The organism is Rhizobium sp. USDA 4016 (genome assembly GCF_056279705.1).
On the sequence record NZ_JBWCCY010000003.1, the window covers coordinates 228624 to 343966 of the forward strand.

At 58.6% G+C, this 115343-nt stretch carries 100 protein-coding genes, 19 pseudogenes and 1 riboswitch (1 of these 120 only partly in view); of the genes and pseudogenes, 81 read left to right on the forward strand and 38 right to left on the reverse strand.

The features are described from left to right. A protein-coding gene (locus ACZ9DP_RS14165) for a two-component system VirA-like sensor kinase (RefSeq protein WP_476202534.1) crosses the window boundary here: on the reverse strand, positions 1-2285 show its 5' portion. The gene continues 205 nt to the left of window position 1, outside the view; 2285 of the gene's 2490 nt are visible here — the first part of the coding sequence; the start codon lies at positions 2283-2285; its stop codon lies beyond the left edge, outside the window. A gap of 346 nt (positions 2286-2631) precedes the next feature. Between ACZ9DP_RS14165 and ACZ9DP_RS14170 the strand changes: the two are divergent. After that, positions 2632-2787: pseudogene (locus tag ACZ9DP_RS14170) on the forward strand (IS110 family transposase); the annotation flags it as partial. Positions 2788-3090: 303 nt separating this feature from the next. On the opposite strand, the pseudogene ACZ9DP_RS14175 reads toward ACZ9DP_RS14170, so the two are convergent. After that, positions 3091-4253, reverse strand: a pseudogene (locus tag ACZ9DP_RS14175) (IS110 family RNA-guided transposase). A gap of 63 nt (positions 4254-4316) precedes the next feature. Here ACZ9DP_RS14175 and ACZ9DP_RS14180 point away from each other — a divergent pair. After that, a pseudogene (locus ACZ9DP_RS14180) lies at positions 4317-4500 on the forward strand (IS110 family transposase); the annotation flags it as partial. A 396-nt stretch (positions 4501-4896) separates the two neighbouring features. Here ACZ9DP_RS14180 and nodD2 read toward each other — a convergent pair. Next, positions 4897-5820 carry a transcriptional regulator NodD2 gene (gene nodD2, locus ACZ9DP_RS14185; protein WP_476202535.1) on the reverse strand — a complete coding sequence of 308 codons (924 nt, stop codon included), beginning with the start codon at positions 5818-5820 and terminating at the stop codon, positions 4897-4899. A gap of 214 nt (positions 5821-6034) precedes the next feature. On the opposite strand from nodD2, the gene ACZ9DP_RS14190 reads away from it, so the two are divergent. The 15 genes and pseudogenes from ACZ9DP_RS14190 to ACZ9DP_RS14260 all read left to right on the forward strand — a co-directional run bounded on the left by ACZ9DP_RS14190 (position 6035) and on the right by ACZ9DP_RS14260 (position 22036). After that, on the forward strand, positions 6035-7042 hold the full coding sequence (locus ACZ9DP_RS14190) for a nodulation protein NodZ (protein ID WP_476202537.1): 1008 nt from the start codon (positions 6035-6037) through the stop codon (positions 7040-7042). 173 nt (positions 7043-7215) lie between these two features. Continuing rightward, positions 7216-8259: a transposase gene (locus ACZ9DP_RS14195; RefSeq protein WP_476202538.1), complete on the forward strand. Its 1044-nt coding sequence runs from the start codon at positions 7216-7218 to the stop codon at positions 8257-8259. Between the two features lie 88 nt (positions 8260-8347). Continuing rightward, complete coding sequence (gmd, locus tag ACZ9DP_RS14200) at positions 8348-9418, forward strand: GDP-mannose 4,6-dehydratase (protein ID WP_476202540.1); 1071 nt, start codon at positions 8348-8350, stop codon at positions 9416-9418. Beyond that, positions 9418-10362 (forward strand): GDP-L-fucose synthase, encoded by a 945-nt coding sequence (fcl, locus tag ACZ9DP_RS14205; protein WP_476202542.1) that lies wholly within the window; start codon positions 9418-9420, stop codon positions 10360-10362. Before gmd ends, fcl begins: the two co-directional genes overlap by 1 nt. Before the next feature lie 308 nt (positions 10363-10670). Then, positions 10671-10980: pseudogene (locus tag ACZ9DP_RS14210) on the forward strand (coproporphyrinogen III oxidase); the annotation flags it as partial. A 214-nt stretch (positions 10981-11194) separates the two neighbouring features. After that, positions 11195-11782, forward strand: coding sequence for a NodA family N-acyltransferase (locus tag ACZ9DP_RS14215; RefSeq protein WP_476202772.1), 588 nt, complete (start codon positions 11195-11197; stop codon positions 11780-11782). Continuing rightward, positions 11779-12366: a polysaccharide deacetylase family protein gene (locus tag ACZ9DP_RS14220; RefSeq protein WP_476202543.1), complete on the forward strand. Its 588-nt coding sequence runs from the start codon at positions 11779-11781 to the stop codon at positions 12364-12366. The genes ACZ9DP_RS14215 and ACZ9DP_RS14220 overlap by 4 nt, the downstream gene beginning before the upstream one ends. Before the next feature lie 128 nt (positions 12367-12494). Continuing rightward, positions 12495-12800 (forward strand): annotated as a pseudogene (locus tag ACZ9DP_RS14225) (glycosyltransferase family 2 protein); the annotation flags it as partial. Positions 12801-12940: 140 nt separating this feature from the next. Continuing rightward, a complete protein-coding gene (gene nodI / locus ACZ9DP_RS14230; RefSeq protein ID WP_476202773.1) occupies positions 12941-13879 on the forward strand; it encodes a nodulation factor ABC transporter ATP-binding protein NodI in 939 nt (312 codons plus the stop codon). Positions 13880-13882: 3 nt separating this feature from the next. Then, positions 13883-14671, forward strand: coding sequence for an ABC transporter permease (locus ACZ9DP_RS14235; protein WP_476202545.1), 789 nt, complete (start codon positions 13883-13885; stop codon positions 14669-14671). 81 nt (positions 14672-14752) lie between these two features. Next, a complete protein-coding gene (locus ACZ9DP_RS14240) occupies positions 14753-16759 on the forward strand; it encodes a carbamoyltransferase family protein (protein WP_476202547.1) in 2007 nt (668 codons plus the stop codon). A gap of 252 nt (positions 16760-17011) precedes the next feature. Further along, positions 17012-17680 carry a 2-O-methyltransferase NoeI gene (noeI, locus tag ACZ9DP_RS14245; protein ID WP_476202549.1) on the forward strand — a complete coding sequence of 223 codons (669 nt, stop codon included), beginning with the start codon at positions 17012-17014 and terminating at the stop codon, positions 17678-17680. A gap of 234 nt (positions 17681-17914) precedes the next feature. Further along, complete coding sequence (gene noeE / locus ACZ9DP_RS14250) at positions 17915-19117, forward strand: nodulation protein NoeE (RefSeq protein ID WP_476202551.1); 1203 nt, start codon at positions 17915-17917, stop codon at positions 19115-19117. A 1487-nt stretch (positions 19118-20604) separates the two neighbouring features. Continuing rightward, a pseudogene (locus ACZ9DP_RS14255) lies at positions 20605-21695 on the forward strand (IS5 family transposase). Further along, complete coding sequence (locus ACZ9DP_RS14260) at positions 21692-22036, forward strand: hypothetical protein (protein WP_476202553.1); 345 nt, start codon at positions 21692-21694, stop codon at positions 22034-22036. Before ACZ9DP_RS14255 ends, ACZ9DP_RS14260 begins: the two are co-directional and overlap by 4 nt. On the opposite strand, the gene ACZ9DP_RS14265 is transcribed toward ACZ9DP_RS14260, so the two are convergent. The 12 genes and pseudogenes from ACZ9DP_RS14265 to ACZ9DP_RS14320 form a co-directional block, all read right to left on the reverse strand. Further along, the gene (locus ACZ9DP_RS14265) at positions 22033-22212 is read right to left on the reverse strand and encodes a hypothetical protein (protein WP_476202555.1); all 180 of its coding nucleotides are present in this window, start codon (positions 22210-22212) and stop codon (positions 22033-22035) included. The two genes, ACZ9DP_RS14260 and ACZ9DP_RS14265, sit on opposite strands and share 4 nt — an antisense overlap. Before the next feature lie 344 nt (positions 22213-22556). Continuing rightward, positions 22557-22817: an IclR family transcriptional regulator domain-containing protein gene (locus ACZ9DP_RS14270; protein ID WP_476202556.1), complete on the reverse strand. Its 261-nt coding sequence runs from the start codon at positions 22815-22817 to the stop codon at positions 22557-22559. Positions 22818-22849: 32 nt separating this feature from the next. Further along, positions 22850-23101, reverse strand: a complete 252-nt coding sequence (locus ACZ9DP_RS14275; RefSeq protein ID WP_476202557.1) for a hypothetical protein — start codon at positions 23099-23101, stop codon at positions 22850-22852. After that, positions 23098-23256: a helix-turn-helix domain-containing protein gene (locus ACZ9DP_RS14280; RefSeq protein WP_476202558.1), complete on the reverse strand. Its 159-nt coding sequence runs from the start codon at positions 23254-23256 to the stop codon at positions 23098-23100. Before ACZ9DP_RS14280 ends, ACZ9DP_RS14275 begins: the two co-directional genes overlap by 4 nt. A gap of 178 nt (positions 23257-23434) precedes the next feature. Then, complete coding sequence (locus tag ACZ9DP_RS14285) at positions 23435-23818, reverse strand: hypothetical protein (RefSeq protein ID WP_476202559.1); 384 nt, start codon at positions 23816-23818, stop codon at positions 23435-23437. 198 nt (positions 23819-24016) lie between these two features. Beyond that, on the reverse strand, positions 24017-24730 hold the full coding sequence (locus ACZ9DP_RS14290; protein ID WP_476202560.1) for an SLC13 family permease: 714 nt from the start codon (positions 24728-24730) through the stop codon (positions 24017-24019). 184 nt (positions 24731-24914) lie between these two features. Then, a complete protein-coding gene (locus tag ACZ9DP_RS14295; RefSeq protein WP_476202561.1) occupies positions 24915-25748 on the reverse strand; it encodes a hydroxymethylglutaryl-CoA lyase in 834 nt (277 codons plus the stop codon). Positions 25749-25993: 245 nt separating this feature from the next. Beyond that, positions 25994-26968 carry a class 1b ribonucleoside-diphosphate reductase subunit beta gene (gene nrdF / locus ACZ9DP_RS14300; protein WP_476202562.1) on the reverse strand — a complete coding sequence of 325 codons (975 nt, stop codon included), beginning with the start codon at positions 26966-26968 and terminating at the stop codon, positions 25994-25996. Positions 26969-26988: 20 nt separating this feature from the next. Next, positions 26989-29157: a class 1b ribonucleoside-diphosphate reductase subunit alpha gene (gene nrdE / locus ACZ9DP_RS14305; RefSeq protein ID WP_476202563.1), complete on the reverse strand. Its 2169-nt coding sequence runs from the start codon at positions 29155-29157 to the stop codon at positions 26989-26991. After that, positions 29127-29540 (reverse strand): class Ib ribonucleoside-diphosphate reductase assembly flavoprotein NrdI, encoded by a 414-nt coding sequence (gene nrdI, locus ACZ9DP_RS14310; protein ID WP_476202774.1) that lies wholly within the window; start codon positions 29538-29540, stop codon positions 29127-29129. Before nrdI ends, nrdE begins: the two co-directional genes overlap by 31 nt. A gap of 11 nt (positions 29541-29551) precedes the next feature. Beyond that, positions 29552-29773 (reverse strand): glutaredoxin-like protein NrdH, encoded by a 222-nt coding sequence (gene nrdH / locus ACZ9DP_RS14315; RefSeq protein ID WP_092844521.1) that lies wholly within the window; start codon positions 29771-29773, stop codon positions 29552-29554. Positions 29774-30036: 263 nt separating this feature from the next. Further along, positions 30037-30261, reverse strand: a riboswitch (cobalamin riboswitch). A 201-nt stretch (positions 30262-30462) separates the two neighbouring features. After that, positions 30463-30678 (reverse strand): annotated as a pseudogene (locus ACZ9DP_RS14320) (hotdog domain-containing protein); the annotation flags it as partial. Here ACZ9DP_RS14320 and ACZ9DP_RS14325 point away from each other — a divergent pair. After that, on the forward strand, positions 30634-30783 hold the full coding sequence (locus ACZ9DP_RS14325) for a hypothetical protein (protein WP_476202565.1): 150 nt from the start codon (positions 30634-30636) through the stop codon (positions 30781-30783). The pseudogene ACZ9DP_RS14320 and the gene ACZ9DP_RS14325 sit on opposite strands and share 45 nt — an antisense overlap. A gap of 17 nt (positions 30784-30800) precedes the next feature. Here the strand turns inward: ACZ9DP_RS14325 and ACZ9DP_RS14330 are convergent. Beyond that, a pseudogene (locus tag ACZ9DP_RS14330) lies at positions 30801-31445 on the reverse strand (5-methyltetrahydropteroyltriglutamate--homocysteine S-methyltransferase); the annotation flags it as partial. Between ACZ9DP_RS14330 and ACZ9DP_RS14335 the strand changes: the two are divergent. The 31 genes and pseudogenes from ACZ9DP_RS14335 to ACZ9DP_RS14485 all read left to right on the forward strand — a co-directional run. Beyond that, positions 31444-31830, forward strand: a complete 387-nt coding sequence (locus ACZ9DP_RS14335; RefSeq protein ID WP_476202789.1) for a hypothetical protein — start codon at positions 31444-31446, stop codon at positions 31828-31830. The pseudogene ACZ9DP_RS14330 and the gene ACZ9DP_RS14335 sit on opposite strands and share 2 nt — an antisense overlap. A gap of 799 nt (positions 31831-32629) precedes the next feature. Next, a complete protein-coding gene (locus ACZ9DP_RS14340) occupies positions 32630-32923 on the forward strand; it encodes a hypothetical protein (protein ID WP_476202566.1) in 294 nt (97 codons plus the stop codon). Then, a complete protein-coding gene (locus ACZ9DP_RS14345; RefSeq protein ID WP_476202568.1) occupies positions 32910-34178 on the forward strand; it encodes a pyridoxal phosphate-dependent decarboxylase family protein in 1269 nt (422 codons plus the stop codon). The genes ACZ9DP_RS14340 and ACZ9DP_RS14345 overlap by 14 nt, the downstream gene beginning before the upstream one ends. A 235-nt stretch (positions 34179-34413) precedes the next feature. Continuing rightward, a pseudogene (locus ACZ9DP_RS14350) lies at positions 34414-34910 on the forward strand (amidohydrolase family protein); the annotation flags it as partial. Positions 34911-35370: 460 nt separating this feature from the next. After that, on the forward strand, positions 35371-35937 hold the full coding sequence (locus ACZ9DP_RS14355; RefSeq protein ID WP_476202569.1) for a helix-turn-helix transcriptional regulator: 567 nt from the start codon (positions 35371-35373) through the stop codon (positions 35935-35937). Positions 35938-35940: 3 nt separating this feature from the next. Beyond that, complete coding sequence (locus ACZ9DP_RS14360; protein WP_476202570.1) at positions 35941-37296, forward strand: HipA domain-containing protein; 1356 nt, start codon at positions 35941-35943, stop codon at positions 37294-37296. A 49-nt stretch (positions 37297-37345) separates the two neighbouring features. Further along, the gene (locus tag ACZ9DP_RS14365) at positions 37346-37675 is read left to right on the forward strand and encodes a hypothetical protein (RefSeq protein WP_476202571.1); all 330 of its coding nucleotides are present in this window, start codon (positions 37346-37348) and stop codon (positions 37673-37675) included. Between the two features lie 159 nt (positions 37676-37834). After that, the gene (locus tag ACZ9DP_RS14370; RefSeq protein ID WP_476202573.1) at positions 37835-38212 is read left to right on the forward strand and encodes a hypothetical protein; all 378 of its coding nucleotides are present in this window, start codon (positions 37835-37837) and stop codon (positions 38210-38212) included. 100 nt (positions 38213-38312) lie between these two features. Next, positions 38313-39248: a methyl-accepting chemotaxis protein gene (locus ACZ9DP_RS14375; RefSeq protein WP_476202575.1), complete on the forward strand. Its 936-nt coding sequence runs from the start codon at positions 38313-38315 to the stop codon at positions 39246-39248. Positions 39249-39265: 17 nt separating this feature from the next. Further along, positions 39266-39391 carry a hypothetical protein gene (locus ACZ9DP_RS14380; RefSeq protein ID WP_476202576.1) on the forward strand — a complete coding sequence of 42 codons (126 nt, stop codon included), beginning with the start codon at positions 39266-39268 and terminating at the stop codon, positions 39389-39391. 138 nt (positions 39392-39529) lie between these two features. Beyond that, the gene (locus ACZ9DP_RS14385) at positions 39530-39790 is read left to right on the forward strand and encodes a DUF982 domain-containing protein (protein WP_476202577.1); all 261 of its coding nucleotides are present in this window, start codon (positions 39530-39532) and stop codon (positions 39788-39790) included. 531 nt (positions 39791-40321) lie between these two features. Then, the gene (locus ACZ9DP_RS14390) at positions 40322-41404 is read left to right on the forward strand and encodes a hydrogenase small subunit (protein WP_476202579.1); all 1083 of its coding nucleotides are present in this window, start codon (positions 40322-40324) and stop codon (positions 41402-41404) included. A gap of 24 nt (positions 41405-41428) precedes the next feature. Next, entirely contained in the window at positions 41429-43219 is a 1791-nt protein-coding gene (locus ACZ9DP_RS14395; protein WP_476202580.1) for a nickel-dependent hydrogenase large subunit, read from the forward strand. A 13-nt stretch (positions 43220-43232) separates the two neighbouring features. After that, positions 43233-43955, forward strand: coding sequence for a Ni/Fe-hydrogenase, b-type cytochrome subunit (gene cybH, locus ACZ9DP_RS14400; RefSeq protein WP_476202581.1), 723 nt, complete (start codon positions 43233-43235; stop codon positions 43953-43955). Continuing rightward, entirely contained in the window at positions 43956-44552 is a 597-nt protein-coding gene (locus tag ACZ9DP_RS14405; RefSeq protein WP_476202582.1) for a HyaD/HybD family hydrogenase maturation endopeptidase, read from the forward strand. Between the two features lie 9 nt (positions 44553-44561). Then, positions 44562-45089, forward strand: coding sequence for a HupE/UreJ family protein (locus ACZ9DP_RS14410; protein ID WP_476202583.1), 528 nt, complete (start codon positions 44562-44564; stop codon positions 45087-45089). Positions 45090-45200: 111 nt separating this feature from the next. Beyond that, positions 45201-45563 carry a HypC/HybG/HupF family hydrogenase formation chaperone gene (locus ACZ9DP_RS14415; RefSeq protein WP_476202584.1) on the forward strand — a complete coding sequence of 121 codons (363 nt, stop codon included), beginning with the start codon at positions 45201-45203 and terminating at the stop codon, positions 45561-45563. A 101-nt stretch (positions 45564-45664) separates the two neighbouring features. Beyond that, a complete protein-coding gene (locus ACZ9DP_RS14420) occupies positions 45665-46114 on the forward strand; it encodes a hydrogenase accessory protein (protein WP_476202586.1) in 450 nt (149 codons plus the stop codon). Continuing rightward, positions 46111-46959 carry a hydrogenase expression/formation protein gene (locus ACZ9DP_RS14425; protein WP_476202587.1) on the forward strand — a complete coding sequence of 283 codons (849 nt, stop codon included), beginning with the start codon at positions 46111-46113 and terminating at the stop codon, positions 46957-46959. The genes ACZ9DP_RS14420 and ACZ9DP_RS14425 overlap by 4 nt, the downstream gene beginning before the upstream one ends. Further along, positions 46956-47171: a rubredoxin gene (locus tag ACZ9DP_RS14430; protein WP_476202589.1), complete on the forward strand. Its 216-nt coding sequence runs from the start codon at positions 46956-46958 to the stop codon at positions 47169-47171. Before ACZ9DP_RS14425 ends, ACZ9DP_RS14430 begins: the two co-directional genes overlap by 4 nt. After that, the gene (hybE, locus tag ACZ9DP_RS14435) at positions 47161-47667 is read left to right on the forward strand and encodes a [NiFe]-hydrogenase assembly chaperone HybE (protein ID WP_476202590.1); all 507 of its coding nucleotides are present in this window, start codon (positions 47161-47163) and stop codon (positions 47665-47667) included. The genes ACZ9DP_RS14430 and hybE overlap by 11 nt, the downstream gene beginning before the upstream one ends. After that, positions 47664-48776, forward strand: coding sequence for a nickel-dependent hydrogenase large subunit (locus ACZ9DP_RS14440; protein WP_476202591.1), 1113 nt, complete (start codon positions 47664-47666; stop codon positions 48774-48776). The genes hybE and ACZ9DP_RS14440 overlap by 4 nt, the downstream gene beginning before the upstream one ends. Further along, positions 48769-49110, forward strand: a complete 342-nt coding sequence (hypA, locus tag ACZ9DP_RS14445) for a hydrogenase maturation nickel metallochaperone HypA (RefSeq protein ID WP_476202593.1) — start codon at positions 48769-48771, stop codon at positions 49108-49110. Before ACZ9DP_RS14440 ends, hypA begins: the two co-directional genes overlap by 8 nt. Beyond that, the gene (gene hypB / locus ACZ9DP_RS14450; protein ID WP_476202594.1) at positions 49110-50000 is read left to right on the forward strand and encodes a hydrogenase nickel incorporation protein HypB; all 891 of its coding nucleotides are present in this window, start codon (positions 49110-49112) and stop codon (positions 49998-50000) included. Before hypA ends, hypB begins: the two co-directional genes overlap by 1 nt. A 3-nt stretch (positions 50001-50003) precedes the next feature. Then, on the forward strand, positions 50004-52277 hold the full coding sequence (hypF, locus tag ACZ9DP_RS14455; protein ID WP_476202595.1) for a carbamoyltransferase HypF: 2274 nt from the start codon (positions 50004-50006) through the stop codon (positions 52275-52277). After that, positions 52268-52495, forward strand: a complete 228-nt coding sequence (locus ACZ9DP_RS14460; protein ID WP_476202597.1) for a HypC/HybG/HupF family hydrogenase formation chaperone — start codon at positions 52268-52270, stop codon at positions 52493-52495. The genes hypF and ACZ9DP_RS14460 overlap by 10 nt, the downstream gene beginning before the upstream one ends. Next, positions 52492-53649: a hydrogenase formation protein HypD gene (gene hypD, locus ACZ9DP_RS14465; RefSeq protein WP_476202598.1), complete on the forward strand. Its 1158-nt coding sequence runs from the start codon at positions 52492-52494 to the stop codon at positions 53647-53649. Before ACZ9DP_RS14460 ends, hypD begins: the two co-directional genes overlap by 4 nt. Beyond that, positions 53646-54698: a hydrogenase expression/formation protein HypE gene (hypE, locus tag ACZ9DP_RS14470; RefSeq protein ID WP_476202600.1), complete on the forward strand. Its 1053-nt coding sequence runs from the start codon at positions 53646-53648 to the stop codon at positions 54696-54698. The genes hypD and hypE overlap by 4 nt, the downstream gene beginning before the upstream one ends. A gap of 437 nt (positions 54699-55135) precedes the next feature. Further along, positions 55136-55602: pseudogene (locus ACZ9DP_RS14475) on the forward strand (transposase); the annotation flags it as partial. 531 nt (positions 55603-56133) lie between these two features. Beyond that, positions 56134-57393, forward strand: coding sequence for a group II intron reverse transcriptase/maturase (ltrA, locus tag ACZ9DP_RS14480; RefSeq protein ID WP_476202601.1), 1260 nt, complete (start codon positions 56134-56136; stop codon positions 57391-57393). Between the two features lie 86 nt (positions 57394-57479). Continuing rightward, a pseudogene (locus tag ACZ9DP_RS14485) lies at positions 57480-57962 on the forward strand (IS630 family transposase); the annotation flags it as partial. Between the two features lie 83 nt (positions 57963-58045). Here ACZ9DP_RS14485 and ACZ9DP_RS14490 read toward each other — a convergent pair. Both ACZ9DP_RS14490 and ACZ9DP_RS14495 read right to left on the reverse strand, forming a co-directional pair. After that, on the reverse strand, positions 58046-58351 hold the full coding sequence (locus ACZ9DP_RS14490; protein ID WP_476202603.1) for a HigA family addiction module antitoxin: 306 nt from the start codon (positions 58349-58351) through the stop codon (positions 58046-58048). Positions 58352-58442: 91 nt separating this feature from the next. Next, positions 58443-58724, reverse strand: coding sequence for a type II toxin-antitoxin system RelE/ParE family toxin (locus ACZ9DP_RS14495; RefSeq protein WP_476202604.1), 282 nt, complete (start codon positions 58722-58724; stop codon positions 58443-58445). A gap of 299 nt (positions 58725-59023) precedes the next feature. Here ACZ9DP_RS14495 and ACZ9DP_RS14500 point away from each other — a divergent pair. Both ACZ9DP_RS14500 and ACZ9DP_RS14505 read left to right on the forward strand, forming a co-directional pair. Continuing rightward, positions 59024-59734 (forward strand): annotated as a pseudogene (locus ACZ9DP_RS14500) (tyrosine-type recombinase/integrase); the annotation flags it as partial. A 3-nt stretch (positions 59735-59737) separates the two neighbouring features. After that, positions 59738-59932 (forward strand): annotated as a pseudogene (locus ACZ9DP_RS14505) (transposase zinc-binding domain-containing protein); the annotation flags it as partial. Between the two features lie 80 nt (positions 59933-60012). Here the strand turns inward: ACZ9DP_RS14505 and ACZ9DP_RS14510 are convergent. From ACZ9DP_RS14510 to ACZ9DP_RS14525, 4 genes are read right to left on the reverse strand one after another with little or no spacing between them, the layout of a single operon-like run. Beyond that, the gene (locus ACZ9DP_RS14510; RefSeq protein ID WP_476202606.1) at positions 60013-61002 is read right to left on the reverse strand and encodes a tyrosine-type recombinase/integrase; all 990 of its coding nucleotides are present in this window, start codon (positions 61000-61002) and stop codon (positions 60013-60015) included. Next, complete coding sequence (locus tag ACZ9DP_RS14515) at positions 60999-61904, reverse strand: tyrosine-type recombinase/integrase (RefSeq protein WP_476202607.1); 906 nt, start codon at positions 61902-61904, stop codon at positions 60999-61001. Before ACZ9DP_RS14515 ends, ACZ9DP_RS14510 begins: the two co-directional genes overlap by 4 nt. Further along, entirely contained in the window at positions 61904-62953 is a 1050-nt protein-coding gene (locus ACZ9DP_RS14520) for a tyrosine-type recombinase/integrase (RefSeq protein ID WP_476202608.1), read from the reverse strand. The genes ACZ9DP_RS14515 and ACZ9DP_RS14520 overlap by 1 nt, the downstream gene beginning before the upstream one ends. Then, positions 62950-63108 carry a hypothetical protein gene (locus tag ACZ9DP_RS14525; protein ID WP_476202609.1) on the reverse strand — a complete coding sequence of 53 codons (159 nt, stop codon included), beginning with the start codon at positions 63106-63108 and terminating at the stop codon, positions 62950-62952. The genes ACZ9DP_RS14520 and ACZ9DP_RS14525 overlap by 4 nt, the downstream gene beginning before the upstream one ends. Before the next feature lie 166 nt (positions 63109-63274). On the opposite strand from ACZ9DP_RS14525, the gene ACZ9DP_RS14530 reads away from it, so the two are divergent. The 4 genes and pseudogenes from ACZ9DP_RS14530 (at position 63275) to ACZ9DP_RS14545 (ending at position 67868) form a co-directional block, all read left to right on the forward strand. Next, entirely contained in the window at positions 63275-63439 is a 165-nt protein-coding gene (locus ACZ9DP_RS14530) for a transposase zinc-binding domain-containing protein (RefSeq protein WP_476202775.1), read from the forward strand. 133 nt (positions 63440-63572) lie between these two features. After that, a pseudogene (locus ACZ9DP_RS14535) lies at positions 63573-64279 on the forward strand (IS91 family transposase). 660 nt (positions 64280-64939) lie between these two features. Further along, positions 64940-66841 carry an ATP-binding protein gene (locus tag ACZ9DP_RS14540; protein WP_476202610.1) on the forward strand — a complete coding sequence of 634 codons (1902 nt, stop codon included), beginning with the start codon at positions 64940-64942 and terminating at the stop codon, positions 66839-66841. Beyond that, positions 66828-67868 (forward strand): hypothetical protein, encoded by a 1041-nt coding sequence (locus ACZ9DP_RS14545; RefSeq protein WP_476202611.1) that lies wholly within the window; start codon positions 66828-66830, stop codon positions 67866-67868. The genes ACZ9DP_RS14540 and ACZ9DP_RS14545 overlap by 14 nt, the downstream gene beginning before the upstream one ends. Here ACZ9DP_RS14545 and ACZ9DP_RS14550 read toward each other — a convergent pair. The 5 genes and pseudogenes from ACZ9DP_RS14550 to ACZ9DP_RS14570 form a co-directional block, all read right to left on the reverse strand. Further along, complete coding sequence (locus tag ACZ9DP_RS14550; protein WP_476202612.1) at positions 67865-68152, reverse strand: hypothetical protein; 288 nt, start codon at positions 68150-68152, stop codon at positions 67865-67867. The genes ACZ9DP_RS14545 and ACZ9DP_RS14550 overlap by 4 nt on opposite strands. A gap of 34 nt (positions 68153-68186) precedes the next feature. Next, the gene (locus tag ACZ9DP_RS14555) at positions 68187-68795 is read right to left on the reverse strand and encodes a restriction endonuclease (protein WP_476202614.1); all 609 of its coding nucleotides are present in this window, start codon (positions 68793-68795) and stop codon (positions 68187-68189) included. Between the two features lie 624 nt (positions 68796-69419). Continuing rightward, a pseudogene (locus ACZ9DP_RS14560) lies at positions 69420-69548 on the reverse strand (metallophosphoesterase family protein); the annotation flags it as partial. 2 nt (positions 69549-69550) lie between these two features. After that, positions 69551-75544, reverse strand: coding sequence for a DUF3320 domain-containing protein (locus ACZ9DP_RS14565; RefSeq protein ID WP_476202615.1), 5994 nt, complete (start codon positions 75542-75544; stop codon positions 69551-69553). A gap of 343 nt (positions 75545-75887) precedes the next feature. Beyond that, the gene (locus tag ACZ9DP_RS14570; protein WP_476202617.1) at positions 75888-77858 is read right to left on the reverse strand and encodes a DNA/RNA non-specific endonuclease; all 1971 of its coding nucleotides are present in this window, start codon (positions 77856-77858) and stop codon (positions 75888-75890) included. A 571-nt stretch (positions 77859-78429) separates the two neighbouring features. Here ACZ9DP_RS14570 and ACZ9DP_RS14575 point away from each other — a divergent pair. The 12 genes from ACZ9DP_RS14575 (at position 78430) to ACZ9DP_RS14630 (ending at position 90242) form a co-directional block, all read left to right on the forward strand. Beyond that, on the forward strand, positions 78430-78960 hold the full coding sequence (locus ACZ9DP_RS14575; protein ID WP_476202618.1) for a hypothetical protein: 531 nt from the start codon (positions 78430-78432) through the stop codon (positions 78958-78960). After that, the gene (locus tag ACZ9DP_RS14580) at positions 78891-81224 is read left to right on the forward strand and encodes a Dyp-type peroxidase (protein WP_476202620.1); all 2334 of its coding nucleotides are present in this window, start codon (positions 78891-78893) and stop codon (positions 81222-81224) included. The genes ACZ9DP_RS14575 and ACZ9DP_RS14580 overlap by 70 nt, the downstream gene beginning before the upstream one ends. Positions 81225-81346: 122 nt before the next feature. Then, positions 81347-82402, forward strand: a complete 1056-nt coding sequence (locus ACZ9DP_RS14585; protein ID WP_476202621.1) for an endonuclease/exonuclease/phosphatase family protein — start codon at positions 81347-81349, stop codon at positions 82400-82402. Positions 82403-82447: 45 nt separating this feature from the next. Further along, on the forward strand, positions 82448-83452 hold the full coding sequence (locus tag ACZ9DP_RS14590) for a heparin lyase I family protein (protein ID WP_476202623.1): 1005 nt from the start codon (positions 82448-82450) through the stop codon (positions 83450-83452). A 79-nt stretch (positions 83453-83531) separates the two neighbouring features. Beyond that, positions 83532-84044 carry a hypothetical protein gene (locus ACZ9DP_RS14595; RefSeq protein WP_476202624.1) on the forward strand — a complete coding sequence of 171 codons (513 nt, stop codon included), beginning with the start codon at positions 83532-83534 and terminating at the stop codon, positions 84042-84044. Between the two features lie 26 nt (positions 84045-84070). Then, the gene (locus ACZ9DP_RS14600) at positions 84071-84676 is read left to right on the forward strand and encodes a hypothetical protein (RefSeq protein ID WP_476202626.1); all 606 of its coding nucleotides are present in this window, start codon (positions 84071-84073) and stop codon (positions 84674-84676) included. A gap of 661 nt (positions 84677-85337) precedes the next feature. After that, complete coding sequence (locus tag ACZ9DP_RS14605; protein WP_476202627.1) at positions 85338-85634, forward strand: DUF2604 domain-containing protein; 297 nt, start codon at positions 85338-85340, stop codon at positions 85632-85634. Then, the gene (locus ACZ9DP_RS14610) at positions 85627-86244 is read left to right on the forward strand and encodes a putative metal-binding protein (protein ID WP_476202628.1); all 618 of its coding nucleotides are present in this window, start codon (positions 85627-85629) and stop codon (positions 86242-86244) included. Before ACZ9DP_RS14605 ends, ACZ9DP_RS14610 begins: the two co-directional genes overlap by 8 nt. Before the next feature lie 44 nt (positions 86245-86288). Beyond that, complete coding sequence (locus ACZ9DP_RS14615; RefSeq protein WP_476202629.1) at positions 86289-86729, forward strand: Mov34/MPN/PAD-1 family protein; 441 nt, start codon at positions 86289-86291, stop codon at positions 86727-86729. A gap of 2 nt (positions 86730-86731) precedes the next feature. After that, complete coding sequence (locus tag ACZ9DP_RS14620; protein WP_476202630.1) at positions 86732-88291, forward strand: E2 ligase fold family C protein; 1560 nt, start codon at positions 86732-86734, stop codon at positions 88289-88291. Between the two features lie 375 nt (positions 88292-88666). Continuing rightward, positions 88667-89002, forward strand: a complete 336-nt coding sequence (locus ACZ9DP_RS14625; RefSeq protein WP_476202632.1) for a helix-turn-helix domain-containing protein — start codon at positions 88667-88669, stop codon at positions 89000-89002. Continuing rightward, positions 88995-90242, forward strand: coding sequence for a type II toxin-antitoxin system HipA family toxin (locus ACZ9DP_RS14630; protein ID WP_476202633.1), 1248 nt, complete (start codon positions 88995-88997; stop codon positions 90240-90242). Before ACZ9DP_RS14625 ends, ACZ9DP_RS14630 begins: the two co-directional genes overlap by 8 nt. 103 nt (positions 90243-90345) lie before the next feature. Here ACZ9DP_RS14630 and ACZ9DP_RS14635 read toward each other — a convergent pair whose 3' ends face one another. The 6 genes from ACZ9DP_RS14635 to ACZ9DP_RS14660 all read right to left on the reverse strand — a co-directional run bounded on the left by ACZ9DP_RS14635 (position 90346) and on the right by ACZ9DP_RS14660 (position 95494). Beyond that, complete coding sequence (locus tag ACZ9DP_RS14635) at positions 90346-91257, reverse strand: TIR domain-containing protein (protein ID WP_476202634.1); 912 nt, start codon at positions 91255-91257, stop codon at positions 90346-90348. Continuing rightward, positions 91254-91538: a hypothetical protein gene (locus ACZ9DP_RS14640; protein ID WP_476202636.1), complete on the reverse strand. Its 285-nt coding sequence runs from the start codon at positions 91536-91538 to the stop codon at positions 91254-91256. The genes ACZ9DP_RS14635 and ACZ9DP_RS14640 overlap by 4 nt, the downstream gene beginning before the upstream one ends. A gap of 256 nt (positions 91539-91794) precedes the next feature. Beyond that, positions 91795-92184, reverse strand: coding sequence for a TIR domain-containing protein (locus ACZ9DP_RS14645; protein ID WP_476202637.1), 390 nt, complete (start codon positions 92182-92184; stop codon positions 91795-91797). Between the two features lie 6 nt (positions 92185-92190). Continuing rightward, positions 92191-93522, reverse strand: a complete 1332-nt coding sequence (locus tag ACZ9DP_RS14650) for a TRAFs-binding domain-containing protein (protein ID WP_476202639.1) — start codon at positions 93520-93522, stop codon at positions 92191-92193. Positions 93523-93549: 27 nt separating this feature from the next. Then, positions 93550-94497 carry a TIR domain-containing protein gene (locus ACZ9DP_RS14655; protein ID WP_476202641.1) on the reverse strand — a complete coding sequence of 316 codons (948 nt, stop codon included), beginning with the start codon at positions 94495-94497 and terminating at the stop codon, positions 93550-93552. A 115-nt stretch (positions 94498-94612) separates the two neighbouring features. Next, complete coding sequence (locus ACZ9DP_RS14660; protein WP_476202643.1) at positions 94613-95494, reverse strand: DUF4231 domain-containing protein; 882 nt, start codon at positions 95492-95494, stop codon at positions 94613-94615. A gap of 224 nt (positions 95495-95718) precedes the next feature. Here ACZ9DP_RS14660 and ACZ9DP_RS14665 point away from each other — a divergent pair, with 224 nt between their 5' ends. The 5 genes from ACZ9DP_RS14665 (at position 95719) to ACZ9DP_RS14685 (ending at position 100059) form a co-directional block, all read left to right on the forward strand. Further along, on the forward strand, positions 95719-96849 hold the full coding sequence (locus ACZ9DP_RS14665) for a carbohydrate kinase family protein (protein ID WP_476202645.1): 1131 nt from the start codon (positions 95719-95721) through the stop codon (positions 96847-96849). A 68-nt stretch (positions 96850-96917) separates the two neighbouring features. After that, on the forward strand, positions 96918-98321 hold the full coding sequence (locus ACZ9DP_RS14670; protein ID WP_476202646.1) for a toll/interleukin-1 receptor domain-containing protein: 1404 nt from the start codon (positions 96918-96920) through the stop codon (positions 98319-98321). Further along, on the forward strand, positions 98318-99004 hold the full coding sequence (locus ACZ9DP_RS14675) for an 8-oxoguanine DNA glycosylase (RefSeq protein ID WP_476202647.1): 687 nt from the start codon (positions 98318-98320) through the stop codon (positions 99002-99004). The genes ACZ9DP_RS14670 and ACZ9DP_RS14675 overlap by 4 nt, the downstream gene beginning before the upstream one ends. Further along, positions 99001-99591 carry a 7-cyano-7-deazaguanine synthase gene (locus ACZ9DP_RS14680; protein ID WP_476202649.1) on the forward strand — a complete coding sequence of 197 codons (591 nt, stop codon included), beginning with the start codon at positions 99001-99003 and terminating at the stop codon, positions 99589-99591. The genes ACZ9DP_RS14675 and ACZ9DP_RS14680 overlap by 4 nt, the downstream gene beginning before the upstream one ends. Continuing rightward, positions 99592-100059: a TIR domain-containing protein gene (locus ACZ9DP_RS14685; RefSeq protein ID WP_476202651.1), complete on the forward strand. Its 468-nt coding sequence runs from the start codon at positions 99592-99594 to the stop codon at positions 100057-100059. 275 nt (positions 100060-100334) lie between these two features. Here ACZ9DP_RS14685 and scpB read toward each other — a convergent pair whose 3' ends face one another. Next, positions 100335-101021: an SMC-Scp complex subunit ScpB gene (gene scpB / locus ACZ9DP_RS14690; RefSeq protein ID WP_476202652.1), complete on the reverse strand. Its 687-nt coding sequence runs from the start codon at positions 101019-101021 to the stop codon at positions 100335-100337. Positions 101022-101023: 2 nt separating this feature from the next. Continuing rightward, positions 101024-101983 (reverse strand): DUF1403 family protein, encoded by a 960-nt coding sequence (locus tag ACZ9DP_RS14695; RefSeq protein ID WP_476202654.1) that lies wholly within the window; start codon positions 101981-101983, stop codon positions 101024-101026. 124 nt (positions 101984-102107) lie between these two features. Between ACZ9DP_RS14695 and ACZ9DP_RS14700 the strand changes: the two genes are divergently transcribed. Both ACZ9DP_RS14700 and ACZ9DP_RS14705 read left to right on the forward strand, forming a co-directional pair. Beyond that, entirely contained in the window at positions 102108-103262 is a 1155-nt protein-coding gene (locus ACZ9DP_RS14700) for a site-specific integrase (protein WP_476202655.1), read from the forward strand. Between the two features lie 507 nt (positions 103263-103769). Beyond that, positions 103770-104688: pseudogene (locus ACZ9DP_RS14705) on the forward strand (recombinase family protein). A 12-nt stretch (positions 104689-104700) separates the two neighbouring features. On the opposite strand, the pseudogene ACZ9DP_RS14710 reads toward ACZ9DP_RS14705, so the two are convergent. Then, positions 104701-104832, reverse strand: a pseudogene (locus ACZ9DP_RS14710) (plasmid maintenance toxin (PemK-like)); the annotation flags it as partial. A 251-nt stretch (positions 104833-105083) separates the two neighbouring features. Between ACZ9DP_RS14710 and ACZ9DP_RS14715 the strand changes: the two are divergent. The 5 genes and pseudogenes from ACZ9DP_RS14715 (at position 105084) to ACZ9DP_RS14735 (ending at position 110202) form a co-directional block, all read left to right on the forward strand. After that, complete coding sequence (locus tag ACZ9DP_RS14715; RefSeq protein ID WP_476202657.1) at positions 105084-105554, forward strand: ProQ/FINO family protein; 471 nt, start codon at positions 105084-105086, stop codon at positions 105552-105554. 43 nt (positions 105555-105597) lie between these two features. Beyond that, a pseudogene (locus ACZ9DP_RS14720) lies at positions 105598-106027 on the forward strand (site-specific integrase); the annotation flags it as partial. Positions 106028-107342: 1315 nt separating this feature from the next. Further along, positions 107343-108521: a plasmid partitioning protein RepA gene (gene repA, locus ACZ9DP_RS14725; protein WP_476202659.1), complete on the forward strand. Its 1179-nt coding sequence runs from the start codon at positions 107343-107345 to the stop codon at positions 108519-108521. Then, entirely contained in the window at positions 108518-109504 is a 987-nt protein-coding gene (gene repB, locus ACZ9DP_RS14730; RefSeq protein WP_476202660.1) for a plasmid partitioning protein RepB, read from the forward strand. The genes repA and repB overlap by 4 nt, the downstream gene beginning before the upstream one ends. Positions 109505-109887: 383 nt before the next feature. Further along, positions 109888-110202, forward strand: coding sequence for a hypothetical protein (locus ACZ9DP_RS14735; protein WP_476202661.1), 315 nt, complete (start codon positions 109888-109890; stop codon positions 110200-110202). Positions 110203-110208: 6 nt separating this feature from the next. Here the strand turns inward: ACZ9DP_RS14735 and ACZ9DP_RS14740 are convergent, their stop codons facing one another. Continuing rightward, complete coding sequence (locus ACZ9DP_RS14740) at positions 110209-111861, reverse strand: IS66 family transposase (protein WP_476202662.1); 1653 nt, start codon at positions 111859-111861, stop codon at positions 110209-110211. A gap of 191 nt (positions 111862-112052) precedes the next feature. Here ACZ9DP_RS14740 and ACZ9DP_RS14745 point away from each other — a divergent pair, with 191 nt between their 5' ends. Further along, a complete protein-coding gene (locus ACZ9DP_RS14745; RefSeq protein WP_476202661.1) occupies positions 112053-112367 on the forward strand; it encodes a hypothetical protein in 315 nt (104 codons plus the stop codon). Positions 112368-112373: 6 nt separating this feature from the next. Here ACZ9DP_RS14745 and ACZ9DP_RS14750 read toward each other — a convergent pair whose 3' ends face one another. After that, on the reverse strand, positions 112374-114026 hold the full coding sequence (locus tag ACZ9DP_RS14750; RefSeq protein ID WP_476202662.1) for an IS66 family transposase: 1653 nt from the start codon (positions 114024-114026) through the stop codon (positions 112374-112376). Between the two features lie 358 nt (positions 114027-114384). On the opposite strand from ACZ9DP_RS14750, the pseudogene ACZ9DP_RS14755 reads away from it, so the two are divergent. Further along, positions 114385-114926, forward strand: a pseudogene (locus ACZ9DP_RS14755) (alpha-hydroxy-acid oxidizing protein); the annotation flags it as partial. Positions 114927-115343: the final 417 nt, after the last annotated feature.

Consider the following 115343-nt stretch of genomic DNA (forward strand, 5'->3'; position numbering starts at 1 on the left):
ATTAGATCGGCTCCCTTGGCTGACGAAACCCAGTCACTCAGGCTTTTGAATGTCTTGAACCCGACGGGCTCATATCCCAGCGCCGCGATCTTGTCCTCATACATCTCCAGCGTCACTGCATCGGGCTCAACTACGGCGACAATTTGCCCGCTGCCAAGCGGCAGTTTCACAGGTCCCCAAAAGCTTTCCAGCGTCGCTGGGTGCTTTGGCGAGCGTGGCAGGTAAATTTCGAAGCGCGTACCTCTCCCCACGGTCGAGATAATATTGACATAGCCCGCCAGGGCGCTGACGTGGCCGTGCACTGTGGAAAGACCGAGCCCCGTGCCGCCGCTGCGGGCGCGCGTGGTAAAAAAAGCCTCAAAAACATGAGGCAACACGGCTTCGGCTATGCCTACTCCGTTATCCTCGACGGAAAGGAGAACGTAGTCGCCCGCCGGAATTGAGCCGTTCGCGAGTATCTTGTGTGTATTTACAACAGATCGGCACACGCTGACCTCAACACGTCCGGAACCTAAGCAGGCTTCGGCGGCGTTCTTGCACAGGTTCATCAGTATCTGCTCAATCTCAAGCGGATTCCCTTCGATGACCGTCTGTCCGCTCTGAGTGTTGAAATTGAGCTCTACGCCTGAAGGCAGCGCAACACGTAACGACGGTGCTATCTCCAACACCAACTCGGATAGACTGAACGGCTTCGCTATTCGTTCCCTTTTTCGACTAAGCGCAAGGATCTGATCGGTCATAAGCCTCGCTCGATTTCCTTGCGATATGATATGATCGATGTACTGTCGACCGTGAGTGCGACGACGCAGAATATTGTGCGCCATTTCAGCGTAGCCGAGAATCGCCCCTAGAATGTTGTTGAATTCATGCGCTATGCCTCCTACCAGCGTTCCGACAGCGTTAAGGCGTTCCGCGTGTTTCAAACGCCGCTCCAGAATGTCTCGCTGCGTTTGTTTGCGCCGAATGGCCGCGTAATGGCTAACACATGCAGCCGCCAGCTCCATAAGTTGAACTTCACTCGAAGAGGGCTCCATGTGGTCTCGATCGAACCCCACGCCGAAAACAGCAACTACCCGATCGGATACCTTGAACCCAAGCAACATCCAACGGCAGCTTGTGTCGTCAACGAAGCAGCTTGCCGTTCGGACGCGGTAGCCTCGAAAGACCGGCCCGCACTCCTCAGCCTGGACCAGAGAAACAATTTCACTTCCCCTTATCTCGTTCCAAACAGGTGGAGGAGCGCTGGCAGCAAAGGTCTCGACAATTTCATTCTCAGTAACGTCCACTAATGCCAGCCCGCACTGATCAGCTTCAAAAAAATGCTCAATAACTCCCAGCGCCGCTTCCGTGGAGGATTTCAGCGACGGCTTTGTTTCTGTAGCTTCTTCGAAGCAAACCCCAATCTTCTTGATTACTTCTTCAAAATTCAAACGTCTCGTCAACCTTTCGGTTTGCCGACGCAACCTGTGAACCAAAATGATTGTAAAAAAGCAGAAGCAAATTGAAACAACACCGAGAAAAATCAGTACCCGCTGCTCGCTCGCGTTGACCAGGCTGTAAGCTGCTAAGTAAGCGTCTTGCAACTTCTTAGCGTTGTCGACCATGTCAGATGCCTGGATCATCTTTACCGTGTCATTTATCCGCGGCACTAGAGCCAGGACAGCCCTTCCGTTGCGAACAATCTGCTGAATAGCGACCTGATCCCCGTCCGTCGTTGTCTGAAGTCGGTCGAGGCCTTGAGCAACCTGTAGTGCAAGCGCTGTGTCTGGTCGAAACGAAAACTGTAGCATTAGATCGCCCAGCTCTGGCGCTTTTGCGAATTTCGAATCTCGAATACTCGCGGACCTCGGAAGCGAACCTAGCGAGTGATAAAAACTCTCCAGTGAATCTTCCAAGAACACATTTTGCGCCCCGAAGGCGGCGATCGCCGCGTTAGTCGTATTTACCGACGAATTCACCCGTACCAGCAGTTCGGAGAGTTCACCGGCATCCTCAAGACCTGCCTTTTTAAAGAGCTGATGTAAATCTACGAGGCTCTTTCGTACCCGCCCTAGAGCTACAGTAAGAGGGCGGTAATTCCGCAACATGCCGGCGCGAGCACGCAACACGTCCCGCTGCAGCGATGCACAGTCGACGTCTATAGATTGCAACTCAGTCAAAATCGCCTGGTTGCTCTCGTTGTCTTGCCACCATCCAGCGTCCAAATCCACTAAAATTATAATGCAAATTACTAATATAAGAACATCCCAGGACTTGATATCGAGCAGAAGCTCGCGGGTAGACAACAAACGATTCCCAATCATCCACTTACCTGTCCATCCATAACATTGCGTGTCGAATGTAACATCTCCTGAACCAATCTATGCCTCAACGGACTTTCCAAGGAGCCGACCATACAAGTGAACGTATGCACAAACAAAGATAGGCGACAACGCAATATATCCTGCCAATACCAACATCAGCCAATACCCTTGACCTGCCATGAGAATTTCCTCCAGAATGGATTAGACCGTATGTTCGCGGGGTGAGCGTGGCCCGCCCCCGCGGTAAGCTGAATTCGGGGGTTGCTCTGGATAGGCCGGAGCCTTGCCCCATGCTTAGCGAGGGCGAACCAAGAAAGACGATAGCGTAATTTTCATCGGCTTGGATACGTCGAAATTGAAGATTTCGGTGGCGATTGCCGACGGATCCCGCACTGGCGAGGTGCGGCTTTTCGGCGACATCTCTTCCGAGCCGGCGTCGGTGGCATCGATGATCAACAAGCTTTCCAAGCGCGGAGCCAAGCTTCTGGGGGTCAATACGGAACTGTCGTCAGGGTGACATTTTTTGCTCTCCGTCAGTTATTGCGGCATCCACTGTCTGAGCCCCGATTGCGCGACGCGGCTCGTTGCCAAGCCAAATCCAACTTATATACGGTCGCTGTTCGAAACAGCGGCACCAACACCCGCTTGCGGGCGGACAAGGCTCAGGAGAACGAGACCATTCTACGAGACAGGCATTTCAAGCCAAACAAAAGTTCGGTTCGTCCACCATGATCCGCCAGGACTGATCGGGTCCTGGAAGATTGCAGAATTCAGTTCGGGTAACCGATCAGACGGTCTTTATGAGTGCCCCCTCGATAACGACGCCGGCATTGACGTATTTCCACAGCGCGACGAGCAGCTTGCGGGCGAGCGCGACGATGGTCGTCTTCTTGAGACGGCCGCCGTTCTGCTTGACCCGGTCTCTAAACCACAAGGTGAGCACCGCGTGCGGTTGATGACGCACCCACAGCCAGGCCATCTGGATCAGTGTCGTTCGTAGCCTCGGATTGCCGGATTTCGAGACGCCCTGGTCGTGATCGACCGAGCCACTCTGCCAGGGTGTCGGCGCGAGGCCGGCATAGGCGGCAACCTGTCGTCGATTGTCGAAGTGACGCGACAGCCCCTCCGACCAGAGCACGGCGGCAAACTCCGGCCCGATGCCTTTTAGGGTGAGCAGCATCGCCGGTGCTGGCGAGACGGCGTGTGTGGCAGCGAGCATGGCGTCGCGGGTGGCTTCGACAGCCTTGATCTGCTCGAGCAGCAGTTCCAGCCGATCGAGTTCGCGGCCGATCTGCGCCTTCAAATGTGCCGGCAGCGGACGGCCGTCGCCGGTCTTACGTTCCTCCAGTCGCGTGCGTCGATCGCGGCGCAGCGGCTCGTAGTCGGAGATACCCTGGCTGAACAGCAGGCCCTTGATACGGTTGACGTGTCGCACGCGTTCGTTCGTCAAGGCGTGGCCTCACGCGAGAGGCGGCGGCGGTCCTCTTCCTCGGGCGTCGGCACCCGGACCATCGCACATACCCGCGGCTCGCCTCGCTGATAGGCGAGCAACGCCCGGACCAGCGCTTCGCCGTCGATCCTGTCGGTCTTGGCCCGGCGTCGCCGACGTGAGGTTGCAATCGAGGCCGGATCAACGACGTAACTTTCGATCGCCTCGGCCTCCAACACCCGATGGATCCAGAGGCCGTCGAGCCCAGCCTCCTGGACGACAATGAACGGAAAGCACCGCCCGGTTCGCGCCCGCGCCTTCCTCTTGAGTTCGGCAAAAGGTGCCAGCATGCCGGCGACGTCGCCGGCCGCCACCGCATGCTTAGACATCTTCTCGCCACCACCCGGCGACAGCGAGGTGATTAGCCATTTCGATTGGCTGAGTTCCAACGAGACGAAGATTGCGCCAAGATCAGTCCGGATAGTGGTCGGCGCTTCGGATCGGTGAGCTGCAACGGGCATGCTTGCCTCCAAGGTAGGGTGTTTGTGTTTAGCGACCTCACTTTGCCATAGCGCTGATCGCTTCCCACGGGCTACGGCCTTTACCGTCAGATTGTCGAACTGGGGCATGATTGCGTGGTAGTGGCGCCATCGCTTGTTCCCAGGGGTGCGGGCGACCGGGTGAAGACAAACCGGCCGGGATGTCGTAAGCTTGGCGCGGCTGCACCGTGCGGGCAAACTGACCGCGGTCTGGGTTCCGTCACTTGGCTCACCTCGCCATGCTCATCCAGCCACGGAGACATGCCTTTCAATTCACGGCCGATCTCGTGCCCGGCAAAACGATCGAATATACGGGATTGGACGGTGCGTTCTTGGCGCATTGTCGGCACCGGCGGTTACGGGTTTGTCTTTAGAATCAGAAGCTTGATCTAAAGTATACCTGAAACCGCCGGACTTTGCCCGTGGCAATATCGCGATTCCTCCAATAATTTCAGCGGTTTACCGTTTGTGGACGGGCACTAGCTAGCCGTTCGAACGATGGCGCCGTTCTTCTGCTGTACCCTGGTCATTCTCCCGATAGGCGCGGGAACGGGTTGCTTCCAACCCCTGATTCGGCACCAAGAGAGTGCGCAACGGGTTCCCCTTCAGGGTCGGCCAGCATATCCTAGCTGCCGTCGGCGGAAATTATGCGCGAAGCTTCCTGAACCAATATATCGCGAAACCAGATGCTTCCAGGGTCGCCGTTATGAAGTGCGGGCCATTGAACAACTTCGGTGAACACAGGAAACGGTAAAGGGAGCTTGATGATGCGCAGAGGGAACGTATTTTTGTAATAGTCGACTAATCGCGATGGCATGTTTGCTATGCGGTTCGTGCCACATAGGACCGGTGGTATTAAGCTAAAGCCTTGGACCACGACCTCCACGCGCCTCTGGATCCCATTCTCGAGCAAGAACCACCCGTCGATTGAAGGCTTCAAAAGGCGCCCGAACACAGTCGCGACATGCCCCATGCTAACGTATTGCTCGAGTGTGAGTGCCGGAGGCACGTCCTCATTTGTCGGACAGCCGACACATACTAATTTGTCAGTAAACAGCTTCGTGCTAGGGTGCACACCCGATAGAAAGAAATCGGGTAGGAGGAGGAAATCGATGTCGCCGCGGCGGAGCAACTCATAGGGATCATCGTCGAGAGGCAGCAACTCGAAGCTAACGCCGGGTGCTTCCCGTGCAACTCGTTCAATGACCTTAGTGAAATATACGAGCATCATAAAATCGGAAAGAACAATTCTAAAGCGTCGGTCGGACTTGGAGGGGTTAAAAGGCTCCCAAGAGATGATTGAGCACTGGATCTGCAAGAGGGTTTCCCGCACTGCCGAGGCCAGTCCTTCGGCACGCGGTGTGAGGCAAAGCTCGCGGCCATTCATTGTGAACAGGTTATCGCGAAAATAATCACGCAGCCGCCCAATGGCAGCACTCATGGCGGGCTGACTTAGATTGATACTACGTGCCGCCGCAGTGAGATTTCGCTCGGTCGTCAGCGCGTCTAGCGCAACGAGAAGGTTTAAATCAAGGCCCTTGAAACGCATCTTTCTTCACATCCAAACAATCGATCTTTTCCATCCAAACAATCAATTTTACCAGTACAAAACCTTCCTGCATAGATCCGCTTGCACGCCTCGCCGAGGTCCAGGTGTAGCGGCGTGCAAGAAGACGTGCTGGTTGTAGATGGATGCTTTGCAGTGACGCCGGCGTTTGCCAAGCGCAGCTAGGAACAGCGTCGCCGGCAGAATGTTAATTGGGATGCTTGTGAACGTTTCCGACAGAAATAGGTTCGTCATATCACGACGCCGCACCGGCTTTGGCGATTGTCTTTGGTCATTAGCGGCGGCTTGGCGCTATGCACAGCGGACCGGCCGCACGCTGGCAATCGACTGGCGCGGGTCCTGTTATCTAGACCAGCCTTTCAACAACGCCTTTCCTGTTTTTTTTGAGCCGGTTCAGGAGATTGGTGGGGTGCCAGTAATTTGCGATGAGCAGATTAATGAAATAGCATTCCCAGGCCCTTTCTTCCCGTCATGGTGGAACAGCGCGGGATTCAACTGCGTCTACCGGCCGGATGAGCAAGTGTTCAAAGAGCGCGACGAGCTAGTTCAGCTGTTTGAAGCTAAAGACGATACCAACGCTAATACAGTTGTCTGTGACGCTTGTTTGATGTGGCGCTGCGACCAGGAGGCAGAGCGACAAATTTTTCAAAGTATTCGGCCGCAGCCTGCGATTCAGGCTCGCGTTGAGGCTTTCCGAGCGGAACATTTCAAAGGGCACAGCATAATTGGCGTTCATGTTCGGCATGGCAATGGCGAGGATATCATGGACCACACGCCTTATTGGGTCGATCGGGAGCATGCCATACGTCAGATATGCGCCGCCGTTCGTAAGGCTGAAGCGTTGCCACATCCAAGACCGGCTAAGATATTCTTGTGTACTGACAGCGAGCAGATATCGGATCAGTTAGCTGTTGTTTTCCCCGGCCTGTTGGCGCTCCCAAAGCGTTTCAAAGCTGCCGAAGCCGGACCATTGCACTGCTCTGAGCTTGGAGCCGAAGGGGGATACTCCGCACTCGCCGAGATGTACCTTCTCGCGTCGTGCGATGCCGTTATTCGCTTCCCCCCCACCAGCGCCTTCTCGCGCTATGCTCGTCTCTTTGCGCCGAACGTGATCGAATTCGACCTGCGAAATCCTGGGCAATTGGTCTTAATCAAACAACCGGATTTTCGGCTTCGGATGAAAGCTAGCCAATGCGAGATCTAGGCAGACAACGCCTAGCCTCCGGAACGGGTAACAGGCAAGTTATATCCACTGGCGCAGCTCAAGATCTGTTTGATTACCCGGCTAGTTGGGAGAACGTGACAGATGCCCGGTCGTGAACCAGGCTGTGTGAAAACGCCGAACATGATATCCTTTGACATGAGTCGAGAGGCTTCATGAAGCGGTATACCGAGGGTGTCGAGAGGAGCCAGGGTACACTGCTTCCCGAGCAGTTGGATGACCGGGTGCATGAGGATAGCCCAGTTCGGGTGGTCGAGGTCTTCGTTGATGAGCTAAATCTCGCCGATCTCGGATTCTTGCGCTGTGAGCCAAGCAATACCGGGCGCCTAGGTTATCATCCGTCGATCCTGCTCAAGCTCTATATCTGCGGCTATCTGAACCGAATCCAGTCGAGCCGGCGCCTCGAACGCGAAGCTGGACGCAATATTGAGGTGATGTGGCTGGTTGGGCGTCCTGTGCCTGACCATAAGACCATAGCCGATTTTCGCCGCGATAACGGTAGTGCCATCAAGAGGGTCTGTAGCGGCTTTGTGCGGCTGTGCCGCGAGATAGGGCTTCTAGCCAAGCCGAGTGTTGCGATCGACGGCAGCAAGTTCAAGGCGGCCAACAACCGGCACCGGAACTTCATCAGGGGCAAGCTGGCGCGGCGCGTGGCGAAGATCGAAGAGAGCGTTCACCGATATCTCCACCAGATGGACAGCGCCGACAGGCAGGAGCCCGACGACATTCATGCCGCCAAGATCGAGCGCCTGCAGGAGAAGCTTGAACGGCTTCGACAGGAGATGGTTCGGCTGACGGAGATCGAAAAGGAGATGCTGGAAACATCCGACCAGCAGGTATCGCTCACCGATCCCGATAGCTGGTCAATGACGACCAGCGGCCGAGGCTCAGGCTTGGTCGGTTACAACACTCTGACCGCAGTCGACACCGAACATCCCCTCATCGTCGCCCGTGAGGTGACCAATGTCGGCAGCGACCGGGCGCACCTTGCAAACATGGCCAAGGCCAGCAAGCAAGCCTTTGAGGCAGACCATCTCGAGTTTGTGGCTGATCGCGGTTACTTCAACAGCAAAGAGGTGCTCACCTGCGTCGAGCAGAAGGTCACCGTGACCATGCCCATGCCCATGCCCATGCCCATGCCGTCGGGCAATCAGATTAAGGGCTCTTCGTCAAGCAGGACTGTCGAAAACCTACCATAGGGCTGCTAAATGGGGGCGGGCTACAATTTGATGCCTGCTGTGTGGCGAGTCAGAGTCGAAACTTCAACGTTAATAGAGCAGGAAGAAAATGGTTGAGAACAGGAAAGTTGCTCTGGTTACGGGCATAACGGGACAGGATGGTGCCTATCTTGCCCGTCTTCTTTTGGAAAAAGGCTACATCGTTCATGGGATAAAGCGACGTTCGTCTTCTTTCAATACGGGTCGCATCGAAGACATCTACCAAGACCCGCACGATCCCGATCCGCGCCTAATTTTGCATTACGGTGACCTCACTGATTCGACTAACCTGATCCGCGTAGTTCAGGAATCCCAGCCAGACGAGATTTACAACTTGGCCGCTCAGAGCCATGTCCAGGTGTCGTTCGAAACGCCGGAATACACAGCGAATGCCGACGGTATCGGAACATTGCGACTTCTTGAAGCGATCCGCCTCCTCGGTCTGAAGGACAAGAGCCGCTTCTATCAGGCTTCGACTTCAGAACTCTACGGCCTCGTGCAATCCGTACCGCAGAACGAAACGACGCCCTTTTATCCGCGCAGCCCATACGCCGCCGCCAAACTCTACGCCTACTGGATCGTGGTCAACTATCGCGAGGGCTATGGGATGCACGCTTCCAACGGCATTCTCTTCAATCATGAAAGCCCACTGCGCGGGGAAACTTTTGTAACGCGCAAGATCACCCGCGCCGCCGCTGCTATCTATCTCGGCAAGCAGGACAAGCTTTATCTCGGCAATCTCGATGCTCAACGCGATTGGGGCCATGCGCGTGAATACGTGCGTGGAATGTGGATGATGATGCAGCAGGATCAACCGGATGATTACGTACTAGCGACGGGCAAGACGAACCCTGTCCGCCAATTCGTTGAATGGGCTTTCGAAGACGTCGGCGTCAAGCTCGAATGGCGTGGCGAGGGAGTTGACGAAAAGGGCTACGATGTCGAAACCGGCAGATGCTTAGTACAGGTAGACCCACGCTACTTCCGCCCTACGGAGGTCGATCTTCTCTTGGGCGACGCCACCAAGGCGAAGGAAAAGCTCGGCTGGGTGCATGAGACATCCGTGCGCGAGCTTGCCGCGGAAATGGTGCGGGAAGACCTCAAGATCATGCAGACATCGGTATTAATGAAGGAAGCATAATGTACGATCTGAAGGGAAAAATCGTGTGGGTCGCGGGCCACAACGGTATGGTGGGCAGTGCGGTTGTACGCCGACTCGCGTCTGAAGACTGCGAAGTTGTGGCCGCCTCCCGGGGAGAGTTAGATCTCAAGCGGCAGACCGACGTTGAGAACTTCGTGGCAATGATGAACCCGGACGCTATTATAATGGCGGCGGCCAAGGTTGGCGGTATTCTCGCGAACGACACCTCTCCGGTCGACTTTCTTTACGACAATTTGATGATCGAGGCTAATGTCTTCGCGGCAGCCCACGATAACAACGTCGACCGCGTTGTCTTCCTCGGCTCGTCTTGCATCTATCCGAAGATGGCACCGCAGCCCATTCCTGAGAACGCGCTCTTGACCGGGCCATTGGAGCGAACCAATGAATGGTACGCGGTCGCCAAGATCGCCGGCATCAAACTGGCCCAAGCCTACCGTCAGCAATATGGCCGCGACTACATCTCGGCTATGCCGACCAATCTTTACGGGCCAGGCGATAATTATGACTTGCAGTCAAGCCACGTCATGCCAGCGCTGATCCGGAAAGCACACGAAGCTAAGCTCAAGGGTGGTAAGCAAATCACCATCTGGGGCACGGGCACGCCACGGCGCGAATTCCTGCACGTCGACGACTGCGCCGATGCGCTAATCTTCCTCTTGAAGAACTATTCTGGTCATGAGCATGTCAATCTAGGCTGCGGACAAGACATCACGATCCTAGAGCTGACTAGGCTGATCTGCCGTGTAGTCGGCTTTACTGGGGAGATCGTGCACGATCACTCCAAGCCTGATGGCACACCGCGGAAGCTGATGAGCGTTAACAAGCTGCGCGCTTTGGGATGGGCTCCAAAGATTAGTCTCATGGAAGGAATCGAGAACGCCTATCATGCATTTCTCAACGGTGACTACGCCGAGCGGGGGTAGACAAAAGGGATTGCCGCGTCTCGGGCCTGAGCGCTTTCGGGATGCGGTGCAGATATTGGCCGGAGATGATCACGCGATCGGCGATGTGAGCCAGCTAGAGCGAGGAGTCCTGTCGGACCTCCGCGCCGTCCGTCCCAATACTCGCTGCCGTGAACGTCGTCGATGCGCTGCCCGCGTCAACCCTCACCAAAGCGGCTAATCGCCGAAATCCAACTCGCCGATGGTCGGAAATGTACATTTTGTCCTTGTCCGAAGGATTTACGGCTTGGTATTCGGAACGAGTCAAGGTTTGAGTATGTGCTTGTCGCGCTTACGTTCCATCTTATAGAAGGAATCAGCGCCTGATCGAGGAGGCAGCACTCCCGGACATAACTGCCCGCTCTGAACAAGCCGTGGCCGTGGCCGGTACGTTGGTTGCCGCTGGCTACCGCCAGATCGGATTCGACCATCGCGCCTTGCCGAACGACGATCTCGCGCTGGCTCAAATGCAGGGTCGTCTGCGGCGTAATTCCTTGGCCTACTTCGGCAGATACCTGTCAAAACCTAATTGGACTTGGCGGACCGGCTATAGCCCGTCACGGCGAAGGTTACGTCCATCCGTTGACACGAACTTCGTCCTCGTGCGGAACGATACCTCCCGCCCACGACTTTGTGCCGGCGATGGTTCAGCTCGCTGCCCTGTTGGATCAAACTATCCATTTTACGGATGAATTCCATCCAAACAATCGATTTCACTGATCCACACTATTGCCAGTAGAAGACGCTGAAGAAGACAATGATCAAGTATTACTTGGTTAGCGCTATATATAGAGCGGTAATGTGGAGTTCTAAAATGGGTCCTCAAGTGCGGTGGAAACTGTGCTGGGAAAACGAGCTGGAGCTCTCCGACCACACAGAGCTCGCAAAGTTCTTTCGGATGACCTATGGGCCAACCGGAGCTTACAATGCGAAACCTTTTGAAGGTGCTCGCAGTTGGGCAGGAGCTAGACCTGAGCTGCGGATGATAGGCTACGATGCGCGCGGTGTGGCAGCTCACATGGGGCTGTTGCGTCGTTTCATTAGGGTGGGCGAGGTCGATCTACTCGTAGCGGAGCTGGGATTGTGGGGCGTGCGCCCAGATCTTGAGGGGCTCGGAATTAATTCTTTGCGCGTCATCTACCCAGTGCTTCAACAACTTGGTGTTCCGTTCGCGTTTGGCGGCGTTCGGCAGGCGTTGCATAAGCTCGTTGTCAGGCTCTGCCGAAATGGCCTTGTGACTGTTATGGAAGGGGTTCGCGTGCGGTCCACCCTTCCAGATGTCTATCTCAACCTACCCCCCACGCGCTCTGAAGACGTACTTCTTGTAGTTTTTCCGATAGGACGCTCCATGAGCGAATGGCCATCCGGGACATTAATCGAGCGGAATGGTCCTGAGCTATGAAAGAGCTTAACTACATAACTGAAGTGCGCAGAAGCGACGCCGGCAGCACCGATGATCGGAGCGTCTATCTTACCTTCGACGACGGTCCCGATCGCGCTTTCACCCCCGAGATCCTCGAGGTGCGGGCCAAACACCGGGTTCCGGCAACTTTCTTCGTGATCGCTGCCTACGCGCAGGACCATCCGGAGCTCATCCGGCGAATTGTTGCGAAAGGGCACCTCGTGGCCAACCACACGATGACCCACCCGGACCTATCAACCTGCGGTCGCCTGGACGTTGAACATCAGATACTCCAGACAAGCAGGACCATTGCGCAGGCCTGCCCTGAAGCCTCGGTACGGCATATACGCGCGCCTTACGGGATCTGGAGCGAGGACGTGTTACAGATATCGGCGAGCGCCGGGTTGGCGCCGGTCCACTGGACTGGTGCGACTATTTTACTGCATGATTGGTCCCCTCCTAATGAGTCGGAGCCCACTACCAGCATCACTCTGCGTGAGCAGGCGGCAGCGGCGTTGACCCACATGATCCCGACTTTGCATGATCGCGGGTTTACAATCCGCTCCCTTCCTTCGGATCATTAACGGACGGTTTTCTCATGGATCTGCTTGGCAGGACCGGCGCCGTGGCTATCTCTTTGTACGCAGCATTGTTGGCTGCCTGCAAAAGTATGCAAGCCATTTATGCTCTACCAACAAACGTCACCTCGGGTGCAGGCATTAGGATCGAGTACGTCCCGTCGGCCATCGCGGCAACGGTCGTTCCGGAGACGATGAGGGCGTATTTGCGCCAACGACTACGCTGGGCACGGAGCACGTTCCGCGACACATTGCTTGCACTCCGTCTGTTGCCTGGCCTCGATCGTTGTCTTACGCTGGACGTGATCGGGCAGAATCTTGGCCCGTTGCTCCTCGCCTTTTCAGTGCTGACGGGGCTATCACAGATCGTGATGACAGGCACTATGCCCTGGTCGACGATCCTGATGATTGCATCTCTGACCATGGTTCGATGCTGGGTGCCGGGAAGCTTTAACGGCTACGCACAAAGGTCATGAACTTAAGGCAGGACGAGAAATTGCAACTATTCAATCGATTCCGCCCCGAAGGCCATCTGTCTCACCTTGAGAGCAACCCCATCAGGCCGGAACAAAACCGACGTATCAATGGGAACGATTTGCTCCGCTATACAGATGTTGCAATCGAGATGACCGACGTAAAGAAGTCCTACGACGACAAAACTGTTATCAACCAGCTGTCATTCACCGTTACGACAGGAGAGTGCTACGGCCTGCTCGGTCCGAATGGTGCGGGCAAAAGCACAATTTCGCGTCTGATTCTCGGCATTGCACCGTTTGATGAGGGCACGATCAGGGTGCTTGGGGAGCCTGTGCCTTCTCGCGCCCGCCTTGCGCGTAGCCGCATCGGCGTGGTCCCGCAATTCGATGCGCTGGACAGTGAGTTTACGGCACGCGAGAACCTACTGGTGTTCGGCCGCTACTTTGGCTTTCGCACTCGCCAGCTTGAAGCCGCTATCCCAGCGCTTCTCAAGTTTGCGCGGCTCGAGAACAAGGCCGATGTTCGCGTCTCGGACCTATCGGGAGGTATGAAGCGCCGGCTGACGCTCGCGTGTGCGCTTATCAACGACCCGCAGCTCCTGATACTAGATGAGCCTACTACCGGCTTGGACCCACATGCCCGCCATCTTATCTGGGAACGGCTGCGTGCCCTGTTGGCGCAGGGCAAGACGATTCTACTGACCACCCACTTCATGGAAGAAGCGGAGCGGCTATGCAACCGGTTGTGCGTGCTCGAGAACGGACGCAAAATTGCAGAGGGCCGCCCTCACTCGCTGATTGACGAGCACATCGGGTGCGACGTGATTGAGATCTATGGCGGCAACCCCCGTGAACTGAGTTCGTTACTCAGGCCGCATGTGCGACGTATGGAGGTTAGCGGCGAGACTCTGTTTTGCTATGCCTCGGAGCCGGAGCAGGTGCGCTCTCAGCTGCAAGGACAAACTGGTCTACGCCTTTTGCAGCGACCAGCAAATCTCGAAGATGTTTTCTTGCGGCTGACGGGACGGGAGATAAAGGACTGAGCGATGTGGATACGTTACGCGGCGGTTCTGCCCGCAAATGCTTGGAATTGGATTTCTTTGTGGCGTCGCGATTATTTGGCGTGGAAAAAAGTCGCCATAGCGTCAATTCTCGGCAGTCTCGCCGAACCGGTTAGTTCTCTGTTTGGTCTCGGCTTCGGCCTAGGAACGCTAGTGGGCCCTGTCGACGGCATTCCGTATGTCGCATTTTTAGCGGCTGGCATGGTAGCCACTAGCGCTATGGTCTCCGCAACGTTCGAGACGATCTATGCGACCTTCGCTCGCATGCGTGCAAAACGAACTTGGGAAACAGCCCTTTGTACCCGCCTCACACTCGGGGATGTCGTCTTGGGTGAAGTGGCATGGGCAGCCAGCAAGGCTTTGTTAGCCGGGACTGCAATCATGCTCGTTGCCGCCATAATGGGCTATGCAACGTGGTCGTCGATTCTCTTTGCCTTGCCGGTCATCGCGCTCACGGGGCTTGCCTTTGCGAGCCTAGCCATGATCGTCACGGCAATTGCTCCAAGCCACGACTACTTCATCTTTTATCAGACGCTCTTTTTGACACCCATGCTATTTCTCTCAGGAGCGGTCTTCCCAATCACCCAGCTGCCCCACTTGTTTCAGCAGCTATCGCATCTGCTGCCGCTGTCACATTCAATCGAGCTGATCCGTCCGGCGATGCTAAATCGCACAGCCGGAAGCGTTGGACTGCACGTTAGCGCGCTTTGCATCTACGCAGTGGTCCCATTCTTCATATCGCTAGGGCTGCTTAATCGGCGTTTGATGCGCTGACACTGGCGAATACTTAGCTTTGAACTACGAAACCCGGTCTGGCGAGAGCGGCCTATCTTTAGAAACGGAATGGAGAGTAACATGCTGTGTCTGGGACTGAGTGGCGGTCTAAGCAGAATTTACGAAAACTCGTTCGATCTACCGAACACATTTATGCACGATGGGGCTGCGGTTCTCGTTCGTGACGGCCGAGTGATAGCGGCTGTCGAAGAGGAGCGCCTTAACCGAATCAAGCACTCAAACAAGCTACCAAGTCGTTCGATCCAATATTGCCTTGCATCTGCGGGTGTTCAGCTCAGCGATATCGACCGCATCGCGTACTATGCGACTGAGGCGTATTGCAACGCCGTGCTTGAGCGCCTGCACCTCTCTCACCCAAACACCTCAATCCCCATGGATGCAAGGCTGTTGTTGTGTGGACTGCTCGCGCAAGAATTCGGTGCCGAAATTGATCCCTCGCGTGTCTCCTTCGTAAGCCACCACATGTCGCATGCGGTTAGCGCGTTTTTTATGTCTGGATTCGAGCGAAGTCTGGTCCTCTCAATTGACGGCGGTGGAGACTTTCTTTCGGGCCTTTTGGCAGTAGGTTCCGGCACGGAAATTAAGCCACTCGTGACTTTTCCGGAGAATGATTCTCTAGGGCTGCTATACTTGGAGACGATCCGCTATCTCGGTTATGGAGCGTTCGATGAATATAAGGTCATGGGACTCGCACCTTACGGCAATCCCGCTCCTTATCGCAAGATCTTCGAACAATTCTACGAACTCTTAGACGATGGTGGTTATCGGGTCTATCTCGACCGAGTCGGTCCCACGTTGCTCCGCAACATTCAAATTCGGCGGAAAGGCATGCCGTTCACACAGCAGCATAAGGATGTGAGTGCTTCTTTGCAGGAAGCACTGGAGCGAATCGTGTTCCACGTCCTACGGCATTACACTAAGGTTACCGGCATAGAGCGGTTGTGTTTGGCCGGAGGAGTCGCTCACAACTGCACTTTGAATGGTAAACTCCTGTATTCGGGGATGTTTAAGGACATCTTCGTACAACCCGCAGCCCACGACGCTGGCTGCGCACTGGGCGCTGCATTGATAACCTCTAATGATCTGGGGCAGCCGACACCTCGTGAGCGTTTGGAGAGCGTCTATTGGGGACCCGATCTGGGGAGCGAACGGGCCGTGGAGGAGGAACTTGCTGCTTGGGGCCGACATCTCGACATTGAACGCTGTGATGACGTGGCAGGCAAAGCCGCCGAGTTGATCGCGAATGGCGCAGTGATCGCCTGGGTGCAGGGACGCTCGGAATTTGGTCCCCGCGCGCTAGGCAACCGAAGTATCCTTGCTGACCCGAGGCCGGCCTCAAACAAGGATAGAATCAACATGATGGTCAAGAAGCGCGAAGGCTACCGCCCCTTCGCTCCCTCCGTATTGGAGGAAGAGGCCAGGGAATTCTTTGATCTGCCGAGTATAATGCAGGAATTTCCCTTTATGAATTTTGTAGTTTCTGTACGCGAATCCAAGCGTAGTTTGCTCAGCGCCATCACGCACGTAGATGGTACGGCTCGTTTGCAAACGGTGTCGCGCGAAACAAATCCCGCTTATTGGGAGCTAATCAACGCCTTCGGGAAGCGAACCGGCGTCCCGATTTTGCTCAACACGTCCTTTAACAACAACGCCGAGCCGATAGTGGACTCGGTTAGGGACGCCGTGACCACATTTTTGACAACCGACCTGGATGCACTCGTGGTCGGGCCATTTCTCGTCAAGAAGCGCATCTCAACGATGGAGGACTGGAATAAACTAACGGTTTCCTTACCGCCTTACGCAAGTCTCCGTCAAGTGCGTGCCTATTCCACCCTCGATCGGCAAGAGACTGTATGTGAGATCCGCGCTGGTCCCTCCAGCCTTGAAGTCGTGCGTGTTTCACCGGAATTGTTTGAACAGCTAATAAGGATTGAGGGAGAAGCCCAGGTTAGCGACATTTTGGATGGAATCGCGCCGGATCAAAGTAGTCATGAAACTTTCGTCAATGAAATGCGCCAGATTTGGGGGCAGCGTTGCATATGCTTGCGTCCCGTGTGCGGCGGCTAATCAGCTGAACCGTTCCCCAATTAGGTGATGGGTGACTAGTGTGGCCTCTAGTAAAGCCAGTGCCGGTTTCGTCGCACGACAGAACATTCGGGTGAACCAAGAGGCCTATAACCGACAATGCGGCGCGCACATAGTGTTTGGACGGCGACGCGTCATGAGTGCAACTAAATCAAGAGGAAATGCCAAATGGACATAGCTCGGCATCTTAGAGAATGCCTGTCAGTCCCTATCCAGCGGGCACTGCGAGAACTCATGGAGACTGTGAGGGTGCCAACGTCTTCGTTAAAAGTACATCGACAAATCGTTTCGCTTCTGGATAAACCTGACCCTGTAATCTTGGACATCGGGTGCAATGACGGAAGCGATGCGCAACGCTTTCTGCGCCTTCTTCCGAACGCCCAGCTCTATTGCTTTGAGCCCGACCCCAGAGCCGCTGCGCGCTTCAAGGAAAAAATGGGTCGTTATCTGGACCAGATGAGGCTATCTGAGATCGCGATCAGTGACCGAAACGGAAGGGTAGAGTTTCATCCTAGCAATGGTGATGGTAGTGCTAAGGACTGGGATCTCTCGGGCTCGATACGTCGTCCCAAGAACCATCTTTCGGAATATGAGTGGGTTCGGTTTGACCGTCCGATTTCCGTCGAGACTAGGAGGCTGGATGACTGGTGCAGCGAAGCAGGATTAGAGAACATCGATTTGATCTGGATGGATGTGCAGGGAGCCGAGGCCGACGTTATCGCCGGCGGCAAACAGATCCTGAGCAGAACACGTTACATATACACGGAATATAGTAATCAGGAGCTCTATGAAGGGCAGCTTCCCCTACGCGCGATTTTTGAGCTTTTACCTTCCTTCCAGATGGTGGCTCAGTATCATCGAGGAGTGGAGGGTGATGTCTTGCTCAGAAACACGAACCTATAGCCGGTCCGATCCACCCCCCTGGCAGTTCCTTTCCGTCACGGGTTGGCGAAATAGCAGACGCAGGATTAGAACGACTTAGGCCGCAAGGATGGCGGTTAAATTTATTCCGTGGTTTTGAAGAATGATCTTCAGATTTACGCCACGTTAAAACTCAGGGATGCGCAAAGTGGATCATTTGCAGAGTAAGGTGCGTCGCGTATGTGTTCGCGCGCTTCAGACAGAACGGACAAACTCATGAAGCTGGAAGTCCGCAATTCTCCGGCCGTTTGCTTTCTCATCGGCGTCCCGCGCTCGGGAACAACATTGCTGGCGCACTTGCTCCAACGACACCCAGATATCACAGCTCCGCCTGAGCCGTGGCTGATTTTGGCCCTCGAAGCATTTGGAAAAACGGACCATCGCCACCCAGCCGGGGCGTCATTAATCCAGGGCGCAGTCGGTGAGTTCTTGGGCAGAATAGACCAAGTGAGCGTCAACAGGGCTTTTGCCGACGCCGCTTATGCTCAATATTTGGCGGCAGCGGGCAAGCGCACGTTGATCGACAAAACTCCGCGCTATTGGATGGTGCTCGATTATTTGCATTGCCTTTATCCGGAAGCGCCACACCTCTTACTACTGCGAAATCCATATGCTGTTGCCGCTTCAATGAAATCGACCTGGGGTATACCTTTCGTTTCAGAAAGATGCCCTCCGACTAGCGTAACCTGTCTCGCCGATCTTGTACTCGGAACTCCTTCCGCTGCTGTAGCCTTGGCTCTGGCAGACTTCGTGCTGGGCCTACCCGCGCTCGCGACGCAACGCGATCGCCACAATACGCAAGTCGTCCACTATGAGCTCTTAGTTGCCAACCCAAATGAGGAGATCCAGCGTCTGGTCGCTGGACTTGGCTACGACCCAAAGCACATGAAATCCGGGGTAATCGACCAAACGGATTACCTTCAGCTAAGTAACTTCGGGGATCGAACGCTCCTGGAGAAACAGGGCGTCGATGGCTGCTCAGTCGAGGCATGGCAGACACAACTGACGACGGAGGAGATGCAAGCAGTGACCGATCTAGTCGGTGCCGAGCTATTTGTGGAACTTGGTTATGAACAGGCATTTCGGCGGGCACAGCAGGCTGGGGTCGTGGATAGGGGTAGAGCCGTAACTGAGCGATACCGTCACGTGTTTAAAACCTGGTGGAATTTGCGACGTGGCGGGGACGGAGTATCGTTCGACTCCCTTGCTGATGCTTATGAACCGAACAGCAAAGGTCAACAAACCGAACAAAACTCCTCCTTATCCGCTTCAACAATGGCTGAGTTGACACAGGCGCTCGCGGCTTTGGAGGAAGCACGAACAATTCAGCTGGATGCCATCTGTAATCGCGATGCTACCATCGAGACGTTGCGGAGCGAGGTTCTGCGCCTTGAGCAGAGGCTCGCCGATGTGACCTGAACTTCCGAGAAGTGATGAGAGACATTGCTTCGGTCGTAAGACATGTAACGGCTTATGTATGGCTACCGGCAATACCATGGGATGAAAACTGCTCTTTATCAATTATCCTCACCCGACACCGTATGAAGCTTGCTTGAAGATCGGTCGGATCAGCAAGTATGCAAGTATGGCCATGAGGTGAAGTTGATCGTCCCGCGTTACGTGAAGCTTTTTGTCAAATAATGGAGAGGTGAGCATTATTTGACGAAGGGACATAGGCCCGCGGGGTGAAGCACCTCGTGACCGAGCGCGGCAATTTCGCGTGCCCAATCATGCGCGCTGCCGCAGGTGCGTCGATACAACCAAGCATGCTGGCTGCTTTCCGAAAAACCGCAGCACTTCGGTGCAGCGCAGCTTGCGGCTCAGGACCGGGGAGCCATCGCCTTTGGCGCGTGCACCTGAAAAATCTGCTTGACCAAATCCAATCCGACAATGGTAACTTGCTTCACGGAACTACCTTTGTGCGTTCAAGACAACGACCACGTTTTAGCACTCTGATGCTGCGGTAGCGGGTCGTTCCACCTCATCAAATAAGGTGGGACGCGTATTACCTCATTGGAGAATGCTCCCGACTGACCCGACTATTGCCTCACGAGTTTGCTCCTTTTGACACCGGCTGATGGTGGGATGCCGAGCCAAGACCTAAACGATCTGTTTGACCTGTGTTGCTCCTGTCACGGCGTTCCCGACGTTCCGCTCGCAGCGTTTGTGGTCCGGGTCGGACTTTCCTCCTCTACGTCGCTTCCGCCTTTGTCCTGCGGGTTCGTTGGGAACGAGGGGGAGGCAGATGAGGAGCAAAAAGATAAACAAAACCTGCCAACGGTATCATCCTGCTTCTCCGTCGAAGAGCAAAAAAGGTAACATAGATCGTCGACGGGGTCAGCCCGCACGTCTGGCGTGTAGAAGAGCCATGTGCCGACGGCTGCGGCGCATGCGAGCATCAGAATGGTGCTACGATTCATGAGATATCCCTCTCTGGTAACTATCGCTTCATTTTGCACAAGGGGCGGTCTGATCCGGAAGCCGCGAATGAACCCCTATCTGCTCGGATTGCACCGAGTATCACCGCCTCGCTCAAGGCGGATGGGACAAGTTGAGGTCACAGGGCGGCGAGACACCCTCGTCAAAATAAATGTTCGGTGCACAAGAGAAGGTGCACCACAAAAACGCTTCTTGATCAATGGTATAGGCAGTTACCTCCTGGGCTTGCATCCTTCAATTCTTCTATGCACTTTTCTGCAAAGACGGTAAAATCGTTAGATTTGATGGAACGCATTCGCGGTGTCGATATATCAAGGTATGCGCTTCAAGGCCATTAAGCTGAACCTTCTCATCCCGCTTGGGCGCGCTACTGACCGGACGCAGCCTCTAGCAGGCTGTTGAAAAAGGCCCTGGCGTGAAGACTTTGGTCGTGATTCATTGGCTTTGTCGAGATTCGGAGTTGATGGATGCGCGGCAGCGATGTGAGGACGGGTCAACTCTCAGTTATGTCGATCTGGAGGATCGTGTTCGTCGTGATCATCCGCTGCGGGCAATCCGGCAGATCGTGAACGACGCGCTCGTTTTGCTGGAACGGGAGTTTGCAGCGCTCTATTCACCGATCGGGCGGCCATCGATTGCGCCTGAGAAGCTTCTGCGCGCCATGCTTTTGCAAGCCTTCTATTCGATCCGTTCTGAGCGGCTTTTGATGGAGCGGCTGGAATACGACCTTCTGTTCCGCTGGTTTGTGGACATTGGCATTGACGATCCAGCTTGGGACCATTCGGTGTTTTCGAAGAACCGCGACCGGTTGCTAGAAGGCGACATCGCCGCGAAGTTCCTGGGTGCGATCCTTTCGCAGCCCAAGGTAAAGCGGCTGCTGTCAACGGACCACTTCTCTGTCGATGGCACGCTGATCGAAGCCTGGGCGTCGATGAAGAGCTTCAAGCCGAAGGACGGCTCGGGCGAACCACCATCGGATGGCGGCGGTCGGAATGTGGAAGCAGACTTTCATGGCGAAAGGCGTTCCAACGAGACGCATGCTTCAACGACCGACCCAGATGCAAGACTTTATAGGAAGGGCAAAGGCAAGGAGGCCAAGCTGTGCTTCATGGGGCACGGGCTGATGGAAAACCGCCATGGCCTGCTGGTCGATGCCTATCTGACAGAGGCCAGCGGATATGCTGAACGGGTAGCGGCGCTGCACATGATCGAGCCCTTCACTGAGCGGACACAAGCGATCACGCTGGGTGCCGACAAGGCCTATGACACAAAGGACTTCGTCAAAGATTTGCGGTCGATGAAGGTGACGCCCCATGTGGCGCAGAACATCAATGGTCGCCGCTCGGCCATTGACGGGCGCACGACGCGCCATTCTGGCTATGGCGTCAGCTTGCGCATCCGCAAGCGCATCGAGGAGGCGTTCGGCTGGATCAAGACCGTCGCGGGGCAGGACAAGACGAAGTTCCGTGGCCGCGACCGCGTCGGATGGGCCTTCACCTTCGCGGCCGCCGCCTATGATCTGGTGCGGTTACCGAAACTGATGGCGGTGTCGTCATGAGCGCGGCTTCAAACTGCCGCCTGATTGGCCGCTGGCGGATCGTCGAGGCCGATCTATGGGATCGGGATTATCTCGACCTGGTTGAGCCCGCCACAATCACCATCGGAGCCAATGGATATGGCGAAATCGCCTTCGGTGCGATGCAAGCGGGCCTCCAACTCGGCTACAGCACGTCCATGGTCTCCTTCACTTGGGCCGGATGCGACGAAATGGACGAGGTCTCGGGTGACGGTCATGCCGAATTGCTCGACGATGGCGCAATCGAGATCGCGTTCGCTTACCACAATGGCGACGAGGCCATCCTGAAGGCCAAGCCAGAGACTTCTTCAACAGCCTGCTAGGTCGCGGCACGTACCGAACAATCTGCGACGGGACTGCGCAAGCGGGCCATGGCGCTGTCCTTCGCGTCGAGGATACCAATGGAAATCCGCTCGCCGGTGCTCATGTCGTTGCATTCACCAATTTCCGCACCCGGGAGCCAGCGATGACAGCTCAACAGACGATCCTTGCCGTCCATCAGGAGACGGCCGCTGCTCAGCGTTTTGCGCCCCCCGCAGTATCAATCGTCAGCCGACCGTTACTGGTCTTGCCGCTCGCAACCGACTCACGGTCGCCGCGAGTTTGCCGTCCCGGAACTCGCAGCGTCGACGATGCGGCAGCGCGCCGCAGTGTCCGTGCAGGCGGATCCCTTGTAATGGTTCCGGCGCGCTCATCGGCAGCAAACCCAATCCAACCCTTAGCTCAGAAGCCCTCAGCTATCTGCTGACGACCTCTGATACGCGGCCAGGTAGGATTCATGACCCATTACATTCCTAGGAAGGCCTCGTAAGCTTTCCTCGCACGACGACGCAGCAACGGGTTTCAACGGGTCCGCTGTGCCCCTAGTCGTTTCGACAGCTCTGCAGCCGCCTGTATAAGTACCTTGAGATGCGCGGTCTGCGCCTCAGGTGTGAACCGCTGCATCGGTACCGTGAGACCTAATGACCCTACGAGGGAATTTCCCACGCCGAACACAGGCACGCCGATCGCACCGGTCTCAGGATCGCGCTCGCCGAGGGAGATGTAGTAACCCTTCTCGCGGATGTCGTCGTAGAAAACGCCCGCCTTTCCAGAGAATGCCATGAGGATTCTAGCGGTTGCTCCTCTATCGAGGGTCAACGATGCCCCCTCTTCGAGGTAGTGGCGGAAAATGCGGTCGCGTGATGCCGAAACAGACAGATACGACGGTCGCCATCCTTGATGTAGGATGCAGCGGTCTCCTGGCTCGTCTCCACCAGCTCGCGGAGGACGGGCCGGACGTAGTCAGCGAGATTGAATGCGGGCTTATACTGGTTTCCAAGCCGATAGAGCGACGAGCCGAGTCGGAAGCGCCCGTCGGCTTCCCGGTACATAGCCAAACCGCTCAAGCGATCCAGCGAGCCTCAGGATCGTTCTCGGATAGAACCCGGGTCTTCTGTGAAAGTTCGTTCAATGTCATTCGCGGGTCGTTGTCGCCGAACGCATCGAGAATCGTCAGTACGCGTTCGACAGCTTCCACCCGCTGTTCCTTCTCAGCTGGCATCAACGCCTCCGTGCTCGATTTCTGCTCTGCAGAATCAGATAGCCTTTCCGCTGGGTGCAGTTCAATCCCGGCTTCGTTGTCGAACCGATATCTTGATCGATGATAGGCTTCGAGTAGACGGGACCGATCAAGCCTATGAAGCCATCGTCGTCCTCTAGGATCCAATCCTGTTCTTGCATCATCCGATCGGACCCCTCAAAGGGATCACGCCGAAGACGAGCGCCCCCAGAAGCATGGCCATCATCAGGCCGATTATCCAGAAGATCGACGCCCGCTGATTCTCTCCGTAGTTGATGTCCAGCAGGGCGACAAGGAGGTAGGTCGAGGCGACTAGCGGGCTCAGCAAGTGCAACGGTTGGCCGACAAGCGACGCTCGGGTCATCTCGGCAGAGGTGATCCCGTACGAGGCTGCGGTCTTCGCAAGAATTGGAAGAACGCCGAAAAAGAATGCGTCGTTCGTGACGACATACGTGGCGGGACCGCCCAGCAGCGCGACGAGCGGTGCAAGGTAGGGACCCAGCCACTCAGGAGTTGACGTACAGAAGGCTGTTCGACACGGCATCGAGCATGCCCGTGCCGTTTAGAATTCCGGTGAGTATGCCCGCCGCCAAATCAGCGAGACAACCGCTGGCACGTTGTCGGCGTGTGCGCTCAGGCGCTCCTGCTGATCGGATGTCCGGATAGTTGATCAACAGGGCGAACGCCGTCGCCACCATGAACAGGATGGGCAGCGGAAGTAGACCCTGGATCAATGCGTGGATCAGGCCGGCGGTAAGGACGGCATTGAAGGGCAGCTTCCTGGGCGTCTATATTCAGGAACCTCCCCAAGGCTCTCCTCGATCGCGGCGACGCCCGTGTGGCAGATCTGTCCGCTTCGGCGGCGCTCCTTCAAGCCGAACACAATGGAGGCGACGACGATGTAGGCAATGCCGACGAGCATGGCCGGGATCAGCAGCACGAAGACCTCGCTGACATCGAGATGCATGGCACTGGCGGCCCGCGCTGTGGGGCCGCCCCAGGGCACGATGTTCATGACACCGATGGACATCAGCAGGAGCGTCGCCATGTACTGGATGCGGAGCCTTTGGTAGATGGGAAGCAGAGCAGTGATGCAAATCGCGTATGTCGTTGCCCCGTCGCCGTCGAGTGCGACCACGGCGCCGAGGATTGCGGTGCCGACGACGATCTTGAGCGGATCGCCCTTGGCGGTTTTCACCACGAAACGGATGAGCGTGTCGAACAGCCCTGCCTCGGCCATGACGCAGAAGTAAATGATCTCGAAGAACAGTATCGCGGCCGGCGGCGCGTGCTTCACGAGACCATCCATCATCATCTCGCCGATCTCTCCGCCAACTCCTGCAAGAAATCCGAAGACGATCGGCACGACTATGAGGGCAACCAAAGCCGTCATGCGCTTGGTCATGATAAGCGTCATGAAGCTGGCGACCATCGCGTAACCAAGAAATGTCAGCATATCTCTCCTCTCGACGATCGCGCTTCTGAGGTCCAGCCGACGCGGGATCGGAAAACTCCTGAAATGTGCTGCGGGCTTCGATCGCTACGCGTAGCGGAAGCCCTTGGGGGCAGGCCTGCGTCGTGGACGTGGCCGTAAAGAGCCTCACCCGGCAGCCCCGAAAGAATGATCGCACGCGCCGCGATCAGCTTGTCGATGTCAATCCCGGTCTTGAGACCCATTGCTTCGAGCATGAACACGAGTCTTCGGTGACAATGTTTCCCGTAGCTCCCGGAGCATAGGGCCAGCCGCCCAGACCCGCCTGTGAGGAAGCGAAGGCGGTGACGCCCACCTCAAGCGCCGCGACGACGTTCGCGAGTCCCTGCCCGCGAACGTTGTGGAAATGCGCGCCGCAGGCCTTGTCACCGAGTTCGGCGATGAGGCGGGTGAACAGCCGTTTGACCTGGGCCGGATTGCCGTAGCCTGTCGTGTCGGAGAGGCCGACCGTATCAACTCCTGCGTCCGCGAGGATGACAGCCAGCTCGATAACCCAGACTTCGGAGATCGCGCCCTCCATCGTGCAGCCGAATGCGGTCGAGATGCCGACTTCCACCCCGGGACGGTACCCGTCGCACAGCGTCTTCCGCGGGTCGCACACGCATGCGACGTCGGCGACCGCCTCCTCGACCGATCTGTTGATGTTTGCCCTGCTGTGGGCCTGCGATGCCGAAACGGGCATGGTGATCTTGTGGGTCTGGACATTGAAGGCCGCCTCGGCGCCGCGCAGGTTCGGAACGAGCGCGAGAACCGTCAAATCGGGGATCTCGATGGCAGCCGTTACGACGTCGGCGCAGTCCGCCATCTGGGGCAGCAGTTTTGACGATACAAAGGATCCGACGTCGATTTCCGTGAGGCCTGCCTCTGCGAGCTTCCCGATCCACGCGATCTTTGTGGCGGTGGGCATGGCGCGCTTGATGCTCTGGAGACCGTCACGCGGTCCGACTTCGCTGACTATGACGTTGCGGCTTCTATCTCCCACAGCAGGCTGCTCCAGTTCCCTTGGACAGAATTCAAGTCGGTGGAGGCCCCCGGATCGCGTTCTTCTGCGCGCACATGCGCAAGCGACTATCGACCGGCGAAGTCAGTCCGGCCGCGAAGCGGTTGGACCGGGCGCCCGCACCATGTTCCCTATTAATGCCCGCGGAGCCTTCCTTGGGAAACCGCCGCGCTCAGTTATGTCGAATGATCGGTGAGCGTCAAGAACGCCGATCGGGAGTTAGTGGATCAGAAATCCCAATCCTCGTCTTCGGTCGCCACCGCCTTGCCGATGACATAGGAAGAGCCGGAACCGGAAAAGAAGTCGTGGTTCTCGTCGGCGTTCGGCGATAGCGCAGACAGGATCGCCGGATTGACCTTGCAGGCCTCGGCCGGGAAAAGCGCCTCGTAGCCGAGGTTCATCAGTGCCTTGTTGGCGTTGTAGTGCAGGAACTTCTTGACGTCCTCGGTCAGCCCGACGCCGTCATAGAGCGCCTCGGTATATTTCGCCTCGTTGTCGTAGAGTTCGAGCAGCAGATCAAAGGCGAAATCCTTGATTTCCTGCAGGCGCCCTTCGGAAAGCCGCTCCAGTCCGCGCTGGAACTTGTAGCCGACATAATAGCCGTGGACCGCCTCATCGCGGATGATCAGCCGGATCATGTCGGCCGTGTTGGTGAGTTTGGCACGGCTCGACCAGTACATTGGAAGATAGAAGCCCGAATAGAACAGGAAGGTCTCGAGGAAGACGCTGGCAACCTTCTTCTTCAAGGGGTCGCCGGAGGCGTATTGCTCCATGATCAGCACCGACTTGCGCTGCAGGAACTCGTTCTCCTCCGACCAGCGGTAGGCATCGTCGACGTCGGGCGTCAGGCAGAGCGTCGAGAAGATCGACGAGTAGGAGCGCGCATGCACCGCCTCCATGAAGGAGATGTTGGAGAGCACCGCCTCCTCGTGCGGCGTCACGGCATCCTCCATCAGTTTGACCGAACCGACGCCGTTCTGGATCGTGTCGAGCAGCGTCAGACCCGTGAAAACGCGGATGGTGAGCTGCTGCTCCTCCGGCTTCAGCGTCGCCCAGGATTGGATGTCGTTGGACAACGGCACCTTTTCCGGCAGCCAAAAATTGCCGGTCAAGCGATTCCAGACTTCGAGATCCTTATCGTCTTCGATGCGGTTCCAGTTAATGGCGCGAACGCGGCTTGCCGGCTCGAATTGCATGGTCATTGTCATCGTCCCTCAAAGATTCAGAGCGTGCAGGAAACGCAGTCCTGAACCTGCGTGCCTTCGAGCGCCATCTGGCGGAGCCGGATGTAGTAGATGGTCTTGATGCCCTTCTTCCAGGCGTGGATTTGCGCCCGGTTGATGTCGCGGGTCGTCGCCGTGTCGCGGAAGAACAGCGTCAGCGACAGGCCCTGATCGACATGCTGGGTGGCGGCCGCATAGGTATCGATGATTTTCTTCGGCCCGATCTCGTAGGCATCCTGATAATAGTCGAGATTGTCGTTGGTCATGAAGGCGGCCGGGTAATAGACGCGGCCGATCTTGCCTTCCTTGCGGATCTCGATCTTCGAGACGATCGGATGGATTGAGGAGGTCGAGTGATTGATGTAGGAGATCGAGCCCGTCGGCGGCACGGCCTGCAGGTTCTGGTTATAGAGACCTGAAGTCATCACGGACTGCTTCAACGCGAGCCAATCTTCCTGCGTCGGGATGGCAATACCGGCCTTCTCGACGATGTCGGCGATGCGCTCGGTCGCAGGCTTCCATTCCTGCCCGGTATATTTGTCAAAATACTCGCCCGAGGCATATTTCGAGTTCTCGAAGCCCTTGAAACTCTGGCCCCGCTCGATTGCCAGCCGGTTCGAGGCACGGATCGCGTGATAGGTCACCGTGTAGAAATAGATGTTGGTGAAATCGATGCCTTCCTCGGAGCCATAGAAGATGCGTTCGCGGGCAAGATAGCCGTGCAGGTTCATTTGGCCGAGGCCAATGGCATGGCTTTCGTCGTTGCCATTTTCGATCGAGGGTACGGAGGAGATATAGCTCATGTCGGAAACGGCCGTCAGCGCCCGGATCGACATCTCGATCGTCTTGCCGAAATCGGGGCTGTCCATCGCGGCGGCGATATTGAGCGAACCGAGATTGCAGGAGATATCCTTCCCCATATGTTTATAGGAGAGGTCGTCGCCGTATTCGCTCGCCTCGCTCACCTGTAGGATTTCCGAGCAGAGGTTGCTCATGGTGATGCGGCCGGCGACCGGGTTGGCGCGGTTCACCGTGTCCTCGAACATGAGGTAGGGATAACCACTCTCGAACTGGATCTCGGCGATCACCTGGAAGAAGTCCCGTGCCTTGATCTTCTTCTTGCGGATGCGGCCATCGGCGACCATCTCGCGATATTTTTCCGTGACCGAAATTTCGGTGAAGGGCACGCCATAGACCCGCTCCACGTCATAGGGCGAGAACAGATACATATCCTCGTTGTTCTTCGCGAGTTCGAAGGCGATGTCGGGGATGACGACGCCGAGCGACAGGGTCTTGATGCGGATCTTCTCGTCGGCATTTTCGCGCTTGGTATCGAGGAAGCGCATAATGTCCGGATGGTGGGCATGGAGGTAGACGGCGCCCGCCCCCTGCCGCGCGCCAAGCTGGTTGGCATAGGAGAAGCTGTCTTCGAGCAGCTTCATCACGGGGATGATGCCGGAGGACTGGTTCTCGATCTGCTTGATAGGCGCACCGGCTTCGCGGATGTTGGTCAGCGACAGCGCCACACCGCCGCCGCGCTTGGAGAGCTGCAGCGCCGAATTGATCGAGCGGCCGATAGACTCCATGTTGTCCTCGACGCGCAGCAGAAAGCAGGAGACGAGCTCGCCGCGCTGTTTCTTGCCGGCGTTGAGGAAGGTCGGCGTTGCCGGCTGGAAGCGGCCGGAGATGATTTCGTCCACCAAGTCATGGGCAAGCTGCTCATTGCCGCGCGCCAGGGCCAGCGCCACCATGCAGACACGGTCTTCATAGCGCTCCAGATAGCGCTTTCCGTCGAAGGTCTTCAGCGTATAGCTGGTATAATATTTGAAAGCGCCGAGAAACGTCGGAAACCGGAACTTCTTCGCATAGGCGTGATCGAAGAGATCACGCACGAAATTGAACGAGTACTGATCCAACACCCCCTGCTCGTAGTAACCTTCGGTCACCAGGTAATCCAGCTTCTCCCGCAGATTATGGAAGAAGACGGTGTTCTGGTTGACGTGCTGAAGGAAGTACTGCTTGGTCGCCAGCCGATCCTTGTCCAGCTGGATCTTTCCCTCCTCGTCGTAGAGATTCAGCATCGCATTGAGCGCATGATAGTCCAGCGCTGGTTCAGCCGCCTTCGTGTCCGGCGCCTTCACCGCGCGTTCGAGAATTGCCGTGTCCAAAATCGTTCCAATCCATATCTGACGTTGACGACATCTTCTTGCGTGCCGATGAGCTCGAACCTGTAGAGATACGGCACTCCGCACCTTTGCGAGATGAGGTCGCCGGCGAACCCGAAGGTCGCTCCGAAGTTGCTGTTGCCCGAGGCGATGACGCCGCGGAGATTTGAGCGGTTTGCCGCCTCGTTGAGGAAACGGATCACCTGTTTTGGCACCGCATTCTTGCCGCCCTCGCCGCTATAAGTTGGCACGACGAGAACGAACGGATTCGCCGTCTCAAGGCCGGGTTCGCCACCAATCGGAATGCGCTGCGCTCGCAAGCCCAGCTTCTGCACAAAGCGATGGGTGTTTTCCGAGCGGCTGGAAAAATAGACGAGCCCGCCCATCCCAGCAGCCATCAAGCCAGAGCGCTGATCATGTCCGGGCGGAAGCCGGCCCAATGCTGCTCGCCGGCGACGACGACGGGAACCTGGCGATAGCCGAGACCCTGTACGAGCTCGTAAGCGGCAGAGTCGGTCGAGACATCGATGATCGTATAGTCGATGCCCTGCCGATCAAGCGCGCGGGTCGTCGCCGTGCACTGGACGCAGGCAGGCTTGCTGTAGACGGTGATGCTCATGGATATCCTCGCCTGTTTGATGGACATAAAGAGTTTCTCGGACATCCGCCGAGTCTGTGCGACAGGAATTCGAAAGGAAGGCAGGCACGATCGCTTGCCGGGCAGTGCTATAGGCCCGGCATTCGCGACGGTGCGGATCAGAACGCATGGACATAGACTTCACCCGAAGTGATAAGCGGGAGTTTCGGGGAAACGATGATGAACGATGATGGCGGCCGTTATGCCGCGATGGGTCATCGTTCGCCATCCGGACACCCCGCCCGTGGACGTTTTTGATCGAGGCAGGTCTCCTGGCTTGCGGGTCGCGGCATTGTTCTCGCCTTCCCGAGGCCTCACGCTCTCGGTGGCTTTGTCGAACGAATGCTCGCCGCTTACAGTTGCGGGGGCAGCTCCGGCATTGCTCGGCCCATCATGGACGTCACGCACCGGATTCCCGTCTTAGCTTCCGATCCTTGCGAATCAAAAGAACCTCGTACACAAGATATAGTAGACGAGGTTTGAATATCGTCAATCCCTATGAGTGGTCGCCGCTGAATTTCCGGGAATGAGTGCGACAGGGCGACGATGGTCATCGACGGCGACCATGAAGAAGTGGCCGCGCGCCGCAAATGACGCTCGCTCGACAGTACGTCCTCCGACCACAGTGCGACTTCGACAGTTATCGATGAACGCCCCATCCTCACGATCTTGGCCTGCGCCTCGACAATTTCGCTGGCGGCAATCGGCCGCTTGAAGTCGATCCGCTGCGAGGATGCCAGAACCGCCAGCCTGCCCGAACGACGGGAGGCGGCCACGAAGGCGTCCTTGGTCATAAAGGCAAGCGCTTCGCCGCCGAACATCTTGCCGACGCTGTTGGACTGATGGGCAAAAACCATGTCGACCATCTGCAGATCGTCATGGTGCATCTCCACGATCCCGTGGGGAAGCGCCGGCAGGTTCCAATCGCGACGATGATCCTCTCCGGGGATGGCCACCATATGGAAACACCAGGCGTGCCCCGCCTCCCCTGACGATGGAAACTCTCGCTTCACGCCCTCACAACCCGCTTGTCGTCGCGAGCGAGGCCATGCCGCAGTACTTTGGCCGCAGCGACCATGTTCACCAGCGCCGGACGGACCTCCTCCCAGTTCCTGGTCTTCAGGCCACAATCGGGGTTGACCCAGAGCTGGTCATCGGCCAGGCGCTGACGTGCGAGAGACAGCAGGTCCGTCATTTCCTGCACGTCGGGAACGCGGGGCGAATGGATGTCGTAAACCCCGGGGCCGATCTCGTTCGGATATTTGTAGTTCCGGAACGCGTCGAGCAGTTCCATCTTTGAGCGCGAGGTCTCGATGGAGATGACGTCGGCATCCATCGCCGCAATGGCGCCGATGATGTCGTTGAATTCCGAATAGCACATATGCGTATGGATCTGGGTCCGGTTGGCCACGCCACCCGAGCAAAGGCGGAAGCATTCGACGGCGCAATCGAGATAGGCCTTCCAGTCCTTGTGCCGGAGCGGGAGACCCTCGCGCATCGCCGCCTCATCGATCTGGATCATCCTGGCGCCCACCGTCTCCAGGTCGGTGACCTCGTCACGAATCGCCAGCGCGATCTGCCGGCACGTCTCGCTGCGGGCAATGTCGTCGCGAACGAACGACCAGTTCAAGATGGTCACTGGACCGGTCAACATGAACGTCTCGCTCGCGATCCTCGCCTTCGCCATGACGGCCGTGATCCGGTACCGCGCCAATGACGGGGCGCCCCAAAAACGACCGCGGATTGCCCACCATCAGGATTTGATCTGCTGGTCTATCAAGGTGGTCCGGCGCATCGCCATCGGACTCGCCCAGCGCCGCATGACCCTCGCCTACGTCATCGCATGGTCATGCTGGAGACGCGCCCATCAGGCGGCTGCTTGCAGGCGCGTCTACCCGGATCACCATGAGCAGCCGCGCTGCGCCAGAAGCGCCGCCCGGAATGTGCAAAGCTGCATGATAGCGATTACACACGTTGTCGGCTTTAAGACAATATGTCGGATGGAGACACTGCGCTGTAGGCTGATCCTGTTGTTCTGACATGGTTTTCTCCTTGGCACGGCAATTGCTCGGGCAAGGGCAACGACCTTACGCACCAGAGGCGGCCGATGGAGCTTGATTATGTACGCTAATTCGACAAACCTGCGTCCCTGCGCGGAGGGACAGTTTCCCACCGATGCAATCACCCAGGAATTGCTGCAGTTCGCCCAGACACGTGAAGAATGCCAATTCGGCCTCATCTTTGGATCCTATGCAATAGGGAAACGTGGGCGAGATATTGACGTTAAATTCTTTGTGTCTGGCGATGTAAGCGCGCAGTGTAGATCTGCATACACGAGCTTTGCGCAACGTATAAACCAGAAAATAGGTGCCCCACCACTAACGCATGAAGATGTACCATTCGAACATAAGGTCGTTCTTCCCGAGCGTATAATAGAGAAGGCCTTAGATCTGGTGGCTTTCAAGCGTAGTGACGGTTTCGTCATTCCGATGGTCGAATTCTCAGAGTCCTTTCTCCGATCCGAGCTATGCCAAATGCGCGCAGTATTGAGCGCCATAACCACCCCGCACGTAGTACTCGTGGATCGTCGAGGTGCATACGAAAATATAGCAAGGAGAGCGGCGAGGTCGGTAAACGAGTTGATTTCGAAAGTCTATGGCTTTGACTATCGAGACGAGGACGAATTCTTTCGATGCTTGACTGGACAGGTCGAAGGACGTCGCCCGGTTGAGCATCTCGGCTACAAACCATCTCCGGAACATAAGCAGTGGCTGCGAGAACTGATGCTTTGGGCGCATGGATAAACAAACTTGTATAAACCCTACGGAAGGACGACGCATGGAGGGTATTGACCGCGGAGGCGAGCGATCTGTTCGCACCGTCGAAGAGAACTACGATCTGGTCGCCGGGGCGGATTTGCTTCACAGAACGCTCGATCAATGCATTGCTTTCAAAAAGCGCCCCGAGGCTGGGTACGTTCACGGTCCTCATGAAAGCGCGCGATTAAAGCGAATGTACGTACGGCAAGCTCCTGTCCGAGGCTGCAGTTTTGAAGAGCTGGAAGATGAAATTCAGGTTGTTTTGAGAGAATTCCTTCAATTTTTCCTCGCCGAATTTCATGGGCTTCCCTGATGCCGGCAACAGTGTTGCGGCTTTGTCGGGCGCTTTGGTTGAGGCGCTAGCACAGCAGAATATGAACAACTCGACGTTTGCCGCGAAGGCCGCGACTTTCGTGGAAGTGGCGACCGTTTGTTGGCTTCGTAGATTGGCGCAATTTCCTGAAACCACGGAAATGAAGTCGGTCTTGGACGTAGGAGGAGTGGCAGTCACAGGAGGCACGATGGCCAATCTGTATGGCATCCTCATGGCCAGGAAACGTTTCAATCCCACGGTCTCGAAAGATGGGTTGCGCCGAGACAAGAAAGTTAGAATTCTGATCCCGGGCGGCCTGACGCACTATTCCGTGGTGGGAGCTGTCGCTATATCGGGTTTGGGTACTGATGCCATCCTTCCGGTGCCTACACGGGACTACCGATACGACCTCCAAGAACTCGATCGCATTCTACGCAATTGCTTGGCTACCGACGAGTATCCTATCTGCGTGGTAATCAACGCTGGGGATTCACGGACGCTTTCAATTGATAACATCGATGGCGTCATCGATTTGGTGAAAGAGCACGCGCCCGACGCATGGATCCATGTAGATGCGTGCCATGGCGGCCAGTTGCTGTTCAGCAAAGAGCGGCGTAGTCGCCTTCAAGGAATTGAGCGTGCGGATTCGATTTCCCTGGATCCGCATAAAGTCCTCTCAGTCCCTTACACGTGCAGCTACTTTCTAGTTCGCGACACTTCTGAGTTCGTCGGGTTTTGCACCTCTTCCACCCTTGTTATGGACGACCCTTGGTCATTGGGGCAGCTGACCCCAGGGATTGGGAGCAAGTCCTTTTCAAGTCTGAAGCTATATTTGCACATTAACAAACTTGGGCTGGAAGGAATGGCTACCTTAGTGGACCAGCGTTGCGCGTTAGCCGAGCAATTTTATCATGATGTGGAAGCGGACGGTGCGTTCCAAACTCTGCTCGGAACACCCGACATTAACTCTGTTCCATTTGTCTACGTTGGGCATGGTGGATCGACTTCCACGCTAGACGAAGTCTCCAGATTAAATCGGGCTATATACGCGCGGATGAGCGAACTAGGCAAATTTTACTTCCATGGGTTCTTGCTGAAGAACGACTCTCGAAAGTTGAAATGTGAGCCAACAGGCAAGCTATTCTGCCTCCGATTTATGTCAGGAAATCCAGAGATTACGCCGCATACGCTTCAGGCAGCCTTAGAGCACATTAAAACAATAGGTCGCGAAATTGTCAGCAAGGGTACACTATGAGGATCTCATTTCCGACTGTGCGGCCCCCATTGTCCCGTTACGTCTAGACCCGCGACCCTGACGGGGTTCATCGATCCGGTAACTTCCATGCGATTTCGCGTATGGGCAGCCGTAACAAGGTCCATGTCGCATCCCAGATCGGCCGCTTGGGATCGGATTCGTCTCGGTCTACCAGATCACCGACACCCCGATCATCCGGTTGACCGGCATCGAGATGAAGCTCGTCCCGCTCGACGTCACACATCTCTTCAACGCCATGAGTGCGCTTGGCCATCGCGAACCCGGCGTGGTCGGCGCGCGCTTGGCGATCAGCTCGCTCCACGCGGGATAATCGCTCACTTCGATCCTGCGGCAATGGGCATCGCCATTCGCGGCAAGCATGGTCCTGGACGAGTGTTCGTGGTGACAGACGCAATGTCGACGATCGGCACTGACATGGCGCGCTTTATTTTGAACGGACGTGAGGTATTTCGAAAGAGCGGTCGGCTGACGCTTGCCGACGACACGCTCGCCGGCACCGATATCGACATGCTTTCCTCTGTCCGTTTCGTGCGCGAAACCCTTGGGCTGCCACTCGAGGCGTCTCTCCGCATGGCATCTTCCTATCCGGCCGATGGCCTTGGGATTGGCGCGCGCAAGGGGCGGCTCGTGCGGGGAGCCGACGCCGACTTCGTGATTTTGACGCCAGAGCTTCGTATTCGATCGACTTGGATCGGGGGACAGAAGGCTTTCGATCAAATCTCGCAATGGGAGGTTACATTGCTCTGTCAGCCTTCCGGCAATATCGGCAATGCGGGCAACGTTATCAAGCTACCTCGACACCCAAGCGAGCCGGCGTCCTATGACCCCGGCAGGCTCACCTTACTACCTCGAACCTTCGGCCCCAGGTCGCCCCGGCGCGAGGCGTATGAATTTCTCATTCCATAACGATCAGAGGACCAAACTGATGGCATACGATACCAACGCCTCTGCCCCCTCCGACCAGGAGCGACACTGCAGGGCTAGAACCCAAAGAATCGCCCCCGCTTGTTCCCGTTCGGGTGCATTTCCACCCAAAGAGCACCGCGTTCTGTTAGATGCTCCCGAACGGGATCGCCAACACGCAAAGTGGACCGAAATGCTCCCGTTCGGGAACATCCATACTTGAATCGCATTCCGGCCTGGGCTATGCTCCCGTACAGGAGCAAAAATGATGAGCAGACGACCCATAGCTGCCTCTTCTCGAAAGGATGCAGCCACTCTCGCCAGACTTCTTGCGCAATCGCCAGCGGCGAAAGATTTGCGCGACAAGATGGCAGAGAGTGAGCCATCGCCGGTCAGAAGCTCGTCCAACTCCATCTCGTCCATGGCGTCGCGATTACGAAACGTCTTGGAGCAGGATCCGATAACAGAAACGCCTGGTACAACCGGCTCGTCAACACAAGTCAAAGCCAAAACGGCCGTGGATGCAAGACTACGTGTGAACCGACCCTCTCCAGCGCCCAAGGAACCGCCGCTGCAAGGCGACGCCGCAGCAACATTGAAGTTGAATAGCCAGATAAAGGCAGCAAAAGAAATCCAGACTTCTGCGGATTTCGGCCGACTGGTGAAAAAGGCTCGGGATGAAAAGGGTCTTTCCCAGCAAGAATTCGCAGATTTGACCGGCGTTGGCCGCCGCTTCATTTCCGAACTGGAGAACGGAAAGCCGACGGTCGAATTCGGAAAAGCCTTGAAGGTGGCCCTCGGAGCCGGAATTACCCTCTATGGTCGGCAACGCTAAACCATGGATATAATTGCACTCGACGTTCGCCTGGACGGATTTGATGACCCCATTGGCAATCTCGTCAGAGATGAAGCAGGGGCGCTGGCCTTCGCCTACAGCTCGACATACCTGGAAACCCCCGATGCCTTTCCGCTCTCACTTTCACTTCCGCTGGAAGAAGAGGCATACGAGGATAATGATGCCCGGCCGTTTTTCGACAATCTCCTCCAAGAGCGGGACGGGCCTCTTCAAAAGGTGATGGATCGCGAGGGGCTCGCCAGGAGCGACGTGGCGGGATTGCTGTTTTATCTCGGACGCGACTGTCCGGGCGCACTCTCAGTGCTTCCTCTTGGATCCCACGCGGCAAAAGTCCCTGGTAACTTTAAGACCGACTATCGTCGGCTGGACGAAGCACAGCTTATAAAAATCGTCCACTCCCTGCACCGAAGGCAGCGGCTGCCGGATGAAACAGAAGATCCCTCACCACTTGCCGGCGTCCAAAGCAAGATAGCGCTGACAATTTTGCCCGATGGAACCTTCGCCGAGCCTCTGCCAGGCATCGGGGCTCCGACAACGCATATTGTCAAAGTCCCGGACCGGGCTCATCCGAACGATCCCGATCTCGAGTTGGAAGCTTTACGTCTATCGGCCACTCTCGGATTCGAAACGGCCGAGGCGACGGTCCGGGATTTCGAAGGCGTGAGCGCACTGATTATCCGCCGTTTTGACCGAAGTCTTGATCAAGACAACCGCGTCATTCGTATCCATCAGGAGGACTTCGCCCAGGCATTGGGACTTCCGCCTTCTTTGAAATACGAAAGGAGCGGCACCGATAACCGTCGGTTTGACGCAGAAGCAATCAATAGCGTCCTCAACGCAACGAACGACCCAGCCGCAGAGAAGCAAACTTTCATTGCGGCGACCTTATTCGATCTGATGACGGGAAACGTCGACGCCCACGCCAAGAACTTTGCCCTTTTGTACGAGCCTGGGGGTGGGGTCCGCGTTGCTCCCAGATACGACTTGATGCCCACCCGCCTTGATCCCGACCTGACCGACCTCCTGCCCTACTCGATTGGCGAGGCAACCAAGCTCACGGAGATTACTGAAGAGGATTTCTCGGTCTTTCTCCGCGCCCTCGGGATTGTCTCGGAAAGGGCTCAACGACGATTGCGGTTGGGCCTGACGGGACAGGTGTCCGACGCGTTGGGGGGTGAGCTCCGTCGGATGGATCGAAACGGAATGAAGCGTTTCGCCGATCTCATCGGACATAATATCGACGAGCTGTTGACGGCCTTCGGCCTGCCTGTGTCGGATCAAATCCGGGAGCGCGATGCCCACCTAGACCGAGGCGGTGGTTGGCTCCTAGGATCGTAGTCCCCAAACAACGGCGACATTGCGCGGCTTCAAGGATGTCTATTCCGCGATGATCGGCTTTCTTGATGAGACGACCGAGGAAAATCGGACGCTCGTGTTCAAACAGCTCGAGGAGCAGCGCGCCGCGCTCGACGCTGCCCGCGGGCGTCTGACGCCTCGGTCCGAAGGTTGGGCGGAGCTCGAAAGCGCCTCTGCTGCGTTGGCTGCGATCAACGGCCGGATGGACGACCTCTGGGCGCTGCATGCCGACGAAGCGCGGCTTGAGGCCGGCATCAAGGGCGCCCTGGGCGTCATCGCCATGTCGCAGGCGGATTTGCTCGCCGCCGCCACCGCCTTCGACAAGTCGATCTGGACGTCTTCGCGCAGTTCAAATCGCTGAAGGAGCCGCTCGAAACTGCGGCGACCCTGAAGATGCAGGACGTGTCCACCACTTTCGAACAACTCGATGCGTCCATCGCCAAGGCCGGGCTGGTCATGCAGGACACGGCGGCATCTTATCGATGCCATTTACCTGACGCGCATCGCGCTTGCCGAGTTCATGCTCGACCGCTCGGCGGAAAAGCAGTCGACCCTGGTAAGGCAGCTGGCGGAATGCCGGAAGGCGCTCTTTGCGTTGAGCGCCACGGCGGGTGACCTCGCTTTTACCGGGGAGCAGTCGGCAAAGCTCGCGCCGTCTTTCGACAAGATTGAGAAGGCGGCCACCGAACTCGTCGGCGCCACCGGCAACCGGGCTCGGCAATTCCAGACCGCGGCCGCCGAGATCGATCACATCGGCAAAGAGCTCTCGCTGTTTGCCGATCTGCAGCAGAGCGCGGCCGGTCACCAGAGCCAAAATGCCAACATGCTGTCCGTCGGCGCTATGGTGCTGGGCGTGGTCATCGCGCTCGTTTCCGGCACGGCGCTGGTGCGACGCTGAAAGGACCGATCGGCCAGATCACCCAGGCAATGCGCAACCTCGCGGGCGGGATGCTGGACACGACGTCGGCAATCAGAATCGCGCCGACGAGATTGGCGAGATGGCGCGTGCCCTCGACGTCTTTAAGACCAACGCAAAGGCGAAAGTCATTCTCGAACAGCAGTCGCAGCAGGAACGCGCCGATGCCGATGCCGAACGTGGCCGCAACGAGGTGGACAAGTCCCGCCGCGATGCAGAAATCGCCTTCGCGGTCGACGCCTTGGCGGGCGCGCTCGACGCCATGGCGAAGGGCCGGCTGACCTGCACGATCGAAACACCATTTGCTCCGGCGCTCGACAAGTTGCGCACAGATTTCAACGCCGCTGTCGCAGGACTGAGGCAAACTCTTGTCGAGATCCGCATCACATCGTCCGCCATTCAGGGAAGCGGCCGTCACCTGGCCGACGGTGCCAAGGCGCTCTCCGGTCGAACCGAGCAGCAAGCCGCGTCGCTCGAAGAAACGGCCGCGACCGTAGACCAGATCGTCGCCACGATCCGCAAGGCGGCGGACCAGGCGGCCAATGCCAACCGGACCGTCTCCCACGCCGAGCAGGGCGCCGATCGGTCCACCGTCGTCGTGGGTAATGCAACCTCGGCGATGGGACGCATCGAGGGCGCATCCAGCCGGATCGGCAACATCATCGAGGTCGTCGACGACATCGCCTTCCAGATCAACCTGCTGGCGCTCAACGCGGGCATCGAAGCGGCACGCGCCGGCGAGGCCGGCAAGGGCTTTGCCGTCGTCGCGCAGGAAGTGCGCGAACCTGCGCAGCGTTCCGCTGGGGCCGCCAGGGAGATCGCCTCGCTGATCGGAAATTCTACCGCCGAAGTCGCCACCGGCGCCGGCCTGGTTTCCGAAACCGGGGCCGCGTTGCTGGATATTTCCGAGCACATCATCGGAATCTCGACCCAGATCGAAGCGATTGCGATGTCGAGCCGGGAGAGGCGTCGTCGATCGCCGAGGTCAATGTTGCGATTACGCGCCTCGACCAGTTGACGCAAAGCAATGCTGCCATGGCCGAGGAGACTGAGGCCACGAGCTGGACGTTGTCGGGCGAAGCCGACTATCTGATGGATCTCGTCGACCGGTTCGATCTAGGAGAAAACAGTGGTCAATCGGAAGAAATGAAGGCGGCCTAAAAGGCGGAAGCGCCGAATGAGCGGGCAACCCTGCAAGCCGGTCGTCGGGTCATTGCCGAAAGCAATTCATTCCGGCTCCAATGGAACGTTTCTCCCTCTCGTGGAGTTCATCTGCAGGCTTCAGGAGGAGCCTCAACAATGAGAAGCGAAGCACGAACGCCCTCTCTGATACATTGGAGTGCGCCCGTCTATGTCAGAGTAGGACATGGATCTAGCGAGAGCATTTTTGGACCAGAGGCCGCGGTTGAATATCTTAGATATCGCTGGCCGGCGCGAAGTAACCAACACTATCTGAATGCCATGCGAGCCTGCACCGCAGCAATTGATCGGAGCGAGTCACCCGATTTTGCCCGCGATGCATTCATTGCCGCCTGTATCGAGGCCGACATGCTGGCCTAGCTCGCATGAACATCGATCCCGAAGGTTTGCAAGAAAGTAATTCCTGACTGAAGCGTAAGGTGCTCGACTGCGCTCAATCTGATGGCAGCCGATTACAATACGCGAGAGAGCCTGTCCATTGTACTTGCCAACGCACTGCGTCCCGACCCACGGCTAAGGGCATGGTCAATCATCTCGTGAAGCGGCTCTTCGAGAGAAGGCCTGGCAATCTTCAAGACGCTCTGCGCCGATAACGATGTGGCGTGGGTCCAATCTCATTACGTATGGTCCTCAATATTCCGAGGGAATAACGATCCTGCGCTCAAGCAGCATTCCTCATCGTCCGCAAGCTAAGCGGAAACCGGCAATAGAGCCAGACCGGGCGGGCGATGATCTCTGGCGGGAAACGATGGTTCTTGTATTGGTAATGAGCTGGCTCATGCCAATGAAATATATCAAACTGGCCCGCTTCTTGCAGCCTCTCCCTTTCATGCCTGCCTGGATATCCATCCGGGTGAGTTGCCTGGGGGGCGGAAGCGCTGGAGGAGCACGATGAGCAAAACAGAAACCTTTTATGATGTCATTCGCCGTCAGGGGATTACCCGACGCAGTTTCACCAAATTCTGCAGCCTGACGGCGGCGAGCCTCGGTTTTGGTCCGGGCGTGGCAACGGCGATGGCCGAGGCACTCGAAACCAAGGAACGGGTTCCTGTTATCTGGATGCACGGCCTCGAATGCACCTGCTGCTCGGAAAGCTTCATCCGCTCGGCCCATCCGCTGATCAAGGACGTGGTCCTATCGATGATCTCGCTCGATTATGACGACACGATCATGGCCGCGGCCGGCCATCAGGCCGAAGCCATCCTCGAAGAGACCAAGCAGAAATACAAGGGCAAGTACATCCTCGCCGTCGAGGGCAATCCGCCGCTCAACGAGGACGGAATGTTCTGCATCGACGGCGGCCGGCCCTTCGTCGAGAAGCTCAAATGGATGGCCGAAGACGCCATGGCGATCATCGCCTGGGGCGCCTGCGCCTCCTGGGGCTGCGTCCAGGCCGCAAAGCCCAACCCGACCCAGGCAACGCCGATCGACAAGGTGATCCGCGACAAGCCGATCATCAAGGTCCCGGGCTGTCCGCCGATCGCCGAAGTGATGACCGGCGTCGTCACCTTCATCACCACCTTCGGCCGATTGCCCGAGCTCGATCGGCAGGGCCGGCCGAAGATGTTCTATTCGCAGCGCATCCACGACAAATGCTACCGCCGTCCGCATTTCGATGCCGGCCAGTTCGTCGAGGAATGGGATGACGAGGGCGCACGCAAGGGCTACTGTCTCTACAAAATGGGCTGCAAGGGCCCGACCACCTACAATGCCTGCTCGACGGTGCGCTGGAACGGCGGCGTCTCTTTCCCGATCCAGTCCGGTCACGGCTGCATCGGCTGCTCCGAGGATGGTTTCTGGGACAAGGGCAGCGTCTACGAACGCCTGACCACGATCAACCAGTTCGGCATCGAGGCCAATGCCGACCGGGTCGGGATGACCGCGGCCGGCGTCGTTGGCGGTGTGATCGCGGCCCACGCCGCGATCACCGCCGTCAACCGCGTCATCACCAAGCGCAAAAAAACCGACGCTTAACACTCTGGGCAAGGGAACACCATCATGGCAATCCAAACGCCGAACGGCTTCACGCTCGACAATTCCGGCAAACGCATCGTCGTCGATCCTGTCACCCGTATCGAAGGCCATATGCGGGTCGAGGTCAATGTCGACGCCAACAACGTCATCCGCAACGCCGTGTCCACCGGCACGATGTGGCGCGGCATCGAAGTCATCCTCAAGAACCGCGATCCGCGCGATGCCTGGGCCTTCACCGAGCGGATCTGCGGCGTCTGCACTGGCGCGCATGCGCTGACCTCCGTGCGCGCGGTCGAGAATGCGCTCGGCATTACCATCCCGGAAAACGCCAATTCGATCCGCAACCTGATGCAGCTTGCGCTGCAGGTGCATGACCACGTGGTGCATTTCTATCATTTGCATGCGCTTGACTGGGTGGACGTCGTCTCCGCGCTCAATGCCGATCCGAAGGCGACGTCGCAGCTGGCGCAGTCGACGTCCGACTGGGCGCTCTCCTCGCCCGGCTATTTCAAGGACATCCAGACCCGGCTCAAGAAATTCGTCGAATCCGGCCAGCTCGGTCCGTTCAAGAATGGTTATTGGGGCAACGCCTCCTATAAGCTTCCGCCGGAAGCCAACCTGATGGCCGTCGCGCACTATCTCGAGGCGCTGGATTTCCAGAAGGAGATCGTCAAGATCCATGCGATCTTCGGCGGCAAGAATCCGCATCCGAACTGGCTGGTCGGCGGCGTGCCCTGTCCTATCAACATCGATGGGACCGGCGCGGTCGGCGCGATCAACATCGAGCGTCTCAACCATGTGTCGTCGATCATCGACCAACTGATCGAGTTCAACGAAAAGGTCTATGTGCCCGACATCGTGGCGATCGGCTCGTTCTACAAGGACTGGCTCTATGGCGGCGGCCTTTCGGGCAAGAACGTGCTCGCCTATGGCGATGTGCCGGAACATGCCAACGATTATTCGGAGGCGAGCCTGAAACTGCCGCGCGGCGCGATCATCAACGGCAATCTTGCCGAAGTCCTGCCGATTGACCACGCCGATCCGGAGCAGATCCAGGAATTCGTCACCCATTCCTGGTACAAGTATCCGGACGAGGCCAAGGGCCTGCACCCCTGGGACGGCGTCACCGAGCCGCATTACGAACTAGGCCCCAATGCCAAGGGCACCAAGACCAACATCCAGGAACTGGACGAAGGCGGCAAATATTCATGGATCAAGGCGCCGCGCTGGCGCGGACACGCCATGGAGGTCGGCCCGCTCGCCCGCTTCATCATCGGCTATGCGCAGGGCAAGCCTGAGTTCAAGGAGCCGGTCGAGAAAGTGCTGAAAGATCTCGGTCTGCCGACATCGGCGCTCTTCTCCACGCTCGGCCGCACCGCAGCGCGCGCACTGGAAGCCGAATGGGCGGGCCGCCAGATGCGCTATTTCTTCGACAAGCTGGTCGCCAATATCAAGGCCGGCGACAGCGCCACCGCTTTCATCGACAAATGGAAACCGGAGACCTGGCCGAAGGAAGTCAAGGGCGTCGGCTTCACCGAAGCGCCGCGCGGCGCACTCGCGCACTGGATCAAGATCAGGGACGGCAAGATCGACAACTACCAATGCGTCGTGCCGACCACCTGGAACGGCAGCCCTCGCGATCCGGAAGGCAATATCGGCGCGTTTGAAGCCTCGCTGATGGATACCCCGATGTCCGATCCCACCCAGCCGCTGGAAATTCTTCGGACCATCCATTCCTTCGATCCGTGCCTTGCATGCTCCACGCATGTCATGAGCCCGGACGGGCAGGAAATGGCAAAAGTCCAGGTGAGATGAGGAGGTATATGCGATGAGCCTTTCCGAACCGCTTGCAACTTCGGACGCACACGGCGGAAGAGCCGTGGAGCGTCAGAGCGTCTATGTCTACGAGGCGCCGGTGCGCCTCTGGCACTGGATCAACGCCTTCTCCATCCTGACGCTTGCGCTGACCGGCTATTTCATCGGCAGCCCGCTGCCATCGATGCCGGGGGAAGCCAGCGCCAACTTTGTGATGGGATATATCCGCTTCACCCATTTCGCCGCCGGGCAGATCCTGGCCGTGGCACTGATCCTGAGAATCCTCTGGGTGTTCATCGGCAATGCCCATGCCCGGCAGATCTTCTACGTCCCGGTCTGGAGCGGCCGGTTCTGGAAGGAATGGGTACATGATGTGCGCTGGTATGCCTTCCTGATCAGCAAGCCGACGAAATATGTCGGTCACAACGCGCTTGCCCAGTCCGCCATGTTCCTGATGTTCACGCTGCCGCTGTCCTTCATGGTCATTTCCGGCTTTGCGCTCTATAGCGAGGGCGCTGGCCGCGGCAGCTGGGAATACAGCCTGTTCGGCTGGGTGTTCTCGATCTGGCCGAACAGCCAGGACGTCCACACCGTCCACCATCTCGGCATGTGGGTGATCCTGGTTTTCATAATGGTCCATATCTATGGGGCCGTGCGTGAGGACATCATGAGCCGGCAGAGCATCGTCTCGTCGATGATCTCGGGCGAGCGGATGTCCAAGGACCGGGAGGACTAGATGCGCCAACAACTGTCTTCCACGCAGCCCCGGGTGCTGGTTCTCGGCATCGGCAACATCCTGTGGGCCGACGAGGGCTTTGGCGTACGCGCGGTCGAAGCCTTCCACCAGGCCTATTCGGTGCCGGACAATGTCACCATCCTCGACGGCGGGACGCAGGGGCTCTACCTCGTGCAGTTCGTGACGGAAACCGACTATCTTATCGTCTTCGATGCCATCGATTACGGGCTCACCCCGGGCACGCTGAAGATCGTCGAAAACGACGAAGTGCCGAAATTCACCGGCGCCAAGAAGATGAGCCTGCACCAGACCGGATTCCAGGAAGTGCTGAGCGCCGCCGACCTGCTCGGCCGCTATCCGGAAAAGCTGGCGTTGATCGGCTGCCAGCCGGTCGATCTCGAGGATTGGGGCGGGCCGCTGACGGAACCGATGAAGGCGGTTATCCCCGAAGCGATCCGGACGGCGGTCGCCTTTCTCAAGGGATGGGACATCGAGGTAAGCGCGCGGAGCGGCGGCACCGTGCCCTCGCTCCTCGGCAACGATATCGATTTTGACCATTACGAACGGCGCGCTGAGCCAGCTGCTTTGAACAGCTGAGAAGGACCCATGGAATATCGGAGAATACTGGCTGCATTCGCGGGCCTGGCGCTGCCGGGCGTCGCCAATGCCCATATCCGCCTTCATACGGATGGCACGCTTGCCGGTCTCGGCCATCCTTTCAGCGGCCTCGCCCATATCCTTGCCATGGTCGCGGTCGGCTTCTGGGCCGCCACGCTCGGCGGCAGGGCCTGCTGGATCGTGCGCTTGGCCTTCGTCACCGTCATGGCGATCGGCGGAGCGACGGGGATCTACGGCGTGCCGCTGCCGATGGTGGAAATGGGGACTGCCCTTACCGTCGTGGTGCTCGGCCTGCTCGTCGCCTTCGAAGTCAAGGTTCGGACGCCGGTGGCTGCGGCGATCGTGGGGGTATGCGCACTCTTCCACGGTCATGCCCATGGTTCGGAGTTGCCTGCCATGTCGCATGCCACGGGCTATGTCATGAGCTTCCTCGCCGCGGCATCGCGCTCGCGTCGCTTAGATTCGGCAAGGCCGGGCAGATCGTCTCGCGGGTTGCCGGACCTGCCGCCGCCTTAGCAGGGGCCGCGCTGTTGACCGGTTGATATTGCGCTACCAAGGCCGCGGCGTATGGGCGCTGTCCACGACGTCCCGATTTCGTAACTTGAATGACAGAAGAGAGACAACGCCATGTGCATAGGTATTCCGATGCGGGTCGTCACCGGCGACGAGTGCGTGGCCCGATGCGAGCGTCATGGCACGATTTCTTCCGTGTCGATGATGTTGGTCGGCGCGCAGCCGCCAGGCACATATCTATTGACCCATCTGGGCTCGGCCATTCGCGTCCTTGACGGGGATGAGGCGCAAGCCATCGATGATGCCCTTGCGGGCCTGGCGGAAGCTGTCGAAGGCCGGTCCTTCGAAGCCTTGTTTGCCGATCTCATCGCTCGCGAGCCGGAATTGCCCGCGCATCTGCGTGAGGGTGAGAGAATAGTTCCCGCGTCTGGAAACCAGAATTCCAGCAATTCGAAACGAGCCTCCAGGCTCGTTTGAAATTCCTTGAGATCAATGGAATCCAACGATCTGCGGATCTGGCACACCGCTTGCAGATTCACTCTCGAGAATGTTCTGCATGCTGATTTCCGGAGGAGACAATGCCATCTTACCTGGTCCGCGCCTGGAGCGAGCGGATGCGACTGTCCGTCGTCGACGAAGCGAGCATCGACACCTTCCTGGCGCCGGCCGCCGGCGAAGCGGAACATGCCATCCTGTTTTTCACCGGCGATCCTGCGCAGCGACTTGAAGCCGACGACGTCGCCGTCGTTCTTCCCGAACTCATGCAGGCGTTCCAGGGACGGCTGCGGGTCGCCATCGTCCTCCGCGCCGCCGAGGACAAGCTCAAGTCGCGGTTCAATGTCGTGGTCATGCCAAGCCTCGTCGTCACGCGGGGAGCCCAGCCGATCGGCCTCATCGGCAAGATCCGTGACTGGTCGGAATATGTAGAGAAGATCGGCAACTGGCTATCTCCGGATGCGCCGGTCATGGTGGCATCCGGCGGGCCGAAGGTCGAGATCACCCATGCCGGCAAGGAGATCGTCCGATGAAAGCCGGTTTCTGGATCGCCCCCCAGGGCGACGATGCGGCGATGACGGTCGTGCCGATCGGTGCCGAGACGCCGCAGAGCGCCCGCAAGCGCAACTATCTCGCGACCAGCAGCGCCGAGGAGATGATCCGCCGCTGTCACCGGACGGCAATGCTGCTGCCGGAACTCGCCGATGCGCTCGCCGTGCAGAAGGCTGACCGGCCGGGCCGCCTGTTCGACATCACCGATTTTCCCAATGACGACAGGGAGTTGATCACCCAGACCCTCGGCGAAGGCGAAGTTGCGGGAATTGCCGCGCTGCCGTCCGGCATCCTGGCCCAGATCCAGGAAGCGGTGATGGCCGGCGTCTGGCGCATCCGTTTCACGGACCCGGATGGCCGGCTGCTTGCTGACTATATCGAGGTCGCGTCGATTCCCGCAGCCGTACGCCAGGCCTGCTCGGCGCTGCCGGCATCGATTTCCCACGGGCCGGCGCCCGCGGGCGCCATGAATGTCATGCCGGTGCTGACCGAGATCGGCGACCGCATCGGCCGCTATAACGACGGCGATCCTGCCCATATCATCACCTTCTCGCTCTTTCCGATGAGCCCGGAGGACATGGGTTTCCTGCAGGCCACGCTCGGCGCCGGGCCGGTGCAGTTCACCTCGCGCGGCTATGGCACATGCCGGGTCGTGGCGACCGGCGTCCGCAACATCTGGTCGGTGCAGTTCTACAACGCCATGGATGCGATCATTCTCGATACGCTGGAGATTGCCGACGTCCCGTGCGTCGCCATCGCTGCCGAAGAGGATTTCAGGGATTCCGAAGTCCGGCTGAGCGACATCGAAGAGGCCTATTTCAAATGACGAGCTTCGAGAATTTCGGCAAGCGCGAGACGGTGTCCGATGGCGACAAGATGGAGTGTGGCATCTGCTGGCATGTCTATGATCCCGCGGAAGGCGACCCGGTCCGGCAGATCCCGCCCGGCACGCCGTTTTCCGCCCTGCCCGAGGACTGGCGCTGTCCCAACTGTGACGCCCTGCAATCGAAGTTCATGAGGCTCGGCGATGGACGCTGACGTTGCGGAACGTACGGAAATCGATCCGGCCGAGATGCTCAGCCTGCAGCTGGAGATGCGCTATCGCCACATTCATGCGACCGCCATGCTGAACGTGCCGCTCTGCAATCCCGCCCTCGGGATTGCAGCGACCGGCTTCCGGATCTATGGCGGAAGAGCCCTCGGGATCGTCACGACGCCGTGGCTCATGAGCCTGGCGGCGGGAGATATTCCCGGTGGCGTGCAATCGGCTCCGGTTGCCCTGGGAACGACCGTCCGCATCGGTCTCCCCGCAGGCGAGGTCGAGTTCATCGCCGGTGAGCTCGATGCGATCGGCCGGATCGATTCCTGCTCGCTGTTTTCGCCGGTCTTCGAGTTCGGGACGATGGAAGCAGCGCTGGAGACCGCGGCGGAGGCCGTCCGCGCCTTCTTCGACCCGGCGGCCCCACCGGCCAGCATCAATCGCCGCGACCTGCTGTGGGGGAATTTTCGCAAGCAGCAGGAGTTGGCGGAATGACCTTCCTCCTCGGTGCAGGCTCGATCCGGATCGACGTGACGGTGTCGCGGGCGCTGGTCTGTGCCGTGGGGGTAAAGGCCAATCGCCCGCAGGGACTGGCACGCATGTTCGTCGGCCGCCGCGCCGAAGAGGCGCCGGTGCTTGCCGGGCAGGTTTTTTCGCTCTGCGGTATTTCGCAATCGGTGGCAGCGCGGCTTGCGGTGCTGAACGCGGCTGACCTGCCGATGCGCGGCGAGGAGCGGTTCGCTGCCACGGCCGAATTGCTTGCGGAGCGTATCTTCGAGACATTGAGAGCGCCGATCCTGCACTGGCCTTCGCCGCTATCCGCCGGTATTGTCGCCTCGGCAGGCAAATGTCTGCGCGAGGCGCTGGCCGCCTCGCAGGCGATTATTGCTGGTGCGAAGGCAAAGATCGACGATCGCGCATTCGTGGCCGAACCGGCGGCCCGGCTTTCCGCTGCGGCTGCCGGGCTCGGCATTCCCGACGGTGAAGGCGAGCCGCGGCCGGATACGGCCTACGCAGCAATGCTCGGCGATATCGATCGTGACCGGATTTTCGCCAGCCGGCGGCCCGACCCGCTGACCGTTGCGGACGATGCAGAGGTTATCGCTCATCTCTGCCGTGAGGTGGATTATGCCAGCCTGCCGCATCTGGCCGGCCGTGTCGTCGAGACCGGGGCCTATGCCCGGCTGAGCAGCGCCGGCATGCCCGAAGGCCCACATCTGGCCGAGCGCTTCCTGGCGCGCATTCACGACGTTCGCCTTTGCCTGCAGCAGCTCTCCAATCTCGGCCGGCAGGACACGGATGCCTGTTCCTCGCTGATGGGCGGCGGGCCGACGCCCGGCGCCGGCGGCTATGGGGCAGTGGAATGCGCGCGCGGCAGGCTCTACCATCAGGCCGAGATCGGCATGGACGGGCATCTTTCCGCCTACCGCATACTCGCTCCGACCGAATGGAATTTTCATCCGGCGGGTCCATTCGTCGAAACCCTGCTGTCCTCGCCGATCGGCGTGGGCGAGTCGGCCGCCCGGTCGGTATCCAGGCTGGCCATGTCGTTCGATCCCTGCGTGGCGTTCGAAATCGGCATTCGCGCGGCTGCCCATGCATGAGATGTCGTTGATGGAGAGTGTGATCGAGATCGTCTGCGAGACGGCGCGGCAGAATGGCGCGAGCACGGTCAGGTCCGTTCGTCTGGATGTCGGAGTTTTGAGCCATGTCAATCCGGATGCGCTGGCATTCTGTTACGAAGCGGTGCGGCATGGCACGATCGCGGAAACCGCGGCACTCGAGATCAATCGCATCGCCGGCGAAGGCTGGTGCCTCGATTGCGGAAAGACGGTGGCGCTCGGTGAGCGGTTCGGAGCGTGTGCGGACTGCGGCCGGCATCGGGTGCAGATGACGGCGGGCGACGAATTGAAGATCAGGGACATGGAGGTGAACTGATGTGCACGGTATGCGGCTGCGGAACGGCAGTGATTGAAGGTGACAAGAGCAAGGCCGAGGCTCGTGGCCATGCCGGCGCGCATAGTCACGATCACCATCATCACCACCATGATCACCACCATTCCCCGGATGGCCATGACCGTCACCACGACGAGGACGGCAGCGTCCACTACGGCAAAGGCATTGCCGGCGTGCATGTGCCGGGCATGAGCCAGGAGCGGATTATCCAGGTGGAAAAGGATATTCTCTCCAAGAACGACGGCTATGCCGCCGAAAATCGAGCCTTCTTCGTGCAGAACGGTATTTTCGCGTTGAATTTCGTCTCGAGCCCCGGCTCCGGAAAGACGAGCCTTTTGGTCCGTGCCATCCGCGAACTCAGGGATCGTATGGTGATCAATGTCATCGAGGGTGACCAGCAGACGTCCAACGACGCCGCCCGCATCCGCGAAACCGGCGCCCGCGCCGTTCAGATCAATACTGGCAAGGGCTGCCACCTCGATGCCCACATGGTTTGCCACGCGGGGGAAGACCTGGCGCCCGAGCCGGGCTCAATCCTGTTCATCGAAAATGTCGGCAACCTTGTTTGTCCGGCGCCCTTCGACCTCGGCGAGGACCACAAGGTGGTGGTGCTGTCGGTTACCGAAGGTGAAGACAAGCCGCTCAAATATCCGGACATGTTTGCCGCCTCCGATCTGATGATCCTCAACAAGTCGGACCTGCTTCCGCATCTCGATTTCAATGTCGGGCTCTGCATCGCCAATGCGCTCCGCGTCAATGCGCGGCTGCAGACGCTGGTCGTCTCCGCCCGCAGCGGTGAAGGCATGGAGGCCTTCTACGCGTGGCTGGAGGCCACGGCCGCAAGGCTCGCGACGCGCGCCAAGGTGGCCTGATCAATGGCGCGCGCCCTGGCATCGGCAGTGGAGGGTCCGGTCCAGCGGCTGCGGCTGCGAGTGCGCGGTTCCGTGCAGGGCGTCGGTTTCCGCCCGTTCGTCTACCGGCTGGCGCGGACGATGCGGCTGACCGGCTTCGTGCTTAACGACAGCGCCGGTGTGCTGATCGAGGTCGAAGGCACTTGTGCAAGCCGTTTCGCCGAAGCTGTGCGCATGCAGGCGCCGCCCTTGGCACGAATAAACACCGTCGATGTGATGGAGATGGACGCAGCCGGCGGGGAACTGTTCGAGATCCTTGAAAGCGTCGGCGGACAAGCGGCGACGCGCATCGGCGCCGATGCCGCAACTTGCGCCGAATGCCGGCGGGAGCTGACCGATCCGCAGAGCCGCTTCTTCGGCTATCCCTTCGTCAATTGCACCCATTGCGGCCCGCGCTTTACCATCACCGGTGCCCTGCCCTATGACCGTCGACAGACCTCGATGGCCGCCTTTCCGATGTGTGCGGCCTGCCGCGCCGACTATGCCGATCCGGAAAGCCGACGCTTCCATGCAGAACCCGTCGCCTGTCCGGACTGCGGTCCGGAACTCAGTCACCCGGTTGAGAAGATTGCTGCACGGTTACTGAAAGGCGAAATCGTCGCGCTCAAGGGGATCGGCGGCTTCCATCTGCTCTGCGATGCGCACAACGATGCGGCCATCGATCTTCTCAGGTTGCGCAAGGCGCGCGACCAAAAGCCGTTTGCCGTTATGGTGCGGGATATCGAGGCGGCACGACTTGTGGCGAATCTGACGGCGGTCGAAGAAGGGCTCATCATGTCCGCCGCCCGCCCGATCGTTCTGGTGGAGAGCCTTGATGGGCTTTCCAACCTCATCGCACCTGGGCTCAAGCGGATCGGCCTGATACTTGCCTATGCGCCGCAGCACCACCTGCTGTTTGACGCGCTTGCCCACCGTCTGCGAGACGGCCCCGCCGCGCTGGTCGCGACCAGCGCCAATCCGGCTGGCGAACCGCTGGTGGCCAGCAATGACGATGCCGAACGCCGGCTTGCCGGGATTGCCGATCTCATCGTCACCCACAATCGCGATATCGCCGTCCGCGCCGACGATTCGGTCATGCAGGTGATCGATGGTGCTCCAAGTTTCCTGAGGCGTGCGCGCGGTTTCGTGCCGGAGCCTGTCGATCTCGGCGAGGACGGTCCGTGCGTGATCGCCACGGGCGCCGATCTCAAGAACACGGTCTGCGTCACGCGCGGCCGAGAGGCGTTCCTGTCGCAGCATATCGGCGGCCTCGACAATGCCGAAGCGATCCGCTTCCAGCAGGAGGCGATCGCGCATCTCTGTTCCATTCTCGATATCAGGCCGGACTATGCCGCCTGCGATCTGCATCCCGATTTCCGGTCGGTGCGGATGGCGGAGAGCCTGGGCCTGCCGCTCGTTGCGATCCAGCACCACCTTGCCCATATTGCTGCTGTCGTCGCCGAGCATCACGTCACCGGGCCGGTTCTCGGATTGGCGCTCGACGGATATGGCTATGGCGCCGATGGCGGCAGCTGGGGCGGCGAGATGCTGATGGTCGACGGGCACCGATGGCAGCGGCTGGGCTCGCTTTCGCCGCTGCCGCTGCCGGGCGGCGACCGTGCTGCGCGCGAACCCTGGCGCATGGGCGTCGCCGCGCTGCGGGCCGCTGGCCGCATCGATCTTGCGTCAAAGCTCTGGCCGGGTCATCCCGGCGTCGCGCATCTCGAAGCCATGTTCGCGCGTGGCATGCAGCCGGTCCGGACATCGAGCCTCGGAAGGCTCTTCGATGCGGCAGCTGCGATCAGCGGAGTGCGCCTCGTCCAGAGTTACGAGGGACAGGCGGCGATTGAGTTCGAGGCTCTGGCTGAGAGCCCGCACTGTCTTCCCGAAGGCTACAGCATTGTCGACGGAATCCTCGATTTCCGGCCGCTGATCGTCCATCTCGCCGAGCGGCAGCTTTGTGGCGTCAGCGCCTCGAACCTGTTCCACGGCACGCTGATCGCCGGTCTCGTCGATTGGGCGGCGTGCGGGGCGTCGCAAGCCGGGACGAGCAAGATCATGCTCGGAGGCGGCTGCATCGTGAACCGCATCCTCGCTGAGGGCCTTGCGAACGCCCTGCGCAATCTTGGCCTGGAGCCACTTTTGCCGCGGATGATTCCCGCCAATGACGGCGGCATTGCGCTTGGCCAGGCCGCCTTTGCAAGGCAAGTCATCAAGAACGATAAAGGAGAGATGGAGGAGAACCCGAAATGTGCCTAGCCATACCGGTCCAGGTAAAGGAAGTGCTGCCAGACGACATGGCGAAGGTGACGCTCGACGGCGTCTCGAAGATCATTTCGACCGCGCTTGTCGAGGACGTCAAGCCGGACGACTATGTCCTGCTGCATGTCGGCTACGCGCTGGCGAAGATCGATCCGGAAGGAGCGGAAAGGACACTGGCCCTGATCCGCGAAGCTGCCTCGGGAGATGCGGCATGAGATATATCGACGAGTATCGCGACGGCAGGCTCGCCAAGGATATCGCCCGCCAAATCGCCGCGCTTGCCGATCCGGTGCGTTTCTATCATTTCATGGAATTCTGCGGCGGCCACACGCATGCAATTTCCCGCTATGGCCTCGAAGACCTTCTGCCACAAAATGCGCAGATGATCCATGGTCCGGGCTGTCCCGTCTGCGTGCTGCCGATCGGCCGCATCGATGCGGCGATCGCACTTGCCATGCGGCCGGAGATCACGATCTGCACCTATGGCGACCTGATGCGTGTGCCGAGTTCGAACGGATCGAGCCTGCTCAAGGCCAGGGCCGCCGGCGCCGATATCCGCATGGTCTATTCGACACTGGATGCGCTACGGATCGCCGAAGCCGAGCCGGATCGGGAAGTGGTGTTCTTCGCCATCGGCTTCGAAACCACCACGCCGCCGACGGCGCTGGCGCTCAGGATCGCGATCGCCAAGGAGCTCAGGAATTTCTCGATCTTCTGCAACCACCTGCTGACGCCGGCGGCGATCCAGAACATTCTCGAAAGCCCGGATGTCCGCAAGCTGGGCACGGTCAAGATCGACGGTTTCATCGGCCCTGCTCATGTCAGCACCGTGATCGGCACCGAGCCCTATGAATTTTTCGCGGAGGAATTCCAGAAACCGGTCGTGGTGGCGGGTTTCGAACCGCTCGATGTCATCCAGGCGATCCTGATGCTGGTCCGGCAGGTGAACGACGGCCGGCATGAAGTCGAGAACCAGTATATCCGCGCCGTCACTACGTTCGGCAACGAGAAGGCCCAGGCCGAGCTCGCCAATTTCTTCGAACTTCGCGAGAGCTTCGAATGGCGCGGACTCGGCGAAGTGCCTTATGGCGCGGTGCGGCTCAGGCCGCAATATGCGGAATACGACGCGGAAAAGCGTTTCTCGATGGTGACGCCAGCCGGGAAGGACAACCCGGCCTGCGAATGCGGCGCGATCCTGCGCGGCGTCAAGAAGCCGACCGCCTGCAAGTTGTTCGGCACCGTTTGCACGTCGGACACGCCGATGGGATCCTGCATGGTCTCTTCCGAGGGCGCCTGTGCCGCCCATTGGACCTATGGCCGCTTCCGCGCGCACGCCAAAGCCTCCGAACGCGGAAGGGCCGTCGCATGAACGTGATGGTGAAAGCCAACAGGCACAAGCTCGACCTAAAAAGTGGCCGCGTCGACCTGTCCCACGGGGCCGGCGGCCGCGCCATGGGCCAATTGATCGAGGGCATATTCCACAAGGCCTTCGACAATGAATGGCTGCGGGCCGGCAACGACCAGTCGGCCTTCATGGTGCCTGGCGGCCACATGGTGATGACCACCGACGGCTATGTTGTCTCGCCGCTGTTCTTCCCGGGCGGCAACATCGGCTCGCTAGCCGTGCACGGCACGATCAACGATGTCGCGATGGCGGGCGCGGTGCCGCTCTATCTTTCGGCAAGCTTCATCATCGAGGAAGGCTTTCTGCTGGACGATCTCGACCGCATCGCCGAAACCATGGGTGCCGCGTCGCGCGAGGCGGGCGTGCCGATCATCACCGGCGATACGAAAGTGGTCGAACGCGGCAAGGCCGACGGCGTGTTCATCTCCACCGCCGGCGTCGGCACGGTTCCGGCGGGGCACGATCTCCGCTCCGATGCTGCCCGTCCGGGCGATGTGGTGATCGTGTCCGGCTCGATCGGCGATCACGGCGTCGCGGTGATGTCGACGCGAGAGAACCTCGAATTCGAAACAGATATCGTCTCGGATTCCGCCGCACTGCATGGTCTGGTGGCCGCCATGGTCGAGGCTGCCGGAGCATCGATCCGGCTGATGCGCGATCCGACCCGCGGCGGCCTTGCCGCGACTCTGAACGAAATCGCCAATGCGTCGAAGGTTGGTTTTCGTATCGATGAGCAGGCCATTCCGATCAACCCCGAGGTGGCTGCGGCCTGCGAATTCCTCGGCCTCGATCCGCTGAATGTCGCCAACGAGGGCAAGCTCGTCGCAGTCGTGGCGTCCGAAGCCGCTGATGCATTGCTCGCCGTCATGCGGGCGCACCCGTTCGGCAGGGAAGCGGCGCTGATCGGCCATATCGTGGCGGACGACAATTGCTTCGTGCAAATGGCAACGTCGTTCGGCGGCGGACGCATCGTCGACTGGCTGTCCGGCGAGCAGCTTCCCAGAATCTGCTGAGGAATGACGATGCGCATGCTGCTCCTCTGTCATAGCTTCAATCCTCTGTCCCAGCGCCTGCATTGGACCTGCGCGGAGCGGGGCATGACGTGTCGGTCGGCTTGACGCGGGAGGCAATCGCGCTCTTCTCCCCCTATCTGGTGAGAGCGCCGTTCCTTAGGCGGCCGATCCGGCGGATGTCTGGCGCAAGACGCTCTGCCTGATCGTCCATCCCGGCATCCGGGGCGACAAGAGAGCAAAGCGCATTTTGACTGCAGATTTTGCAACCTATTGAGCCGACAATTCTTTAGACAATCCTGACCGCCACAATGAAAACAGCGTTCTTCACGGTCGACTAATTTTAATTACCTAGAGCGCGTCCGCTGAACGCGGAATCGGAATTGAGATGACAGTCGCTGTTTGCCGTGATTCCCTGTCTTCGAATCAGGGAGATAGGGATGTCACGTGCATTAAGCGATGATCTTCGCAGCCGTGTTCTGGCGGCTTCTGCAGACGGGATGTCTGCACGCTCGGCAGCGGCGCGGTTTGGGATTGGGATTTCGACGGCCATTGCCTGGATCGCCAATGCGCGACAGGGTCAACTGACCGCAGGCAAACAAGGCCGACGTTCTGGCTCCAGGCTGGATGCGCATGAGGCATTTATCATCGGCCTGATCGATGTGGAGAAGGACATCACGCTCAACGAGATGGTTCTGCGCTTGAGCACGGATAAATCTGTATCGATCGGCCGTAGTGCTCTTGATGTGTGGCTTCGCAAGCGGGGCTGGACCTTTAAAAAAAGACCGCACATGCATTGGAGCAGGAGCGAGACGACCTTTTGAGCCGGCGTCAGGACTGGTTTGATGGCCAGCCCGATCTCGATCCCGCCAAGCTGGTTTTTATCGATGAAAGTGTGCTGCAGAGCAGCGGAAGGAGTTCAACATGAACTAAGACCGTTACGCAAAGCTGCGTGAATGATGGAGGACGGCCCTCCGGGATCGGCTTTCAGGAGCAGGTCTCAAACCAGTCCGAGCTGCTGCGGTAAAGAGCCGTGGTGGTGAGCGTCGGATGAAACGTTCGGACGAGATCCGAGCAGGTGCGTGTCCGAAAGACGAACGAAAGTGAACCCTCCGAAGACGCGTCGTTATGAATCCAAGTGTCGTCGAAACCAGGACCGTTTCGTCATCCTGGGACAAGTCCGCCAGATGCCTGATGACTGGGCGGGCGGCGACCGGCGTAGAGGGGGCGTGGTTGGACATAGGCTTTCACGCGGAACTGCAGGAACCAGGCTCCTGATGCAAAGGGAGAAGCTCAAGCGGAGCAAACCGCAAGGCGAGAGTACCGATGCAGGGGACTGGGGCGGACCGACCCGTATGAGCGTCGAGGACCCTGTAATGGGGTCGGAGCAAAGGGGGCGGATCAGGTGGTCGTATTGTTTGGAACAACTGGAAACAGGATGACTTCGGAAAGTACGACAGACAAGCCGTTTCGAATTGAGAAACGACAAGTGTACGAAGCTTACAAAGCGGTCAAAGCCAACCATGGCGCAGCCGGGGTGGACGGCGAGACCTTGGAGATGTTCGAGAAAGACCTTGCGAGGAATCTCTACAAGATCTGGAATCGAATGTCGTCTGGGACCTACTTTCCGCCTCCGGTGCGTGCTGTTTCCATTCCGAAAAAGAGTGGAGGTGAAAGGGTTTTGGGTGTGCCCACGGTCAGCGATCGGATCGCGCAGATGGTGGTCAAGCAGATGATTGAGCTGGATTTGGAGCCTTTCTTTCTTCCAGACTCCTATGGCTACAGGCCCGGAAAATCGGCGCTGGATGCTGTTGGCGTGACGCGTCAGCGATGCTGGAAGTACGATTGGGTTCTAGAGTTCGACATCAAGGGGCTGTTTGACAATCTTCCGCACGATCTCTTGCTGAAAGCGGTCAGGAAGCACGTCACATGCAAGTGGGCTCTGCTGTTCATCGAAAGATGGCTGACAGCGCCGATGGAGAAGAATGGTGAGGTCGTTGCGCGAACGTGCGGCACCCCGCAAGGGGGTGTTGTTAGTCCCTGCCTCGCCAATCTCTTCATGCACTATGCGTTTGACTTGTGGATGACGCGGATGCATCCCGACCTTCCATGGTGTCGATATGCCGACGATGGTCTTGTTCACTGCCAAAGCGAGCAACAAGCCGAAGCCCTCAAGGTGGAGCTTCAAGCCCGGCTGGCGGCATGCGGACTTCAAATGCATCCGACAAAGACCAAGATCGTCTATTGCAAGGACCAAAGGCGCAGGGGGAAATATCCGAATGTCACCTTCGACTTCCTCGGGTATCAATTCCGGCCGCGACGGGTGGCGAATACACAGCGGGACGAGTTCTTCTGTGGCTACACGCCTGCGGTTAGTCCCTCAGCGTTGAAGTCGATGCGGGCCACGATCAAAAGCTTGAACATCCCGCGGCAAACACCGGGAACGCTGGCTGAAATCGCCAAACAGCTCAATCCACTCCTTCGCGGATGGATCGCCTATTATGGCCGTTACAGTCGTTCGGCCCTGTCTACTCTGGCTGACTACGTCAATCAGAAGCTCAGGGCTTGGATCAGGCGAAAGTTCAAGCGCTTTCAGTCCCATAAAACACGTGCGAGTCTCTTCTTGCGAAAGCTGGCGCGGGAAAATCCGGGGCTGTTCGTACATTGGCAGGCGTTCGGAACGAACACGTTTACCTGATGGGAGCGGTGTGAATCGAGAGGTTCACGCACCGTTCTGCGAGAGGCCGGCAGGTGAAATCCCTCCGGCCTACTCACCCCGGTCTTTCCACGAAGATGGCGCGACTGCGCGGGCGATCTCTATGCGGACAACGCTGTCGGTCGGCCGTTCCCCACGGACACTGGAAAACCACGACCTTTACAGGCGCGCTCAGGCTTTCCGGCATGACGGCACCGATGGTCCTCGACGGCCCGATGAACGGTGCGGCATTCCTGGCCTACATCGAACAGGTTCTCGTGCCGACGCTCAGTTCGGGTGATACCGTCATCATGGATAACCTGCCGGCTCACAAAGCCGACGGTGTCCGCCGGGCCATCGAAGCTGCTGGCGGCAGGCTGCTCTATCTCCCGCCCTACAGTCCCGACTTCAACCCGATTGAAATGGCCTTTTCCAAACTTAAAGCGCTTCTGCGGGCAAAGGCCGAGCGATCCGTTGACGCCTTGTGGGAAACCGTCGGCAAAATCGTCACGCTCTTCAAGCCGCAGGAATGTGCAAACTACTTCGCAGCAGCCGGATATGACCCCGATTAAAATGGACGTGCTCTAGTCCTTAAAGTAAAAAGGCAGACCTGTTAGCCTGCCTTTCGAGTTTCCCACTCTGGCGGGCGAATGCCTCACGCAAACTCAAGCGTCGGTATGTTGCTAAGGTCAACATTATGCTCGGCCTGCCACGCATCATATGCGGCCTGCATACGCAGCCACACGCCAGCGCCCATGCCGAATAGCTTTCCTAAACGTGCAGCGATATTCGGGGAAACAGGCTTCTTCTCAGTGATAATATCATGCAACTGCTGTCGGGAAATCCCAAGCAGATTCGCAATCTCTACTTTGGTCTTCCCGGTATCGGGAAGGATGTCATTGAGTAACGCGCCCGGATGAGACGGGCACCGTTCTAGGGGCCTTACTACATCATAAGCCATTCTCGTCTCCATTTAGTCCTTTCTAGGAAACTGCCATTTATTCTGTCTTCAGCAGTTTCCAGCGTCAGCCTCGTTGGCCGACGCTGGTTGGTTAGTGATATTGTTCCAAATCAACTTGCGTGACTTCACCCTTCGTAAACTCGAAAGTGATGCACCATGGGCCATTGACGTGAATTGTGTAGCGAGTCGGATCGAACCCGTTCAGCGAGTGAAACTTAAACCCCGGAAAACCCCTTAGTTCCGACAGGTCACTAATTTGATCGAGAACATCGAGCCTGAACTTGATGCGGTCCTGAAGCGTAGGTGCAATCTTACTAGTTTTCGCGGTTTGAAAAAAATTCCGAAGATCTTTATTCTTAAAATTCAATATCATAAAAAGTTTCCTTGTAATCCATGTATCGATTCTCCATACAGTGTCCTTGGCTGTTGACTACCTCCACAACGTAAGCGATCTGTTGACGCTTGTCAAGGATGAGGTAAGCAAATTGTTGACGCTTGTAGTTGGAGAAGAAACCACGTGTAGGTTCTGCGAAGGGAAAGCCTTTTCGGTGGTCTCGACAGAACATTTGCCTTGCGGTTTCCGTACCGAAGCCCTTGAAGGGAATCTAACCAGCGACCCTGTTGTTACAAAAGCCCCTTGTATCAAAGGCCCCAGTAGCCGACATCGGCCAGGATGGCGTTCCCGTTCCAACGATGAACAACATCGTGTCGGCTTTACGCTTCCTCTTCACCCAGACCCTCGACCGCCCGGACCTGGCGCGCAGGCTCGTCCGGCTGGCGCATCCGCGTAACTTGCCTGTGGTGCTGAGCCGCGACGAGGTTGCCCGGTTACTCAATGCCACCACCTGCCTCAAGCACCAGGCAGCATTGTCGGTCGCCTATGGCGCCGGCCTCCGTGTCGCGGAGGTTTCCATGCTGAAGGTCACCGACGTCGACAGTGAGCGGATGCTGCTGCGCGTCGAGCGTGGCAAAGGCGGGCGCTATCGCAATGCCATGCTTTCGGAGGATCTGCTCACCCTGTTGCGCCAGTGGTGGAAGGTCGGGCGGCAGCAGGGCGTGATGCATCGTGACGGCTGGCTATTCCCCGGCCAACACGCGATGAAGCCGATCAGCACGCGGCAGCTCTATCGGATCGTCGTTGAGGCGGCCCAGGCCGCCGACATTGCCAAGCGGGTCGGGCCGCATACGCTGCGCCATAGCTTCGCCACCCACCTGCTGGAGGACGGCACGGACATCAGGATCATCCAGGTCCTGCTCGGGCACGCAAAACTCAACAACACCGCCCTCTACGCCAAGGTGGCGAGCAAGACGGTCCGAACGGTTACGAGTCCGCTCGACAAGCTCGGCCTGTTCAAGCCGGAAGAGTCCTTTCCCGACGGTTGAGCCTTGCGTGCCTCGATCGAGGTCGCCGACATCTTCCGTGCTGCCGGGGCGGCGTACCGGCGCGCGCATGCAGGGCACCTGAGCCTGCCGCAACTGAAGGTGATGTCGGCGGTTGAGAACTGCCGCACTGCGGCGCTCGGCGGTCACGTCGAGGCCTGCGAGGACTGCGGCCAGCGACAGATCGCCTACAACTCCTGCCTTATGGGCAAATCCAGTAATGGGGAGCTGGCGGCGACCTGATTGCTCTTTCACGCATTTCGCCGCCAGCCCGCTCACCATTACGAAGCGCTCTTTAGCAGTGCCATCAGCTTGTCGGTCGGCTGGAAGGTGCCGCGCCGCAGATGCGGTGGCACGATCTCTTCCATGGCTTCGAGCTTTTCGGTTGGATCGCCGCGTGTGTAGACCTCTGTGGTCGTCAGCGTGGCATGGCCCAGCCACAGCGATACTTTCCGGATGTCTTGCGTCGCCTGCAGGATGATCATCGCGCAGGTGTGCCTGAGCACATGAGGCGAGACTCGCTTCTTGGCGAGGCCTTGCTGCTGGCGAGCCGCAACCGCGGCGTGCTGCTTGAGCAGATAGGCGAAGCCCCATCGGCTCAAAGGTTCACCACGCGCGCTGACGAACACTTCGGGTGTCGCGACCTTTCCGCGAATGGCGAGCCAGGCGCGCAGTGCCGTGGCTGCCGGCTTCCACAGCGGCAGCGCCCGTTCCCGCCGCCCCTTGCCAACAACGCGTATGCTCATCGACGACATGTCGATATCGTCGATCTTCAGGCCCGTCAGTTCGGAGACGCGCAATCCTGCACACACGGCCATATGCAGCATGGCTCGGTCGCGGATGCCGTCGCGCGTTGTCGGGTCCGGGGCGTCGAGCAGCGCTTGCAGCTCCTCGCGCAGTAGATAGGGAACGAGACGCGTGTCCGTCTTCTTGAACGGAATCGCCAGCACGCGGCGGACTTGATCGAGGGCTGCCGGTTGCCGGTATTCGAGGAAGCGGAAGAACGACTTGATAGCCGCCAAACGAACGTTTCGCGTCACGGCGGCGTTCTTGCGCTTATCCTCGAGATGCTCGAGGAAGGCGCTGACCAAACCGGAGTCGATCTGCTCCAACATCAGCTTGGATGGCTTACTCTTGAGCCTCGCAGCGGCGAACTCGAACAGGAGTTGGAAGCTCTGGGCATAGGAATCGCACGTGTGTCGGCTGGCGCCCCGCTGACGGACGAGTGTTTCGCGCAGGAACGCTTCGATGAGGGGAGCGATCGGTGTCATGGTAGCCTCCCCTCTGACATAAACGCCTCTCCCGCCACGGCGATGTCGCGCACGAGGTCGGCGGTAGCCTCCAGGTACCAGTAGGTGGTGTAGATGTTGACGTGACCCATGTACGTCGCGAGCGCGACCATATGCGCACCGCATCGGTTTCGGCCCGTCGGACTGCCTTGTAGCGCCCGCACCGCGAACGTGTGGCGCAGATCATGCAGCCGAGGGCGCCGCGCCGACGTTGGCCGGATGCCAACTTTGCAGACCAGCCTGTCGAAGGTCTCTTTGACTGCGATGTAGCGCAGTGACTGGCCACGCGTGTCGGCGAACACGGGATCATCTCCCGAGCCAGGTCCGCGGCGCTTCAGGTAGTGTTGCAAGCCTGCCGAAGTCGTTTCGTGCAACGGCACGAGACGGGTCTTGCGGAACTTAGTCTCGCGGATCAGCAGGCCGTCGCTCGTTATGTCCGCGAACGTGAGCTTGAGTGCTTCGGAGATGCGCAGCCCTGTGGCCGCGAGCAGGGCGATCAAGGTCGCATACGTCAGCGAGCGCAGGCCTCCTTGAGGTCGAAGCCGGCCGGCGGCTTCGATCAGGAGACCGATCTCCGTGCCCGAGTAGATATGCGGCGGTCGACGCCTTTTGCGGGCACCGAAGTGATTGGCCGGGGGCAACTCGTGCCGGACATCTTCGACTCGGATATGGCGTGCGAAGCGGCAAACGGCCTTCAGTCGAGCATCGCGTTGCGCAACGGACGGTCCGAGCGCGGCCCAATCGATGGCTGTTTGCGTTTGGACATACGCGTGCCCGCGCTCGACCGCGAAAGCGGCGAAGCTCTTGAGCAGGTACTCGGCATTCGACATCGCAAAGCCCGTGGCACGGCGCAGTGCGAGATAGGTCTCGATAGTGTTTAACATCAGAGTGCCTCCGGCCAAGGCTGCGCCACCTGCTTCAGAAGAGTGACATCGGCTTTGGCGTAGTGGGCCGTCGTGTCGATGCCACGATGCCGGAGGACTAGGCCGATCTTGTCGAGCGGTACGCCATGGCGCAGCATCTCGGTCGCCGCGGTGTGCCGCAGGGCGTGCGCACCCTTGACGGGCGTCACGACGCCAGCCCGCTTCATAATGCGCCTGACCACCGAAGAGACGCCGTCGCCGTTCCGGAACGGGCGGCTGGGCGCGATCGTGCTCAGGAACACGCGATCGCTTCGACAGCACGACGGTCGGCATTCGAGATAGGCAGCGATCGCATCCCCGACGTCCTGGGGCAGCGGCAAGCGAACCTCATAGCGCGACTTGCCCGTGACCCGCAGCGAACCCGCCTGCCACTCGATATCGATGAGACGGAGCTGTGCCACGTCGCCGGCTCGCAGGCCGAGGCGAGCCAACAGCAGTACGATGGCGCGATCCCGCCGGCGCGCGCCGGCGTCACTATCGCAGGCAGCAATCAACCGGCTGACCTGTTCGCCCGAGAGATATCGCGGCATCTCGGCAAGCTGCCAATGGGCGTAGGCCGGAACGGCATTGTCGAGACCGGCCCGGCAGTGCTCTTGAACGGCGAGGTAGCGCAAGAATGCCCGCAGGCTCGTAGTCATCTTCTCGATGGTGCCGCGCCCGCATGTGCTCGCGCGCTTCACGAAGTAGCCGCGGATATCGGTGGGGCTCCAACGCGTCGGGTCCGTTCCAAGTGCTGCCATAATGCTGACTGCATCGCGCGCGTAGAGCCTTATCGTCGCATCGGATACCCCGCGATGCTTGCTGAGCCATGCTTTAAAGCCGACGACCAACTGCGGTTCGGCGGGCCGCATCGCCGCGACCGCGGGCTTGCACACGCCTATTTCTTCGAGGTGCCGACGGAAGAGCCTTGCGCCGTAGATGGTGTGATGGTTGCGGCGGCCTCCCTTGGCGCGCGGACATCGGCACGTTCGCAGATGCTGTTCGAACGCCGCCAAATCGACGTCGCTCACGCTTGCATCGCGCTCTGCCATGACGTGGCCGACACCGTCTCCGCGCCATAGCCCTGCCGTTCGAGCGCTGCGGCGAAGCCATCTAGATATGGCCTGCACGGCCCGCTGCGCAGATGCCCGAGCATCTTCGACGCAGAGAAGTAGGTCTCCAACATGTTCGTCCCCGCTTGTGATCGGCCATCAGTGGCCGAGCTGACGGGGCACCACCGGCGCCATGTTATGAAGAGTGAGAGATCGACGATTCACAGGAAAATACTGACACCGCGGCCGCCAGCTCCCCATTACTGGATTTGCCCATAAGGCAGGTAATGGGCATTTCCCATTACCTGCCGCAATCGGCATTGCCCAAAGTGCCAGGGCGCAGCGGCACGGACATGGCTTGCCGAGCGCGAGGCCGATCTGCTTCCGGTCGGTTATTTCCACGTCGTGTTCACGCTGCCGGCCGAGGTCGCCGACAGCCTTCCAGAACAAGGCGCTCGTCTATGACCTGCTGTTCAAGGCGGCGGCGGAGACGATGCTGACCATCGCCGCCGATCGCAAGCATCTTGGCGCGCGCATCGGCATCACCGCCGTGCTCCACACCTGGGGATCGGCGATGACGCACCATCCGCATGTCCACATGATCGTTCCGGGCGGCGGCATCACGCCAGATGGAAGCCGATGGATATCATCGCGCCCGGCCTTCCTGCTTCCGGTACGCGTACTCGGCAAACTGTTTCGACGATTGTTCCTCATCCGGCTGGCCGCTCTGCACGACGCCGGACGGCTCGGCTTCTTCGGCACACTTGCTCATCTCGCCGAGGGCAGGCATTCCTGCGGCAACTGTCGTCGGTCCGGAAGAAGCGCTGGGTGGTCTATACCAAGCCACCCTTCGCCGGATCGCAAGCTGTTCTTGCCTATCTGTCGCGCTACACCCACCGGGTCGCAATCTCGAACCGTCGCCTGATCGCCTTCGACGAGACTGGCGTCACCTTCCGCTACAAGGACTACCGTCGCGACGGCTGCGACCGGCAGCAGATCATGACGCTCGCGGTCGATGAGTTCATCCGCCGCTTCCTGCTCCATGTCTTGCCGCGCGGCTTCCACCGTATCCGGCACTACGGCCTGCTCGCCGGCTCTGCCCGCAAGACCAGCCTCGCGCTCGCGCGCGAACTCCTGCACGTCGCCGCACCGGTCGATGACGGCGCACCAGGCGAACCGGATGACTTCCGCCCGCCATGCCCCTGCTGCGGCGGACGGATGATCGTCATTGAGGTGTTTGAACGCTGGAAGCAGCCGCGCGGACCACCGGATGCGGCGGCGACAAACCGGGAGATGGCTTCATGACCCGGCATGGAATAAGCAAGACTTCAGCCGCAGGCGCCCCGCCTCCGGCAACCGACCCACGCGCGTTCATGCTGATTATCGCCGCCGACAGGGTTGCGACGGGCCAGGTGCCGGGCCGGCTAACCCGCGCGGACGCGCAACGAAGCGCCCTGTCCGCATCCATCGCTCCACCGTCTGGCTGCAGTCGCGCTACCGCACAGATCAGCCGTAGATCAAAATCTCCATAGCCTCCGCCTGTGGTCCGCGGGTTCCTTCCTCGGGGACTTTCGTACGCCAGCCGGCGCCCGAAACTCTTCACGCTTGCTGTCTGTCAGCTTTCGGGTCCGGAGGCGACGGAAGTAGACATGTACGCTACATTCTACATTCTACATTCTACATTCCAATCCGACAGGAACGTGCTGACCCGGATTGTCGCCACAGTGGCGGGCGAAAAAGGCGCCAAGACCAATGCCGGCTAGGAGGCCAAGCTGGGAAGTTAGAGCCCCTTGGTGCTGGGCTGGATGCAGTCGCGTCGGCCGCCAGCGGCGCGCAGACTCCTTGCTAGCTTCGTACGCTCGTGCGTTCGTGATATGCTCATTCAACTGAAATATAAAGATTTTATCGCGCAGTGCTGGCCGGCCACTTGTCTGCCTTGGTACGTTTCAATAAACACTAGTTGCCATGGCACGGATCAATCTCAAGAAATTCATAGCCGAGCATTATAAGGGCGGCGTCACGGCGCGGGACGTCATCCGCGAGGGCGTCACGAATTCGATCCACGCCGGTGCGAGGGCCATTTCAGTCGATCTGTGGTTCGAGAAGCAGTCGGGGTTGTTCGGCGACGAAGAGCGCAAGGTCCTCGACAAGATAACCATTTCCGACGACGGCGAAGGTTTTACGCAGGACAATCTCAATTATTTCGACGAGATCTGTACCGGCCATAAAGACGATATCGGCGGCAAGGGTGTCGGCCGCCTCGCGTTCCTCAAATATGCCAACCGTGTCGAGATCCGCAGTCAGCTTTCGACACATCTAGTCGAATTTCGTTATACACCTGACTTCAAGCCGGAAGATGTCAAGCGTACGGCCTCACCGGGGTCGCAGGAAACAACAATCACCATCTCCGACCTCAAGGAGAAGATCAACACGCAGGTCGCCAAGCTCGTCAACTCGATGTGCGACGACCTGCGGCTTCTGCTGTTTCTGAAGAAACAGGCCGGCCGGATCATATCGATCAAGTTCACCCATAATTCCAAGCAGCCATTCGCCGAGGATTTCGTATTTTCGGGCGAACACATCGAAGCCTTGAAGACGAGGACCTTCGAGGTCGACGGTGAGACCTTCGATTGTTATCTTTTTCGGGAGGATGCGCCACGAAAAGGCATCATCGCAATGCTGTGCGCGGACGAACTGTGCGTAGAGGAATATCAGATCAGCAAGCGGTTCGACATCTGCCGCTATCTGATCTCGATAACTTCGACCTATCTGAACCGAAGCTCCAATATCGAGCGCCAGAAGCTCGAAATTCCGAAGACTGATGCAGATGCCGATCTGGTGTCGCCGATTAGCCGCGAAAAGCTCATGCCGCGTATCCACGAAGAATGCCTGGCAATGATCAACGAAACGGCGGAAGGTGATATAGATGCGTTCAAAATCGCTAACATTGACAAATTGAAGAAATACTACCCGTTCATCACGATTAACTCCCTGAACGGGGATGCCGCCATGCTGGATGCTGATGAGGTCATCAAAACATACAGAGCGCAACAAGCAAGACGCGAAGACCAACTCGTCGAGGCTATGGAAGAAGGTCGAAAGGTCGATTTCGACGATATCTCCCACCTCGCCAGTGACGACTTGGCGCGGTTCATCATCCATCGGGCGCTAGTGATCGACTCACTCGCCAAAATGCCGCGGGAGTCGGCTGAACACGTCCTCCACAATGCTATCCTGCGCAAGAATAGCGACGGAAACGATATCCGCGAAAATAACGTTTGGATCGTGGACGATAAATTCCTGTCCTACAGCAGCATTTATAGCGATGAGACCCTGGCAAGGATCGTGCGCGAAGTTGGTGCGGAAACCGAATCGAAGCAGCACCGCAAGCCTGATGTCGCAGCGTTTTTTTCTAAGGACAATGAAGGGCGCCCAAACAAGCTCGTCATCATCGAATTCAAGAAGCCCGGTGCTGATATTTTTGATAATAACAAGGCGCTCCTCCAGTGCCGCTTGTATGCCAGCGAACTCGTTGACCGGATCGACACAGTGCGGGAGGTCTTTGCCTTTTCCGTCGTCGAGATTGACGACGAATTCTACAAGGACATGAAGAGAACTGGGTTCAAAGACGTATTCTCCTTGAGCGAGCGGGTTGTCTATGATGACTTCGTCATCGGATCGTCGGACAATATTCCGCTGCATCTCTATGTTATGCCAGCGTCGTCGTTGATTATCGACGCAAAGGCGCGAAATCGCGTCTTCGAGGAGGTGCTCCGGTTCAACATGGCGCATGACACGACGGCCGCAACCAGAGTAGCGTCTGACTGGGTGACGGACTCATCCTCAGGCGGCAGTGAAGTCTGTTGAATTCACGGCCTCAAGGCCGTCCGCGCTAGAGCGGCTGCTCGAGCTCGCCAGGCGCCATCCGACGTGCGGCGTGATGGTGGCGGACAGGTCGCCGGCGACCTTCCACCCGAAAATCTATTCGGCGCGTCGGGGCGTCCGCTGGCGCAGCGTCATCGGCTCCGCGAACCTTACGCGCGGCGCGCGGCGGTCGAACGAAGAGCTGTCCCTGCGCGTCGACCATGGGGCAGGCGATGCGCTCACCCGGCAGCTAGCCGAGACGTTCGAGCGATACCGGTACTGGAAGCGGTTTCAGAAGCTCGATCCGCTGCTCCTCCAGCAGTACAGGTCGGCCCACGAGATAGATCGGCGCGAACGCATGAAGTACGAGAAGGCTCGTGACCGGGCGCTTCCTGAGGGCTTCGACCTTCGCGTCATAGCGGACTGGCACACCCGCTATCTTGCAGACCCAGGGACGGCGCAGGCGTTCCGACGGCAAAGCCGCGCCAAAGCTCTCAGGCTGCAGAGATCGATCGCCGCGCTCGCGGATGATCCGATTGACGGTGCCGCGAGAGACGCTCTCCGGCAGGGCCTCGGCGACCTGATGGGCAGCTCTGGCGGGCAGCACCTCTGGGGGTCGGGCAACATCCCCCGCCAAGGCAGCAAGGCTCTGGAGCACCCGAAGAGGATGATTGGACTGTTCGCACTCGCACAAGGCGCCAGCCGGCTTCCGCCACGCGAGGGCTATGCCGCGATGAGGAAGGAGGCCGAGACCATTCCGGGCGTAGGTATCAACATGGCAACTGAGATGCTGTGCACCTTCGCGCCCGCCCGATATGCGGTCTACAACGGCAACACCGTCGGCGCACTGTCGACCCTTGGCATAGCAGCAGCTCCCTACGCGAACTTCCACGCGATCGGACCTGACCGCTATGAGCGGCTGTGTGAGGCGGTTAAGGCGCTCGGCGCGCGCATCGGCGCCGCCGACCTGTCCGAGGCGGACGCGTTCCTGAATTGGATCTACTGGAAGGTTAAGGCGGAAAAGGCCTAGGCGGCCGGCGGCCGGCCTGCAGAACCGGCCCGATCGGCGAGTAGGCCTATCAATCGCTGATACTCCTCTTCGCCGATGAGCGGGCGCAACACGCGGACCGGAGTCTCCTCGCGGATGCTCCCCAGCGTTTCGTCGAACGCAGTGTCCGACTCCTTACCGTCCAAGACGTCAAAGGCCTGCAACACCTCGGCTTCCAGCGCATCGATCCGCGCCAACAGCGACGTCGAGGACTGCTCGATCCACCGAAACCAGGCACGGACATTGTCGTGCCGAAGCACCGGCATACCATGCCGATCCGGGACAGCTTCCGGGTTGCCCTTATCGACGTGGGTCTCGATCGGACCAGGCTGGTCGTACGACCGCGGCCCTCCCATCATCGCGGAGCGTCAGCATGCGACCTTCCTCGAGAAGGTCGTAGAGCTCCCCGAGACGACTGGTATGCTCAAACCGCATGAGATTCATCAAGGTCTTCGGCGTCTCCCACTGATCGAGATAGGCGCCATCCGTCAACTTGAGCTTCGCATCCAGGGGCGCCAGCCGCTCCTTCTGTCGCAGGAACCACTCGTTTCCGTATGCCAGCTGAAGCGACTCCCATGTCCTCAATTCGATGTTCGTGTGAGCCACCGCCTCCTCGGCGCCGGACTGAAAGCCCGTCGATCCGACGATGATGCCGGTATTCGCGCCGAAATCCGCCATGACAGTCCGAAAGCTGTGCACCGTATCCTGCGGCAGGTTGGATCCCCAATGCTTGCACTCGATGAGGATCACGTGGGGTATGCTGGTCCGCGGGTCGCGGACCTCCTTCGAGCCGCGGACGTGCTGCACGACATGTGGCGAGCGGACCTCGTAACCCATCTCGCGAAACAGATCGGCGACTTTGTCCTGCAGGTCCTTCCAATCTCGAATGTTCTCGATCGGGATCAGCATCGGGCGTGTCCAACTTGCATGACCTACGCTAGCATTTGCATGGCAGCCGCCCAACCGCCCTCTTACCCGCCGTCGCGTCGGCCGCCACCGTCATCTTCTGGTCAACGGGTCTTGCGTCTGGTCCCTTCGCTGGTTGGCGACGCCAGCTACGCGAGCTCTTCTTGCGCCGCCGGCGCGCCGTCCCGAGCTCGCCTCAAAGCAGACGCGGTCTTAGTCGTGCTTGAGTTAACAGACTGGAGCGGCGACTGTCGAGCGTCCGCTCCTGCTTAAGCTGTCCTTGGACAAAACGGCGGCAAAGTTTCAATCTCAGCCGTTCAGGCACGCCTGCTGGCCGGCATGAACGTACGACCGCTTTCGGACAAAGCAAGCTTGCCCCTGAACGGCTTAGGTGGAGGCGCCATACCGGCAGGCGGCCTTCTGATCATGCGCGATTCCTGCACGCCCAGAATCCCGGCGGCGGACCTAATGCCATCAGGGAACCCTATTTCCTACCTTCGAAGCCGGTTTCTCGGCTGGCGCATCACCTGTCCGCTTTGTGATAGCGTCCTTCAGAGCATTAGCGGGCGTGACCGCCCTCTCCCTTCAGTCGCTACCACAATGCTGCGCTGATAGGAGAGCGGCTACTCGACGACGAGGAGCGGGCCGCGCGATAACTGCGTGTCTTGCTTCGCGCAACCGACTGGGCAAGTCGTCCGAGAAATTACCGAAACGCTTGCCGAGATGGAGATCGCTTGAATGGATAAATCGGAGCATGATTACACGAATGACTGAGTGGTTGAAATATGCTGGAGTGCCCTCGCAATCGCTTCGTCCAGCCGTGAACGCGAAACAGCGGCGAGGCGCTCGACGCCAAGAAGACGAGCCAGATCTCGCGCCGGATCTGGCTGGTCCAATAAGCCGGGATTGTCGAGCACCACGAAGGCGAGTTCTGCGAGCGGGATATCGGCGATCGACCTGCGTGCATCCTCGCTGGCTGGCTGCCGATACGGAATGATTTCCGAAACGGTTCCCACTTTCCAGACGAACTCGCCGCTCGATTCCTCGGTCGTGTCGAGACCACGTAAATGAAGGTCGATCCTCTCTCGGATTCGTCCGCCGGTGCGCAGCCAGCCGTGGGTGCGAGATAGCCGTTGAGCAAGGATGTCTGTGCGCAGCGGGCTTTCGGTTTCGATGACCATTTCGATCATACCTCGAAGGGTATCGCGATAGCCGAATTCGAAGAACTGATCGGGATCGGCTTGAAAGCCGGACAGATCGGTGACACGGTATCGCCGCTCATCCGAGGCTTCGTCGCCAACCGAAGCGGCAGGCGGTTGCGTTTTCGCCGCCTCGGAAACGCTGGACATCGCCCGCGTCTCCACAGAGACGAGTTCGGTCTCAACGGTCTGTGGAGGCGGCATAACCTGCTCGGCAGAAGCGGCGGCTTCGTCGTCGCGAATTTCGTCGATCCCCTCCACCTCGTGTCCCATGTCCCAATGGGTCGCAGTTTCCACCATTTCCGCGGCTCGGCGCGCCCTGCTTTCCTCCAACAGGCTTTCGAGGTTGCCGTGAAGCCGTTCGGCGCAGCCTCCTGCATCAAACCACCAATCAGTCGACCAGACGCGAACGATGTTCCAGCCAAGGCCCCTCAATACCTGCTCGCGGATCTTGTCTCGGTCTCGTGCTGTGGCCGATCCGTGATAGGTGGCGCCATCGCATTCCACGCCCGCCAGATAGGTACCAGCCAGATCGGGGTGGCGGATACCGAAGTCGATCCGGAAGCCGGAAATCCCGACCTGCGGCACGACTCTCCAGCCGCGGCGCTCCAGTTGCACAGCGACGGCCTCCTCGAAGGGGGAATCGAAACCGCCGACAGACCCGATATCTTGGGCCGGCAGGGCGATCGCACCACGCTCGGCATAGTCGAGGAACGTCTTCAGATGTTGTACGGCGAGTGCCTTGGTTCGGGTCGGGTCGATCTGGTCAGCCGTGAAACCTGAGAAGACGATGAGCTCCTGCCGCGCACGCGTCACAGCGACGTTGAGGCGCCGCTCGCCGCCGTCGCGGTTGAGCGCGCCGAAATCCATCGTCAGTTTGCCGGCGGCGTCCTTCCAAAATGTGATCGAAAAAAGGATGACATCCCGTTCGTCGCCCTGCACGTTCTCCAGGTTCTTGACGATCGCCGGCTCGACGCGTTCCTCGGCAAAGAACCACTCGAGCTCGGGATCGTCTCGGCGCGCGGCATCGAGAAGATCCAAGATCAGCGACTGCTGCTGCGCGTTGAAGGTGATCACCGCGAGCGTCGGGCGAACCTTTTCAGGCAGTTTCAACCACGCCTTCATTCGGGAAACGGCTTCTTTCGCGACAGCCTCCGCCTCGATTCGATTCGTCCGGCTCTTGCCGCGATCGTAAACACCATTGGGTACCTTGCGCAGATGCACTGCGCGATCTTCGACGGCCGGCGACGGAAACGTCACCAGACGGTTCTGGTAGTAGTGGTGGTTGGAGAAGGCGATCAGGGATTCGCTTCGGCTGCGGTAATGCCATCGTAGATCGCGGATTGGTATGCCGGCCGCTTTTGCCTCATCGAGAATGCTCTCCAGATCCTTCTCGTGATCGGCGATTTCCTCCTCTTCCTCGTTGCGTCCGAAGAAGTTGGTCGGCGGCAACTGCTTCGGGTCGCCGACGATGATGGTCTGGCGCGCTCGCGCGATGGCGCCAACGGCGTCCCAGGTTGTGATCTGCGACGCCTCGTCGAAGATCACAACATCGAACAGCGCCTGGTCGGACGGGAGATACTGAGCGATGGAGAGCGGCGACATGAGCATGCAGGGCGCGAGCTTAGAAAAACTCTGCGGCATCTTGCCGATCATGTCTCGTATCGACTGGCTCGGCCGTTGCAACTCCATTTGGTAGCGCAGCAGCCCGAGTTCCGAATTGCGTGGAACGCTCTGCACGGGCGGCAAGCCGTGGGCGATTACACTGATGACACGCTGGGTAGCGTGCGATCGTACGAGATCGTCGATCTCACGGAATTCACCTATGGCGTTTTCATGCTGGAAACGCCGAAAATTCCGCAGAACAGGGTCGGCGTCGAGAACCTTAGGGAGCCACCACCGGGCATAACCGAGGCGAAACGCAGCTCGCGCTTCATCGGGTCGGATCGTCTCCTTCTCAATCTGTTCGACCAGGGAGGACAGGTTAGACGCCATTGCCCGGTTTCTGATCCGGCCCCAAGCCGACCAATCGCGAAGAAGATGCCGCGCCTTCACGAGAGCATCGAGTTTCTCTCTTAGCGTCGCGAGGTCGGGTCCGTCCCTCCCGACTAGATTGTCTCGCCCAGCAGACTCGCTGAAGCGCTGATGCGCAGTCTGCAAGCCTCCGACTGCTGCGAGAAGTCTATCTCCCGCCTGCCGGACCCTGTCGTTTTCAACCGTCCCGCGCAGACACGGAGCAACCGTACGGAGCACTGATCGTATCTCCTCCTGATCCCGCCCCGGAATGGGCATGGTGGCGCGAAACTCCCGTGCGAGTTCGAGAATTTCAGCGATGGCTCCGACATCGGTCGCCAGCCCCTCTATCGGCAGAGGTTTTCCGGCCAAGGGGCTCTGTTCGACCGCCGACAGACAATCCTTCATGCGGCGCAGCAGTGGCAAATCCCGTTCAGGTTCTGCCGTGCCTTGACTGACATAGCTTTGAAGCAGCTTCTGGATTTTGCGTTTGCCGAGCATCGCGTTGGGCCAGAACGAAGCGTTGGCTTCCCGCCATTGGCGGTCAAGCACGTCCGGGTCGATGTCGCGGATAGCGGAAACACCATAGGATGCTGCAAGCCCCTGCTCCGTCTCGCGATAAGCCTTGATGGAGCGCCCAAGGTTTTCCAACGCTTCGGCGCATCGCGGGAAATCCCGATCGTATGCGATCGTAATATTGCGACCTCGGCATTTCTGCAGCACTCCCGCAAGTGCTGCCAGTGCTTGGAGTTCGGTTTGTGACGACCGTTCCTGCGGCTTGAGGCCGAGGCTCGCGAGATATTCATCGACTGCGGTGGTCAACAAATCGATCGCATTCTGCAATGATTGTGCCGCCGCCAGTAACCGGTCCTGCCAGGCGGAACTCCACTCGCCAGCACTGATGAGCTCCAGTGCCGGCTGCCGCTCGACCGATGCGAAGACGAGGCCAAGTTCGACGGCAAGGTCTTCAAGCTCGCGAAGCGTCTGGGGGTCATGAGCGTCCCGTTCCAGCCATGACAAGGCTGGTGCTGGAGCCTCGGCAGCCTTGAGAGCGATTCCCAGCGCCAGATAGGGCGTCCATCCGTTCGGGTAACGCTTGTGCAAAGCCTCGACATAGGAATTGAGCTCGTCGCGGCGCAATCGAAGGCGCTCGTTGATCGCGATCCATTCGGACGCATCGGTTCGGCCATCATGCTCCCAAGCTGCCTTGAGCTGTCCAAGGAAATGCCGGCGATCAGCCTTGTTCGAGTGCAATTCGATGCAGTGATCCCCGAGGCCATGTGCGCGCAGCCGGCGATAGACGACATCGAGCGCTGCCGTCTTTTCAGCGACGAACAGAACCGTCTTTCCCACCGCAAGGCAGTTGGCGATCATGTTGGCGATGGTCTGGCTCTTGCCCGTACCGGGCGGACCGACGATGACGAAATCCCGCCCTTCGGCAGCCGCGAGGCTGGCCGCTGTCTGCGATGAATCCGAAGGAAGAAGGCAGATGATGTCCGCTGGCGCGTAAGCATGATCGAGCTCACGCTCGTCGCGGAACGTCGATTGTCCGCCGCCTTCCTGGAAGGCTTCCTCCGGCGTGTCGATCAGATGGCGGACCACCCTGTTCTCGCGAAGCGCCTCGGTGCGTTCGACTAGATCCTTCCACATGAGGAATTTCGCAAATGAGAAGGTCGACAATGCTGTCTCGTCCACAACTTCCATGCCGGGAACGTCCCGGATCGCCTGCCGCATCATGGCGAGAAGACGTGGCACATCCACCCCATTGTCGTCGAGCGGCAAATCGCCACCGAACTGGGGAAGCGTCAGGTCGAAATCTCGCTCTAAGAATTGAAGAAGCGTAGCGTTGAAGCGCGGCTCGTCCTCATGGAAGCGGATCGTGAAGCGTGAACTGGCGCTGCGGCGCTCAAGCCTGACCGGAACAAGAAGAAGCGGCGCTCGATAGCTACGCTCCTCTTCCGGCTTCTTCCTCCAACGAAGGAAGCCTACGGCGAGAAAAAGGGTGTTCGCTCCGCCCTCGGCAAAATCATTACGAACCTGCCGGTACAGGTCGATCAACCGAGCCTCGAGCTGGCGGGCATCGAGTGGCGAGGGCAGCTCGTCCCGAAGCAAAGCTTCGGCCGCGAAGCCGCGCTGGAGATCACGGCCGTGTACATCACGATAGAGCGCCGCGTCCCGTTCGCCGAGCGGATTTTGTTCGGGCAACGATATGATCCGAATTGCGGCGCCATTCGCGAGCCGGTCTTCGAGATAGGCCACATCAGTACAAAGAAACGGTATCGTCTTCTTCGAATCCGGAAAGTTGAGGAGTCGGTTGCGAAGAGTCAGGTCGAGCAGCTTTTTCTGCCATCTATCGATGCGGCCGGCGGCACTGGTCGGCTTCACCTCAATGATTTCAGCCGGCAGTTCTCCAAAATTGGGGGCTGAGGGAAGCGGCAGGTCCGCGACGGGAGCTTGTTCGTCATCGAGGACATTGCGCCGGATCGGTTCATGCGAGGCGAGCGGCATAATCCCGCTGCTTCGCGAGCGTCTGACATCGATTGCCGCGACGAAAACGTGGGCTTCTTCCGCTCCCAGACGGCCGTCTAGGGCGCGCTGCGCGCTTTCCAATGTCATGGCAGGGCGATGCGTCACGCCGGTCGTTTCAAAGACAATGAACTCGCGCGATGCCAGGGCCTTACGGACTTCCATCTGATCCGTCTCAATCGCACGGGCGAAAGTCCTCTTCGCCAGCCACACGCCAGCTGCCGCATGCCCCTCGAACATCAAGATGACCGGGTGCAATCCGGCGGCTTCCAGCGCCGCGGCAAAAAGAAGTGTGGTATCGAGGCAGGTTGCCAGCCGTTCTTCGGTGATCGTGCTCGGACGCCGGACTTTCTGGCCACGGCTCTCAAAGCTTGCAGGCGGCTCAGCGTAGTGCAACCCGATCCCGGTAATTGCCGAATAGACAGCTGCAGCCAACATATAGGCTCGCTGCGGATTCTGCGACTGGTAGCCATCCAATCCGCTTGGATGGCCATGCGCAGCAAGTCGTTCTGCTGTCATTCGCAGGATTTGGGCTACACCCGGATCATTCGGCATCACGAAGGCTGGCAGCAGTTGCGCCATATCAGCGACGCCGCCCCATTCATCCCGCGCAAGTAGTCGAACGGGAAGGCGTCGTTCGTCTAGGATCTCTCCTCCCGAAGACAGGCGCAGCGTGATCTCGCCGCGTTCCGCCTCATTTAGGCCCGCGAGATAGCCGGCATCGAACTCGACTTTCCGGTCGGCCAAAGGAAGCCGATCACCCGGCATCAGACGATCAACTGTCCATGATTTCGGCCTCAGGAACGGAGGCGAAGATATCAAATCGATGCGGCAGTTTTCAATGTTTCTGTCGGTATTGCTCTCAATCAGGATTGATCGAATAACCGGAATGGCGTTTTGGTAGGACGCATAGGTGAAACTTGCTGCAACGTCGGCGACCATTGAAGGGGCCAGGGATTTACTGCAAATATCGGACCCTTGTTGATCGGCGTTACTACTCTCGGAAACCTGCATTGACGTATCCCCCTCTGCGAGAGACTAGCGGGATTTCTCAACTTTAAGAAGGCCTGTGTAAGCATTGGGTAAATTTTTTTACAACGGTGTTCGCGCCAGTCAATATCCCGGCCGAACTCATCGCGTTTACTAATGGCGCCTTGAGAAAAAGCCACAATGCTCAAGCATATCTGAAGTAACATCTGGACAAACAAGTCGATGGCAGCTTGCGGCGGACCACTTCTGGGCCTCGCGGCAGCGACGCCCTTGTTCTTTAGGACTGTGCACGATTGCGACATTCGCTTTGATCATCCGACTGAGCAGTCACGATCGCGAATGCGCATGTTAGGAGCTTCGATCAGGATCAGATTACGACGTCATTGATATCGCTTATCCAACGGGTTTGCCGGGTCGATTCTAGCGTCCCCTGCGCATCGAACGGGCGGACCGAGGAAAAATCGAGGCCCGTTTCTTCTTCAATGGCGGCGACGGTCGTCTGGATCCGACGCTTGCGCATTTGATCGACGGTGTAGGGCTTCAGTCCCGAAAACACCTTCGCCTCATACAGCGCCTGCACATACTGGGTCTGCCCAACAATGAACGCTGCGGCTGCGACCTTGGACGGGGACTTCTGAAGCACGGCGATCTTCCAGAAAGACAGCGGAATTTTCCAGGGACCACCCTTTCGGCCTTTGCCATAAAGGGGATCATTTTCCCGATATATCGGGCCCGTAAAGATGGTCAATCGCTTGTCAGTGCCTTGAGCTTTGTCGAGCAGGTAGTCTTCGAGATTGCCCCAGTCGATATCATTGTAGGTTTGGACCTGTGGAGCAGCATTGGTGTAGTGAAACGTATCCTCTGCGCCTATTTGTGACTCGACCAGCGCCTGGTCCTTATTGGCTACGCTGCTCCAGCAGGGGTCGAGCAGCCGAACCTGGTGCCCGCGACTGAATTGCACCGGGTCTCTTCCCTTGCTCTTTTCGTAGAATTCTCCATCCGGCTGGTATTCGGCGGCGATCCGCGCATCGCGTCGCCACGTGTCCTTGCGCGGGCCGGGATGAACCAGCTTGTTGCCGTCGATATTGACGGCGGTCAGCAGTGGAAACTTCCTGTCCGCCCGGATCACGGATGTGAAATGATGGTACGCCAGCTCGTGCCCGGACCCATCCAGCAATGGCGCAATCTGGTTTTGGGCCAGCCATGGTGCGTAAATGTCGGGGAGGTCGATCCGCGCGCTGAGGAAGAGCGGATCGTATCCGGTGACGCCGGCCCAACGCTTGAGCGCCAGCGGCTTTCGGTCCGCTTCAAGCAGGGCTTCTCCCTGGATGCCACCTTGAGACAGCGACGGGAGCCCAAGCGAGGTGTCGAGCCGATCCAACACAAGGCCCGCCTGGGGCTGTTCGAAGCGCTGTCGTTCGAGCAAGGCAAAGATCGCACTGATGCGAACGCCTTCATTGGCGATCCACACGGGTTTGCCCTCGGGCCTTCCGGGCTTCTTCGGCTCAGGGACTGCCTTGTGATGCAGGGCTAGCACCTGCCATTGGTCGTTGAGTACCGGAGCGCCGGAGGAGCCCGGCTCCGTATCTGTGGAGTAGTGGATGAAATGATCAAGATTGACGTCGGGCGCCGCATGCGGATCGAGAACAATGATCTGGCTTGCTCGAATAGCAATCTGCTTCGGCTCGCTGTTTGGATGCTGGATGATGGTCACCCACTCGCCATCGATCGCCTTGCCGGAAAGCGGGATCAGCGGCAGGCGGCCATAGCGATCGAGCGGCACTCCCTCATCCGACAAAGGTGTGACGGCGACGAAGGTGACGTCGAGTTCAGCGTTGGTGTAAAAAATCTCGTGCGGACGCAGATTGAACCTGACGCCCTCATGCAGTACGCCATCGATATCGTGCTCGTAACCGAATTCGGCTTCGCACTGGCTGGCTTCGTCGGCGTTGCCGAGTACATGGTGGTTGGTCAGCAAAAGGCGTGGTCCAACCAGAAACCCCGTTCCATACCAGGCGCCGCCATCGCTCGGCACCTTGATCCGGCACACTGCCGCAGCCGCCCGCCGTCCACGGTCGAGGAAATTGATCGACATCAGGTCGCTTTGGCCGATGATACGCTCGAACCCGTTTGGATCGCTGCGCGGCGGTTCAAGGAAACTCTTGCGGGCGGAAAAACGAGCATCGGCTTCTGCGCGCGCCCGCCTTAGGTCTCGCTCTTCGGCCGAGACATAGTTGGATTCGGCGAGCGCAACTTTCTCCACTTCCACGGAAAGCGCTGCCGATTGAGTGGCGATAATATCCTTCTGGCCATCTGACGCTTCCGGATCTTTCTCCATGCTGATCTCCGATGTTTGAAGACGCGGTGTTGATACGGCTCTTCGCGTTCGTCTACTTCAGCGGCGAAGAGAGACGACGGTGCGCGCCGGCGTCGCGCAAGCAATTGACCGTGTTCACGTTAAGCGCGAATACGTCTTTGTAATAGCGTCTCGATCTGTACGACGTCAATCTACTTCGCTTAAGTTGACAGATTTATGAAAAGACGGCCTCCCCAAGCAACTCCGACGGTTTTTGCTTGTGGATCTACAAATAAAATGAAACAGATATTGCACGCCTGACGCGAGAGTGACCATCAGGCCTCGCGGGGGATCGGCGGAACATGCAGCAGTGGGGAGTTTGCACGCTTCGCGAGCTGGGGGGACAGACATGACACAATCGCTTGTTACGAGTGCGGTCCCGTTCGATGTCGAAAGGGTTGATCTCGTCGATGCAAAACTCAAGGAATTTCACCCTCAGCTGTTCGGAAGGGAGGGGCTAATCCGCATTGCACTGCGAGACCAGGGCGTTCATTTCATGTCGATCACTGTGGTTCGCGGCAATGTGGGAGAGCCGACGCACCTCGTTTTCGAAATGTCGGTCGACGGAGAGCCGCAACATGCGTTCGACACAGTCGGCACCAAGCTGGCATCATTCGTCAGCGACATCCTGTCGGTGGCCGCAATTCAATCGACAGGTTCGCTCAGCCGGCTTCTCGCATCTCACCATGTTCGCACCGGCCAGGGCCTGTTCGATATCCCAGGGCTCGACTTCTGCGGCGCGCCAGGCATGACAGTGGCCCGGATCAAGCGCGAGTATCTGCTCGCCCGCGAGCTCCGTTCTTATTTCGACACTCACCCGGCCGCCGGCGCACCGCTAGCCACCGTTGCGCGCGTGCGGGATTTCGTCAAAGCCAATGCCGACCTGGCATCATTACTGGATCCCGAGCCATTTCCCCGCCTTTCCGCCGAAGAGCCGCCCCGGCTTGATTTCGGCTTCATACTGTCTCTCGCTTTCCGGGGGCTGCTGAAATTTTTCTGGCGCCGGTTCTCTTTTTGCTTGGCCTTGTCGTTGTCACCGCAACGATCGCGGCTGGACTTTCGCAAGGGTTTGCGGTCGGAGTGATCGCCTTCTTCCTCTCGACCATCATCGCCGCCGTGGCCGTCGCGGCGGTCGTTGTCAGTGTCTACCTTGGCCTGCGCCGGCTCGAGGCCGCCAACACGCCGGTCGACACGTTGGTCAATCCGGATGTGATAGCTTCGTTGACCGAGGCCGAAAATCTCAAAGACACACAGCAAAACCACCTTGCCGGCATCTCGATCATGCAGGCTGGCCCATTGCGCGGGCTGACGCTCAGAATAGCCTTCTGGGTTATCGGCCAGACGGCAACAAAGCGCTTCCGCCCCGGGTTCCTCGGCGATATCAGCACGATCCACTATGCCCGCTGGCTACGTTTGCCGAAAACCAACAAGCTTCTGTTTTTCTCGAATTACGGCGGCAGTTGGGAAAGCTATCTCGAGGATTTCATCACGAGGGCGTCCAACGGCCTGACCGCGGTCTGGAGCAATACAGTCGGTTTCCCTCGTACTGAAAACCTGTTCTTCAAGGGGGCAACTGATGGCGACCGGCTTAAACGCTGGGCGCGCAGGCAACAGCAGCCGACATGGTTCTGGTACAGCGCCTATCCACATCTGACGACGGCGCGCATCCGCACCAATGCCGCGATCCGCCAGGGCCTTGGCACGGTGTCGACGGAAGATGAAGCGGCGGCGTGGCTGGGGCTGTTCGGCTCGAAGGTAAGGCCTGCGACGCTGATCGAAACCTTCGAGGTCCAGACGCTGCTATACGGCGGCTTGAGCAAACACCCTTATGCGACTTGTCTCGCAATCAGGTTATCCGACGACACCAAACAGGCATGCGCCTGGCTGAAATCGATCGAGGACCGGATCACCTTCGGAGATCAACCCCCGGCGGACAAGGTCTTGATTTTTGCGCTGACGGCAGAGGGCTTAAGACGGTTAGGCTTGCCCTCAGGTATCAGGGACGCCTTTCCGACCGCATTTCGATTGGGCATGGGCTCGCCCGGCCGGGCCAACTTGCTTGCCGATACCGGCGATGATCACGCCAAGACCTGGCTGTGGGGAGGGCCGGAAAACGCGATCGACGCGACGCTGCTCCTTTATGCAGATTCGGAAACCACTCTTACCTTATATGCCGAGGAGCTGATCGTAGGCATCGATGCCGCCGGAGGAAAGGTGCTGCATCAGGTGACGCCGGCGCCATTGCCGCGGCCAAAGCCGGGTGAAACGGCAGCGAAAATGGTTAGGGAGCCCTTTGGCTTCGCCGACGGCATCTCGCAACCGATCATAAAGGGTACGCGGCGCTGGATGCGCCAGTCAGACGCCATTCATGCGGTCGAGCCAGGGGAATTCCTGCTCGGCTATCCCGACACGCGCGGCTTCTTCCCGCCATCGCCCCAGGTGCCCGCCGCGATGGACCCCGACAATCTTCTGCCGCTCGCCGATCCGAAGCATTCCCGCGGCGCTTTTCAGCCCGATTTCGGGACGAGTGGCGCTGCAGCCGACCGTGACCTCGGGCGAAACGGCACTTTCTTGGTAATCCGTCAGCTTGCGCAATATGTCGATGTCTTCAACGATTACGTGAACGATGCGGCTAAACGCTACGTCGGCCATCCGGCGATCCCAGATCAGCTCGAACCAGAGCTTTTGCCGGAATGGATCGGCGCCAAGATGGTCGGTCGTTGGAAGGATGGTTCCTCGCTGGTGCGGTACCCGCATGGTCCAGCAACGAGAAAGCATGATGGCGGAGAGTTTCGGCCCGATAACGATTTCCTGCCTGGTGCGGAGGATCCGCTCGGTGAGCGCTGTCCCTTCGGCGCTCACATTCGCCGATCCAATCCTCGCGACAGTCTGGCACCTGCCTCAAAGGATGAGCTTTCAATCGTCAATCGCCACCGCATCCTGCGCGTTGGGCGAGGCTTTGACGCAGTTGGCGGTAGCGATCCCGAGGAACAGAAGCCCGGTCTCCTTTTCATGTGCCTCAATGCCGACATAGAGCGTCAGTTCGAGTTCGTTCAGCAGACCTGGGCCACAGCCTGGCAGTTTCACGGATTGGAAAACGAAGTCGATCCCATCACCGGACGTGGCGGCGGCATGGGGCGGCTGACGATACCGTCGGCGCGTGGTCCGCTGAACCTGACCGGAATCAAGGATTTCGTTCGGATGCGCGGTGGGGCTTACCTGTTCATGCCGAGCAGGAGTGCCGTCCGGTTCCTCGCCCGTATTCAGCAAGCAACCAATGCCGAAATGCCGCCCGTGCGTGAAGACAAGCTCAACCCGGATCGGACCTTGCTGAGCACGAACGACTGAGGGGCAAGCGTGCGACCGTGCACTTTGCAGATGTAGATGGCGACGTGCCAAGTGGATGACGAAAAATCTCGGAGGGAAAAATGCTGGGACGTTTGATATGTATAGCGCTTCTCGGAATGGCCATGCCAATTCAGGCCCTGGCGGCAGATTTCACACTCGGCAACTGGAACATTCAAACGCTGGTCTACCCCGGCGATCCCAAAACCGTCTTTCCCGATGACCATATCCGCACGCAGCAGGACTACGCCGACCTCAGACACTGGCGTGACGCCGTAGCGGCGGACGTCGTGTTCCTGCAGGAGGTAACGAGCCCGGCTGCGCTGGACGCGGTCTTTCCCGTGGCCGCGGGATGGGAACATTGCATTAGCGGCCAGTTTGCGGAAGCAGAGGGCCAAACCATCGCGCCGGTTTGTACCAAGAACGGCATGACGGCTCTCAAGCCGACGACCGCGACCCGCGTGCAATATCCGGCGGTCGCTCTGCGGCCGAGCTCGCAGCTGAAGATCATATCCGCGGCAGACTATAAGCCGCTCGACGTCACCTTCGATGACAATGGAACGATCCGCCGGATCAGATGGGGCCTGGACGTTACGATCCAGTCGCCGGCCGGGTCGACGCTGCGGGTGCTTGATGTTCATCTCAAGAGTGGCTGCTTCGACGACTTTATCAGTTTTAAACTCTGGAACACCGATCCGGCAACCGGACAGCCGGCCAGCCGGGCATGCGATACCCTGGGACAGCAGATGTATCCGCTTCGCAAATGGATCGAGGCGCGCGAAACTGCGGGCGAAGCGTGGATGATTGTCGGTGACTTCAATCGCCGCCTCGACGCGCAGCCGGGTGCGATCCCAGACGAAATCTGGATTGCTCTGAGCGGCTACAGCGGCGACAAGGCCGGTCACGACAGAGATCCTCGTGCCGATATTCGACTCTTCCGGCAGCCATATGAAAACGTGTCAACATGCTGGCGCGAGTTCCGCCAAGCGAACCCGTCCGGTGTCGCCAACCCCGACGACTATAACATTCTTCCCATCGAGTTCTTCCTCTACGGCACGCAGGCCGCGGCCATGATCGTGCCAGAATCGGAAAAGCAAATTCCCTGGCCCAACCCGACGCCGGCCGACAAGGTGCGCCTTTCCGATCATTGCCCAAGCAGTCTAGTCATCAAGATGAACTAGGAGGATCGGCCATTGGACATGCGATTGAGATATGCGCTGGCTGTCATGCTGATCGCGGGCGCTCCGAATGCGAATGCCGCGTCGCCGACGATCCGAGACGAGTTCGATGCCACGAGCGTGTCCGACAATTGGTTTTCGTGCGGTCGGGAGGAAAACAGTTTCTCCTTCGGCAAAATCCCGGATGTGGCAAGGTCAGCGGCAACACAGGTCGTCAGACCGCTGCCGCAAAATAATGTGCTGGCTTTTGCCTGGCATCCGAAGGGATGCGCCCGCGAAGATGGCACCTACGATCGCGATGGCAGCGAACGCTCCGAACTCTGGGAAGCAGAGAAAATACTGGCGCCGATCGGCACCGACATCTGGTACCGTTTTGACATGTTCGTCGACGCAAGCATCACGCCGACCACAGGACGATTTGTGATCGGACAATGGAAGCAAACGAATTCCCCGCAGGATGCTCCTGTTCTTGCCCAGCGTTTCAACGGCCGAGCTTTTACCGTCTCTATAGAACAGGATAACGCCGATCCGAACCGTGACCCAAAAAACGTCCTTTGCCGCGTTTTCATCGCCGCGCAGGAGAGCGCTCCGGTGGAACCGGGGTTCGGCAATGCGCACACGCTCGTCAAGCCGGCGCAGCTCTTCTCCCTGATGAAAAATCAGATGCTGTCGGTCGGTCATGACGCCGAGGACCTCGCACATGGAACAGCACCGTTGTCGGCATCAGGCCTAACTGGTTGTGCTCAGGCAATCTCGGTGACGCGCTATAATTCGCTGCCCGACCCGTTCGGGAAATGGACGACGATGGTCTATCACCTGCGCCTGGTTTCGGATAAAAGCGGTCTGATTGAAATCTGGGCCAATGGGAAAAAGATCTCCAAGACCGAGGGCGTGATTGGCTTTAAGCCCTTTCTGGCGAAGGAACGGGGATATTTCAAATTCGGGTCCTATCGCAACCACGCCGATTTCGAAACGGTAACACGGCTTGACCACTTCATCCGCAGCGAACGAAAGGAGGATGTCGATCCAGATGGCACCCTTGCCCCGCCTTGACCGACGATAGCAGGCTGCGGTCCGTGGCGCCCGCGCCTACACTGAGAGCGAATCCAACTGTCGATGAAGGAGAGTGAGCATGGACGAGCAAAGGCAGATGCTGACAGCTTCACTAAACAAAGCGATTCACGGTCCGTTCAAATCGTGGCAAGTTTTTCTCGCCGCGTCCGCGCTCCTTGCTCTATCGTCGTCCGCAGAGGCAGGAAACGCCCTCGAGAATGCGATAGAGAAAGCCCAGCCCTGCCAGGCGCTAAAGGTAAAGACTGGCTTGTTTACCATCGGCGTCGACAAATTTGAAAAAGTTGAAATCGAAGAGCTCGCCGTCAACGTGAAAGGGGATGTTGCGACAGCAACAGCCATAGGTTCGCTGACCTGCCGCACTTCAGACGCGGCCGCACTCAAGGGCAACGTCTCCGCCCGACTGAGCTTCGATGCAGAAATCAATCTCACCACCTGCGCGGTGAGCCGCCGAGACATCAAGCTTCTTTCCGCCGGCGGGACATTCGGCGATGTCGTGGAGGCGCTTGGCGAGCAGATTTCAAAATCGCTTGGCGACGGAATATCCGACGAAGCCAAGAAATTGTGCCAGTAGCCGTGCAGCGACCAGAGGATTTATCAATGAGCGAAACAACCGGGGAAGGCGCCGGAACGTTCCTGAAGGATCCGGTCGTCAGACTTGCCCTCATTACGTTGGCAGGGCTTATTCTGGCCCTCTGGATCGCACGCGCGCCGACAAGCTACACCGGCGAACTGCCGTTAATTGGCGACTATGTTCCTCTCAAGTTGAATGCCGTGTATTTCATTATTTTTGGTCCCATGCTTGCCTCTTTCGTCGCGGGTGCTTTGTGGTTCCAAGCGGCCCGTCCCGGGCGACGGTCCTCCAAGAAGCTGACCTCGGTCAACGCCGATCGTGATGCGATCGCGCTCCTGATCATCTTTGCGCTTATCGTTGTCGCATCTGCTGCGCTGTCGCTGCAATATTTTCTAACATTGGCTCCGGCGGAGCTGTGCCCAACGCGGCCGCACTACGACTTCCTCTGGACGAATGTTCCCGGACCAACGCGCATCACTCACTGCATGAGCGATACCCAGGCAATAAATATGGAAACGCCTTATTATTTCGAGCCGCAGATCCTCCAAGCGTGGGGACATGTCCTTTGGCCTGTTTTGACAACAGGTTTGCTCATCGGAACATGGCGTTCATGGCGCAAGACAGCTCGTTGATGAACGGCTTCCGCGATCTGGCTGTCGTCCCATGGTGGGCGGTTCCCAAGAGCGTTCATTGCTTTGATCACAGGCAGAGAACTGGGTCACCAGCTGCGGCGTTCGATCTCGAAAAAGTGGTCCGGAAAGTCCGCCTGCAGGCCACTGCATATCTTTCGCACCGCATATCGAATGCCCGACCCGTTCTAGTATGCAGATAAGAAGATATCAAGTGATATGCATAACTGAAGAACTGCGGCGCGTGGTAACCCCATCAGATCCGCAGGAACTCGATGTGCAGGTCAAGCTGAGTACATTGACTGAGCTCGACCATGACAGGCCACCGCAAAATCGCGAAAATAATGGGCGGAACATCATCGACCCCGTCTCCGGCACACTCACCACTCTGCCCCCTCCGAAGGCGACTGCGAAAGCACGTGAAGACATCGCAATACTTTCGCGATGCTCTAATCGATTAGAGTTGTGAAGAGCATTTTTTCGCGTTTACTTGCTGCTGAAGTACCGCGTAAAAGAAGTTCAGCACCGATTCGATAGCTTATCCCCTGTCTTTCACGTACCCGCGGTTGGTGGCGCCGAGTGGACGATCAAAGACCGCCAGCCCCTCGTCAGTGGGTCGGCAGCTGCAACTTGGGGCCGGTTGGCAAGCCACAGGAGTATGACAATGTCGAGGGATTCGGGTAAAGGCAATAATCACGGCGGCGGCCCCGGGAAGATCGAAATCACCGTTGTGGTGAACGGTCAGCCCACTGAGGTCGAAGCCAATCCCAACCAGCCGCTTCACGTCGTTCGCACCAAAGCCCTTGAGCAAACGCAGAACGTGGCTCAGCCTGCCGAGAACTGGGAGTTCAAGGACGAGGCCGGCACCTTGCTCGATGCCGACAAGAAAATCGGCGATTTCGGCTTAGCCAACACTGTAACTCTGTTCCTTAGCCTGAAGGCGGGTGTCGCAGGTGCCTGAGCTCCAAACTGTGGACCCGGAGGTCTCCCGAGTAAAGTTTGATCGGGAGGTCGCTCGGTTCCGCGCATATGCGGATGCCTATCGGACACAAGGCTGCTTCCTGATCGAGGCGAGCTTCCCGAGTGCTTTCTTCATATTTGCAAGCCCTAAAGTAAAGCCGCGCGCTATCGGCGCGGCCATCGACATCGACTTTACCAACTACGATCTCAGACCACCGTCCGTGGTCTTCGTCGATCCGTTCACTCGCCAGCCGGTTGCCCGGAAGGATCTTCAACTGAATATGCTGAGGCGTCCGCCACTGCCCGGAACCCCGCCGGAAATGATTGCAAATCTCATTCAGCAGAACGCGATATCATTGACGGACTTCATTCAAGCCAACAGTCTCCAGGACCCCCCATTCCTGTGCATGGCGGGAGTTCGGGAATACCACGATAATCCAGCGCACTCAGGTGACCCATGGCTACTTCATCGGGGTTCTGGCGAAGGCTGTTTGGCCTTCATCCTGGACAAGATCATCAAATACGGAATCAAACCGATAGACCAGTTGCAGATTCAACTCCAGCCGATAGTCGTGGGAATGTTGGTATCGCCTCAGGCAATTCCAGAATGACAGGGTTAGAGGAGGTCAGAACCGTCGCCCTCCCTCGAGCCTGTGTGCATACTGTACAGGCGCATCTGCGGTCGGTTGGACAGCAGGGCCATGAAGGGATGGCGCTCTGGGTCGGCGTCCGGCAAGACCAGCATTTTGTCGTGTCGGAGACAGTGATCCCGGCGCAACGCCACATCCGAACAAGCGATGGCGTCTGTGTGATGGTCCCTGCCGAAGAACTGCACCGGCTTAATGTCTGGCTCTACAAACGGGGCCTGACGCTTCTGGCGCAGATCCATAGTCATCCGGGCCGCGCCTATCACTCGACGACCGATGACGCCTACGCGGTCGCTACCACGGTTGGGTGTTTGTCGTTGGTCGTGCCGAATTTCGCGCGCGAGCCTTTCGACCTTGCTCGCGTTGCCGCCTATCGCCTTGACGCGAGGGCGAACTGGAACGAGCTGCCGTCGGCGGTACTGACGCGAATGATTTCGATAACGAGTTAACGATGGCCCTTGCTAATTTCATCGATCGCGCCGCGACGGCGGCATCTCAGGTGCTGGCCGATTTTCATCTGGCCGACTTCAAAGCGGCTCTTGAGAAGCAGGTCGTGGCCATCGCCTTCGACGAGCAGGCCGCTTCGTGTGCCGAAGGCCAGGCGGCGCTGGACCTTGCGGTGCGGTTGCTCGCCAGACTGTATCCGGTTCTGGCAATAGTTCCATTGGACACTGCGGCGAACTCCCAAGCCAAAGCGCTGGAGCGTCTGGCAATGTCGATCAATCCAAAAGTCGGCATCCGGCGTTCCGGCAAGTCCGCCACGGTCTGCTTGGTTGCAGGTACGACGCGCCCATCGCTGCAGTGCACCACCTTTTTCATGGGGTCGGATGGTTGGGCGGCAAAACTATCGCGTCACGACCCGGTGGGCTCTGGCTCGAGCTTGCTGCCTTATGGAGCTGGCGCCGCGAGCTGCTTCGGCGCCGCCAACGTCTTTCGGACCATCTTCGCCGCCCAGCTGACCGGCGCCGAGCTCGACGAGAACATCGACCTCTCGTTATACAGCTACAACAAGACCAAAGCCGGCGATGCTGGCCCGATTGATCTTTCTGTCGACCTCGGTGAAGCGCACCTCGTCGGGTTGGGCGCCATTGGCCATGGCTCGCTTTGGGCCCTGGCGAGACAATCCGGCCTCGCGGGTCGCCTGCATGTCATTGATCACGAAGCGGTCGAACTCTCAAACTTGCAGCGCTACGTATTGGCCGGCCAAGCGGAGATCGGTATCTTCAAGGCGGAGCTTGCAACCACCGCCCTCCGATCGACCGCTCTCGAGGTCGAGGCGCACCCGCTGAAGTGGGCAGAATATATTGCGCGCGGGGGCAACTGGGTTTTCGACCGAGTGGGTGTGGCGCTTGACACAGCCGCCGACCGTCTTGCTGTCCAAGGTGCTCTACCCCGATGGATCGCGAATGCCTGGACGCAGGAACATGATCTCGGCATCTCGCGGCATGGTTTCGATGACGGCAAGGCATGCCTTTGTTGCATGTACATGCCATCCGGAAAATCCAAGGACGAGCACCATCTGATTGCCGAGGAATTCGGAGTACCGGACGCGCACGATCAGGTGAAGACGCTCCTGCAGACAAATGATGGGGCTCCCCATGACTTTGTCGTTCGGGTGGCTACGGCGATGTCGGTGCCTTTTGAAGCGCTAGCCCCGTTCGTTGGCCAGCCGCTGCGGTCTTTTTATCAACAGGCGATCTGCGGCGGTCTGGTATTTCAGCTGAGCGATGGAAGTCGTCTCGTCCGAACTGTAGTTCCGATGGCCTTTCAGTCAGCGCTTGCCGGCATCATGCTTGCCGCAGAGCTGGTCAAACATAGTGCCGGTTTCCCCATGAGTCCAACGACAAGCACTCGCGTCAATCTTCTGCGCCCCCTTGGATCTCACTTGCATGACCCGAAGGCCAAAGACTCGAGCGGCCGCTGTATCTGTTGCGACGGGGATTTCATCTCGGCTTACAGGCGCAAATACGGCAACAGCCTTGAACCACTAAGCAACATATCCGCTGGATAGACAAAGGTGGACATTTCCGTTGCCGCGGACGGTGTGTCGGCCAGCGTCGAGCTTCACTCTCAAGAGCCTAAAGCATGTCGCACAAAAGTGTGCAGCGGTTTTGTGGCAACGACATGCATAAGAAAAGCGCAGAGAGCGAATCTAAAGATCGCGACGCGCTTTAGGGATTGCTGTTACGCGAGAACGAACGCTCCAACAGTGCGAAGTTTTACCGCTATTTTGCATTCTTGGCGCAGGTCACCATCGCGGCGAACTAGCGCGGGCGGCGATGATCGCAGAGATCGGGAACTTCTGATCAACAAGATCTCGTCTCACTATGGATTTATGTATGCTTCGTGCTACATATCCTCCCGTTATGGAGTGCGAAGGTCCCAAATGCCTACACCACACAACCCTCCTGCCGCTGTGCGGCGAGCCTTGCGCAAGCTCGGCTCGGATATTCACGATGCTCGTCGGCGCCGTCGGCTGCCGATGGCAGTCGTAGCCGAACGCGCTTTCACGTCCCGCTCGACCTTGCAGAAAATCGAAGCCGGCGACACCAACGTCAGCATCGGCATCTATGCTGGCGTTCTTCAGGCGCTCGGCTTGCTCGACGGGCTGAGCCAAATCGCCGACATCAGCAACGACAGGGTCGGCCAAGCACTCGCCAGCGCCGAACTGCCAAAGCGTGCGCATCTCAAGCGGCCCGCCGGATCATCACGTGATGGCTGATTTTGAGGTACATATCGATCTGAACGGACGCACGCGCCCGATCGGACTGGCAAGGAGCAATCGCGTCCGAGGCACGGAGACAATCCTCTTCGAGTATGCCAGTCAATGGCTCGAGGACCCCGATCGGTTTTCACTGGAGCCAGCCCTTGCCCTAACCCGGGGCGCCTTTGCCCCGCCAGCCGGACTTGCCACCTTCGGTTCGATCGGCGACTCCGCACCTGACACCTGGGGCCGCCGCCTCATGCAGCGCGCAGAACGTCGCCTTGCCGAGCGCGAGGACCGTGCTGTCCGGACCCTTGCGGAGAGCGATTACCTGCTCGGTGTTGCGGACGAAACGCGGCTTGGGGCGCTCCGCTTCCGCTGGGTCGGCGAGGAGATGTTCCAGGCACCGATCCGCGCCGGCGTACCAGCCCTGATCGAGCTCGGCAGGCTCCTCCAGATCACGGAGCGAATTCTGCGCGATGAGGAGACTGATGAAGACCTCCAGCTCATTTTCGCGCCCGGCTCCTCTCTTGGTGGGGCTCGACCAAAGGCGTCGGTCATCGACCATCATGGGCACCTCTCCATCGCCAAGTTCCCGAAGGAAACTGACGATTACAGCATGGAGACCTGGGAGGAGGTCGCGCTGAGGTTAGCTGGCCAAGCCGGCATCGCTACCCCACAGCACGAACTCATCGAAGTCGCCGGCAAAGCAGTCATGTTGTCGCGGCGTTTCGATCGCGATGGCGAAGTCCGCATGCCGTTCCTGTCGGCGATGGCTATGATGGGCGCCAGAGACGGCGAGCGCGGCAGTTATCCGGAGATCGTCGATGCACTCGCGCAATATGGCGCGCAGGGAAAGACGGACGCACACGCGCTCTATCGGCGTGTCGTCTTCAACGTGTTGATCTCCAACGTCGATGACCACCTCCGCAATCACGGCTTCCTGTGGCTCGGAAAAGCTGGATGGTCGTTGTCACCGGCTTACGACCTCAATCCAGTCCCGACCGACATCAAGGCGCGCGTGCTGACAACCAACATAGACCTCGACGAAGGCACCTGTTCGCTCGATTTGTTGGAGGCGGCTTCGGAATTTTTCGCGCTCACCTTGGCGCAGGCGCGCACCATCATCAAACAGGTGGCGACTGTGACGGCGACCTGGCGCGATACCGCCAAGGCGGTTGGCGCCCGGTCGGCCGAGATCAATCGCATGGCCAGCGCGTTCGAGCATGACGATCTCAAGCGGGCTTTGACGTTGTGAAGGCCACAACTTTGATCCGCCGATGACGTCTCGTACCATCTCTTTGTCGGACGAAGGAAGATTTCTGGCCTCGGTGCCGGCAAGACGGCTTTTGTCGCGGTCCTTATAAACAACCGGCTTTGATGAGCTTGTTGAAGTCGATGTCATATCCAGAGGCGTCTAGCTCCTTGGCCAGCGAAAGCTTCCAAGCTCCAACTTCATCCCACGAAACATAAACGGTGCCTACGTAGTCGCTGGGGATCTCGATGTCGCCTTTCAACAGACCGCAGACCTTGTCCCGACCCAGCCTTCCCACGAAATAGCCGAGTTCAAGGATGACGTTTTGCCTGGCGCGTGCTCTCTCCTGCGCGTCCTTCTTTGACCTGCCGAAGTCATCTGGCGTCAGGAGAACCACGGCAAACCCAACGTTTCCGTACTTCGCGAGCTTTTCCGGGATGGTCATTCCGCCGCTCGCCTTTTCATGCAGAATGACGGCTTCCAGGCCGAGCTGCTCGATAAAGCGGGCGAGCGTTTCGCGAGGTCCTTCGTCGTGGCCATGCACGATGAAAACCTTTGACTTGTCCGCCGGGCGCATTTCAGTGACAGGCGCTGGTAGCTGCTCCTGGACATACGCCTTGTAGTCACGCCCGAATGGAATGAGGACGGACTTGATCATTTTGCGGATCCCCGCGATCAGCTTGTTTCCATCGTGAAACCATTCGTGGCCAAAATTCATGAACCAATCTGGATTTTCCGCGCCCTTCTCGATCAATGTGATCGTAAGACCAAGTTCTTGCGCCTTACCGTCCGGCCACGACAAGCTTGCACTGCCCATCATCGAACCGCCTTGCTCCGAGCCGTTGATGAAGGCTTCAAAGTCTACGGCGCGTTTCAGCGCATCGTTAATGTCCTTCAGTTCATCGCTCTGAAGCGCTTTCGCCAGCTTCCTCAAGGGGCGGTCATAGGTATTATAGTCAGCCTGCTGAAGATCGAGAATGGCGTTGTTCACATCATTCAAAGCGGACGCGACGGTCATTCGGCGCTCCCCTCAAGCCTTGCCACTGCGGCTCGCTCCAGGATTTGATCACGAACGCTCTCTTTCAGCTGTTCCACAAGGGAAGTGATCCAATCATTTTGCTCGTAGGGAATGGCTTTCTGATCAATAGCGTCATGCGCTTCTTGGATGGCCGCCTCGATGCTCGCAGGATCCGTGGGATCGAACGAGACGTTCGCTATCTCGCCATCGATCGCTTGCGAGAAACTCGAAAGCTGGTCGGTCTTCTTCTTGAGGTTATCAAGTCCGGTGACTTTGAACATTGTTTCGTTCCATATCATTGAGCACTGCATCTGAGTGCGGATTCGACTGGTGGCGGCCGAAAGCCTTCGGGATGCTAGTATTACAATTAACCATGGGCCAAGGCGCGAACCTTGGCGCCAAAGGTCCACTAAGCCCGACGAGAGGAGGTCGTCCTGCTTTTTTACCGTACTACGTGAAGGCAACATCGGGGGGTAGCGCGGACCGCCTTTTTTGGCCTATCGGCAGTCCTCGTATATCGCGGTAGCCAGGCTGTTGCTATTCCAGTTGACCATCACGTTTGCCTGACGCTCGAGCTCGACCGGTGTTCTTTGCTGGCTGCGCCTTCTGATGCCAATGATCGGCTTGGGGTACATGAACGCGTTGAGCGCCAAGTCGATCTCCGTTTGAATCCAGAAACGATCGTTCACGTATACCGGCGGGGACGATCACGCAGCTTGCCTGGCGGATTTGCTCCTTCAGCCGCCCTTTCAAGACCGAGTTTCGCACGGTCTCGTTGGGCGCGATGATGGGTTCGTTTCGGGGAACGCTATAGTCCCTGTAGGAAAACCAAGAGAGGTTGCTAGAAGCGATATCCAGCAAACGAATGACACCCGCGTAGCGTTCGCTATAGCTCCAGGCGTGACTGATGAAGAGGTCGTATGCCATGTTAGATCAGTTTCCAATCAACTCGTTGACGATGTTCTCGATCCAGCGACGATCATTGGAGTCCGCTGGTAGTGCCTCAAGGAGGACGGACAAGTTTTTTGCCGTCGTCTTGGGCTCCCAACCCTCTCGGATGTGGCTGAGCGCGTCACCGAGATGAGTTTCACTGGATACTTGATCCTTAGCCAGGACGGACAACTCCAAGAGACTCGCGTAATCCCAGTAATCTGAAATCCCGCTGGCAATCTTTCTTCTAACCGCGTACTCGACAACCGATCTCAATTCAGGAATTCGCGGATCCGCGTGATCTTGGGCGTGAATCAAGGTGAGCGCGTTTATGCCCGGGTAGGCGTCTCTCCAATCCGCTTCGAAGCCCTTCAGGTAGGTTTCAATGGCTTGTCGTAGATGACCCTTAGCCTTACCAGTCTTTCCCTCTTCCTTCGCCTTCAGCCAGCGATCCTTGTAGACGCGGCCAAGTATTCCGTAGGTCTCGCTGCTTGGGCCCCTCTCATGGATGAGTTGCTCCAAGACCTTCTCGGCTTCCTCGCCATCACTATTTCGATTGAGAGCCATGGCATACTGCTCGCGAAGCAAGATCGTGTTACGCAGGGTGGCGTCCACTTTCGAGAACATTCGGACCATGTCGGCCCAGGCCTCGAGGCTGCGATAGGAGATGAATAGGTCCACGATCACCCCCGCTTCTTCATCCTCGAGACTTCCAAGCGACTCCTCGATGGCGTAGACAGCGTCCCGCCCCTCTTTTCGAGCCGCGCGAAGTTTCGTCTTAAGCTCTTCTCCGTAGGCTACCTGCTCGCGAAAGATGTCCGTCTTTTCGTGAGCAAGCTTCGTTTCTGGATACTCGTCAATAAGTTGGAAAAGTGGGCTATCCTTATCAGCCGCCGTCCTGGCTGCTTTCAAACGCGCGACCAGCGCTTCAATTGACTTCGGCTTATCTATGGGCCCGCCCCTGGTGCCGATTGAATATGGCATGGCTCTGAGAGGGGCCACATCGAACGGCAGTCGTCCCTGGTCCTTCGCGAACAGGAGGACCGTCGTTCGTGGCTTCGCCGCGTGACGGACCCCAAGTTCATAAAAGACATTCGCGTTTGCCGTCGTGAGGTCAGCGATTGCGTACTCGCAGAGAACAAGCCGCTCGAACATTGGCTTGTGGATTATTCCTCCAGCCTGCTCCTCGTCCGCGCGAATGGGATCCAGACCGGCCTCCTCGATGGCGGGCTTGATGAATTCTTCATAGACAGCGTCGAAATTAATGGGCTTTTCGCCGCCGGCCGATTTCGTGCCGAACGGCATTAAGACAAAACACAGCGGTTTACGCGCCATCGGAGATCTCCGTTGTTGACCGTTGGTTCAAAGGATTCCGTTAAGGTCGAAGCGAAGTCCGGCCGCTTTGAATTCCTTCACGAGAGGCAGTAGCCAAGCGCCCGAGGTGTCGTAGTCAATCGTGACAACCCCATCGAAGTCGCTAGGTAGCTCGAGATTTCCGGATTTGAGGATGGCGATCTTGGATGCACCGAGCTTTCCAAGGAAATAACCAAGTTCTAGAATTGCGTTTTGTCGCGGGCGATAGGCCTGCTCTCCACCCTTGGGGCCGCCGACGTCGTCTGGGGTTAGGATGACCACTGCAAATTTCACGTCGGAGGATAGGCTGAGCAATTTCGATATCACCGTATTGCCAGCGTTCGCCTGCTCCGCGAGGACGACATCCTTGAGTTTCATTTTACCTATGTAACGAGCGACGTTGTAGAGGGCGCTTTCATCGTGCCCATGCACAACGAAAACCTTATCCTTCTCCTCTCCAGGCTTCGCGATATCATTCGCGAAGCTACGCAATTCGTCCTCGACCTTGGGCGTTGTTATAGTCCTGTAAAGACTTTCTTTTTTCAGGAGTTCAATGAGGTCGACCGGCTTGAGCGCCCAATGTGATCGGAAGTTTTCACCAGATTGAATTTGTAGTTGATCGGCGATCCGATAGATTTCCCGCGCGTTGATGGGCTCGACGCCAGGATCGATCTCGAAAGTAACATCGACTTGCTTCGTAGAAGGTTTGATATCGACAATTCGCCCAATCCTCAAAGGCCCTGGTAGGTCCTCATCGTTCTCCGGCGGTTTTTTGGAATACTCGTAGGTGAACAGTACCGGTATGCCCACGAGGCGCTTTATCGCCTCTGCGGCATGAGGCATATATGTCCGTTTCAATTCCGGATCGGTATATTCAAACACTCGGTCCCAGCCAAAAGACGTTTCATTCGTCTCGGTCCAGTAATCCTCGACGCTCGTCATGAATAAATTAAACATCTTCTCTTCCGTGCGACCGTCGCGCGCCTATCGTGCGGGGTATTGAAAGGTTGAAGCGCAAAGCCAGGGCATCTCCCCGGGCATCAGCCCAGCACTGGTGATCCATGGAGAACCGCTATGTATGTTGTTGTCGGGCGACCCATTGCGTGTGCTCGCGGGAAAACGCTTGCTCGGCGTCCAGCACAAACTTCGAAAACTCATCCTCGCTGGAGATGTCCGCGATCCTGCCCTGGATAATGCCAATCTCGTGTGCCGTGAGCGTGTAGGAGGATGCCAGTTCATTGAATTTCTTTATCTGAACCCATCCAAGAATGGATGAGGCCACCACGATGGCGGGCTCGACTGGCCAATACGCGAAACCCGGGTCGGTGATGCGCACGAGGCTCAACACAATCGCGATGCCGTAGAAGGCGATGCTCGCGATCATCCAGTTTCTGCTTGATTTCTTGTTGCCGCTTGCCATTTTCGCATACCAGGTACGCTGGTTCCTCACGCGGTTTTTGTCGTAATATTTTTTGCGCTCTTCGAGAGGTAGCGCCCTGACTGCCTCCATTGATGTCGTGATCTGTTCCTCTGCCGCGTTGTCGGCCGGGAGGCGATCCCCAATGAGGCGGTTAGCTCGCAAAATCTCAGTGAGGTAGGCGCGAAATTCGGCACGGCGCGCCGCAACGCTGTCATTGTCGCCGAAAGGCTCCGATCTCATGCAATATTTCCAGCATGAAGTTTTGATGGATTCGGCGAGGGCCCTGCCTCGGTACCAATCCTGCTCCGGTTTTTGCAGGCTTCTGAAAATGAGGATAACCAGCGATACGATTAGTATCATCGCCGGGATGATGAAATAGTGCGACGTTGCGTAAAAGTTCATGGACAGAACGGCGGCCATTACAAGCAGCGTGTATTCTCCGCGCACCAGCCACAAGAACAACCTTTGCGAGTCTGCCGACATCTTCCCCGCCGTTTCATAGAGAGCGGGATAATCGAATTGTTCCGTGATCACTGTCGCCCCTGCCGCACGTCGTTTAAGCTCCCTCGGTACGAGCGGTATACGTAAATACCACCCAACAACTTCGGAAATCTTTACCGCGCGGATATCTCAACCACAAGACGCGACCCGTCGCCGTATAAGGTTGTCACCAGCATGTTCATCGGTTGTTTTTGTTCTTGAAATAACGACTGGTTACGAAGGTCGCTTGATTAGGATGGATATGGCGGGAGGTGGAAATGCGCATCGCGGGTGGCATCTACAGGGAACTGTGTGAAACTCCTCGGTGGGACGGCGTTTGGGGGTCAGGTCTGCGGGCGGCCATGGCGGTTAGCCGTTTGAGCGCTAGCGTCACGCTGCACTGCTACGATAGGCAGCCATCCCTCGCTATGGTCGCGTTCCTTGAGCGACTTGGAGTGGCTTTCCAATGGCGGCCAAGGACACAGGAGATAGCGTTCGCTTATTTCCATCCCCTCTCCGATCCGCTTATCGAGCCGCGCCCAGGCGCCATAAAGCAATGCCAGCCGATTGATGTGGACGGACCGAGTGTTCTTCGTTTTGGCATGCTCGAAGGCACGGCTCGTGTTCGAGGAGAGAGGGTTGTCTATGATCCACAATCGCCTCGCTCGCCCGAACCTTTTTCGCTGAACGGGTCAACCGCGCGACAGCTTGCCCTTGTGATGAACAGGGAAGAATTCCAAGCTTACGCAAGGAACGACGACATTCGCGACGGAGCGTACAGGTTGCTCGCATCCGAGAACGCCGATGTCATCGTGGTCAAGCAAGGTATCCATGGGGCATTGGTGTTCGCGAACGGCATGTCTCCGAGTGAGATACCCGTTTATCGATCAGCCAAGACATTCAAGATTGGAACAGGCGACGTGTTTTCAGGCGTTTTCGCTCACTATTGGGCGTCCGAGGCAACTTCACCACAGGAAGCGGCGGACAAGGCATCTCGTGCCGTGTCCGTGTATTGCGACAAGCCGATGGACCCCATCGACGAATCCACCTTGCTCGTGGCGCATCCGTTGGTGAGCTTACGGCATGAAATGATCGAGGTGGTTGGTGCCGGAAACACCCTTGGACGGCGCTATACCCTTCAAGAGGCGGCCTTCTGCATCCGTAAGCTTGGCCTGGAGGCGCGGATAGTCGAGGATCCCATGATGATCGGGGAAATCGGGAAAGCCGTTCTTGTTATCGCCGACGGGCTTTCGGACGAAACGCTCTCACATTTGGCGAAAAGTACGTCGGGAGTGATCTTGGATGAGGAAGGACGCCCGCCCTTGTCTTTTTGCGCTGAGGCCGGGGTTAGCAACGATTTCGCATCCGCGATTTATCAGGTCTGCACGAACGCCCCTAAGTTGAATTAGCGCCGAAAAACGGTTGCAAATCTCTCTTGGATCAATAGGATCCGGGGCCTTGGGGAGAGAATCAACGCATGTCCGACGTCTATGTTATCCACGCGAGTGAGGATGACATCATAACAGGTGAAATCGTTGCGCTTCTCAAGAAACACTGGGACGTGTGGTGGGATGACACGTTAGTTGGCGATTTCGTCGAGATCGTACCCCAGCAGATCGTCAAAACAAAATGTGCGGTCGCGATAATGTCGGTGCATTCGACCGTTAAGGAAACGGTCATTGACGAGATGAGGCTGGCGCGAGACGCGGGGGTCGCGATCTTGCCGCTGATGATCGACGACGCGAGGCTTCCGTATACCTATGGAAGCTTAAGTAGGGTTGACTTTCGGCTATGGGATAAAACCGAGGGCCATCCTTTGTTTCAAAAGTTGCTGCGTAAAATTAGCACGCTCGTCCCTCGCCGCGTGCCATCAAAGAGGCCGTCATCGGTCGGGAATACCTCCCTGTCCTTGCCAGCAGTTTTCCTGTCGGTTTCGTCCCATGAAACCCAACTCGCTCCGCTAGACGCGGTCAAGGCTCTGCGTGTCTTCGGGTCGCCAACCGTTCTGGTATCCGCATATGACCTGTGGCGAGATCGTAGGCCGAAGGGCATCGAATCGGAGCTCGAGCAAATCCGCGCGGCCGACGGCATAGTTCTCATCGACTCCGGAAATTACGAGGCGACCCGGCGCGGAGACGCGGAATGGGTGGCGGATCGATTTCACGAAGCGCTGGAAGGTATTCCGCACGATTGGTCCTACTGCTTCGATGTCATGGACCCATCACCTGATCCTGTTATGGCAGCCCACGAGGTCATCGAAGCGGTTCGTCGAGACGCGCGTGCGACAGGTTCGAACGTCCTTCCGATCGTTCACGCGCACCGTACCACGGCGGGCTTCGTGACCAGCCAGCTGCCAAGCGTTGTAAAGGCCGTGACGGATGCCCTAAAACCTCCCATCATCGCGGTGGCCGAACGAGAACTTGGTCGCGGGCTCATCGAACGCGCCGAGACCGTGCGAGCCATTCGCAGAACGTTAGATCAGCTACCGTCCTATCAACCCCTGCACTGCCTGGGCACGGGGAACCCCTGGAGCATAGCGCTACTCGCGACCGCTGGCGCCGACAGCTTCGACGGCCTAGAATGGTGCCGGATGGCGATAGATCACGCGACAAACAGGTTAAACCATTACCAACATTACGATTTCTTTATGTATCAGACTGAATTTTCCGACTCACGGGTAACCTTGGCTGCGATTGACGACGACAGGATCGACTATGCTGGCAAGGTTGCCTTCCACAATCTCGACTATTATCGGTCTTTCGCGGCGAAACTTTACGAGCACGCCCACACGGACAGAATGGAGGCGTTCATCTTGAAAACCCTGGGAGACGGTGCCACCAATCAAATCAGCGACCAGTTACCGGGGATCTTCGCCAAATGACCCACGCTGGACGACTGGAACAAGCCGTCGTGTGCATTTATCCGGAAATACAGCGCCGGGTGGCTTCCTCCGAGGCTAAGACAAGTGAAACCGTGCTTTGGAAAGAGTTGTCGTGTTGCATATTGAGCAGCCAAGTCAAATATTCCCTGGCCGTGGCGGCGGCGGAGCTTTTGGAGGGAAAGGGGCACCTGCTAGGTCGAGCACCGGTCTGTGTTGACACTCTCGAAAACACCTTAAGATCGACGCTCGTGGTTGGAGACAGGCCTCAACGGTATCGGTTTCCCCAGGCAAAGGCACAGCAGCTGGCCTCGACGCATCGCGCTATTCACGCCAAGGCTCAAGGGCTATCCGGTCTCCTGGAGGGGTTCCTCGATGCCACGGACGCGCGTCGATGGTTCGTCGCGAACGCGGCGGGAATGGGGCCAAAACAAGCTAGCATGTTTCTGCGCAACACCGGTATAACGTATGGCTTGGCGGTTTTGGATAGGCACGTGCTAGACTACATGAGCGAGATCGGCCTTGGTTCCGAGGACTCATCGAACCTATCAAGCTTGAACGGATATTCGCGGCGCGAAGAGGTATTGAAAAATTATGCTTCGGGCCTGGGGATGGCGGTCGGCCTCATGGACTGGGCGATTTGGATCGTCATGCGCGTATTCAAAGGACAGGAGATGGGTGCATGAGCGTCGTGACATTGGTTTCCGGCGGGTTAGACTCAACGCTTGTCGCATATCTGGCAAAGGAAGAAGGGCTATTTATCCATCCCCTCTTCGTAAATTACGGCCAAAGGGCCCTGGAACGTGAGCTCCGGGCCTGCAAACGCGCGATGACGAAGCTTTCCTTGAATAACCTGGAGATCGCTAATTTACCGGGGTATGGTGCGCTAATCCGCTCGGGTCTCACAGATCCGAGCCAGCATATCATCGAGGACGCCTTCACCCCGGGTCGGAACATGCTGTTCCTGCTGGTGGCGTCGGCGCACGCGTTCAAGGTGGGAGCCGACGCGGTCTCCATTGGTTTGTTGCACGAGGAGACGGCGCTTTTCCCGGACCAGACTTCCGGTTTTCTCAGGGAAGCCGAAAGTCTAATCGGACGTATCATGGGCCGACCGGTCCGGGTGCTTGCGCCCTTGGCGTCTTTCCACAAGGATGAAGTGATCGCCCTCGCACGGATGAAGGGCATCGAGGGGACTTATTCCTGCCATATGGGCGACGAAGAGCCCTGCGGAAATTGTATCGCTTGCAACGAATTCAAGATCGAGGAGGCGTAAATGGGAGGAGGCAGCGGCGGAAGCTGGAGCCGTCTTGGCGACATTCGCAGTCTTGAGGAAAAGGCAAAGCAGGCGTTGCAAGGCGGCAAGCGCAATGTGTTCATAAGCTTCGCGACCGAGGACATGGACGAGGTGAACCTCCTCCGTGCTCACGCGAAAAATGAGAACAGCGACATTGAATTCAACGACCACTCCGTCCGCGAGCCATATAACAGCGACCGGGCGGCTTATATAAAGGAGAAAATATCCGAACGTATCCAGCGGTCGTCCGTCTGCGTGGTGTACGTCTCCGACAGCACGAAGCAAAGCAATTGGGTCACGTGGGAAGTCGAGGAAAGCTTGCGCCAGAGCAAAAAGGTGATTGGCGTGCATCCGCGCGGGAAGGCGCCAGCTTCAAACCCCGATTGGGTGTCGCGACACGGTATCAAGCTGGTGAATTGGAGCGATCTTCCCAAGGAATTGAAGTGACAGCTTCCTTGGTGGCTCGCGCACCTCCTCCAGCGTCAATGGCAATGCCTGATCCTGGCGGCGGAAGGCCACGGCCCGCTCATCGAGCGGCTTACGGATTGCTTCTCGAAACGAAGAGAAATCAATAAACTTCGGGAACTCCAGTCGAAGACAATTGTCAAGTCACAGCGCGTGGAACTAGCGGCCCTGCTCGGAGCTTACGCGCGCGTGAGGGAGGGTGGTCGACGTCGTCTATCCAACCTATGAGGCGCAGGCCTGAACCTGAAATCCTGCACTCAGTTCCCTTCCGACCCTTCATCTTCAGCAAGTCCATCGCCCTCAAGCGTCTGCCGGCTGAGCAGCCCGGCGTCCTCAAGCCGCTCGAGATCGGGGAGCTCGCGCAGGGTTTCCAGGCCGAACACCGAGAGGAAATGCTTCGTCGTCACATAGGTATAGGGCGCGCCGGGCGTTGGGCTGCGCGGGCCGGAACCGAGGAAGCCGGCGTCGCGCAGGCTGGCGATCGTGTCGCGGCTCACCTCCTTGCCGAACATGGTGGATAGCTCGCCGCGGGTCACCGGCTGCAGATAGGCGATCGCCGCCAGCACTGCGGCCTCGTTCTCGGACAGCGATGCGGCGACGCTGCGCGTCGGAGCCTGCGACGCACGGATCGCCGAACCATAAACCGTGCGGGTGCGGTGCTGCCAGCCGCCGGCGACCGCGACGATATCATAGGGGCGGGACCGCAATTCCTCCCTGAGGTCGTCGATCAAAAGCTCGATGCTGCAGGATTGACCGACCACGCGCGCCAAGACCTCGCGGCTGACCGGCTCGCTGGCGGCAAAGATCACGGCTTCCGTCCGCAGCATCCATTCGCGCCAACGCAGTTCCGGCGGCAGATCCTCAAGCTCGCGGTCGAGGAGGACCGTGTCCTCGGACTTCGTCGTGCCCCGCCTCCCTGCCTTTGTTGCGTTCCCTCCGGCCATGGTCACAGCCCAAAAATCCGAAACGAGGTCCGGCCGGACAGCTCTCGCACCGCGCCAAAACTTTCCAGCCGCTCGAACAGCCGCGTTGCCGCCCAGCGGGAGAGATGGCTGCCGGGTGCGGAAGCCGGCACGGCATCCTCGTTGAGCAGCTTTTCGATGACGACGCCGGCGCCCTTGGTCCGCACCTTCGGCGCCGCCGCCAGTACTTTTTCGGCCCGCCGGTCGATGTCGTTGGCCTGCCGCAGGGCCTCGGTCGTGCCCGCGACCAGCGCCAGGCACACCGCCCGCGGGAAAGCGGGCTCGCCGGGCCGCACCCCTCCCCGGCCGCCGATCGTCTTGAACGCCGCGCCGTAGCGTTCGCCCATCAGCAATGGCACGCCACAATCCCACCCGAGCTTTTCCGCCAGCAGACGGTCGGCCAACCACCAGGCCAAAATTTCGGCGTCGGGCCGGGCGGCGCAGATTTTTGCCACGAGATCGGCGGCGACGAATGGCGCGGCGCGCGGCGACTGCAGCGCGGCGTCGAACAAATCGGCGACCTCGCTCAGGCCTTCCTGACGCAACGCGATCAGCACCGCCAACTCCTGCAGAACCTTGCTGCCGATCGCCCGCTTCTTCGCCGCCAGCTTGTTGAAGGCCAAAACCATCGCGCCGGCCGGACCCGGATTGCCGCCAGGCGCAGTCAGCAGCACCGCGTCGCGCAAGGCCGCCTCGCCCTCGTTGCGGCCAGTCAGCCGCACGGCGGCTTGCGCGCATCTCAGCACCAGCCGATGACGCCAGCAGCCGGCCCAGGCGGGTTCGGTGCGCACCAGATCGTCGAGCGATTTCAGGGCGATGCCGGCGGCGAAGGCGGCGTCCGCCTCGCCCGGGTCGTGCTGTCGCGAGGACGCCCAGGCCGGCAGAAGCGGCACGGTCGCCGGCGCGATCGGGGTGGCAAGCGGTGAGCGAAGGCGCGAATCCATGCAGTGAAGCATAGTCGAGATGCGCGGCTTAGGCCACCTAATTCCGAGAAAACCGCACCGCCCGTCAGCACCGTCTTATGTCCAATAAGATTGCATTATCGGACGTTTTTGTCATTATAGAGAAATGGCCCAAATCAGCGAGCAGAACACCAAAAATCACGCCGAGGAGAACGCTGCTCCGTCTGACAGCACGGCGCACTCTGGTGATGTTTCCGCGCCGCAGCCGTCGGCTGGCATCTCGATCGACCGCGCCGGGCTCCCCTCACCTCTTCCCGTGCCGAATGCTACGTTGCCAGCGCACCTGGAAAAACTCGCCGATCGGGCACGCGGCTATGTCGAGGCGGCCAGCTCCGGCAATACTCGGCGCGCCTATGCCGCGGACTGGAAACATTTTTCGGCCTGGTGTCGGCGCCAGAATGTTGCGCCCCTCCCCCCGGATCCGCAGGTCGTCGGTCTCTACATCACCGCCTGCGCGTCAGGGACCGCAGAACGCGGCATGAAGGCGAACACCGTTTCGACGATCGAACGGCGCCTCTCCGCGATCGGTTGGAACTGCGCCCAGCGCGGCATGCCGCTTGACCGCAAGGATCGCGCCATCGCCACCGTGATGGCCGGCATTCGCAACACCCACGCCGCCCCTCCCCGGCAGAAGGAAGCCATTCTGCCGGAAGATTTGATCGCCATGCTGGAGACGCTGGACAGGGGAACCCTGCGCGGCTTGCGGGATCGGGCGATGCTGCTGATCGGCTTTGCCGGCGGCCTGCGCCGCTCGGAAATCGTCGGCCTCGACCTCGGTCGCGACCAGACCGAGGATTCTTCGGGCTGGATCGAAATCTTCGACAAAGGCCTGCTGCTGACACTGCGCGGCAAGACCGGCTGGCGCGAGGTGGACGTCGGCTGCGGCTCCTCCGACGCCACTTGCCCTGTCGTTGCCATCGAGACCTGGATCAAGTTTGGAAAGCTCGCCAAAGGTCCCCTCTTCCGCCGCGTCACAGGGCAAGGGAAGGCTGTCGGCCCGGACCGCCTCAACGACAAGGAGGTGGCTCGCCTGGTCAAGGCGGCGGCGCTGGCCGCCGGTGTTCGCGGTGACCTCAGCGAAGGGGAGCGGGCGGCGAAATTCTCCGGCCATTCGCTGCGCGCCGGCCTCGCCTCTTCGGCCGAGGTCGATGAACGCTATGTCCAGAAGCAGCTTGGCCATGCTTCGGCCGAAATGACACGACGCTACCAGCGCCGGAGGGATCGTTTCCGCATTAATCTAACGAAAGCGAGCGGACTTTGAGGAGCTCGCCGCATTCTGGAGGAAATTCCGCGGTGGCAAATGAACTTCCCATCTTTTGCGATTGGAAAAGTGGGTCTCACTTCTGATAAGTACCTGTTATCGGAAGTGATTGAGCGAAAACGGCTGTCGGTCGTCCTGGATCGCCGGAAATGCCCGGTTTTCCGGGCTTTCTGGGCGATTTCGCCTGGGATGACCGGACTCCACAAGGCAGAATTCGACGGCCGCAGTCGGCGCACGTGGTCCCGCCCCTCTTCCAGAATTGAGCGGCGGCGCTCTTCAGCAGGCCGCTAATCTCGCGGCCATCTCCGGAACCGCTGTTTTTCCAGCATTTCCGCCACAGAAGCCCGCTGACGCGCGTTTGCTGATCCGGACGCTCCGTTGCTCGTCCACGGCGGCATTTCGAGTCTGGCGGGCCGCTACTCAATACCTAAAACACGCTTGCAACCGAACGTTTACTGATACATTCTTTATTTGTACAAATCGCTTCTAAAAAGACCGCGAGATTCCATGGCGAGAGCTGCAACCTCCAATCCCCTTCGCCCGCCGCAAAGACTGATCGGATACGCGCGCGTCTCGACGGACGACCAGCTCAACGATGCCCAGGTCGACGAGTTGCGAGCGGCCGGTTGTCATCACATCCATCAGGAGCACGTGATCCGGGGCATCACGGACCAGGTCGATTCTGACGAAGCTTCTCCAGGAACTTACCGCGGGCGATGCCCTCGTCGTCGTCCGCCTGGACCGGCTAGCGCGTTCCGTCAGCCACTTGCTTAACGTCATCGAAGAGCTCGAGAAGCGAGGCATTCACTTCCGGTCCCTTCGCGATCCGATCGACGCCTCGACACCGCAAGGCATGTTTTCGCTGCAGGTGCTAGGTGCCGTAGCCCAGCTCGAGCGTGCGCTGATCGCGGAGCGAACCAAAGCCGTCATGACGGCAGCTAAGGCACGCGGCCGGCTCGCTGGTCACCCTGGACTTCGCGAGCGCCGACCGGAAGCTGTCCGCGCTATCTCAGCCGCCCGCAGTCGGGCTTATCTGGACGAACTGATCTCATCGGCGCAGACATGGCTGCCAACCGTACGCCAACTGCGACCGCAACACAGTTGGGATAATGTCGTGCGGATACTTAATCGCAAAGGTCACGACTGGACGGTCGAGCGCTTGCGCCGGGCAATCCACCGGATGGTGCACGAGAAACTCGCCGAGCCAGAATTGCTCGGCCGCTCTCCTCGCCGACCGCCGGAGGACAATCTGATGAAGCTGGTCGCCGCGATCGCGATCGCCGATCCCGATCTATCGCAGCGCGAAATTGCTACGCAATTGGACCAGATGCATGAGCGGCCGCCGCGTGGTGGTCGGAAGTGGCAACCGTCCTCTGTCAGGGCGCTGTTGGATGAAGCGCGCCGCTTCGGTCTCCTTCGCCCATGAGAGCCAGTATGGAAGGCGACCGACCAGCGCCAACACCAAGCAAGGGCGGTCCTTATCGCCCTCTTCGCGGCCTTCGAGGTATTGCCAGTGCCAGAGATAGGAATATCGAAAGACCCGGCGGATCTTGGGTTCAATCGGCAGCATTCTTGCTCGTAAGCAGCTCGGCGTTGAGATGATCGAGATTGCTGTCCATCTCGGCTGCTTCGACGGCTGCACTATTGACGTCATTGTGAAAACTCTGTTCTCCGTAATATGCGGGATTTCCGTAACTTTTCAAGCGTGCTGAAACTGCCGAAAAGGTGGCGCCGGCGACGGCGGAAATCTAGAAGATAGACTTTCTGTCAACGTCTCTTCACAATCGATCCGTAGTGAAAAGAAGCGCAAGGTAGGAACTCATGGACAAGCCCTGGACCGTCAGCCACGGACCGATCATAGCAACAGAGTTCGATGTTCAAAAGGCAGAGGCGATCAGCTTACTGCTGATCCGTCCGATCGGGATTCTCCCCAATACGCCAGGCGATCCGATCCGTCCCTTCGCGCTCGGGCTCTTCAACGATATCCGCGCGCTGATAAAGCCTGATGTCAAAGCCACGGCGTTGCGCCGAGCCGTTGGGTCCTTTGTCCACTCAAAACGGTACTATTTCGCGAGCGCCCAACCTGGCTCGATGCGTCATGACATCGATGGCAATCCCGTGGAGCCACTTTCGAACGCCGACCGGCTTGTTGCGCAGCAACGCTTTTTGAGCCTGAAACGAAATAACGACGAGAATAGCGCCTCTAATATCGAATCGGCCCCATCCCCAGCTCCCCCGAGCAAGACAGAGCAGATCCGCGCCGCCCTTCTCGGACGGGACCGGCAGACCTGACGAGCGCCATCTATCTCGGCTTGGTGGGCAGATCTCCCACGATCTGTGCGTGGAGAATCTCATCGATGAAGAGCCGGCGCGCACCGAGCGCGCCGAACTCCCCTCCCCTGCGTTGTCTCGGTATTCACCTTGGACGCACGAGACGATGAACAGCAACGATCATGCGCATGTCGTGCTAATCGGCCGGCCGACCCTGAAGCGCTGGTTGGCGGAAGCCTGCATAAATAGAGGTTCGATCTTCCGGCGCATCGATCAATGGGGCAACCTGACGCGCGGGGCGGGCGTCGCAGTCGGTCAATCTTATCCTCAAGAGCCGCTGCAAACATGCCCGGCTCGTTCCCGCGCTGTTTTCGGCGCATGGCCTGCGCCTCTGGTTACCTGACAGAAGATTTCAATCGCCCTTGCCGGCCGCGATGCGGAAATCGCTGCACAAGTCGGTGACGGAGGCGGCCGGTTATTATAATCACGCCTAGCCCAAGATGGGCCTAGCCGCCCGCCTGATGACCAGCCGAGAAGCGGGCTCTGCAACAGGACAAACAGCGCAGCCTCAGAGATGCGGCACCACGGGGAAACGACATGGGAGGGGCAGGGCGACTGATATCCGTGCGGCACCTCTCGCGGTTACCTCCTGCCCAACCAAGTAGATTTCACTGGAGTGAGGTTGTTTCCTTTTCAGTTCCCCGCGGGGAACTCAGGCGCAATCCGGACAGCATCCAAAGACCTGAAACTGGAAGTGGAAGTGGAAGTGGAAGCAGTGAGATCAATGTATCGACAGTCGCGTCAAGCTCTGTTCATGATCATCGGCTAGAAAGTTTCGGAAACAGATAGGCACCATGTTGAACCTCTAGGCAACCAGCCACGTCCCGATCGTGGCAAATGAGAACTATCTTCGAAAGGGAGAGGCTATCAACGCATTGCTTGTTCGCCCGATTGATATTCTTCCTGCGAAGATCGGCAACCCGATCCGCCCTTTTTGCCGTTGGGCCTTGGACTGATATTTCGCACGCTTCTGAAACCAGAATGCGGCGTAACGGCTTTCAGGCGAACTACGAGCATCTATCTGCATTCGAAGCGCTACTATTTCGCCACCCCCCGCCAGACGCATGCGCCACGACATTGATGGACAACCCGTCGGATCGGTTTCGCCGGAAAGTCGCTTTGCAGCGCAGCAGCGCTTCTCAGACAGAACAACGCGTCAGCGAAAGGAGCGGCCGGACTTCCAAGCATACAGGCTCGTCCGCATTCCGAGCAAATTCGTGCCGATCTGCTCGCCAAAAGTAGAACAGCGGCTTCGCCAAGCCAAGCCGCCGGGCTTTTCCCTGTGATGCTGCAAGGCTCACTAGAGCTTGCATTGAAAGCACCGGGCCATTGACGGGCGATGGCTGACAGAGGCTCGGTAAGTTCCCCGCGGGGAACTACGGTGGAAAGCGTTCATACCGAGGTGGTCGAACATGCAGGGAACCCGTGGGGAACCACCTCATTCGACACAGTCACGTAACGTCCGTCCGCCGAATTTCCACGGACACCAGCCTCAGACGGTTACATCGCTCCATCCCAAGTGAGAGCTCAAAGCACGCGGCTCAAGGACCGGAAAGTTGGAGGAGGGGAGGGGCCTCGCCGCTTCCGCGAGTTTTCCTGCCACAAAATTTGCTCGACCAAGCGAATCGCGCTACCTCTGAAACTACGCAAATAATGCGAATTATCGTTCTTTCGCGAAACGACGGTACCGTTAACCCGCCCTTAACCACACCGGCCTCAAGTTTCAGCAGTCGAACAGAGGGAAGAATCGTGAACAGGCATCTCAGCAGCCTAGACTTTATGCGGAGTTTTTCGAGCAAGCTTGAACTCGCTCTCCAAAATCTTGCCATCGCCCAATATCCGCCGGACGCGCATCGCGAAATGCGAAAGTTCTCCTCATCGGAGGTCGCTGCACTCCTCGACGTATCCGAAGCCTATATCAGGCAGATCGTCTTGAAGGATAAAGCTCCAGCGCCCGAGACAACCCAGAACGGCAGGCGCCTGTACACCCTCGAGCAAATTCTGGAGCTTCGGCTCATGCTCGCCGAAAAGGGCCGCAAGAAATGGATGAATCCAAGACGTCTCGCCGGCGAGGATTGCCAGATCATCGCCGTCACGAACTTCAAGGGTGGATCGAGCAAGACGTCGACGACCATCCATCTAGCTCACTACCTCGCATTGAAGGGCTACCGCGTTCTCGCAGTCGATCTCGATCCACAGGCCTCTCTTACAAGCCTCCACGGCAGTCTGCCCGATTTCGACCCACGCGAGGACGACACGCTTTACGCAGCCATACGGTTCTCCGAGCAGAAGCCTACGCGTGGGCTGATACACAGGACCCACATAACCGGTTTCGACGTCATCTGCGCCGGCCTCGACCTTACCGAGTTTGAAACGGCGGTGGCGCTTGAAATGCGACGCAATGGCGGTACCAGTTTTCTGCTTAGGGTGTCGCAGGCCTTGGAACAGGTCGCTGACGACTATGATGTCATTCTTATGGATTCTGCGCCATCGCTGAATTTTCTGACGCTCTCGTCCCTGACAGCCGCTACCGGTGTTATCATTCCCGTGCCGGCGCACATGCTGGATGTCGATTCCACCGGCAAGTTCCTGGAACTGGCCTCATCATATATGCAGATACTCAGCGAAATGGGTGCGTCTGCCCAATGGGATTTCGCCAAGTTCCTTGTTACCAAGTTCGAAGCGAATGATCATCCTCAGGCCAACATGACCGCCTTGATGCGGCAGGTCTTCGGCGACGACCTTCTCCTCAACATGGTCGCAAAATCGACTGCCGTTGCCGATGCGCTGACGTGGAAGCAGAGCCTCTATGAAGTGCAGCGCTCACGTTTTTCAGCGCCGAAAACCTATGATCGTGCGATTGAATCAATCAATGCGGCCAATATCGAAATAGAAAAGCTGCTCTGGGCAGCCTGGGGGCGTGAATGAGCCGGAAAGATTCGAAAGGCATGTTTGCCAATGTGCTCGGTCAACTGGAACAGCCCCCGGGGACCGCAATCCCCCGCACGACCTCCCCGCATCTTTTGAAGGTGGCAGCGGGTGTGCGCCAGATCCAGGAAAAAGGTGAGGCGCTCGACCAGTTCCTGAAGGATGGGGAGCATATTATAGAGCTCTCGCCGGACGATGTTGCCCCTTCGGACATCACCGATCGCTTCGAGGGCGCTTATGAGACCGCCGCCGTCGACGACATCATCGCATCGATGAGAGAGCGCGGGCAAATCGTCCCCGGTTTGGTGCGCCCACGCAAGGGCGAGGGGCACCCCTACCAGATCGTATTTGGCCGGCGCAGACTCGCTGCGGCCCGCGCGCTCGGTATCAAGTTTCGTGCGATCATGCGCGAGCTCAGCGATGAGCAGGCAATCGTCTATCAAGGCGAGGAAAATACAAATCGCGACGACCTTTCCTTCATAGAGAAATGTGCATTTGCTTTGGCACAAGAACAGGCCGGGTATAAGCGGGATGTGATCTGCGCCTCCCTGAACACCGGCAAATCGCACGTTTCGGAAATGCTGCAGATCGCAACGGCACTGCCGCGCGATGTTCTTCTTGAGATCGGGCCTGCAGCAGGAATTGGTCGCCGCCGTTGGCTGGAGTTTTCCCAGACCTTTGCTTCGACGAAAGACGCAGAAAAGCGCGTCGTCTCAGCCCTTGGCGCGGCCGGCACCGCCATCAGTGACGAACGGTTTCAGCTTGCACGGCAAGCCCTTCGAGCCGAACGAACAGACGCCGAGCCGACAATCGGCCAACCCGGAGAGATCTGCGCCAATGGCTTCCTGCTCGCAACCGTTTCCTATCCCAAATCGGGAGCGCGGCTGAGCTTCACCAAGTCGGTGCCGCCAAGTTTTGTCCGGTTTCTTACAGAACGCATGGAAGCGCTCCACAGCGAATTCGTGCGGTCGTCAAAGAATTAAACGGCAGAGGATAACGTCGCAAAGAAAAAGGCTCCCGAACGCTACCGTCGCGGACGCCCTTCGGTGGCTATCTCAGGCACCTGACCCGCCGCTCTGCATTGAATAACCTCAGCGTTGGACCGATGCTCATGGCTCTCAATCGAAAACCGCAAGCGATTGCCTCGGTCCACCAAACAAACAACTAACGGAAGTCTACCCGGATTTTGCTTCATTTACTTTGCCGAACTTGAGAGAAATCCAGAGGATGATCCCCTAGTTATCCGTATCCGTAACCGGGGCAAATTTCCGGGCAGAACAAATCCATGGTGATAGTTGCCGCACGGCCTTGAGTGCTGAGGTTGGCTGGCGTTAGGCTGATGTGATCTCTAACCCGCGAGGACCCCATGCCAATCGACATCGATAAGCTGAGCGAAGGCGAATTGATCGATCTCAACAATCGGATTGTCGAGCGACTGCGATTTCTTCACCAGATGCGAGCGCATAAGACTATGCTCAATTTCTCGATCGGCGACCGTGTGGCGTTCGAAGATCAGCACGGCCAGACAATCGAAGGGAAGCTGACCCGTTACAACAAGAGATCTGTAACGGTGATTGGTCATGACGGGCGTCATTGGAATGTGTCGCCGGGCTTTCTGCGCAAGGCGCACGTACCGGCCGCCACGAAGACATCCGCGGTTATAACCCTCGCCGAGCGATGATCTGATTTAGCGCGGGCTTGCTACGAGCTGGGGGAGTGCCGGGATGCGAGATACCGCTGAGCCAAGGCCGAGGCGATCGCCGAGATAACTGAAGAACGAGATGCCGAGCTTCCTGCAGGTCTTCATCAGGCCGAGCAGAACGTCGCGGGCGCGGCGGCCGTTTTCGCTCATCGTGCCGCCAGAGATCTTACGCTTGGTTACGCAGGCACGAATATCGTTTTCCGACGCATTGGTATGGAGCGGGATGTCGGGGTAGTCGAGAACCCGCAACAGCTCCGACTTCCGGCGATGCAGTCTTCGCAGCAGCTTGTCCAGCGCCTCATAGCCGGTCACGAGAGTGAAGATCCGGTCGAAACGCCGCATGAGGGCACGCGCCAGCTGAGGAGAAGGTTTGCTCTTCCAGACCTTCAGAATGCGATAGAACCGCCAGATGAGATCGCGGGTCGCCTTGACTGCTCGTTCCTGCCGGCGCGTTGCGGGCATCAGCTTGTGCACCAGACGCTCGGCATGTACCCAACATAGGGCATGGCTGCCGACGCGGAACTGGCCGGCATCGTCGGAAACGATGACCGTATTGTCGAGCAGGCCATGGTCCCGGATCGAGCCCCATAGGGCACTTTCGCTGAGGGCGCGTAACAGCACACGATCGAAGACGTCGATCGGCAATGCCGCCAGGTGTTCGAGCCACGCCATCTGCGAGTGGAATACCTTGTGGGGGTGAGCGGCGAGCTTGTCTATGACGTGAACCTCGACGCCGCGTTCGCGCATATAGACAAGCGCGGCGTCGTTGACGACGTAGTCTTCGTGTCCGGCCCTGAGTAGCGACAGGAAATTCAACCGCGATTTGGCGCGGCCGGTCCGGAACACGGCGAAGCGGTCGCTGCCGATATGGGTTGTTATAGCGTCGTGCCGCCCATGCCGTGCGCCAGTATCGTCGACGGTAATGAACGGTGACGACAACAGGCCGGCCCTAAGCACGGCTTGTTCTTCCTCGAAGAGCATGTCAATTCCGCTACTCAGCAACCGAACGACCTGACGTTTGGAAATCTCGACGCCGATGCCGTTGAGGATCGACGTCAGCCGCTCTGTCGTGACTTGCCCCTGCGTATGCAGGGCCAGGCAAAACTGCCGCAGGGCGGGACCGAAACCGCCCAGCACGCCAGCCGGCATGGGCGCTACCATTGTCTTCCCATCCGGCGTGATCCAGCGCTCGCGACGATACCGCACAACCTCGCTCGACAGCACGATATCGCGCACGAGTGCTGTTTCGTAACCCTTGAACCGCGAACCCTCCGGCGCGTCGATTCTGACGACCACATCCCGTGTGACACGGTCGCGATCCGGCTTGGCGCCTCGCCGGCGCCGACCCGCCTCCGAAGCAGCACTATCCGGTTCAGTGGCCTTTTCCATGCCGGATGGTCGAAGCGGCGGCAGTTTCTTCAGCCGCGCGATCTCGTCTCGCAACTGGCCGTTCTCTGCTCGCAGCGCCTCATTGGCCAGACGCAGTTCATCGTTGCTCTCGCCCAATTCTTTGTTCTCAGCGCGAACGGATGTGACGTCCGCGCGAAGTGACTGAACCTCGCCGACCAAGCCAGCAACAAGCGACCGCAGGTCAAAGAGCGGCAAGTTGTCCAAAGAATCAGAGGACGAAGAGGCCATGCCTCATTGAGTCAGAAAATTGGCCTCGTGGGAATCCTGCCCGGAAATTTGCCCCGGTTACTCCGTATCCTGATTGGTAACCGGGGCAAATTTCCGGGCAGAACAAATCCATGGTGATAGTTGCCGCACGGCCTTGAGTGCTGAGGTTGGCTGGCGTTAGGCTGATGTGATCTCTAACCCGCGAGGACCCCATGCCAATCGACATCGATAAGCTGAGCGAAGGCGAATTGATCGATCTCAACAATCGGATTGTCGAGCGACTGCGATTTCTTCACCAGATGCGAGCGCATAAGACTATGCTCAATTTCTCGATCGGCGACCGTGTGGCGTTCGAAGATCAGCACGGCCAGACAATCGAAGGGAAGCTGACCCGTTACAACAAGAGATCTGTAACGGTGATTGGTCATGACGGGCGTCATTGGAATGTGTCGCCGGGCTTTCTGCGCAAGGCGCACGTACCGGCCGCCACGAAGACATCCGCGGTTATAACCCTCGCCGAGCGATGATCTGATTTAGCGCGGGCTTGCTACGAGCTGGGGGAGTGCCGGGATGCGAGATACCGCTGAGCCAAGGCCGAGGCGATCGCCGAGATAACTGAAGAACGAGATGCCGAGCTTCCTGCAGGTCTTCATCAGGCCGAGCAGAACGTCGCGGGCGCGGCGGCCGTTTTCGCTCATCGTGCCGCCAGAGATCTTACGCTTGGTTACGCAGGCACGAATATCGTTTTCCGACGCATTGGTATGGAGCGGGATGTCGGGGTAGTCGAGAACCCGCAACAGCTCCGACTTCCGGCGATGCAGTCTTCGCAGCAGCTTGTCCAGCGCCTCATAGCCGGTCACGAGAGTGAAGATCCGGTCGAAACGCCGCATGAGGGCACGCGCCAGCTGAGGAGAAGGTTTGCTCTTCCAGACCTTCAGAATGCGATAGAACCGCCAGATGAGATCGCGGGTCGCCTTGACTGCTCGTTCCTGCCGGCGCGTTGCGGGCATCAGCTTGTGCACCAGACGCTCGGCATGTACCCAACATAGGGCATGGCTGCCGACGCGGAACTGGCCGGCATCGTCGGAAACGATGACCGTATTGTCGAGCAGGCCATGGTCCCGGATCGAGCCCCATAGGGCACTTTCGCTGAGGGCGCGTAACAGCACACGATCGAAGACGTCGATCGGCAATGCCGCCAGGTGTTCGAGCCACGCCATCTGCGAGTGGAATACCTTGTGGGGGTGAGCGGCGAGCTTGTCTATGACGTGAACCTCGACGCCGCGTTCGCGCATATAGACAAGCGCGGCGTCGTTGACGACGTAGTCTTCGTGTCCGGCCCTGAGTAGCGACAGGAAATTCAACCGCGATTTGGCGCGGCCGGTCCGGAACACGGCGAAGCGGTCGCTGCCGATATGGGTTGTTATAGCGTCGTGCCGCCCATGCCGTGCGCCAGTATCGTCGACGGTAATGAACGGTGACGACAACAGGCCGGCCCTAAGCACGGCTTGTTCTTCCTCGAAGAGCATGTCAATTCCGCTACTCAGCAACCGAACGACCTGACGTTTGGAAATCTCGACGCCGATGCCGTTGAGGATCGACGTCAGCCGCTCTGTCGTGACTTGCCCCTGCGTATGCAGGGCCAGGCAAAACTGCCGCAGGGCGGGACCGAAACCGCCCAGCACGCCAGCCGGCATGGGCGCTACCATTGTCTTCCCATCCGGCGTGATCCAGCGCTCGCGACGATACCGCACAACCTCGCTCGACAGCACGATATCGCGCACGAGTGCTGTTTCGTAACCCTTGAACCGCGAACCCTCCGGCGCGTCGATTCTGACGACCACATCCCGTGTGACACGGTCGCGATCCGGCTTGGCGCCTCGCCGGCGCCGACCCGCCTCCGAAGCAGCACTATCCGGTTCAGTGGCCTTTTCCATGCCGGATGGTCGAAGCGGCGGCAGTTTCTTCAGCCGCGCGATCTCGTCTCGCAACTGGCCGTTCTCTGCTCGCAGCGCCTCATTGGCCAGACGCAGTTCATCGTTGCTCTCGCCCAATTCTTTGTTCTCAGCGCGAACGGATGTGACGTCCGCGCGAAGTGACTGAACCTCGCCGACCAAGCCAGCAACAAGCGACCGCAGGTCAAAGAGCGGCAAGTTGTCCAAAGAATCAGAGGACGAAGAGGCCATGCCTCATTGAGTCAGAAAATTGGCCTCGTGGGAATCCTGCCCGGAAATTTGCCCCGGTTACTCCTGATTGCATTGGTTGGTACGTGGGGAGATTGGTGGCTGTGGCTTTTACTTCCCGATATCAATTGAAACGCTAAGCTGAAAATCCGGCACTGATTTTTGACCAAACGGTTCACATGAGGACAGGGAGGGGCTCTTAAAGCCCTAATGCTTTTGTTAGATTGGTCCGGAAGCGGTCGCGCTGGCGCTGATACCTGCGCGTCATCTTGGCCGAGGCCTGGCCTATGGGTCAATCCGGTCAGGTGGCCTGCCCGGACAACTGATAAAGAAGGTGTCGCCGGTCTGGCGTCTGGCGTAGGGCGACCGCGACTGGCGCGGCGTCCTAACGCAGATCGCCTGCGCCGCGTGCAGCGTGGGCGTGCCGATCGTGGCCAAGGAAGTGGGGTCGGGCCTGTCCGCCTCGGTGGCCTGTGCGCTTGTCGAGGCGGGCGTGGCGGTGATCGATGTCGCCGGCGCCGGCGGCATCAGTTGGGCCGCGGTGGAGGGCGAGCGCGCCCGCGATGCCGCCGACCATGCAGTGGCGATGGCGTTCGTCGATTGGGGGATTCCGACACCGCCAGCGTGCAGGCGGTACGTCGGGCACTGCTAAGGTGAAGCCGATCGCGTCGGGCGGGATCCGCGACGGCGTCGACTTGGCCAAGGCCATCCGCCTGGGCGCGGACATCGCCGGGCAGGCGGCCGGCGTGCTGCGCGCGGCTACGGTATCCACCGAGGCGGTTGTCGCGCATTTCGAGATCGTCATCCGCCAGTTGGCCGTCGCCTGCTTCTGCACCGGCTCGGCTGACCTGGCGGGGTTGCGTCAGGCGCTTGTTGCCCTTGGCGCATCTGCCCGCCGGTTGAATCACGAAGCAGCACCCTAACAAATCCGCGACCAGCGCGAATCCCCCGCATCTGCGACTTTCTGACTCAGTAAGACTAGGCGCCCGCCGCCACGTGCGGGCGCCGCCGGCAGCGAAGCGCCCCGCCATGCCCGACTAGACAGCCGAGAGTGAAGCCGCATTCGACGCTTATGTCGATGCCTTGACCGGGGTGATCGGTCACGCCGACCGAGCTGAGCCCCTGAAGGGGTCGAACATAGTCTGGTTTGCCATTTGCGGTGACATTCAGGCAGAGCTGTTTTGTGAGGGCCGGTAGTGTGCGTCGGCGAATCCACGCAATGAAAAGACGTTGATTGGCTTTTCTCCCAGCGGAGCTGCTCGGCTCGATTATAGGCACTCGAAATCTGCTTTGCCCGAACCTAGCTCAGGAGCCCCAGCG

Coding starts and splice junctions, on each gene's coding strand:
- ACZ9DP_RS14195 (WP_476202538.1), top strand. CDS start 7,216: ATGAAGCGGTATACCGAGGGTGTCGAGAGGAGCCAGGGTACACTGCTT.
- ACZ9DP_RS14550 (WP_476202612.1), bottom strand. CDS start 68,152: ATGCCGGTGCTTCGGCACGACAATGTCCGTGCCTGGTTTCGGTGGATC.
- ACZ9DP_RS14360 (WP_476202570.1), top strand. CDS start 35,941: ATGGATATAATTGCACTCGACGTTCGCCTGGACGGATTTGATGACCCC.
- ACZ9DP_RS14495 (WP_476202604.1), bottom strand. CDS start 58,724: ATGATATTGAATTTTAAGAATAAAGATCTTCGGAATTTTTTTCAAACC.
- noeE (WP_476202551.1), top strand. CDS start 17,915: ATGAAGCTGGAAGTCCGCAATTCTCCGGCCGTTTGCTTTCTCATCGGC.
- ACZ9DP_RS14585 (WP_476202621.1), top strand. CDS start 81,347: ATGCCAATTCAGGCCCTGGCGGCAGATTTCACACTCGGCAACTGGAAC.
- ACZ9DP_RS14410 (WP_476202583.1), top strand. CDS start 44,562: ATGGAATATCGGAGAATACTGGCTGCATTCGCGGGCCTGGCGCTGCCG.
- hybE (WP_476202590.1), top strand. CDS start 47,161: ATGGACGCTGACGTTGCGGAACGTACGGAAATCGATCCGGCCGAGATG.
- ACZ9DP_RS14680 (WP_476202649.1), top strand. CDS start 99,001: ATGAGCGTCGTGACATTGGTTTCCGGCGGGTTAGACTCAACGCTTGTC.
- ACZ9DP_RS14280 (WP_476202558.1), bottom strand. CDS start 23,256: ATGCCAGCTGAGAAGGAACAGCGGGTGGAAGCTGTCGAACGCGTACTG.
- ACZ9DP_RS14575 (WP_476202618.1), top strand. CDS start 78,430: ATGTCGGTCGACGGAGAGCCGCAACATGCGTTCGACACAGTCGGCACC.
- ACZ9DP_RS14240 (WP_476202547.1), top strand. CDS start 14,753: ATGCTGTGTCTGGGACTGAGTGGCGGTCTAAGCAGAATTTACGAAAAC.
- nrdF (WP_476202562.1), bottom strand. CDS start 26,968: ATGACCATGCAATTCGAGCCGGCAAGCCGCGTTCGCGCCATTAACTGG.
- ACZ9DP_RS14735 (WP_476202661.1), top strand. CDS start 109,888: ATGCCAATCGACATCGATAAGCTGAGCGAAGGCGAATTGATCGATCTC.
- cybH (WP_476202581.1), top strand. CDS start 43,233: ATGAGCCTTTCCGAACCGCTTGCAACTTCGGACGCACACGGCGGAAGA.
- ACZ9DP_RS14430 (WP_476202589.1), top strand. CDS start 46,956: ATGACGAGCTTCGAGAATTTCGGCAAGCGCGAGACGGTGTCCGATGGC.
- ACZ9DP_RS14515 (WP_476202607.1), bottom strand. CDS start 61,904: ATGTTAAACACTATCGAGACCTATCTCGCACTGCGCCGTGCCACGGGC.
- ACZ9DP_RS14670 (WP_476202646.1), top strand. CDS start 96,918: ATGTCCGACGTCTATGTTATCCACGCGAGTGAGGATGACATCATAACA.
- repB (WP_476202660.1), top strand. CDS start 108,518: ATGAGCCGGAAAGATTCGAAAGGCATGTTTGCCAATGTGCTCGGTCAA.
- ACZ9DP_RS14340 (WP_476202566.1), top strand. CDS start 32,630: ATGGAGGGTATTGACCGCGGAGGCGAGCGATCTGTTCGCACCGTCGAA.
- ACZ9DP_RS14740 (WP_476202662.1), bottom strand. CDS start 111,861: ATGGCCTCTTCGTCCTCTGATTCTTTGGACAACTTGCCGCTCTTTGAC.
- ACZ9DP_RS14290 (WP_476202560.1), bottom strand. CDS start 24,730: ATGCTGACATTTCTTGGTTACGCGATGGTCGCCAGCTTCATGACGCTT.
- ACZ9DP_RS14565 (WP_476202615.1), bottom strand. CDS start 75,544: ATGCAGGTTTCCGAGAGTAGTAACGCCGATCAACAAGGGTCCGATATT.
- ACZ9DP_RS14325 (WP_476202565.1), top strand. CDS start 30,634: ATGGGCAAAAACCATGTCGACCATCTGCAGATCGTCATGGTGCATCTC.
- ACZ9DP_RS14220 (WP_476202543.1), top strand. CDS start 11,779: ATGAAAGAGCTTAACTACATAACTGAAGTGCGCAGAAGCGACGCCGGC.
- ACZ9DP_RS14490 (WP_476202603.1), bottom strand. CDS start 58,351: ATGGCTTATGATGTAGTAAGGCCCCTAGAACGGTGCCCGTCTCATCCG.
- ACZ9DP_RS14390 (WP_476202579.1), top strand. CDS start 40,322: ATGAGCAAAACAGAAACCTTTTATGATGTCATTCGCCGTCAGGGGATT.
- hypA (WP_476202593.1), top strand. CDS start 48,769: ATGCATGAGATGTCGTTGATGGAGAGTGTGATCGAGATCGTCTGCGAG.
- ACZ9DP_RS14345 (WP_476202568.1), top strand. CDS start 32,910: ATGGGCTTCCCTGATGCCGGCAACAGTGTTGCGGCTTTGTCGGGCGCT.
- ACZ9DP_RS14625 (WP_476202632.1), top strand. CDS start 88,667: ATGCCTACACCACACAACCCTCCTGCCGCTGTGCGGCGAGCCTTGCGC.
- ACZ9DP_RS14355 (WP_476202569.1), top strand. CDS start 35,371: ATGAGCAGACGACCCATAGCTGCCTCTTCTCGAAAGGATGCAGCCACT.
- ACZ9DP_RS14265 (WP_476202555.1), bottom strand. CDS start 22,212: ATGGACGGCAAGGATCGTCTGTTGAGCTGTCATCGCTGGCTCCCGGGT.
- ACZ9DP_RS14525 (WP_476202609.1), bottom strand. CDS start 63,108: ATGTTGGAGACCTACTTCTCTGCGTCGAAGATGCTCGGGCATCTGCGC.
- ACZ9DP_RS14745 (WP_476202661.1), top strand. CDS start 112,053: ATGCCAATCGACATCGATAAGCTGAGCGAAGGCGAATTGATCGATCTC.
- scpB (WP_476202652.1), bottom strand. CDS start 101,021: ATGGCCGGAGGGAACGCAACAAAGGCAGGGAGGCGGGGCACGACGAAG.
- ACZ9DP_RS14385 (WP_476202577.1), top strand. CDS start 39,530: ATGAGAAGCGAAGCACGAACGCCCTCTCTGATACATTGGAGTGCGCCC.
- ACZ9DP_RS14460 (WP_476202597.1), top strand. CDS start 52,268: ATGTGCCTAGCCATACCGGTCCAGGTAAAGGAAGTGCTGCCAGACGAC.
- ACZ9DP_RS14630 (WP_476202633.1), top strand. CDS start 88,995: ATGGCTGATTTTGAGGTACATATCGATCTGAACGGACGCACGCGCCCG.
- nodD2 (WP_476202535.1), bottom strand. CDS start 5,820: ATGCGTTTCAAGGGCCTTGATTTAAACCTTCTCGTTGCGCTAGACGCG.
- ACZ9DP_RS14510 (WP_476202606.1), bottom strand. CDS start 61,002: ATGACACCGATCGCTCCCCTCATCGAAGCGTTCCTGCGCGAAACACTC.
- ACZ9DP_RS14665 (WP_476202645.1), top strand. CDS start 95,719: ATGCGCATCGCGGGTGGCATCTACAGGGAACTGTGTGAAACTCCTCGG.
- ACZ9DP_RS14415 (WP_476202584.1), top strand. CDS start 45,201: ATGTGCATAGGTATTCCGATGCGGGTCGTCACCGGCGACGAGTGCGTG.
- ACZ9DP_RS14425 (WP_476202587.1), top strand. CDS start 46,111: ATGAAAGCCGGTTTCTGGATCGCCCCCCAGGGCGACGATGCGGCGATG.
- ACZ9DP_RS14700 (WP_476202655.1), top strand. CDS start 102,108: ATGGCCCAAATCAGCGAGCAGAACACCAAAAATCACGCCGAGGAGAAC.
- ACZ9DP_RS14190 (WP_476202537.1), top strand. CDS start 6,035: ATGCTTGTGAACGTTTCCGACAGAAATAGGTTCGTCATATCACGACGC.
- ACZ9DP_RS14270 (WP_476202556.1), bottom strand. CDS start 22,817: ATGGCATTCTCTGGAAAGGCGGGCGTTTTCTACGACGACATCCGCGAG.
- ACZ9DP_RS14420 (WP_476202586.1), top strand. CDS start 45,665: ATGCCATCTTACCTGGTCCGCGCCTGGAGCGAGCGGATGCGACTGTCC.
- hypD (WP_476202598.1), top strand. CDS start 52,492: ATGAGATATATCGACGAGTATCGCGACGGCAGGCTCGCCAAGGATATC.
- fcl (WP_476202542.1), top strand. CDS start 9,418: ATGTACGATCTGAAGGGAAAAATCGTGTGGGTCGCGGGCCACAACGGT.
- ACZ9DP_RS14335 (WP_476202789.1), top strand. CDS start 31,444: ATGAACGTCTCGCTCGCGATCCTCGCCTTCGCCATGACGGCCGTGATC.
- ACZ9DP_RS14540 (WP_476202610.1), top strand. CDS start 64,940: ATGGCACGGATCAATCTCAAGAAATTCATAGCCGAGCATTATAAGGGC.
- ACZ9DP_RS14235 (WP_476202545.1), top strand. CDS start 13,883: ATGTGGATACGTTACGCGGCGGTTCTGCCCGCAAATGCTTGGAATTGG.
- ACZ9DP_RS14365 (WP_476202571.1), top strand. CDS start 37,346: ATGATCGGCTTTCTTGATGAGACGACCGAGGAAAATCGGACGCTCGTG.
- ACZ9DP_RS14645 (WP_476202637.1), bottom strand. CDS start 92,184: ATGGCATACGACCTCTTCATCAGTCACGCCTGGAGCTATAGCGAACGC.
- ACZ9DP_RS14650 (WP_476202639.1), bottom strand. CDS start 93,522: ATGGCGCGTAAACCGCTGTGTTTTGTCTTAATGCCGTTCGGCACGAAA.
- ACZ9DP_RS14215 (WP_476202772.1), top strand. CDS start 11,195: ATGGGTCCTCAAGTGCGGTGGAAACTGTGCTGGGAAAACGAGCTGGAG.
- hypF (WP_476202595.1), top strand. CDS start 50,004: ATGGCGCGCGCCCTGGCATCGGCAGTGGAGGGTCCGGTCCAGCGGCTG.
- ACZ9DP_RS14695 (WP_476202654.1), bottom strand. CDS start 101,983: ATGGATTCGCGCCTTCGCTCACCGCTTGCCACCCCGATCGCGCCGGCG.
- hypE (WP_476202600.1), top strand. CDS start 53,646: ATGAACGTGATGGTGAAAGCCAACAGGCACAAGCTCGACCTAAAAAGT.
- hypB (WP_476202594.1), top strand. CDS start 49,110: ATGTGCACGGTATGCGGCTGCGGAACGGCAGTGATTGAAGGTGACAAG.
- ACZ9DP_RS14635 (WP_476202634.1), bottom strand. CDS start 91,257: ATGACCGTCGCGTCCGCTTTGAATGATGTGAACAACGCCATTCTCGAT.
- noeI (WP_476202549.1), top strand. CDS start 17,012: ATGGAGACTGTGAGGGTGCCAACGTCTTCGTTAAAAGTACATCGACAA.
- ACZ9DP_RS14440 (WP_476202591.1), top strand. CDS start 47,664: ATGACCTTCCTCCTCGGTGCAGGCTCGATCCGGATCGACGTGACGGTG.
- ltrA (WP_476202601.1), top strand. CDS start 56,134: ATGACTTCGGAAAGTACGACAGACAAGCCGTTTCGAATTGAGAAACGA.
- ACZ9DP_RS14370 (WP_476202573.1), top strand. CDS start 37,835: ATGCTCGACCGCTCGGCGGAAAAGCAGTCGACCCTGGTAAGGCAGCTG.
- ACZ9DP_RS14590 (WP_476202623.1), top strand. CDS start 82,448: ATGCTGATCGCGGGCGCTCCGAATGCGAATGCCGCGTCGCCGACGATC.
- ACZ9DP_RS14380 (WP_476202576.1), top strand. CDS start 39,266: ATGGCCGAGGAGACTGAGGCCACGAGCTGGACGTTGTCGGGCGAAGCC.
- ACZ9DP_RS14750 (WP_476202662.1), bottom strand. CDS start 114,026: ATGGCCTCTTCGTCCTCTGATTCTTTGGACAACTTGCCGCTCTTTGAC.
- ACZ9DP_RS14605 (WP_476202627.1), top strand. CDS start 85,338: ATGTCGAGGGATTCGGGTAAAGGCAATAATCACGGCGGCGGCCCCGGG.
- ACZ9DP_RS14600 (WP_476202626.1), top strand. CDS start 84,071: ATGAGCGAAACAACCGGGGAAGGCGCCGGAACGTTCCTGAAGGATCCG.
- ACZ9DP_RS14715 (WP_476202657.1), top strand. CDS start 105,084: ATGGACAAGCCCTGGACCGTCAGCCACGGACCGATCATAGCAACAGAG.
- ACZ9DP_RS14285 (WP_476202559.1), bottom strand. CDS start 23,818: ATGCCGTGTCGAACAGCCTTCTGTACGTCAACTCCTGAGTGGCTGGGT.
- ACZ9DP_RS14685 (WP_476202651.1), top strand. CDS start 99,592: ATGGGAGGAGGCAGCGGCGGAAGCTGGAGCCGTCTTGGCGACATTCGC.
- ACZ9DP_RS14405 (WP_476202582.1), top strand. CDS start 43,956: ATGCGCCAACAACTGTCTTCCACGCAGCCCCGGGTGCTGGTTCTCGGC.
- ACZ9DP_RS14260 (WP_476202553.1), top strand. CDS start 21,692: ATGAGCGCGGCTTCAAACTGCCGCCTGATTGGCCGCTGGCGGATCGTC.
- ACZ9DP_RS14375 (WP_476202575.1), top strand. CDS start 38,313: ATGGCGCGTGCCCTCGACGTCTTTAAGACCAACGCAAAGGCGAAAGTC.
- ACZ9DP_RS14395 (WP_476202580.1), top strand. CDS start 41,429: ATGGCAATCCAAACGCCGAACGGCTTCACGCTCGACAATTCCGGCAAA.
- ACZ9DP_RS14675 (WP_476202647.1), top strand. CDS start 98,318: ATGACCCACGCTGGACGACTGGAACAAGCCGTCGTGTGCATTTATCCG.
- gmd (WP_476202540.1), top strand. CDS start 8,348: ATGGTTGAGAACAGGAAAGTTGCTCTGGTTACGGGCATAACGGGACAG.
- ACZ9DP_RS14655 (WP_476202641.1), bottom strand. CDS start 94,497: ATGTTTAATTTATTCATGACGAGCGTCGAGGATTACTGGACCGAGACG.
- ACZ9DP_RS14595 (WP_476202624.1), top strand. CDS start 83,532: ATGGACGAGCAAAGGCAGATGCTGACAGCTTCACTAAACAAAGCGATT.
- ACZ9DP_RS14555 (WP_476202614.1), bottom strand. CDS start 68,795: ATGCTGATCCCGATCGAGAACATTCGAGATTGGAAGGACCTGCAGGAC.
- nrdH (WP_092844521.1), bottom strand. CDS start 29,773: ATGAGCATCACCGTCTACAGCAAGCCTGCCTGCGTCCAGTGCACGGCG.
- nrdI (WP_476202774.1), bottom strand. CDS start 29,540: ATGGGCGGGCTCGTCTATTTTTCCAGCCGCTCGGAAAACACCCATCGC.
- ACZ9DP_RS14570 (WP_476202617.1), bottom strand. CDS start 77,858: ATGGAGAAAGATCCGGAAGCGTCAGATGGCCAGAAGGATATTATCGCC.
- ACZ9DP_RS14640 (WP_476202636.1), bottom strand. CDS start 91,538: ATGTTCAAAGTCACCGGACTTGATAACCTCAAGAAGAAGACCGACCAG.
- ACZ9DP_RS14620 (WP_476202630.1), top strand. CDS start 86,732: ATGGCCCTTGCTAATTTCATCGATCGCGCCGCGACGGCGGCATCTCAG.